The organism is Clostridium sp. C8-1-8, assembly GCF_009928445.1.
Taxonomy (GTDB): Bacteria; Bacillota; Clostridia; order Clostridiales; family Clostridiaceae; genus Clostridium_AR.
This window is the reverse complement of record NZ_JAABNO010000017.1, coordinates 1-115,343: the sequence shown is the minus strand read 5'-3', so window position 1 is coordinate 115,343 and position 115,343 is coordinate 1. Positions and strand designations below refer to the sequence as shown.

Here is a 115,343-nt window from a genome sequence, read left to right as displayed (position 1 = left end):
GGGCAATGAAAGTATGATTGTAACTAACGCTCATAGAATAAATGAGGGGGAGATGCCAATACTTAATGGCAAGGACAAAGACTTCTTTTTTATTAAAGAGGTTGATATGGATACTATACTTTTAACTGTCATTGATTTAATAAATACTAGGCTGCCAAAGTATAACAAAAAGTGGGATAAACTCAAACATATACAAATTCTTTCTCCTATGAAAAAAGGTGTTTTAGGAATTACAAACTTGAACAATAGACTTCAAGAAATTCTTAATCCTAAGAGTAGGGAGAAGAAAGAAAAGCAAATGAAGGATATGATTTTTAGAGCAGGCGACAAGGTTATGCAAACTAAAAATAATTATTCTTTAAAATGGACTAGAATAAATGGATTTGGAGAAAATGAAGGTATAGGAGTATTTAATGGTGATATGGGGGTTATTGATTCTATAGATGAAGAAAATAGAACTCTAACAGTTATATTTGAAGATGAAAGAAAAGTAGAATATGATTATATATTCCTTGATGAATTGGATTTGGCTTATGCAATAACAATACATAAAAGTCAAGGAAGTGAATTTCCTGTAGTTATAATGCCTTCCTACATGGGATCACCATTTCTTATGAATAGAAATTTACTCTACACTGGAATAACAAGGGCAAAAGAGTTAGTTGTTGTAGTGGGAGAAATAAAAGCTCTTAAGTATATGGTGGATAATACAAGAAGTAATGAAAGATATTCTTCACTAAAGTGGAGGATTTTAGATATTATATCTAATGATGCATTTAATGATGTGCCAGATGAGGGGAAATAAAATGGTACGCTTATATATCTAAATAAGTGAGGAGTTAATATGGTTAATATTGAGATGGATAAAAGATATATTGAATTAAATCATACAATTAATAAAATAAATAATTGGTATGAAAAAGACGAATGCAAGTTGTTAAATATAATCACAGTTCCATACAATACGTCTAGGATATTTAGAGAAATAGTTATAAATATCCTATCTAAAGGAAAAAAGGTGCTTTATGTAACTCAGGATGGCAATGCAAATGAGGATATGCTTAAATACCTAAAGTTGTCCTTTGGATTTAAAAGTTACTCAATTATTAGGAGTGGTGGTGACCATAGCGATACCTATCTACATTTCGTAAGCTACGAAAATATAATATTTATAGATGAAAGTTATGATTTGATAATTTATGACGATATAACTACTTTTTCTAAACAAAGCAGACTTGAAATACAAAACTGCGTAGATTTCTTATATAAAAGAGCAGAAAAAGTCATAGTATATAGTACCGAGTTGGTTTTTATTAATTCTCCATGTATACATCTTGGTAACTGTTTTAGGATGACGCCTTTTGTTGAGCCTAGGATTATCACTACAAGGATAGATCTAAATAAAGATATACCATATTTATTCTACGATTATTTGAAGTGGTTTAGAGAAAATAATAGAAAAGTAATTATTCATACTCCATGCAAAGAAAAAACTGAAATAGTATATGAATACTATAACAGTATATTGAATGTTTCCTCTAGAATGAAACTTGTAAAAATAACAAATAGTAATGAATTAAAATTAATCGAAAAGATACATGAGATAAAAGATAAGCCAGTTATGATAGTAACCAACCTAATAGGAAAGTACTTTGAAGAGTTGGATAATATAGATATAGTAATATATTTTGCTGAGGATAAGTTTTATGATTATAAAAAGATTGTATATTTATGTGGAAAGGTTGGTAAGGTAAGAGGGATTCAGGGAGAAGTCATCTTACTATCAAATGAGATTTCAAATAATATGGAATATGCAAAAGACTTAGCAAGGGAGTTTAATAAAACTGCGTGGGAAAAAGGTTTATTAGAATAATTAAGTATATACTACAGTGTACTCTTGAGGTTATCTATCCACACTTTGATAGCTGCATAAGTTGTGGTGAAACTATAGAAGAGGAACACGTATGTAAAAACTGCCTAAATAATATATCTTATATAAATGGTGAATATTATCTAGATAAAGATAAGAAAATAAGGTGTTTTAGTGCTGCATATTATTCTGGAACAATTAAGGAAATTATAATAAAGCTAAAGTATTCAGCTAATTTTGAAAGTGCAGAATTTCTATCTAAGATACTTTTTGATAAAATAAGCCGCGAGAATATTTGTGGAGATATAATAACATATGTGCCCACTTCTAAAGTGTCTATAAAGAAGAGGGGATATAACCAGTGCAGAGTTTTAGGCAAAGAATTAGCTAATTTGAGCGGTATTAGACTTGTAGATACTCTAAAAAGATTAAAAGAGGTAAAAGAGCAAAAAAGGTTAGCTGTAGATGAACGACTTGCAAATATGGATGGTGTGTTCCAGGTTGTGGAACCTAGTGAAGTAGTTGGAAAAAATGTGATACTTATAGATGATGTTCTTACAACTGGAGCAACAGTCATGAGTTGTAGGGATGCACTAATAAAGTGTGGAGCTAACAATGTAATCCTCTTGACTGTTGCAAAAAGTAATATATAATATATTATAGAGGCTAGGTTTGTGGTTGAAAGTCGATGCCAGTCGCAGGCGAAACGATCCACGTAAGTCAAACAAAAGTTTTTGATGAGCATGGTGCGGCTTAGAGGTAAGTCCTGCCAGTAAAACTGAGAGTGTGAGTAGTGAGAGGTTAATTCCGGGTAGCAAAAGCTCCAGCAGGCGAGTGTGGGGTCAAAGACCAGGTCAACTAGCTTTTAAAATTGCACAACTGTGCTGATTAGCAGTCTTTTATAGGCTGCTTTTTTACTGTCTAAAAAAATATAAAGTTTTATTATCTAAACCTATTTATACTAGGGCTAGTATAGCTTTTTAAGATAGACAGTAAAAAACAGAATATATTCGCCTGCCAAATTTTCCTCATATACATTCGGAAAGGCAGATGCGTAAAAAATTTATACTAAGAAGTATTTTGATATAAATAAAAAAAATGTACAAGCCTACGAAAATTGAAGAATAACATAGATAAATAGCTTTAAGTTTATTAAATTTTCTGTAAATTCAAAAAACTATAGTTGTCATTATTGAGGTTACTGTGTAAAATTAAATTAACAAAAGAAATTTAACTATAATAAAAACAAAAAAGGTTTACAAAATTTAATTTATATATAAAGATTTAATATATTTTAATATAATCTTAATATATGATTTGAAAAAATAAAAATATAATAACATAACCTTTTAATTAGGAGAGGGGCTGACCATATGAAAGTTACAGTATTAGCAAAAAACATAGTATTAACAAATCCTTTAAAGGAAGCGGTTGAGAGGAAAATTTCTAAATTGGAGAAATATTTCACTCCGAATGTGGAAGCCAAAGCAACATTAAGTGTACAAAGAAATAGGCAAATTATAGAGGTTACAATACCTTTTAATGGTGCTATATTAAGAGGTGAAGAATCAACAGATGACATGTACAAATCAATAGATTTAGTACAAGAAAAGATTGAAAGACAAATAAGAAAGCAGAAAACAAAGCTTTCAAGAAGATATAATAATGCAGAGTCAGTAAGATATATAAATTTTGAAAATGTACCTAATGTAGAGGGTGATGAAAAAGAAGCTCAAATAGTGAAAACCAAGAAATTTGGTATCAAACCTATGAATGCAGAAGAAGCAGTTTTGCAAATGGAACTTATAGGACATAACTTTTTCGTTTTTCAAGATGCAGATACAAATCAGGTAAATGTAGTTTATAAGAGAAAAGATGGAGATTATGGATTAATAGAACCTGAATACGAAGATTAAGATGATAATTTGGGCTAACCTAGTGGGTTAGCCCATTAAATATTTATGGTGTTTTATATATTTTCTATACATGTTTAAGAATTAATCAACAAATATAGTAAATTTATTTGAAGTTTTTATTATTTAGAAAATATTTAAATTTCAGTATAATCAATATATAATAAACTAAAACTAACTGGTATTATTAGAGTAGATTACATATTGTTCTTAAAATGTTTACAATATTACGTAGGATATGGTTTAATTTAACTATAAATACGAGTATCAATTATTGAAAAGTTATGTAAATAAGTGATATAATTTAGAGAGTTATGAAAATATACAGAAGTGTGAGGATAATAACATGGGGATACTTAACAAGGTTTTTGGATCTTATAGCGAAAGGGAAGTAAAGAGAATAATTCCTATCGTTGATAAAATAGAGACTTTTGATAGTAAGATGCAGTCATTAACTGATGATCAATTAAGAGGAAAAACGGAAGAATTTAAAAACAGATACAAAAATGGGGAAACTTTAGATAGCTTACTACCAGAAGCTTTTGCTGTAGTTAGAGAGGCTTCTTATAGACTGCATGCGGAAAAGCATTATAGAGAACAGCTTATAGGTGGTATAGTTCTTCATCAAGGAAGAATTTCTGAAATGAAAACCGGTGAAGGAAAAACACTATGTGCTACATTACCAGCTTATCTAAATGCTATTTCAGGAAAAGGTGTTCACATAGTTACTGTCAACGATTATCTTGCAAGAAGAGATATGGAGTGGATGGGAGAAATATATCAATTTCTAGGACTTACTACTGGAGTAATATTACATGACCTTGATAATGAGCAAAGAAGAGCTGCATACGCTGCAGATATAACATATGGAACTAATAATGAATTTGGATTTGATTATCTAAGAGATAACATGGTTATATATAAAGAAGAGAAGGTTCAAAGAGACTTGAACTTTGCAATTGTGGACGAAGTTGACTCAATCTTGATAGATGAGGCTAGAACCCCTCTTATAATTTCAGGAGCTGGAGAAAAATCAACTGATTTTTATAAGATAGCTGACTTTTTTGTAAAGAGACTTTTTAAAGAGAAGCACTTTACAGTAGATGAAAAAGCTCATTCTGTAATGCTTACTGAAGAGGGCGTAAAGGAAGCAGAGCTTGCTTTTGGAATAGAAAACTATGCAGATGCAGAGAACATGGAATTGCAACATCATATTACACAGGCTTTAAAGGCTAACTATTTGATGAAAATAGATAAGGACTACATGGTAAAGGATGGAGAAGTAATAATAGTAGATGAGTTTACTGGTAGACTTATGGAGGGAAGAAGATATTCAGATGGTTTACATCAAGCCATAGAAGCTAAAGAGGGAGTTAAGGTTGAAAGAGAGTCAAAGACTTTAGCAACTATAACATTCCAAAATTACTTTAGAATGTATAAGAAGCTTTCTGGTATGACAGGTACTGCTTTAACTGAAGAAAATGAGTTTAGAGAAATATATGGTCTAGATGTTATAGTAATTCCTACTCATAAACCAATAAAGAGAGAAGATAACCCAGATGTTGTATATAAGTCGGAGAAGGGTAAATTCAATGCAATTGCTGATGAGATATTAGAAACCAATAAAAACGGTCAGCCAGTACTAGTTGGTACCACAAGCATAGAAAAGTCAGAAGCGCTTTCAGCTATTCTTAAGAAAAAGGGTGTAAAGCATCAAGTACTTAATGCTAAATATCATGAACAAGAAGCTGAGATAGTAACTCATGCAGGTGAAAAGGGAATGGTAACCATAGCTACAAATATGGCTGGTAGAGGTACTGATATTAAACTTGGGGATGGAGTAGTTGAACTAGGTGGTCTTAAGATAATAGGTACTGAAAGACATGAATCAAGAAGAATAGATAATCAGCTTAGAGGACGTTCAGGTCGTCAAGGAGATCCAGGTTCATCAAGATTCTATATCTCTCTAGAAGATGATCTGATGAGAATATTTGGATCAGAGAGATTGCAAGGGGTAGTTGAAAAGCTTGGATTATCAGAAGATGATGCTATAGAAAGTAAGATGGTTTCTAAGTCTATAGAAAATGCTCAGAAGAAAGTCGAAGGTAACAACTTTGATGTTAGAAAAACTTTGCTTGGCTATGATGATGTAATGAATAAGCAAAGAGAAGTTATATATAAGCAAAGAGCTCAAGTTCTTGAAGGAGAAACTCTAAAGGAACAAGTTCAGCAAATGATAGAAGAAGTTGTTAACTCTGCGGTTGAATCACATATTTCAGGGGTTGAGGATACCTTCGATGATGAGTTAAAGCAATTAGTAAGCTATGTTGAAGACTTATACTTACCTCAAGGAATGATTGAGGCTAAAGACTTAGAAAAGTTATCTAATGATGAGATAAAACAAAAGCTTATAGGAATAGCTAAAGATATCTATAAGGAAAAAGAAGAACACTTTGGTGAAGAGCAAATGAGAGAAGTTGAAAGGGTAATACTTCTTAGAGTTGTTGATACTAAGTGGATGGATCATATAGATAATATGGATCATTTGAAACAAGGTATAGGCCTTAGAGCATATAAACAACAAGATCCAGTTCAGGCTTATCAGTTTGAAGGAAGTAACATGTTTGATGAAATGATCGAAAATATAAAAGTAGATACAATAAAACTGTTATTCCATGTTCAAATGGAGCATACTCCTGAAAGAGAAAGAGTTGTTAAAGAAACGGCTACAAACCAAGTAGATGATTCGGTTAAGAAACAACCAGTTAAGAAAGAAGCTAAGGTAGGTAGAAATGACTTGTGTCCTTGTGGCAGTGGAAAGAAATATAAAAACTGTTGTGGAAGAGAAGTAGTATAAAAAATTTATTTGACTTGCAGATTTCTAGTATGAGAATTTAGTAAGGCAGATACATAAAAAATCACTGAGGAAATTCTCTTCAGTGATTTTTTACTATATGGGAAGGGTATATTTGAAAAAAACTCACTTAAGAAGGGTGCTTCAGGAACTTTTTAATTGTATGTGTCCAAATTATTAATAACTAATGGTCTTAGTAACTTTTATATTGTAAAATAACTGTATAGTGATATACTATACTTTAGCTTAATAAAAATAGGGGTGATTTGTATATGATGCTTGAATTAGAAAATCAGCTTTTGAAATTAAATGAATTTAAAAATATACTTAAGGAAATGGGGGCTTCACTTTGACATACCCAATCTTGTAAAAAAGTCAAAGGAGCTAGAGTTTGTAATGCAAGAAAAGGATTTTTGGGAAGATGTGAATAGAGCTCAAAGAATAACTCAAGAATCTAAAGTGTTAAAGGATAAGATTGTAAGGTATGACTCTCTAGTAAACAGAGTAGATGATATAGAAGTACTTTCAGAATTAATAGATGAAGATGATAAAGATACTGCAAATGAGATAATAGACGAGATAAAGAAACTAGAAATTGATATTGAAACTTTAAGGATTGAGATAATGCTTTCAGGTGAATATGATAGAAATGATGCATTACTTACATTGCACACTGGCGTAGGTGGCACTGATGCTAATGATTGGACTGAAATGCTTTTAAGAATGTATACAAGATGGTGTGAGAAAAAGGGTTATAAATTAGATACTATAGACTACTTAGCTGGAGATGAAGCGGGAGTCAAGAGTGTAACTCTAAGGGTTAAGGGAGAATTTGCTTACGGGTATTTGAAAACTGAAAAAGGAATTCATAGGTTAGTTAGAATATCTCCGTTTAATGCCAATGGTAAGAGGCAGACCTCTTTTGCATCTGTAGAAGTACTTCCAGAGCTTACTAAAGATCAGGATATTGATATAAACCCTGTGGATTTAAGAATTGATACTTATAGATCTGGAGGAGCTGGTGGACAGCATGTTAACAAAACTGAGTCTGCAGTTAGAATAACTCATATACCTACAGGGATAGTTGTTCAGTGCCAAAATGAAAGAAGTCAACACTCCAATAAAGAAATTGCTATGAATATGCTTAAGTCTAAACTTATAGAGCTTAAAGAAAGAGCTCATAAAGAAAAAATTGAGGATCTTACTGGAGAATTGAAAGATATGGGCTGGGGAAGTCAAATAAGAAGTTATGTTTTTCACCCATACTCAATGGTAAAAGACCATAGGACAGGCGCAGAAACTTCTAATGTAAATGGAGTTATGGATGGAGATATAGATATGTTTATAACCTCTGTGTTAAGAGGTGAAAGCAAGAATTTAGATTAAATAAGCAGAATAATTTTATTTAAAAACGCTAATGAAGTTTTCATTAGCGTTTTTCTACTCTTTAGTAATTTCCACTGAAGGCTAAAGATCTTTTTTCTTATCACATTTATTAGGTATCAAAAGAATAATAAATAGAAATAAAGAAATACAATAACCTATTACATAAAAATTCTTACTATATATGATTAATGAATAAGGGTTGCTATAGCAATAATTAACTATTTGGTCCCAAGAAACTTTATAATCCCTTTTAATAGAGGAAGGATCTATAAATTGTGGATTATCGCTAGGGGTATGGATTCTAGAGGTATCTGAGTCGCAAATTGTTATACTATCGATATCTGAATCTGCGAAGCTAGCGTGATCTGAAGAGTCTTTTGACTCAATATTAAAGGATATATTGTTATCTTTACAGTACTGCTCTACTTTTTTTGAAGTCAAACTTCTACTAGGATTTTCACCAGACATTATTGTCATTGGGATGCTTTTGTTTCCACCAATCATATCAAAGTTTATAGATTTTCCACTTTTGATGAGATTATAATTTTTATTAACAAAGGCTTTAGAACCTTGTAAGCCTAGCTCTTCCGCATTAAAAGCAACAAAAATTATATTCCTATCTGGTGGAATCATCGATGAAAGTACACGGCATAGTTCAAGCATGAATGATATACCTGAGGCATTATCTAAGGAACCCCTATATATATTTCCAGATAAATCTTCTCCCAAATGATCGAAATGTGAAGAAATAATTAGTGGAGGTAGTTTAGGGTTAAGACCTTTTATAAAACCAACTACATTATGCAATTCTGTATCTTCTACTTTGTATGGAATGAAACAATCTATTGAGTAGCCTTTCTTATTGTAAGTTATCAAATCATCATATACTTTTGAAGTGATATAAATATACATATCTGATGGAGAATTTGATATAAAGGAACTTCTAAATGAAAAATTATCTTGAGTAACTATAAATGTAAAAGTACTATTTTCTTTTTTTACCTCTAGAGCTGATGGATAGATCCTGAAATCGTCATCTCTATCTATATTTAGATGGTTCGTCCTATAATTGAGAAAAGCGTCCTTAAAGTCAACTCCATATGTATAACTCTCAATAAGATTATTTTTTTTATCATAAACTTTTATTGAAGGGGTTCCATCAATTCTTGTTGGAACAGGAGTAGTAAATTGCTCCAAGTAAGTACTGTTTAGAGGTAGAAGCTTATAGCTAATAAATCTATTCTCTATATATTGCTCTGCTAATTTATTTCCTAGTGAACCTGACAATCTTCCGTCTAATGGATCAGAAGATAGATAATCAATGATTTTTAATACATTATTTACACTGAAAGTCTCCAGTTTGGTGCAGTAAATTAAGGATATATTTGAAAGTAATATTGAAATAGTCAAAAGTAACGATATTATGGTCCGTATCATTTAAGCCTCCTTAAAGTGGTATCAATTAATTCTATGAATTTAAAAAGAAGGATATTCAGTTTAAATATTGAAATAATATATTAAGGCGCAAAAATGAACCGAAAAGAAGATAATAAAGGACTTACTAAAACTAGATTATATAATAATAGAAATATAGGAAGTTCTATTAATAAAACTTTACGGTGTTTGTTGGTAACATATTAGGAGGTAAATATGAATAACATTAATGAAACTTTAGCACAGGAGCTTAATATAAGGATTGAGCAGGTTGAAAATGTAATAAGGCTCCTTGATGAAGGAAATACAGTTCCTTTTATATCTAGATATAGAAAGGAGCAGACAGGTGGGCTATCAGATGATATTCTTAGAAAATTTTTTGAAAGACTTAATTATTTGAGAAATCTTTTAGATAGAAAAAATGATGTAATAAGGTTAATAGAAGAACAAGGAAAACTTAATGAAGAGCTTAAAAATCAGATAATGAATTCTAATACATTAACTGAAGTTGAGGATATATATAGACCATATAAACCTAAAAAGAGAACTAGAGCTACTATAGCCATAGAGAAGGGATTAAAGGACCTTGCAACTATAATATTAGCTGGTGACTTCAAAGGTAGCATAATGGATGAAGCTAATAAGTATATTAGTGAGGAAAAAGGCGTTGGGTCTGAAGAAGAGGCATTGCAAGGTGCTATGGATATAATAAGTGAAATTGTTTCTGATGATGCGGATTATAGAAAGTGGATAAGAAATCTGGTTCAAAGAGAAGGGATACTTGAAACTAAGGGAAATACAACAGAATCTTCACCTTATGAGATGTATTATGAATACAAAGAAGCTGTAAGAACTATACCATCTCATAGAATATTGGCTATTAATAGAGGAGAAAAAGAAAAGATTTTATCAGCTAAGATATTAATTGATGAAGTTAAAATAATAAATTATCTTCTTGGAAAGACCTTAAAGAATAATTCAAATACGGACAGTTATATAGAAAGCGCTGTAAAAGATAGCTTTAAGCGATTGATTTTCCCATCTATAGAAAGAGAAATAAGAAGTGATTTGACTGATATAGGTGAACAGGGCGCAATAGAAATATTCAAGGCTAACTTAAAAGCATTATTAATGCAAGCGCCAATAAAGAATAAGATTATAATGGGGTATGACCCTGGGTTTAGAACTGGTTGCAAGATTGCTGTACTAGATGATACTGGAAAATTCTTAGATAAGGCTACAGTATATCCAACAGTTCCTAGAAATGATGTTGATGGTACTATAAAGGCATTAAAGTCACTTATATATAAATATAATGTTGAGGTTATTTCCCTAGGTAATGGAACAGCATCTAGAGAGTCAGAGGAAGTAATCGCAAAACTTATCGCAGAGGTTAAAAAAGAAACTGGAAGAGAACTATATTATGTTATAGTTTCAGAAGCAGGTGCATCTGTATACTCAGCATCTGAGCTTGCCGCAAAAGAGTATCCTGATTTAGATGTTACTGTAAGGGGAGCAATTTCCATTGGTAGAAGGCTTCAAGATCCTTTAGCAGAGTTAGTTAAAATAGATCCTAAAGCTATTGGGGTAGGACAATATCAACATGATGTTACTCAAAAGAAATTAGATGAATCTCTTAAAGGTATTGTTGAGGACTGTGTTAATAATGTTGGAGTAGACTTAAATATTGCTACACCATCATTACTGAGTTATATATCCGGTATAAATCCGTCAATAGCTAATAATATTGTAGCTTTTAGAGAAGAAAATGGCAAATTCACAAATAGAAAGCAACTTCTAAAGGTAAAGAGGCTGGGACAAAAAGCTTTTGAGCAATGCGCTGGTTTTCTAAGAGTTATGGAGAGTGACGAATCTTTGGACAATACTTCAGTTCATCCAGAATCATATGAAGTTGCACGAAAGCTTATATCTAAATTAGGATATGACAAGAATGACTTGAAAAACGGTAATTTGAAAGATATAGATGAGAAAATAAAAGATTTTAATTTAATTGAGCTTTCTAAAGAGTTATCGGTAGGAGTTCCTACGCTACAAGATATAATAAAGGAATTAAAGAAACCTGGCAGAGATCCAAGAGAAGAATTACCTAAGCCTATATTTAAATCAGGAGTAATAGATATAAAGGATTTAAAACCTGGCATGATGCTTATGGGAACTGTTAGAAATGTATCTGACTTTGGAGCTTTTGTAGATATCGGTGTACATCAAGATGGGTTGGTTCATAAAAGTCAAATGGCAGACAGGTTTGTAAAACATCCTCTTGATATTGTTAAGGTAGGAGATGTTGTTGAAGTCAGAATATTGGAAGTAGATGAAAAGAGAAAGAGAATTTCTTTATCAATGAAAAAAGAGTAATTTTATTAATATATAATAAGATTAAGTATTCTACCAATATAGTTTTAAATATACTACTTTAAATAAATAACTAAGTATAATTTTTCATAAAACATATTGTCAAAATTAAAACAAAGATATATAATGTATATATAAAAATTAATACTATCTTCAGGGCGGGGCGTAATTCCCCACCGGCGGTAAAGCCCGCGAGCCGAGAGGCAAGATTCGGTTAAATTCCGAAGCCGACAGTAAAGTCTGGATGAAAGAAGGTAAAAGCATTAAAATTGATCTGTTTAGCCCTGGTGAATTATTTTCATCGGGGTTTTTTATTCTTTTAAAAATTACAATATACACTAATAGTTACTTACAAAATTATACTGTTTGTTAAAAAAGTATAAAACTTTATGATTAAATATTAGTGTGTGATAGTAAGATGTTTTGATCAATTTTAATCTTGAGCCCCAGAGGATATAACTTTTGGGAGGGTTACTATGCAACAATTGAAATTGAACAGTCAAATTAAAATTGCTCTTCTTGGAGCTATCGCATTTCTACTAATGTTTTTAGAATTTCCAATATTGCCAGCAGCACCATTTTTGAAGATGGATCTTAGTGATTTGCCTGCTTTAATGGGCACCTTTGCATTAGGGCCAGTAGCTGGAGTTGCTATCGAACTTATAAAAAATATTCTACATGTACTTATAAAAGGTAGTGGTACTGCGTTAGCAGGTGAACTTGCAAACTTTACAATAGGTACAGTTTGGGTGATTGTCACAGGATTCATCTATAAAGTGAATAAAACAACAAAAGGAGCTATTATCGGACTTGTTTTAGGAACATTAGCATTAACAGTAGCTGGTATACTAGGAAACTATTATGTTTTTATGCCGCTATATAACCATGTAGCACCTATTTTAGATAAAGCAAATATGAAATACCTTTTGACCATTATAACTCCATTCAACTTAATAAAAGGATGTGGAGTATCAATTATTACTTTAGTTTTATATAAAAGATTATCACCGGTTCTTAATAAAGAGGTTATAGTGAAAAATAATAAGGTAGCATAATATAAAAAAACATATTTTGAATATTAAAGCGTAAGTGTAAAAAGGCTGGTAGCAAGTGCTATCAGCCTTTTTTTTACTGTAAGTAAGGTATTAAATTTTTTGCTGGCTAAAATTAGTAATATAAAGCTTTAGTAGCAGTTTGCCAGAATATAAGTGAAAAATAATAATAGATATTTAAGGGGATATCAGTACTTTTTACACTTTTTATTTAATATTCTTTCTAAAGAGAGGAGAAGTAAATAATGTAATAATGTGAGAAAACTAAAGAATAGTAGAAGTATTTAAGTTATAACGACAATGATAATTAATTTTAAATAATAATTATTATTTACAAATAATCAAATAAGGGATATTATTAAATCAGACAGAAACAGTCGGGATTGAAAAGATTGTTTTATAAGAGAGGTGTTTTACATTGAAGCTTAATATATTAATAGGTGGAAGTGCTGGACAAGGAATGGATACAGTTAGTATTTTCCTTGAAAAGGCTCTAAAAAAAGGCGGATTTTATGTTTTCTCTAATAAGGACTATATGTCAAGAGTAAGAGGTGGACATAACTTCACACAGATAAGATTTGGGGATGAACCAATTCATTCTCACGTGGAAAAATTAGATCTAATACTTGCATTAGATAGAGATACTGTAGAAATTCATAAGGATAAACTTAATGAAAATGGAATAATAATTGCTGATGAAGCTATTCAATATGACGATAGCAGACTAGTAAGTCTTCCATTGCTAAAGACAGCAAAAGATATAGGTTTATCTAAGGCTTTTACTTTTGTTGCAGCAGGAGCAATATTAAAGCACTTTGGTATAAAAGGTTCATTTGAAGATTTTATAGCTAAGAAGCTTGCTGAGCCTATAAGAAATAAAAATATAGAAGCCTTTAAAAAAGGTGGAGAGTTATTAGAAGAAAAATTTACACTAACTGGTAAAGACTTATCAAATCACTTAATAATAAATGGAAATGATGCTATAGGTTTAGGTGCATTAGTTGGAGGATTATCATTTTACTCAGCTTATCCAATGACTCCAGCTACAAGTGTAATGACATACTTATCAAGAAAATCCTTAGAAGCTGGAATAGTTGTTGAACAGGCTGAAGATGAAATTAGTGCAATAAATATGGCTATCGGCGCATCTTATGCTGGAGCTAGAGCAATGACTGGTTCATCAGGTGGAGGAGTTGCTCTAATGGTTGAAGCTTTTGGCCTAGCAGGAATAACAGAAACACCATTGGTTGTTATTGACTCGCAAAGACCAGGACCGGCTACTGGACTTCCAACAAGAACTGAACAAAGCGACTTGAGTTTTCTACTTACTGCTTCTCCAGGAGAGTTTCCAAGAGTGGTTTTAAGTGTTAGAAATGCAGAAGATGCATTCTATCAAACTTTTAGAGCTTTAAATATAGCTGATAAATATCAAACTTTAGTAATTCTACTGACTGATCAATATCTTGCTGACTCTAATATAACTATCCCAAGATTTGCACTTGAAGAATTAAAAATTGAAAGACATATTTGGGATGGCAATGGTCTAGATGAAGATTACAAGAGATATAAGGTAACTGAATCAGGAATATCACCAAGATTGATACCAGGAAAGGTTGAAGGTCAAGTAGTTCTAGTAGATAGTGATGAACATACAGAGTATGCTCATATAACAGAAGATATTGAAGTAAGAAATGCTCAGATGGAAAAGAGAATGAGAAAGCTAGACTTACTTGTAAAAGAAGATCAAATAGAGCCAGAGTATTTTGGTGGAGAAGATATAGATGTTCTTCTTGTAGGATGGGGATCTACTTATGGCGCTATAAAAGAAGCCACTGAAGTTTTAAATAAATCTGGCTTAAAAGTTGGATCACTTTCCTTTGGTGATATTTATCCATTGCCTGAGAAAAAGTTGAGAAAATATAGTGCTTTAGCCAAGAAGATAATTAATGTAGAGCAAAACTTCACAGGCCAACTAGGTAAGTTTATAACTCAAGAAACAGGAATATTGATGAATGACAGTATTCTGAAGTATGATGGACGTCAAATAACTTCAGAAGAGATAGTTAAAGTACTATCTAAGGAGGTATAGTAAATGTTAGAGTTGAAATTGTATCATAGTAATGATGAAAATACTTGGTGTCCAGGGTGTGGTAATTTTTCTATATTAGATGGGATAAAAGAAGCTGTGGCTGAGTTAAATATCAAACCTGAAAATCTTATGATGGTATCAGGTATTGGTCAGGCTGCTAAAACTCCTCACTATATAAGAGCAAATGGTTTTAATGGACTACATGGAAGAGCGTTACCTCCAGCTCAAGCTATAAAGATGGTTAATCCTGAATTGAAGGTTATAGTTACATCAGGAGATGGGGATGCATATGGTGAAGGTGGAAATCATTTTATTCATAATATAAGAAGAAACCTAGATATGGTTCAGTTAGTTCATGACAATCAGATTTATGGACTTACTAAAGGTCAAGGGTCGCCAACAACTGCAAGAGGACAAAAGACTTCAATGCAGTTTGAAGGAGTGATTTCTGAACCTCTTAATCCCCTAGCATTGGCAATTACTGCAGGAGCAACTTTTGTAGCAAGAAGTTTCTCTGGAGATAAAGAGCATTTAAAGAGTATGATAAAGGCAGCTGTTAATCATAAAGGATATGCCTTAATAGATATAATGCAACCTTGTGTTAGTTTTAATAAGATTAATACTTTCAAATGGTACAAGGATAGAGTTTATTATCTTGATGAAAATTATGATTCAACCAATAAGGGAGCAGCTATTGTTAAGGCAATGGAATTTGGAGATGAAGGTATTCCTTTAGGAATACTTTATAAGGAAGAGGGTAAGCCTACATTCCATGATTTGCACCCAGTATTGAATGCAGGAAATGTTATTGTAGACAGACAGTGGGTTCCAACTGATGGAGATAAGTTTGTAGAAGAATTTATGTAATGGTAATAAAAAACCTAGAATTAATTTATATTAATTCTAGGTTTTATTGTATTTCGGATTTAAGTAGTAATGAGATATTACCATCTTTTCCACATTATAATAGCATCTTCTCCATTGTCCTCATAGTACTTTTTTCTGATACCTTCTGAAATAAATCCGTACTTTGAATAAAGTTTTTGAGCAGCTAGGTTAGACAATCTTACTTCTAACGTCATGGCTATTACTTTTTTTTCGTTACAGGTCGCTATCATCTTGCTGAGAATTTTATCTCCAACGCCTTGATTTCTATACTTCGGATGGACAGCAATGTTTGTTATATGGCCTTCATCAATTATTATCCACATACCACCGTAGCCTATGACCTCAGCGTTTGATTTTGCAACAAAGTAGTTAGCAAATACATTTGAGAGTTCCTGCTCAAAGGACTTACGACTCCAAGGAATTGGAAAAGAAAGCTCGCTTATTTCAAGGACTTTTTCGATGGAGTCAAGTTCCATAGGCTCTATTTTTATCTCCATTACTCTAACCCCATCTTTTTGTCATATTCTCTTTCAGCTTGAGACTTTCTAAGATAAAAAGGAGAGGCATCTACTTCATCACAAGTGCCTTTCTCAAGAAGATTAATACCTATTAAACCTAAAGTAGAAGCTCTCGCATAATTTAAGTGAGGAGGAGCGAAAACTGAATTTTTTAATGCAGATTCTATAGTAGATTTGTGCTTTTCAGTACCGTCTCCTACAAATATTACAGATCTGTTATCCTCAATGCATCTAGTGATAAGCTCATCGATGGACAAAATCATATAGTCTGTTAGTCTCTTTAATTCTCCATTGGAGTTTTCATAGAAAGAGGTGTACACATTTCCTCTTAACGCATCCATTATGGGACATATCAATCCCTTATGAGTTATCACATTATATGCAAGTCCATCTAAGTTAGAAACAGATACAGTAGGTTTATTGCTACCTAGACTTAATCCCTTTATTGTAGCCATACCTATTCTAAGCCCAGTAAAAGAGCCAGGGCCTTTTGAAACTACATAACCATCTATTTGATTTATTGTAAGACCGCAAAGTTTTAACGCAGAGTCTATCATTGTCATAAGAACTTCTGAATGTTGTTTTTTATCGGTAATATTTATTTCACCTATCACTGATTTGTTCGCTACAAGTGCTACTGTTGCACTATTTGATGATGAATCAACTGAAAGAACTATCATATACTTAACTCCTTAAGATATTCATATCTATCTCCAAAATAATTTATTGTTATTTTTCTAAAGTTTTCTCCTTGCTCAGGAAGTTTCTCTATCTTTATATGTACGTACTGATCAGGAATAAGTTCTTCTATATAATTAGCCCATTCTATAATACTAACACCATTACCAAAAATATATTCATCAAAGCCTATTTGGTATATTTCATCTGGGTCAGATACTCTATAAACATCGAAATGATATAGTGTTAATCTTCCACTGTGATACTCATTAACAATATTAAATGTAGGACTTGTTATATGTTCTTTTACACTAAGGCCATTAGCTATACCTTTAGTTATATGAGTTTTCCCGGTGCCTAAGTCACCAGTAAGACAAAAAATATCACCAGGATTACATATAGAACCTATTTGTCTTCCAAGTTCAATAGTACAATCAACAGAATAGAATATAAATTCCACAATAATCTCCTTTCAAAAATAAAGCCTTTTACTTCTATTATTCTACCCAATATTCTATAAAAAGAAAAGATAATCTAAAAATATACCACCTCATTTGCAAATTATACCTTTAAGTTATTATAATTTTTATAATAACCTAAAGGTATTATTTTAATAATGAAGTGGTATATAAAGCTCTAGCTATTGTCCAATAGCATTTTTTAAATTGTTAACTGCAGTAGCACAAACCGATCCATCTTCTACCATGCTGTCTAAGATTGAAAAAGCCATGCCTTTATTCATACCTTTACGATAAGGTCTATCTTCAGTAAGAGCCTGATATATGTCGCAAACAGCCATTACCCTGCATTCTTCAGAAAGCCAATTGTCCACTACACCTCTTGGATATCCATTACCGTTTAGTTTTTCGTGATGATTAGAAGCCCAATCGCAGATCTCTTCAATTCCATTCATTGAAGAAAGAATCAGTCTTGTAAAATATACGTGAGACTTTATCATGGAGAATTCATCTCCATCTAGTGGTCCGTTTTTATCTAATATGTAAGAAGGTATTGCTAGCTTCCCAATATCATGAAAAAGACCTGCAATCTTCATCTTTAAGCACTTCTCATCATCGTATCCAAGATATTTAGATACTAGATAAGCTAATTCAGCTATTCCTCTTGAGTGAGTTGCTGTAAAGGTGCTTTTTGCATCTATCATATCTGCAAAAATTTCACCGATAGATATTAACTCATGGATATCTAATTTGATATCTATAGAAGGGATGAGGTCTTTTAGGACTAATTCTAGATATCGGTTGTTTGCAAGGTTTAACCAGAATTCATCCGTATGACTAACCTTGAGGAATGCTTCATAAATTTCCTGAGAGAATATCTTGTTAACGTTCTCTAAAATTAATTCTTTAATTTTATCCTTCTGCTTAAAATAAGGGAGAAGAGTACTATATTCAGAGTCTATTATGTCACTTATTCTAAGGATTTGACTTATTATAGGTATAGAGTCTCCTTTTATTTGAAAAACACCATTTCCATCCCAATGTTCATGATGATATAATATAGCATCTGAAAGATAACATATCTTTGGAATATGTCTTACTATATCTGCTCCTTCGATGCAGTGCTTGCTTATTATTTCATCAGCAGAATAATTTTTATATAATACATTTCCATATCCTATATCATGTAGTAAAGAGCACATGTACAGGTCTTTATAACTACTTTCGTTTAGATTAAGAGCTTTTCCAAGTTGCAACGCTATATATGAAGCACGTCTTGAGTGATATGTAGAATTGTCAAGTTCAATATCTTGGATTGTAACCCCGTTTAAGTTTTCTCTAACAACCTTTTCAACTGACATCTCTGCTAGAGATACTGTTATTGATAAAGCAGGTATTATTGTATCAATAGAAACTTGCATAATGCTTACCTCATTAAGAAAATTGTCGAATATTATTTTATCATAATTTGACAATAATGTCATTATGAAAGTGAACAAATTATAATTATATACAGATTGTAATAAATATATTAAACAAAATTCTTAAAACTGTTTTGCTTTTTTAATTTCTAATGGGGGGCTCAGCAATCAAAGTAGAATTAAAAATAGATTTTACATCGAATTTAGTACATCTTTAATTAAATTAATAATTTTATTTATTAGATGCATTTGAATTTAGATTGGTTTAGATATAAAATATACAGTAGGTAAAAGTGAGGTGAAGTAATGAAAAAGTTTGATATGAAAAAATTCACTTTTGTACTGATTGGTATAAATATAATCTTCTTCATATTTATAAGTACATATTACAAACCTAAAGTGGTTAATTCTGTTGACAGTACTGTAGAGCAGAGGGATGTATATTTAAATATAATAACTACAAATAAATTTATATATAATTCTGCCAAACAAATCGTAAAAGATAAACATAATGTCAGTTACATGTTCAATAATAGAAATGATTCAATGAACTTTAAGTTTTCAAATGACTCCTTAGATAATGTTTCAAAATATGATCTTCTTCTATATATGGGAACTAGTACAGAGCCTTGGATTAATGAATTTATTGATGGTTTGAAGAAAGGCAAAGTTGGTATTGTAAATCTATCCAGAGGAACTAAAACCTTGAATTATACTAAGCCACAGAATATAAATGGTTATGAAATAAAGATTAATCCTTATTATTGGTTGAGCCCTGATGAATATAAAATATTTTTATACAATTTGAAAAGTGCAATACAAGATAAAGATCCTAAAAATAGAGAGTTTTACGAGCAGAATTATAAGGAAGTAACCGATGAATTTGATAAAATAACTAATGATTTGAAAGATGCTTCTAGTGATCTTCAAGAATATAATGTATATACAACGGATGATGACTTGGATTATATAATAAAATACTTGGGGATTAATGCTACTAAGATTACAGATTTTTCTAAAATACAAGAGTATGAAAAAGATTTTAATAAGGACTCAAATAAAAACTTAATATTATATAGTGATGAAGAAAAGTTTAGAGCATTTAAAAATAGACTTAGCGGCGTTACATATTTAGATATGGAGATTAAGATACCTGAGTATTCAGATAAGTATAAAGATTTTTTTTATAACTTAATATCAAAGTTTAAAGGTTTAGTAGAAAAGTCGTAATGGGATTATTCAATCCTGTTGCGACTTTTGTATATAATTATCAAAAAATACTCATTAATATTATTAGTGAAAGAATTTTTTAAATTGTTGGATAATTTTAAAAAATAATATATAATTACCATAATAAATGCCTTATAATATAATTATAAGGGAATAAAGGGGGAGAGAATATGCTAGTAAAAACTATAATATTGCCAAAAGAAGATTTAATAACAGTCACATCTGATACAACTATAGGAAGAGCTTTAGAGATAATGGATAAAAACAAATTCTTATCTATTCCTGTAGTAGACGGAGAATACTTTAAAGGTTCAATTGCCCAAGATATTATTTATAAGTTCTATTTTGAAAAGGGAGCGGATAAGAAAAGTCTTTTAGAAGATTTTTCAGTATCACATCTTTTAAGAAAAGATATTCCTAAGATAAATCTTTATGAAGAAGTTGAAAAAGCAGTTGCCCTATTAGAAGAAACTCATGTTTCCTTTGTAGCTGTAGTTGACGAATTTGATAAGTTTGTTGGTATACTAACTCATCATGCAGTGTTTGAGCAATATACAAATGTATTTGGTCTTAATAAAGGAGAAAGAATGGCAGTAACAGCATATGATGTTCCAGGACAAATATCTAGACTATCCAAGATACTTACAGAAAATCAGGCTGATATAGTCAGCTTTGTTGTAATCGATCCAAAGAGTGTTACAGATGTAAAAGAAATAGTTGTTAGAATGGAGACTAATAACTTAGAAATTATAAAAGATAAGGTTAAGGCAGCTGGCTTTAAAGTTGTCTAATTATATAAACATAAATTTTTTGTACGTTCAGGAGAAATATGTGTGTAAAGAAATTCGCTAAAGTGAATCGCTTTAGCGAATTTATATTTTTCTACTCTCTTTTTAGAGAGTAAATAGCTTTGAAAATAGATTTTAGATCTAAGTTATAGATCTTTATAAATATATCTTTTATAAAGATGAAAAATATGTAATGAAAAATAAGTACAAAAAAATGTTGCTTTATTTATATATATGTTATATAATCTTATTTGTTCGAAGGGGTATAGCTCAACTGGTAGAGTGGCGGTCTCCAAAACCGTAGGTTGTGGGTTCGATCCCTACTGCCCCTGCCAAAGCTAGTAGAATGTTTATTCTACTAGCTTTTTTTATTTAATAAATTACATTCATACTAAAGAAAGGTTCTTTGGTATTCTTTTTTTTTGTAGAAAACTTTGCTGACAATTAGATTTAAAAAAGAAATATATATTTCTTTTAAAAGTTTTTTTGACTAGTATTTATAAAGACTTTGAATATAAACGAGCCTTTCTAAGGTTTTTTTGAGAAATTAAATAGTAAATGAAGATTAAATAATACTATGAGGATACTAATATAATTATGTTTTTATCAAAATTGCGAAATTCATAAAAATTAAACTGATTAATATCTTATAAAAATAAAAAAATACTACCAAGTTATAATATAGATTTGTACATTAGATAAAATTCCCATTATGTACTATAAAAACCTTCTTGGTACAAGGATTAGATGACATAAAATACAACATATTGATTTTATTTAATTATAATAGAGACTAATAATTTTAATGCTATTAGCAAAATTATTAGTTTCTATTATATTTGTATTAAAATTATTAATTTAATAATTTTAATACAAATATAGCTAATCTAGAGGCTTTTGAGATGATTAATATTATAAAACTGGGAAATAAGTGGATATGAAAATGTTTACTATAGATAAAATTTAAAAGTTTATATTAAAAAGATAAAATATTGCGCCTAAAAATTTAAAGTTAATAATAAATTCAAAAATGTATTTACAAAATGATAATTAGTATCTATAATTTCTTATATAAACTTAAGAAAAATATCAATGAATGAGGAGATGTTAGTAGAGGAATAGTGATACAAAATAATTAGTCAGTTACTTTGTATTGAAATTTAAAGGTTTTTATTAGGAAAATGAATTTATTAAAAGAGTAAATTAAGATTTAGCATCTATAAACATATTTAAAGGGGGACTTAAAAAATGTTTAAATACACATTAAAGAGAATTGCTATAAGTTTACTTACTATATTTATAGTAATTACTGCAACGTTCTTTTTAATAAGAGCAATACCAGGGGGACCATTTACTGGAGAAAAGAAATTAGCACCTTCTATACTTGAAAACTTGAATAAGAAATTTGGATTAAACAAGCCTCTAGGACAACAATATACAACATATGTTAGTACTATTATTACTAAAGGTGACTTAGGGCCTTCAATGCAATATGAAGGAACAACAGTTAATGATGTTATTAAGAAGTTCTTTCCTGTTTCAGCTAGATTAGGATTAGCTTCAGTAATTTTCTCTTTAGTATTCGGAGTATTACTTGGTATACTATCTGCTTTAAAGGAAAATAAGTGGCAGGATAGAGTGTCTATGGTAATATCCACAATAGGGGTAACGGTACCTAGCTTTGTTATGGCTACACTTTTAACTTATTTCTTTGCTATAAAATTTAAAATATTTCCGGCTATAGGATTAAAAACACCAGCTTCTTATATTTTACCTACTATAGCTTTAGGTGGATATTCAATGGCTTTCGTTTCTAGATTATCAAGGTCAAGCTTAGTAGAAGTTCTAAGACAAGACTTTATAAGAGTTGCAAAGGCTAAGGGACTATCACAAAGAGTGGTAATAAGCAAACACGCGCTAAGAAATTCAATGATTCCAATAATTACTTATGTAGGACCACTTTTAGCATCAGTACTTACAGGAAGCTTTGTGGTTGAGTCAATATTTGGAATACCTGGACTAGGAAGAGAATTTGTTACAAGTATTGGTAACAGAGATTATACTTTGATTATGGGATTAACCATTTTCTACTGTGCATTCTTAGTATTATGCAATTTAATTGTTGATATTTTATATGGATTTGTAGATCCTAGAATTAAAATACAAGATTAGTGGAGGCGTGGAATAATGGAATTTACAAAGGATCTATTTGAATTAGTTCCAGATAATGAAAAAGATAAAGAAGGTGTTGCAAGACCTTCGATGACATATTTACAAGATGCTTGGAGAAGATTAAAGCAAAATAGATTAGCTCTAATGGGTTTAATTGTAATTATACTTATGACGCTACTGGCTATATTTGCTCCAATGTTTTCACCTTATGATTATTCAACACAAAATTTTAGTATAGCAAACCAAGGGCCAAGCATGCACCACTTCTTCGGAACTGATAAGTTTGGAAGAGATATTTTTACTAGAGTTGCATATGGTGCAAGAATTTCTCTAACAGTTGCTTTTGTTGCCAGTGCACTTAACGTAATCATAGGAATTATATATGGTGGTGTTTCAGGATACTTTGGTGGTTGGGTAGATATGGTGATGATGAGAATAGTAGATATACTAAACTCAATACCTATGCTAATATACGTAATACTTATAAGTGTTGCTTTAGGTTCAAGAGATATAAAAGGTATAATAATAGCAATGACCATATCAATGTGGACTACAATGGCCAGAATTGTTAGAGGTCAGATATTAACTTTAAAAGAACAAGAATTTGTATTGGCTGCTAAGACACTTGGTGTTAAGCCATTTAGCATAATATTTAGACATCTTATACCAAACAGTATGGGTTCTATAATAGTAACATTAACTTTAGCAATACCAGAAGCTATTTTTACTGAATCTTTCTTAAGCTTCGTAGGTGTAGGTATATCTGCGCCTAAGGCTTCATGGGGTACCCTAGCATCTGAAGCTGTTGAAATGATGAGAACTCATCCATCACAATTAATTATTCCTTCTTTAGCAATTTGTATAACCGTTTTTGCGTTTAATATGCTTGGTGATGGGCTAAGAGATGCCTTAGACCCTAAGATGAGAAAGTAGGAGGAAAATATAATGCATGAAAAAATACTTGAAATAAAGAATTTACATACTTCTTTCTACACACACGTAGGAGAAGTTAAGGCAGTGAGAGGAGTATCTTTTCATTTGAACAAAGGAGAAGTACTTGGAATCGTAGGTGAATCAGGTAGTGGTAAGAGTATCACAATGATGAGCATTATGAGATTACTTGCTGAAAGTGGTAAGGTAAAAGAGGGAAAAGTTGTTTTTAATGGTGAAGAAATAAGCAGTTTTACAGATAAAGAGATGGAAAAAATAAGAGGAAATGAGATAAGTATGATCTTCCAAGATCCTATGACTTCATTAAATCCAGTTTTGACTGTTGGCGATCAGCTTATGGAACCATTAAAGAAACATCTTAAGATTACTGGTGAAGAAGCTAAAAAGAAAGCAGTTGAGATGCTTAGTTTAGTTGGAATACCAAGCCCAGAAAAAAGACTTAACCAATATCCTCATGAGTTTTCAGGTGGTATGAGACAAAGAGTTATGATAGCTATGTCTCTTATATGTAATCCTAAACTTATAATAGCTGATGAGCCAACAACAGCATTAGATGTTACTATTCAAGCTCAGATACTTGAATTATTAAAAGAATTAAAAGATAAGTTGAATACATCTATCATAATAATAACTCATGATTTAGGTGTTGTTGCAGATATATGTAATAGAATAAATGTAATGTATGGTGGAGTAGTAGTAGAAAGCGGAACTACAAAAGATATTTTCTACAGATCAAGACATCCATATACATGGGGACTTTTAAATAGTGTTCCTAATCCAAAGTTAGACACTAAAGAAAGATTGAAGCCGATAGAAGGAACACCACCAGATTTATTAAATCCTCCTAAGGGTTGTCCTTTTGCTCCTAGATGTCAGTATGCAATGAAGGTTTGTATGGAGGCTATGCCAGAAAAGTTTAGTATATCGGAAAATCATCATTCATCATGTTGGTTAAACCACCCAATGGCACCAAAGGTTGAAAGAAAATTGCCTGATGATACAGTAGAAGAATCTCCAAAAGGCACAGGGAGGTAATCAGAAAAAATGGAAGATAAAATATTATTAGAAGTTAAGAATTTAAAGAAATATTTCCCTATAAAGAAGGGTATACTAGGTACACAGATATCTAATGTAAAAGCAGTAGATGATGTTTCTTTTAGTATAAAAAAAGGTGAAACTTTAGGTTTCGTAGGAGAGTCTGGTTGTGGTAAGACTACTACTGGAAGAACCATAATTAAATTATATGAACCAACAGAAGGTCAAATAATTTATGATGGTCAAGATATAGCGAAATTATCTCCTAGACATATGTTACCTTATAGAAAAAAAATGCAGATGATATTCCAAGATCCATATGCATCACTAGATCCTAGAATGACTGTTGGAGACATAATTGGTGAAGCTATAGATGCTCAAAAGCTTTTGGGAAAAGGTGAAAGAAATGATAAAATTACTTACCTTTTGAAAAAAGTGGGACTTAACGGAGATCATGGTTCAAGATATCCGCATGAATTTTCTGGTGGTCAAAGACAAAGAATAGGAATAGCTAGAGCTCTAGCAGTTGATCCAGAATTTATAGTTTGTGATGAACCTATATCAGCATTAGACGTTTCAATACAGGCTCAAGTTGTAAATATGCTTGAAGACTTGCAGCATGATCTAGGATTAACTTATTTATTCATAGCTCATGACTTATCAATGGTTAAGCATATTTCTAATAGAATAGGTGTTATGTACCTAGGTCACTTAGTTGAAATAGGTGAAAGTAATGAACTTTATAGCAAGCCATTACATCCATACACTCAAGCTTTGTTATCTGCTATTCCAATACCGGATCCAGATATGGCAAGCAAGAATAAGAGAATCGTATTGCAAGGTGAAACACCTTCTCCAATTGATCCTCCAGTTGGATGTAGATTTAAAGACAGATGTAAATATGCTAAGCCTATATGCTCACAAGTTACACCATTGTTAAAAGAGGTAGGCAAAGATCATTCTGTTGCATGTCACTTATATTAAAAAGGTATAAATTAATTTAAATAAATTATACAAATTTCCTAATAAGGGGGTAAAATAATGTTAAAAAGAAATAAAATGAAAGTTCTTTCATTAATTCTTGCTACTTTAGTAGTAGGAACAACTTTTGTAGGCTGTGGAAAGAAAGATGAAACTTCTTCAACAGCAAAGGTTGATCAGATTATAAAATATAATCTAGGGGCTCAACCAAAGACAATAGATCCAGGTTTAAACAACTCAGTTGAAGGTGGAATTGTTGACGTTAATGCATTTGAAGGTTTAGAAAATGTAGATGCGAGCAACAAGGTTACTCCAGGTGTTGCTGAGAAATATGATGTATCAAGCGATGGATTAAAATACACTTTCCATTTAAGAAAAGATGCTAAATGGTCAGATGGTAAGAACGTTACAGCTAACGATTTTTACTACGCTTGGTCTAGAGCTTTAGCTCCAGAAACTGCTTCAGATTATGCTTATCAATTATTCTATATAAAGAATGGTGAAGCATATAATGGTGGTAAAGCTAAAGTTGAAGACCTAGGTATAAAAGTAGTTGATGATTATACATTAGAAGTTAATTTAGAAGCTCCAACTGCATACTTCTTATCTTTAACTGCATTCCCAACTTATTTCCCAATAAGAAAAGATATAGTTGAAGCAAATAAAGAAGGTTGGGCAAATGATCCTAAGTCATTTGTAAGTAATGGAGCATACAAAATGTCTGAATATGCTCAAAAAGACCATATGACATTCGTAAAGAATGACAACTATTGGGATAAGTCAAACATTAAGCTTGACAAGATCCAATACACAATGTTAGACAATGAAACAGCTTCATTAAATGCTTTTGAATCTGGAGATATAGATGCAACTGATTTATTACCTGCAGAGCAAAAGCAAAGTTTAATCAAAGATGGTAAGGCTAAGGTTTACCCATACTTAGGAACATACTTCTATGATTTTAACGTTACTGGTAAGAATGTTGCTCCAGAAGTTGCAAAAGCTTTAAATAATGTTAATGTAAGAAAAGCATTAAGCTTAGCAATTGATAGAACAGCAATAGTTGAAAGTGTTACAAAGGGTGGAGAACTTCCAGCAACTAGCTTTGTTCCTAAGGGAATAGTTGATAGTGCTGCTAAGGAATTTAAGAACAAGGATTACCTAAAAGCTACAGCTGATGTTGATGGTGCTAAGAAGTTACTTGCTGATGCTGGATACCCAGAAGGTAAGGGATTCCCTAAACTTGAAATCAAGTACAACACTGGTCAAGGTCACCAAAACATAGCTCAAGCTATACAAGATATGTGGAAGAAGAACCTAGGTATAGATGTTACACTTGTTAATGAAGAAAGAAAAGTTCAATTAGATGATTTAACTAAGCATAACTTTGCTATATGTAGAGCATCATGGATCGCTGACTACAATGATCCTATGACATTCATCGATATGTACTACACTAACGGTGGTAACAACAATCCAGGTTACACAAATCCAGAATATGATAAGTTAGTTGATGCAGCTAAGAAAGAAACAGATCCAGCTAAGAGAACTGAAGCAATGCATAAGGCTGAAGACATTTTAATGAATGATCTACCAATAATGCCAATATACTACTATACTAATGTTCTTGCACTTAAGAACAACATAAAAGATGTTCAAAAGTCTCCATTAGGATTCGTATACTTCAGAAATACAGTTGTAGAAGCTGCTGAAAAATAGTAGAATCATATAATATATATTTATATATTATTTAAACTGCTGACAATTTGTCAGCAGTTTTTTTACTCTTAAGGACGGTATTAAAGTATTTTGTTTGATAAACTTAGTGATATCAAACCTTTAGAGCAGCTAGTTAAGGTGAAGAGTAAAAAAGATCTTATTCACCTGTCAGGTTTTACACATATTGATTGGAAAAGTCAGATACAAAAAAAATAAAGTTTTTAGTTATAGACTATTGCACAAAATCTAAAATAATGGTATTATATCATTTGTAAGCGTTATTATAGGGGTATAGCTCAACTGGTAGAGTGGCGGTCTCCAAAACCGTAGGTTGTGGGTTCGATCCCTACTGCCCCTGCCAAAGGATAAATTGGTAGAAGAGAAAGGTCTTAGAGTATTTATGAATATTCGAGACCTTTTTCTTTTTTTACAGTCTAAAAATATGATTATGCATTAATACTACAACAAATGAGAAATACACCTAAATTTCTGTTTTAATTTACAAAATATTTCAAATATGATATAATTAAGTTTATGTGAATATATGTAATTGTTCTTAATAATTGTAATAAGCATCGAGGCTATTCATAGATATTTAGTTTCAAATTTGGGGTGAAAATATGTATTATTACTTTAGATATTATAGAAAAAAAGCTATTATAAGAAATATGATTAAAGGTTACCTAGGAACTGAAGAACTCACATATATGATGAAAGAGTACATAGATATTAATGAAAATATAGGTGTAGAAAATAAGATTTTAGTTCTTGATACCTCAAATTTAGAGCTTATAAAATCTGAAGTAAGTGATATGTATTGCGAGTTTTTAGAAAGTCTCTCGAAAGGTAAGTGGAGCATTTCCATAATAATATTACCTGAATCTATAATAGGAAGTTATCAGCTTAAAAAGTTTATTAAGAAATCAGGTATTAATCCTGTATTCGTGAACAATAATAAAGAAGCTATTAATATAATTAAAGAGTTTAGTAGAAATAAGTGCCAAAACTGCATTTAATTAAATAGACTATAAATTTTCCTTGTGGTTAATATAATAGTGTAAACAGAAGTTGTTTACTAACCACTTCAAAACCAAAGGAGGAATGAGATATGTCAAGGTCAAGAAAATTAGTTCCTGAGGCGAGTCAAGGTTTATCCAAGTTTAAATCAGAAGTAGCAAGAGAACTAGGAATTCCATTAAGTGATTATAATGGAGATTTGACATCAAGACAATGTGGTTCCATCGGTGGAGAAATGGTGAAAAGAATGGTAGAGGAATACGAGGGCCACTTAACTACTAGATAATAATCACAGTGGATTAAAATCTTTGCAGGTAAATCGTAAGCAAAGTAATCTGACCTAAAAGGGAGGAGTTACTATGGGTAATGATGTACCACCAGGAAGATAGTATTCTAATACCGGAGGCACAAGAAATTGTGCCTCTTTAATATTTTATTTTTTAGCAACTTGTATATTTTTCTTGAATTCTTATTGATAGGGAGGATTAACTTATGAACTGGAAAAGAGGTACAGTTACTTTCGACGATGGTTCAAGTTATGACAGCGAATTTTTGGTAAATGAAGAAGGACAGATTTATAATGTTAAAGTTTTTAAAAATGGAGAAGCCATAAAAGAAGTGGATGCGGAAGAATTTGCGGAGAAGCTTGGAAAAAGTGTAGAAGATATTTATCCATATAAGGCATCCTTTGGACAAAATATATACAAGTAGAGGATTTTGGTGCAAATCTTCAATATTTTTATGTTATTTTATAGCTATTTGTTATTGGTTTATATAAAGTTATATTTAATACGTTTAGATTATAAGTTTATCTACTTAAAAAGAGGCATAGCCTCTTTTTTTTAATTTTCATTTATGCTAAAATGAGAACAAAAGTTCGTGACGTATGATGACTAAGCTGTTTTTTCGGAGGAAGATATGAATAAGATAAAAATATTACATTGTAGTGATTTGCACTTTGACACACCTTTTTCAGATTTACCAATTGATGTTTCAGAACAAAGAAAAGAAGAGCTTCAAGAAACTTTTAGCTCAGTTATTGAACTTGCTAATAAAGAGGGTGTAGATGCTGTTCTATTAGCAGGTGATATTTTTGATAACTTAAGAGTGAGAAAGAGTACGTTAGATTTTTTAAGAAGAAGATTTGAAAGTATCCCTAATGTAGATATATTTATTTCTCCAGGAAATCACGATCCAGTAAATAGTAGATCTTTTTATAAGATGATAGAATGGCCGTCCAATGTTCACATATTTGACTCAGGGTTTAGTAGCTATGTAATTAAGGATAAAAATGTAGTAGTGTACGGAGCAGGTTTTACAACTAATTATATTAAGAAATCCATGCTTATGGATTTTAAAATCCTAGAAGAACATAAAAATTTTATAAAGTTAATGGTTCTTCATGGGGAAGTTGCTGCATCGAATTCTTTAAATGAATATAATCCAATAACTGTTGAGGATATAGGAAATTCTTCAATGAATTATATAGCCCTAGGACATAAGCATCAATTTTCAGAAATTAAGAGGTCTAGAGATACTCTTTACGCATATTGCGGTTGCCCTGAAGGTAGAGGATTTGATGAATTAGGACAGAAAGGTATTATTATAGGGGAAATAGGTGAAGGTTATAGTGATCTCAGGTTTGTTCCGATGAATAAGAGAAGTTATAACATTCAAAATATCAATGTAGCTAATATTACAAACTATGAAGATATAAAAATTAGAGTATTAGAAGCAATAAATAAGGAGAGTAGGGAGAAGGATTTATATAAAATTGTTCTAACTGGTGAAATTGAAGAAGAATTTAACTTAGATATAGAGATTTTAACTAATAAACTAAGTGAATACTTTTATTTTGTAAAGGTAGAAGATTCTACTAAAATTAAACTTAATGTAAATGAAGTAACAGTAGAAAATTCTATTAAAGGAATATTCGCTAAGAAATTAATTGAGAAGCTAGGTAGTTGCGAAGAAGAGGAAAAAGATATATATGAGCTAGCATTAAAGTTTGGAATACAAAGTCTTTCTGAAGGAGAGATTGTAATAGATGATAATTAGAAGAATAAATGTAACGAAGTTTGGTAAAGTTGTAGAAAAGAATATTGACTTTGAAGATGGATTTAATATTATTTATGGAGAAAATGAATCAGGAAAAAGTACTCTTCAAACCTTTATAAAGGCTTGTTTTTATGGGCTGAGCAGCAAAAGAATAAAGGATTTGAGGGAAAACGAAAGATTGAGATATTTATCAATTAATGATAATAAAGCAGAGGGACAAATTGATTTTAGTTATAGGGAAAATGAATACTTAATAAGAAGAACTTTTGGTAGCACTAAAAAAGAAGATACAATTCAGGCAATAGATTCAATAACAGGTGAAGAGATTGAAGCTATGAACAATGATGGGGTAGGGAAGTATATTTTTGATGTTAACTCTCAAGCATTTGAAAATACACTTTTTATTAGGCAGCTTAGTGGAGAAGTGAAGAATTCAAAAGAGGATGATATTATTCATAAGATAAGTAATTCGTTTCAAACAGGAAATGAAAATATATCCTACCAAAAAGCTAAAAACACCTTAGAGCAATATAAAAAGAGCTTAGTCACCCAAAGAAAAGGTGGAAAGTTAGATTTGCTTAGGATTAGATATGACAATCTTTTGGAGGAAAGAAACAATGCCTTTAAGCTAGCAGAAGCTAATTTAGATAATGAAAAAATGTATCTTGAGCTTAATTCAAAAAAGGAAAAACTAGAGATAGCTATAAAAAAGCTAGAAATATATAAGAAGCATTTGAAGAGGCTTAAATTAAAAGAAGAGTATAGTGAAATAACTGAATATCTAAAGAAAAGTCAACAATTAAAAAAACAAAAAGAAGAGTATGAACACAATTTAGTTTCTGATAATGGAATAGTAGATTATCACTTCTTAGATGAACTTCAAGAGGAGACTGCGGGTATATTTAATTTATTAGATAACTATAATCAAAAGCTTGAAGAAGAGAGAATATTGCTAGAAGAATTAGAGTCTAAAAGAAATTATTTGAGCTTATATAGCAGTTTTAAAAGCTTTGATTCTGATATAGATGAGAAAGTAATAAAAGTGTCCATGGAACAAAGGCATATAGAAGAAAAAATATCCACAGTACTAGATACAAATGAAGAAATAAGCAGAATAGAGATTGAGATAGAGCGTAAAATAGGTAACTTGAAAGACTATAATGTGATAAAAGAGCAAAGAGAAAGTATAGATACTCTTCTCAATAATTATGAGGAAAGTTTGAAGGAATTAAAATTTCTTATTGATAGACAGTCAAAAGTAAAGGTTAACGAGACGGACGTAAAAAGATTTAAAACAAAGGATCTTTTTTTAAAGATAGTAGCTGTACTTATGGTTGCTTTTGCTGCTGTCTTCATATTAATAGGCTCGTTAAGATTAATACTGTTAGGTATATCTATGCCTATATCGTTAGGTTTTATGGTGATTTCTATGATAAGCTATATCTTTATAAATAAAAATAAATATTCTTTAGAACAAGCAACAAATAATTTTAAAGAACAAGGAGAGATAGATAGACTGAGGGATGCGGTAGAAGAATATGAAAAAAAGTTGAACGGATACTTTGATATTGCAGAAAGTTCGAATTACATAGACTTCAAAAAGTATTTAAACTCTTTTGATAATTATAAGAATGAAATTAAGGTTTTAGAAGCAATAATTAATGAAAAAAAGAATAGTATTAAAAATATAAATATATATGAACTAGAAGATGTTGCTATACAAAATGAAAAGATTATAAATTCAGTTCTATCAATAACTAAAAGTAGCAACGTAGAAGAATTTGTTCAAAATATGAAACAATACCAAATTATTAATCAGGAAGTTTTGGAACTAAATAATAGAGCAGAGGCAATTAGAAAAAATGTTGAATATATTTTAAGTGATATAGAACAAAAAAAACAAGCTATATATACAAAACTAAGAACTTTATCACTGGAGCATATAAGGTTGGAAGACATAATCGAGGAGATAAAGAATTTAAGATTTAAATTACAGCAGAGAGAAGAACTTATAGTGAGACTTAATTCTATAGAAGAAACTTATAAGGTGCTTTTAAAGGATAGAGATATACAAGCTATTGAGGAAGAAATAAAGGAAATAATCAATGAGACTAATGAGTTTTCTTATGAAAATGAAGAGGATATAGAGAATGAGATTAAGATTAAACAAGTAGAGCTGCTAAATGTGGAAAAATCTATTAAAGATATAGAGTATAGCATTAAAAATATATTTTTAAGTAGTAGAAGACTTGATGTTATAGAACAGGATATAGAATTTGTAGGAAAACAGATAAAAGAATACGAAAGAAAAGTCAAAGCCATTGAGATTGCTCAAGAAGTAATGGATGAATCCTTTAAAGAAATACAAAAGAGTTTTGGGCCTATCTTAAATCAAAAAGTAGCAACTATATTTAGTAAAATAACTATGGGAAAATACGAAGATGTAAAGGTAACTGAGAATTTTGATATAACGGTGAAACAAAGCATTGATGGTAGATATATAAAGGCTGAATATCTAAGTAATGGTGCATGGGATCAAGCTTATATAGCTCTAAGGCTGGCTCTTATTGATATGATATTTGAGGATAAGAATGTTCCTATAATTTTAGATGATGCTTTTGTACAATATGATGATATAAGATTAAAAAATATTCTTGATTACTTATATGATATTTCTTATAAAAGGCAAGTATTATTGTTTACCTGCCAAAGAAGAGAAGTTGATATCTTATCTGACAGAGAAAAGGTTAATATAATAAACCTATAAAATATTAATGAATTTTGTAGTCTAATATTGACAATACTCTTTATAGATTGTATACTTTTTAAGGAAATGCAAATCATTTGCAAAAGGAGTGCCAATATGAATAAAAGAAGAGCTTTGTCAAAAGTAATTTTTGGAGTAATTGCTGTATCTTTATCAGTAGGATTGATAGGATGTACAAAAAAAACAGAGCAAAAGAGTGATGAAAAACTAAAGGTGACAGTTTCAATAAATCCTCTTAAGGAATTTGCACAGGCTATAGGTGGAGATAAAATAGATATAAATATGATGGTACCTGAGGGTATGGAACCTCATGATTTTGAGCCAAAGAGTAAAGATCTTATAGAATTAAATAAGTCACAGATATTTATATATAATGGTCTCGGTATGGAAGAGTGGCTAGATAAAGTTACAGATACTATAGAAGATAAGGATAAAATTCAACTTATAGATAGTTCAAAAGGAATAGAGGCAATAAAAACAGCGGGTAAAATAGATCCTCACATTTGGCTTAGTTTAAAGAATGCTAAGATACAATCTAATAATATAAAAGAAGCTTTTGTAAAAGCTGATGAAAAAAATAAAGATTATTATGAGAAGAATTATAAGCAATTCTCAGAAAAGCTAGATAACCTTTATTCTGAGAATGCTAGTAGGTTTAAAGAGCTTAGTAATAAGGATTTTGTAACAGGACATGAGGCCTTTGGGTATTTATGCAGAGACTTTGGACTTACTCAAAAAAGTGTGGAAGATGTATTTGGTGAAGGTGAGATAACTCCACAGAAGCTTAAGGAATTAGTAGAGTTCTGTAAGACCAATAAAGTAAAAACTATATTTGCAGAACAATTAGCCAGTCCTAAAGTATCAGAAACCTTAGCCAACGAGGTTGGAGCTAATGTTCAAAGTATATATACTATTGAAAGCAAAGAAGATAATAAGGATTACTATGAAAGTATGAAAGCTAATCTTGATAAAATATATAATAGTCTAAAGTAACTGAAGATTATGAGACATTACTACATATATAAATAGCTTGTAAAACTAGCTATTTATAATCCTAGTAATAGTCCCATAATCTTTTTTGATATTCAAAAGCTTTTATTAGATAAAGTTACAGATGATTATACAATATAGGATTTAAATACTAATTTGAGCGCAATAATAAGAATGAATAGTATGTGCCTTTCTAAAGAAATTCACCTATTTAATAAAGGGCAAATGCGGAAAAAAAGAAAAGAAAACTATATATTTAGTTACAGAATATGTTAAAATTTAGTTAGTTAAATGAAGAACTCAGGAGGTACTAAATGGATAAAGACTTTTATGAGAAGAGAAAATCTGAAGGAGAAAAGATATACAAAGAAATAGCATCACAATGTAATGTGGTAAGTTTATTAAGGCTAGTTACATTCCTCGTTATTATAGCCATAAGTTTTCTTATTTATTATATTGGAAAGAGCTATATATTCTATGGACTTTTGGTGTTATCAATAATTTTATTTGTATACTTTGTGTATTTACATTCAAAAAAATTAGAGGATAAGTCTAGAAAAGAAAAATATATAGAGATAAATGAACAAAGCATAAAAAGGGTTGATGGTGAGTGGAGAAGCTTTGAGGATGATGGAGAAGAATTTTTAGATGTTAATCATCCTTTTATAAATGATCTAGATGTATTTGGTAGAAGTTCCTTGTTTCAATGGATAAATACTACAAAAACTCTATATGGTAGGAAGAAACTTGCCGCAATGCTTACTTTACATGAATTGCCTACAAAGGATGAAGTCTATAGTAGACAAAGCGCTATAAAAGAACTTGGCAATAATATAGATTTTAGGCAAAAGCTTCAGGTAGAAGGAAGTCTAAAAAAATCAGCGTTAGGGGATACATCCCATTTTTTAAAATGGTGTAAAGGGAAGAACGATAATATTTTGTCGCCATTAATGAAAATAGCTATTATACTACTACCAGTGGCATTCATAGCATTAAGCTTATTATATTTTTTCACTAATTACGTTAAGTCTGTATTTCCAGTGGCAGTAGGTATACTTAATTTTATAGTACTAAAATTAGGAAGTAATGAGAGAAATGAAGCATTAGATATAGTGTATGAATTAAAAAGTAGTATATATACTTATTTTAACATGATTAAAATAGTAGAGGATGAGCAGTTTAACAGTGAAAAGTTAAAATCTATAAAATCAAGGCTTATAAATCAAGATTTTAATTTTACTGAAGAGATGAAGGAGCTTAACTCCATTGCTAATAAGATAGCTGATAGGCAAAATATGATTTATATAATAATAAATGTAGCTTTGCTTTGGGATTATCACTTGTTGACAAGGCTAGAGCACTGGAGAAGGAAAAATAGTGATAGATTAGAAGATTGGCTAGAGGCTCTAGGAGAAATAGAAGCTTTAAGTTCTATTTCTAACATAAGTGGAGATAATGAACAGTGGAATTATGGAGAGATAGTTGAAGACTTATCATTAGAAGGTGAGGAAGTAAGTCATCCACTTCTAGGAAAAAGAGCTGTTTCAAATAGCTTTAAGTTAAATAATGAAAACAGAATAATGCTAGTAACTGGTTCAAATATGTCTGGAAAAAGTACTTTCCTTAGAACAATTGGAATAAATACAATTCTTACGTATATAGGAGCGCCTGTTAACGGTAAGGCTTATAGCTGTCCATTGGTAAATATTTACACCTGCATGAGAATAGGGGATAACCTAGAGGAGAATATTTCATCATTTTATGCAGAGATATTAAGAATAAAGAAACTAATAAGTGCTACAGATAGAGGAGAAAGAGTATTGTTTATGCTAGATGAAATATTCAGGGGAACTAATTCTATGGATAGACATACAGGAGCGGAGATATTAATAAATCAGCTTAGTGGAAGAGAGGCTATAGGGCTTGTTTCTACTCATGACCTTGAACTATGCGATTTAGAAGAGAAAAATAGAAGAATAATAAACTATAATTTCAGGGAACATTATGATAAAAATGAGATTAAGTTTGACTACAAGCTTAGAAAAGGAAAGTCTACTACTAGAAATGCCATTTACTTGATGAGAATGGCTGGTATAAACATCTAGTTATTGACAGTAACTATTGATAATAGTAGAATTATACACATATAAAGATGTACCACTTATATTGGAAGTGGTACATCTATAGCTCCAAAATGTTTTGATTGTTAAGTATACGTTTTGGAGTTTTATTATATAAATAATTAAAGAGTATATGGTGAAATATGAAAACGAAAGTTAATTGGGTAGTTGTTTTAGTTTTAAGTTTATTCCTTTTAGCATCTACGACTTATGGTTGGCAAAAATCTGTTAAAGCTAATGTTAGAGGGGACGAAGCTGTAGTTAACAGCTTAAAAGATAATATGAATAAGTTCTGCAAGGACATAGGTCCTAGAGATTATAATAATTACGATAATTTGGAAAAAAGCAAAAGGTACATAATGGACAAATTTAAATCTATGGGATATAACATATGCGTACAGGATTTTCAAATTGGAGATAGAACCTTTTCTAATATTACAGCAACGAAGAATTGTGTAAATAACAGTAAAAGCACGAAAACAATACTTGTAGGAGCTCACTATGATTCTTCCACTGCAGCTGCTGATGGTGGCGCTACTGGTATTTCTGCATTATTAACTCTAGCTGATCTGTATAAGGATAGTAATTCAAATTATAATGTGAGGTTTGCAGCTTTCGTTAACGGAGAAAAAGTATTTGCTAACACTAATCAGATGGGGAGTAAAATATACGCTGACTACATAAAGAATGAAAAACAAAATATAGAAAGTGTTATAATATTAGATTCATTAGGATATTATTCTGATAAATCACTTTCCCAACGATATCCTTTTATAGGCCCAGTGATGCCTAACAAAGGTAACTTCTTAGCTATAGTAGGAAATTCTAGTTCGGAAAGCTTGACTAAGGGTGTTACTAACTATTTTGAAAAAAGCTGTGATGTACCAGTTAAGTCTATAAAAGAAGGTCTTTTTATTGGGTCAGATATTAAAGATAGTTATTCATTTTCGGAAAATGGATTTAAAACTATACTTGTAACAGATACATCAGTGTATAGGTTTGATGATATTAATAAAGAGGATGACAGAGTTAAAAATATTAATTTCGATTATATGAGCTGTATAGTAAAAAATCTAAAGGACTATTTAATAAATTACTAAATTAGTATATAATTAATATATTATATGAAATTATATTGAATAAACTTTTTCAAATTCAATATAATTTTTTTCTTTTTAAACATGTACGGAGGTAAACAAATGAATTTTGAAGGAAACCAAAATAGATTTATAAATTCTAAGCATCTCGGTGTACAAGTAATAAAAGGTTCTTTACATACAGGAAAGACTTCAGCTGCATTATATCGTACTATGAATTTAAAGAATAATTATTGTTTGTATGAAAGTGATAAGATAGTATTCGTTACCAATGATTATAGAAACAAAATCAGTGCTAAATCATTTTATGATTCCACCGTTAAAAAAATAAAAACAAGTAATATAACCTTATTTTCGCTAATGGATAATGATATAGAGTTTTTATCTCTAAATGAATTAGTTGATGTATTTTTCAACAAGTACATATCAAATAATAAGCAGTCATTAGATGAAATATCTGAAGCAGATAAAATATCACTTTTAAAAGAGGTTCTTAGCATCAATGAGAACGGAATAAACAAGATAAAGACTTTAAAGAATAGTTCTGTATATTTCCTATTGGACGAAATACAATGGATAAAAGCTAGCTTGCTGTCTAAAGAAGAATACATGGAAGTCAATAGAAAAGGAAGAGGAAAGCCTATAAGAAAGAATTCCATTGTAAGAGAATTGCTATATAAGATGTATATAGAATATAAAGAAATGATGAAAGACAAAAAACTTATCGATAAATATGATAAGGTTGAGCTAGCAAAAGCAATGGTAGCAGAGGGTAATAATAAATATATACATATATTTTTAGATAACTGTGAGAAATTGACTAGAAGTGAGCTCAATTTCATAAGATCTTTCTATGACAAAAAGGACTATTCATCATTTACTTATCTGATAAATAGTATTGATGTTACGGAAAGACATGCTTGGCTTAAGAATGGAATAAAGCTAAACTATCTAGATGATATTGAAATATCAAAGAACTATAGGTTTACCTCAGTTGCCAGCAAGAAGGCCAATGAATATTCACTAGAAAAGTTTAAATATATAAATCTTAAACATAGAAGTGAACATTCATTTCTAATAGATGGAGCCTCTACTAAACCTGAAGTTATAATCGATTGGAACGCTAAACAAGAGGTTATAAAAGAGGATGATTTAGTAGAAGTACCAATGTATAGCGATATAGCAGCTGGTGAGCCAATACCTATGAACGGAGAGCAAGAGAGTAATTTTTATATACCATATAACTGGATTAGAGGAAAAAAGGACAACTTCATACTTCATGTAAAGGGTGATAGTATGATAAATGCTAATATCAATGATGGAGATTTTGTTGTAATTAGAAGGCAGCAGTCAGCGGACCATAATGATATAGTAGCAGCGGAGATTGAAGGAAGTGCTACACTTAAAAGACTAAATTTAAAAGATAAGACTCCATATCTTATGCCTGAAAATCCAAAGTATCAGCCTATATCCTTGGAAAATAAGGAGGCTTCTATATTAGGAGTTGCTATAGGCGTAATTAAGCAAATATAGAGTTTATAACTTAATATATTGGGGATACAAAGAAAATAAACAGAATATGATTTACACATGATTTATTATTATATGTTTATGATAAAACTGATGTGCAAAAAGACCGCTAATAAAAATAGTGGTCTTTTTATTATATACAAATAGTGATTTTGTATAAATTTATATATAAGTATGTATAGGAATTTTTAGTAAAAATTTTATTTTTATCGCTTAAATAAAAGTGAAATAAATAACTATTTATGGCATAATTATAATAAGAGATATGATGAGGGGATGAGGCAATGGGATATGTTATAATTGATTTAGAATTTAATAATCTAAAGAATATAACTAAGTATTATCCTAATTTTTATAACATGTATGGAGACCTTAAAGAAGCCCAGCTGGAAAATGAAATAATAGAAGTAGGGGCAGTTAAGCTTGATAAGATGATGAATTTTATAGGGAATTTCAAGACCTATGTAAGACCAGCTTTATTTAAAGTTTTAAATCCCAAAATAACTGAAATAACAGGTATAACTGAAACTAATTTAAGTTCAGGAATAACTTTTATTGAAGCTATGGACAAACTTAGGGAATTTGTTGATAATGATTCGATAATATGTTCCTGGGCTAAGGATGATATAGCAGAGATATTTAGAAATGCATGTTATCATAACTATAAAGAGGTAGGCTGGTTAAAGGAATATTTAGATATACAAGAATATGCCACTAAGATTTTGGCGCATAAGAAATCTTTAAGTTTAAAGAATGCTTTAGAAGAGCTAAAGATAAGAGTTGATGAAAGCAAGCTTCATGATGCTCTAAATGATGCGCTTTATACCTCAGAAGTATTTAAGAGGCTTTTTAATAATAGAATAATAAAAAATTATATTGTAAAAGATGTTTATAATATGCCTGCTATTATGGTAAAAGATCTTCAAAATTATGAGATTGATAATAGTAAGTTAGATTATAGATGTCCAAAATGCAAGACGGAAATTAACATTGAAAGACCATTGAAACTTTTTAGTTGGAGATTCATGGGTATAGGGAAGTGCCCAAAATGTAATACAAAAGTACTTCAAGAGGTTATAGTTAAGAAAACCATAAGCGGTGATGAAATATATAGTAATGTGAATAGCATACTTAATGATATGGAGTATACTGACTACTACTATAAATTTGATAAGGCAAACTAATTAGTAGTTTGCTTTTTTACTGTCTAGAAATATACCATGTAGGAAAAAGCTAGCACAAAAGTATAATTCAAAAGAATTTGTATTTTTGCTAACTGAAATTAATTATACTTAAAGGCAAAAACATAAGTTAAAGTGTTATTATCACATCTTACGCATAAGCCAATGTTTGATATATTTGTGCTTAATAGTTCTTGTTTGTAAGTATCTAGTAAGATGCTAGCTACTAATCTATTGTCATATTGAAGAGGGGGAGTTAGTCTTTCTCTATATATGCAAAACACAGTATTATTGTCAGCATCATTCCATGTAAAAGTATCTTTCTCTATGGTAAGCTTATTTAGGTATTGAGTTGCTTTAGTATCTAAATCAGAAGAAAAATAAAAAGGTGACATGGAGTAGTTTGATCTAATTTTATTAAGATTAACTAAACAAGTATCTTTACAAGTTCCTTCAAAACTTACATATGGTTTATTAGTATTTGTAGCATTACATTTTTTTAATGGTGTGAAAAGTATGACGTAGCTGATAAATACAAAAAGCAATAGTGAAAGTTTTTTCATAAAATCACTCCTATATTTATTATTCCATTTGAGAGGAATAATATACTACAATTTTATTATGTCAGCATTTCGAAGGGATTATTGCTAATGTTTATAAAGTGTAAATTAATACAATTGTTATAACATTTGAGCAATATATATGTTAGAATAATTATAGTAAACTATAATAATATTTTCTTTTTGGAAAGGATAAGGTATGAATATTGCATTTTTTCTAACACCTAAAAATGAAGTAATATATGAGAATACAGATGCAACCATGAGACAGGTAATGGAAAGAATGGAGCATCACGGTTACACAGCTATTCCTTTGATTGATAAAAATGGTAAATATGTTGGAACTCTTACTGAAGGGGATCTTCTTTGGAAGCTAAAAAATACACCAGATCTAAATTTTAAAAACACTAATAATGTGAAGGTAAAAGAAATATATAGAAGAGTTAATCATAAAAGCGTCTCAATAAATGCAGATATAGAAAGTATAATCTCTCTTTCAATTTCGCAAAATTTTGTTCCAGTAGTAGATGATAACGGTACCTTTATAGGTATAATAAAAAGAAGTGACATAATAAATTACTGCTACAATACATTAAAAAGTACAATTGCATAAATATGTTTAAAAGGCTATCCATGGGGGTAGCTTTTTTGATAGATAAGACTAGTAATTTCGATAATTTAGAACAGCTGTTTAAGATGAATAAAAATATGATAATTATTATCATTTGGATAAAATTATGATATAATTCTATTAAAGATAATTACTAATAACGAGAATTAGTAAGTTCAGTAAGTTCAGTAAGTGACATATGAACAAGAGGTGGAAAGCATGTTGATGATAATATCCCCAGCAAAAACGCTGGATTTTGAAGAGGTTAGTATAGATTTAAGGTTAACAACTCCAAAATTTTTGGCTGAAGCAAAGGTACTTATAGATGAGTTAAGAAAAAAGACACCGGAAGACATAAGCAGATTAATGAAGATTAACTTACAGTTAGCTGAATTGAATCATACCAGATACTTTCAATGGAAGGAAGATATGAGTGATATAGACAAGCAAGCTATTTTGGCTTTTAAAGGAGAGGTTTATAGAGGGCTAAAGGCCAATGATATGACAGTAAAAGAATTGGAGTATGCAGATAGTCATTTAAGAATCTTATCTGGATTGTATGGAATACTAAGACCATTAGATGCTATAAAACCTTATAGACTAGAAATGGGTATTAAGTTAAAGAGTGGTGCTAGCAAGGATCTATATGGTTTTTGGCAGGATAAGATAGCTAAGGATATAGATAGTGAATTAGAAAATCATAAGGATAAGATTATATTGAATCTTGCTTCTGAGGAATATTATAAAGTCGTAAAGGATTATGTAAAAAATCCAGTAATAAATATAACCTTTAAGGATAGAAAAGCAGGAGTATATAAAATAATACCTGTATATGCTAAAAAGGCAAGAGGATTAATGGCTAGCTACATAATAAAAAACAAAGTAGAGTCTTTAGAAGAAATTAAGAATTTTGATTTGGAAGATTATAGCTATTCTGAAGAAATGTCTTCAAAAAATAATCTTGTGTTTTTAAGGTAATTATTAAATTGAGTGGTCAGTCATCCGATGCTTAGATGAGCTTGTGCAAAAAATCACTTAATTTAATCAACAGTATTAAATTTATTAGGGGGCTAAAAAAGGTTAACTTAAGTTAAAATATAAATGCTAACCTAAAAAGAATCTTTTTAAATTAGGCTGTGTTAAAATAGTTTATTGGTATTACATTACTTCACTAAATAGTGCTAAGGATATTCTAAGGCAGTATTTTGCAATATGCCTTAATAAAATCACATGGATAAAAAGTTAGTCTAAATAAAATATTAATATTGACAATTTAAATTAGCAGTATTAATATATAAGCATACCACCCCCATAGGGGGGTGAGGTGGAGGTGTGGTATGAACGACGAAAAGAAGAAAGCTCTTCAGGCTCTCAAGACTTGCAAAGGACAGATCGAAGGCATCATAAAAATGATTGAAGAGGATAGATATTGCATAGATATATCTAATCAAATAATAGCGTCTCAAGGGCTTCTAAAAAGGGCTAATAAACTAATATTGAGACAGCATATGACTCATTGTGTAAAAGCAGCTATTAGGAGAGAATATGATCAAGAAGAAAAGATAAACGAAGTAATGGATATTTTAGATAAATTAATAGATAAATAGAGGAGGAAATATGACTACTAAAACCTTAAAAATAGAAGGTATGACTTGTGCAGCTTGTGTACGAAGAGTAGAAAGAGCTGTAGCAAAGTTAGAGGGAGTAAACGAAGCGTTAGTTAATTTGGCCACAGAAACCCTCAAGGTATCTTTTGAAGAAGAAAAATTATCAGTAAATGATGTCGAGGCAGCAGTAGATAAAGCCGGCTATAAGGCAGTTTCAACCATTAAGAATGCAAGAGTAAGGGTTCAAGGCATGACTTGTGCTGCTTGTGTAAGTAGAGTTGAGAGATTTGTTAAGAAGGTAAATGGAGTTGAGAAGGCAGATGTAAACTTAGCAACTGAGACGCTAACTGTCGCATTTGATTCAGATATAATAAGACTTTCTGATGTAAAGAAAGCAGTTGAAAAAGCTGGTTATAAGGCAGTAGAAGAGGAAAAAGAGGATGAGCATAGAGATAGAAAACAGCAAGAAATAGATTCTATGAAGAAGCGACTCGTAGTTTCGATAGTATTCACTGTACCACTACTGATTATAGCTATGGGACATATGCTTGGGATGCCACTTCCTAGCTTTATAGATCCACATCACTACCCTCTTAGTTTTGGTATGGTTCAGCTTATACTTGCATCTATTGTTATAATAACAGGGAGAAAGTTCTTTATAGCAGGTTTTAAAAATCTTGTACAACTTAGTCCTAATATGGATAGTCTTATAGCCATTGGTACATCGGCAGCATATCTATATGGATTATTCGCAATATATAAGATAAGCCAAGGAAATATGGAATATACCATGGATTTGTATTTTGAATCTGCAGGTACAATCCTTACTTTAATAACTTTAGGTAAATATTTAGAGGCAATAACTAAAGGAAAGACTTCTGAAGCTATTAAGAAGCTTATGGGGTTAACACCAAAGACAGCGGTTATTTTAAAGGGTGAAGAAGAAAAGGTAATAGCTATAGATGAAGTAGAGGTTGGAGACATTATAGTAGTTAAACCAGGTGAAAAGCTTCCGGTAGATGGAACTATAATAGAAGGTCTTACATCTATTGATGAAGCAATGCTTACTGGGGAGAGTATACCAGTAGAGAAGACTATTGGTGATAGTGTATATGGAGCAAGTATCAATAAGAATGGAATGATAAAGTATAAGGCTACAAAGGTAGGTAAGGATACTGCTCTTTCTAGAATTATAAAATTAGTTGAGGATGCCCAAGGATCTAAAGCTCCTATTGCAAAGATGGCGGATATAATATCAGGATATTTTGTACCAGTAGTTATAGGGCTTGCTCTTATTTCAAGTATAACTTGGGCTATATTTGGACATGGAACTATATTTTCACTTACAATCTTTATATCAGTACTGGTTATAGCTTGCCCTTGTGCATTAGGACTAGCAACTCCTACTGCAATAATGGTTGGTACAGGTAAAGGTGCAGAATTCGGAGTTCTTATAAAAAGTGGAGAAGCTTTAGAAACAAGTTATAAGATTAATACAGTAGTCTTTGATAAAACTGGAACAATAACCGAAGGTAAGCCTAAGGTTACAGATATAATAGCAGTAGATATAAGCGAGGAGCAGTTACTAGCTTATGCAGCAGCTGCAGAAAAAGGTTCAGAACATCCTTTAGGTGAGGCTATAGTAGCAGAAGCTGAGAATAAGGGGCTTGAATTAAATAAGTTAGATAGCTTTAAGGCTATACCAGGAAAAGGAATAAGTGTAGTTATTGAGGGGAAAACAATAGTTCTAGGAAATAAAAAGCTTTTTAGTGATGAAGGTATCCTTATAGGAGAATTAGAGGAAAAGGCTGAAAGGTTATCAAGAGAAGGAAAAACTCCTATGTATTTGTCAGTCGATGGAATAGTATCAGGAGTGGTTGCTGTTGCAGATACTGTTAAGCAAAATAGTAAGAATGCTATAAAGGCTTTGCATAAGATGGGAATAGAAGTAGTTATGCTTACTGGAGATAATAAGAATACTGCGGAAGCAATAGCAAGAGAAGTAGGTATAGACAGGGTTGTGGCAGAGGTAATGCCAGAAGATAAATCTAGAAAGGTAAAAGATATACAAGCAGAAGGAAGAAAGGTTGCAATGGTAGGAGACGGTATCAATGATGCTCCAGCACTTGCAGCAGCAGATGTTGGTATAGCAATAGGATCTGGAACGGATGTAGCAATTGAATCAGCTGATATAGTGCTGATGAGAAGTGATATACTGGATGTTATAACAGCTATAGATCTTAGTAAGAAGACCATAAGAAATATAAAACAAAATCTTTTTTGGGCCTTTGGATATAATACCCTTGGAATACCAGTAGCTATGGGAATCTTATATGCCTTTGGGGGACCGCTACTAAATCCCATGTTAGCTGCCTTTGCTATGAGCTTTAGCTCTGTTTCAGTACTATTAAATGCCTTAAGACTTAAAAACTATAAGCCATTAATTTAATTATATTAGTTTAAGTTGCCTGCTAGGAAGGAGCTGCGATATATACTCTTTTCTAGCAAGGTTTAAAATATAGGCTATGTTTGAGAATAACTTGAAAAAGGTACTTCAACACAGCCCAAATACATTATTATATAAAAGGAGAGATGTAACATGAGTAAAAATGTAAAAATAGAAGGAATGTCTTGTATGCATTGCGTAAAGCATGTTGAAAATGCTTTATCAGCATTAGCAGGAGTTGAAAAATTTAAGGTTGAAGTTGGATCAGCTGTCGTTGAAGGAAATGTTTCTGACGAAGCCTTAAAGAATGCAATTGAAGAAGAAGGATATGACGTAGTATCTATATCTTAATACAAACTAAAAGCTGCCTAGTTTTCTAGGCAGCTTTTAGTTTGCGATACATATTAACTTTATAGATCAGCACCTTCAAAGGTCTCTACGATAAAATCGAATTCACTTGGATCAGATATTTCACCGTAATTATCCTCAGATATGCCAGGATAGTAATACAATATAAATTTTTCATCCTTATCAAATACGTTCTGAATTATTATATATTGTCTATCTAACTCACAATCCTGAAGAGTAGCAAGTACATTATATTTAGTACTTCTTCCAGTAGTATTATTAGTAAGATCTAGAGTAAAGTTCTTATGATATGTGACATTTATTTTTTCATGATCACAGCTTTTTATAAAGGAGTTATTTCTACAACCTCTACAGCTATTAAAACTACATTCCTTAACACAGTTTAAGCATGCACAGCTTGAACAGTTCTTTAATTGAACAAAATCATCAAGATGATCCTTCTTAAAAGAAGTAAGCAAACCTTCGTATTTATTTCCTTTGAAAAGTCCGCCTATGAAAGAACTACTCTTATTATCTGTCTCAGCTGCATTTAGTAATTCTATATATTTTTTCAATACATCTCTTTTAACATTATATTTTCTTATTTTTAGAGTCTTTTCAGAAAGGAATGGGGCCACGTTATCTAGTCCATAGCTTATATCTACATATACTTTTCCCCAAACCTCCTTTTCAGATTTTACAAATTCTAAGTCGTTGTTCATATAATTCACCTATTATAATCTAGTATTAAGAATTTTTGTACTTAGCTAGTTCTGCATCTAAGTCTGTAGTATCTAAAGATTCGAATTCTTTATCTAATGAGTCTACTTCTCTTAAGTCGCCAAGACCTTCAGCAAGAGCTTCTTTTCTTTGTATCTTTCTTTCGATATCATCTACAGATATTGAGTTTGATTTAGATTGAACATTTGCAAGTATTTCATTAACTTGTTTAGATGCTTCAGCATTACTATATCTAGCAGCTGCCTCATCTCTGTAACTTCTAGTTTTTTGAATTTCCTCTTCTAAAGCTCTAAGGTTTTTCTTAATAAGATCTGCTTTTGCAGAAGCATCATTATAACTTGCTTTTAAGGATTCATATTTCTTATCCGCATCAAGTTTTCTCTGAAGGGCTTTCTTAGCTAAGTCTTCATTACTCTTTGCAAGAGCTAGTTTAACTTTCTCATCGTATTCTTCAGATTCCTTCTTTGCTGCAGACATCTTCTTTTCAATTTCATGAACGTTACCTAATATTTGAGCAGATGAAAGCTTAGCTTTATTTAAGTTTTCTTCCATATCTCTTACTTTTTGGTCCAATAGTAGTATTGGATCCTCCATATTGTCTAATGTGTCATTAACCTTTGCCTTGAACATATTTGATATTCTTGATAAAACTCCCATGATATTTCCTCCTATTATCTTCTTCTCATATATTTTTTTATTAAGTGAATGATTAAAAGTATTATTATTATTGTAAATAATATTTTGAATACACTGCCTATCACGCTGACAGGAGAACTGTATCCTAAAAACGGACTGCTGTATCCAGAGTAGTGACTTCTACCGAAAAAAGGTATTGGTATCGGTATATAGGTTCTTTTTGAACCACCATTGTAGGATGATGATCCACTTGATGAAGAGCCACTAGAGCTTGAACTACTTCCAGATGATGATGAATTACTGCTTGAGTCAGGTTTCGAATTTGAAAAGGAACCTGATTTGTACCCACTACTTGATGACTTAGAACCACTTGTTGCTTTCGAAGGCGATGAACTTGAACTGCTGCTGGAACTTGATTTGCTACTGCTTGAACCTGAGAATGAACCTGACTTAAAACCACTACTTGATGACTTAGAAGAACTAAATGATCCAGATGATTTGAAGCTAGAGGATTTTCCTCCGATTGCAGCGGCATAAACAGTTTTATTATTGCTTAATCCACCAAAAGCATTGATACAATCTAAACTATAACTTGAAAAAATAAATATGAGTGTGAGCACTAACCCAAACAAAAAGCGCTTTTTATTTTGGTTTATGATAACCACCTCCACCGTATCGCCATGCGATGTTTTTATTATATGGTATTATTAACTATATTTCAATATAAAAAATAACGTATTTTGACTTAAAAGATATCATATAATAATTTTGCTTTATTCAACCTCTTAATATCTCACTATATCTTGTGGTTTCTTTAGTTTTCTTTAGATCAATAAGTTATTGCATAACTTATTGTGAAGTTATTGAAAGCTTTTTAGTTATAAAGTTATAGAAGTTAATATGAGTTTTGGAATAAATTCTATTTTTGCCACTAGATTTTATATTTCAGCTTTTGTATTTATGAAGATGTAATAGATTATATCACAGTCAACTATAATAATTATAATTGATTTGCAGTATTTGGCAAAGTAAATTTTGGTCTAGTTTACATCTTGTTTAAAAAGTTTTACTTAGGTAGAATTATAAGTATCATAAATAAATTGATGACCAATATCATTAATCTTAAGGAGTGTGTATTATGGAAAAAGAATTAACTCAGGATATGTCAATGGGAGCTATGATGGATAGCTATGATTTTAAAAAAATCTATTCAGGGGAAATAGTAAGAGGAAAAGTAATAAAGGTCACTAAGGATGAAGTATTTGTAAACATTAACTATTTCTCTGACGGTATAATAACTAGAAGTGAAGTTGGCGATGATTTTGATGGAGAATTAAGCGAATTATTAAATGTAGATGATGAAATAGATGTAATGATAATAAGTACTGATGATGGAGAAGGTAATGTTGTTTTATCTAAGAAAAAAGCAGATGAGATAAAAGTTTGGGATGATATAAGAACTGCTTTTGAAAACAAGGCTAATATCGACGTCAAAATAAAAGAGCAAGTTAAAGGCGGTTTTATAGCTGGATATAAGGGAATAAGAGTATTTATTCCAGGATCTCAAGGTGCATTTGAATGGAGAGACAATTTTAATGAAAGTGTTAATAGTGTTGTTGAAGTTGCAGTAATAGAATTTGATGAAGAAAGAAAGAAAGTAGTTGCTTCTAGAAGAGCTGTTGAAACACAAGAAAGAGAGAAGAAAAAAGAGAATCTTTGGAAGTCATTAACCGTAGGACAGAAGATAAAAGGAAAAGTAGCGAGACTAGCAAAGTTTGGAGCTTTTGTTGATTTAGGTGGTGTTGAAGGACTTATTCATATTTCAGATCTTTCTTGGAAGAGGGTAAATGATCCAGCAGAGGTAGTAAGTGTTGGTGATGAAGTAGAAGTATTTATACAAGAATTAGACCAGAAAAAGGGAAGAATTTCATTGGCACTTAAGGATGTAGCTACAGATCCATGGAGTAATGTGAAGTCAAAATATAAAATCAATGATGTGGTTCAAGGAAGAGTGGTTAAGTTTATGAATTTTGGAGCCTTTGTAGAATTAGAACCAGGGGTAGAAGGTCTTGTTCATATTGGGGAAATAACAGAAGAAAATATTGCAAAACCATCAGATGTATTAAAGATTAATGATATGGTAAAAGTAAAAGTATTAGATATAGTTATAGATGAAAACAACCATAAGATAAGTCTAAGCATTAAAGAAGCTACTGAAAGATCCAAGGAATACTTGCAGTACAATGATAGCGAGGAAGGTGCAAGTTTAGGAGAGCTTTTTGGAGACTTATTTAAGAAACTATAAGCAGGATTAGGAGGAGTAATGGAAAGTAAAAGCTCTAGACCATTTTATCTTCAATCTGATAAAAGCAACCTTAGAATTAAGATTACTATAGGAGTTATACTTTTGGTTTTGGCACTTACTACTCCACCATTATTTATTATTTTGATTGCATACGCAGTATATATAGTCTTGCAGATAAAGAAAAATAAAAGTGAAGAAGTAAAGAAATTTGAAGAGATACTACAGTTATACCTTAATAAAGACTACAGACAATGTCTAGATAGATGTGAGGAATATAATTACAAGGATAATTTGAAGATACATATAATAAAGGCTTTGTGCCTATATGAAAGTGAAGATTATCAAGGATATATTCATTTAATAAATAATTTATCAGATAAAAGAATAGATGAGGATATAGATGTAGTCCTAAAATTAGCTCAATCCTATGAGTACACTGAACAAGCAGATAAGGCTAAGGAAACCTATGGAAGACTTTTGAAGTATCACCCTAATAGTAAGTTTCTAAAGGATAAGCTAGGATAAATATCCTGTGTAGGTGCTCTAAAGAATAGGTGAAATAACATCTTAATATAAATAGAAGACTTTGTTCCTAAAAAATGACCATGCATAGAGGATATATTCCTACTTATGCATGGTTATTTTTGTCTCAAAACAAAGAAATTATTTTCTAAAATTAGATTTTACAAATTCCAGCATATTTAAAGTAGTTTTTTAGAGTATGAAGTAAAAAACACAGCATACTTCTACTAGCAAGCTTCTTAAATACTTTAAAAGTGGGAGGATAAGAAAAATATATAACTATAGTTTCTCTATCTTAAGCATATTAGTACCGCCAGTGTGGGCTGTAGGCATACCAGCAGCAACCATTATATTTTCACCGGTAGTTGCTATTCCAACTGCTCTTGCAGCATTCTTAGCTTCATTTATGATTTCATCTGTAGTGCTAAATTCATTACAAAGTTTAGGAATAACCCCAAAGTTTAAAGATAGATGTCTTCTTACAGTTTCATTAGGAGTTATTGCTATTATTGGACAACTAGGTCTGTATTTAGATAATAGTTTAGCTGTAGCACCACTTTGAGTTGCGGCAACTATAGCTTTAGTAGGAAGTTTTAGAGCAGTCTTAGCTGCGGAGTAGCTTATAGCATCTCCAAAAGCTGAAAGACTAGGCTCTTTTAATCTCCTCATAAGATGTTCATAGTCTAGATTAGCTTCAGCCTCCTTAGCAATTCTAGACATAGTGCTTGCAGCCTCAAGTGGGTAGTGTCCAGATGCACTTTCACCACTCAACATTATGGCATCTGTTCCATCAAATATAGCATTACAGATATCACAAGCTTCTGCTCTTGTAGGTCTTGAATTTCTTATCATTGAATCTAACATCTGAGTTGCAGTTATTACTATCTTACCTGCTTCATTACACTTTCTTATTATAGATTTTTGTATTATTGGAACTTTCTCAATAGGAATTTCAACACCCATATCACCTCTAGCTACCATAATTCCATCAGAAACTTCAATAATAGCATCTATGTTATTTACACCTTCTTGACTCTCTATCTTAGATATTATCTTTATGTCGCAGCCACCATTCTCATCTAGTAAGGATCTTATTTCTGTAACATCGGAGGCCTTTCTTATAAAAGATGCAGCTACGAAGTCAACACCCATTTCACATCCGAATTTTAAATCTTCTTTGTCTTTATCTGTTACCGCTGGAAGCTTAATTTCTACGTTAGGAACATTTACCCCTTTGTGGTTCTTCATGGTTCCGCCGATTACAACAGTACAGATTATATCTTTTCCTTCTACCTTATCGACTCTAAATTCTAGCAATCCATCATCTACAAGAATTACTCCGCCTGGTTTTATATCTTCATATAATATATCGTAGGATATAGAACATTTGGTTTCATCACCAAGTATTTCATCACCACATTTAAATATGAATTTATCTCCTTCGTTAAGAGCGGCTTCACCATTGGCAAAATTATGAGTTCGTATCTTAGGTCCCTTTATATCCATTAGTATAGCTGTTGATGAATTAAGCTCTGTTCTTAATTTCTTTATCAAATCAACTTTTACCTTATGGTCTTCGTGAGTTCCATGAGAGAAGTTTAATCTTGCTGCACTCATGCCTATTTCAATAAATTTCCTTAAGATTTCCTCATTGTCGCTAGCAGGGCCAATTGTAAAAATCATTTTTGTTTTTTGCATAAAAACACCTCACAATTATTATTTTTTTGAATCATAATTCAAATATTTCTGAATTTTTCACTGGTTAAAGAGTTACACTTTATATAAATCTTTTAAGAATTATATTTTTTTGATAATGAAAAAAATACATATATAAGCTAAAGAATAAATAAACATGAGAATTGCTCTAAGTTTAATATCCTGGCTTATGTTATAAAGCTACTAGCATGACCTAAGGAAATAGTTATTAATAGATTAAAGAAAAGTGATACATTGGCTAATAGTCCAGTTATAATTTATCCAAAAAAAAGAGATTTAATTATTACGGCAATTACTGTGTATTATATTAAGAATTTAGGGCTACATGTAATATAGGTATTAAAAATTTATGTATTTATAGGATTAATATGCTATATTATATTTATAAAATCTTATAGCTATATAGTATTATTTTACCATAGAATTTTAATAATGAAAGGAAGATGTAGTAAAGATGGGAATTTTATCGCATTTAGAACCAAGTAAAGTATTTTATTATTTTGAAGAAATTTCTAAGATTCCAAGAGGATCAGGAAATGAAAAAGAGATCAGTGATTATCTTGTAAGTTTTGCTAAGGGTCATAACCTAGAGGTTATTCAAGATGCTAGCTTAAATGTAATAATAAAAAAGCCTGGAACAAAAGGCTATGAAAATGCACCAACTGTAATAATTCAAGGACATATGGACATGGTATGTGAAAAAAATAAAGGCACAGTACATGACTTTGAAAAAGACACACTTAAGTTAAGAATAGAAGGGGATAATGTATTTGCAACAGGAACAACTCTTGGAGCTGATAATGGTATAGCAGTTGCCTATGGCTTAGCTATATTAAGCTCAGATGATATAGAACATCCACCTCTAGAGGTTCTTATAACTTCTGACGAAGAAGCAGGAATGGGCGGGGCTATGAATGTAAGTCCTGAGCACATTAGTGGAAAGATACTTTTAAACTTAGATTCAGAAGAAGAAGGATTCCTTTTGGTTAGCTGTGCGGGAGGAATAAGAAATAAAGCTGTTTTAAGTATACAATGGGAAGATGTCAAGAGTGATGCCGCTAAGGCTGAGATTAGAGTCAGAGGTCTAAAAGGCGGACACTCTGGAATGGAGATAAATAAAGAAAGAGGAAATTCTAACAAGATAATGGGAAGAGTGCTAAAGGATATCTTGTCAGAAATAGACTTTAGCTTGGTGTCAACTAACGGAGGCTCCAAAAATAATGCTATTCCAAGAGAACATGATTCATTAATAGTTTTTGATGGTGAGAAAACAGAAGCTATTAAAGAAAAGGTTAATAAATGGAATAAAATATTAGCAAATGAGTTTAAGGCTTCAGATGCTGATGTTAGAATTGAGTTTGAATTAGTTGACCTAGATGTTGAAAAGGCCTTTTCTAAAGATACTACTAAAAAAGCGGTGGAACTTCTATACTTACTGCCAGATGGTGTAGACACTATGAGCATGGATATTCCAGGGCTTGTTCAAAGTTCAACTAACCTAGGCGTTGTTACTACTAATGACACTTCAGTAGAATATGATAGTGCAACAAGGAGTTCTGTAGGATCATTGAAAGATGAGATAATACTAAGAACTAAAACAGTAGCAGAGCTTTTAGGAGCACAGTTCTCAACATCTGCTGATTATCCAGAATGGCAGTATAACCCTGAATCAAAGATAAGAACAATTTGCCAAGATGTATATAGGAAGATGAATGGCAAGGATGCTGAAATATTGGCAATTCATGCAGGACTTGAATGTGGATTATTTACCGAGAGACTAGGCTCTGATATAGATATGATTTCATTTGGACCAAATCTATATGATGTTCATACTCCTAATGAACATATGAGCATAAGTTCAGTAAAGAATCTATGGGATTATCTACTTAACGTATTAAAAGAAATAAAGTAGTAGAATATTTTAGTTTTCAATTAGACTGAATACGTTAAATAAAGGCTCCGTTAAAGTAACATTTTGAATTTAAACATAGCCTAAATAAAAAAGTCGCTGAACTTGTTCAGCGACTTTTTTGCGGCTATCCTTTTGGATTAATAATATAGGTGTATTTTATAAAAATTTAATAGTTGAAGTTGTATGCCTATAGCACAGTAAGTTTTTAACTTTAGGAGCTATATCTCTATGAGATTGTTCATATAGTTGAGAAGTAACTGGTACTAGAAAAAAATTTCACAAAGTACATTGATGAAAACGTTTTAAAATTTTCTGAAATTATAAGAAACTACCATAATAAACTAATAAAATATCAATATAAACTATAAAAATATGATAATTATGGAATAAAACATTACTAAAAATAATAATATTTACTAATAGTTCATAATTTTTTTATAAAATTCCTTGACCTCCCATATAAAAATTTACTATAATGTAAAGGTAGTTACAAAGTGGTAACAAATACAGCTACATAAAAGCGTGAAAAGGTTAACATTGAAATAGAACTAGAAATACTTATTGGATGATAAATATGAGAGGGGAGAATATTTATGAGGAAAGGACTTAAGATTATAGCAGCATGCTTTTTTTGCTCAACTTTAGCATTTGGACTAGCCTCATCCACAGAGGCGAAGGCAGATACAACGGCGAAGGCAGAACAAGGAGTTGTTGTAAAAACAGCGGAACTTAAGGCAAACAACAAAACAATTAAAGCACCAAAGAATGAAGAAAGTAGTGACTCAAAGTCAAATGAAAATGGTAAGTCTAGTGGTAGTGGAAAATCTACTGGTAGTAGTGTAAAAGTTTCTAGAGGAGGTACTTCATCTTCAGGTGGCGGAGCTGTTTCCATAGCCTACAATTATTTGGGACGACCTTATGTTTTTGGAGCATCTGGACCAAGAGCGTTCGATTGTTCTGGACTTACGCAATATGTCTATGCTAAGCTAGGTATTAGCTTACCTCATTATACTGGTGCTCAGTATGCAATGGGAAGTTCTGTATCCAAAGGTAATCTAAGTCCAGGAGACTTGGTGTTCTTTAATACTTATGGTCCAATAAGTCATGTTGGTATATATATAGGAGGCGGAGATTTCATACATGCTCCATCTTCAGGAAAGAATGTAACTGTCAGTTCTTTAAGTGAATCTTATTATTCTAGCAGATATGCAGGAGCTAGAAGATTGATGAAATAGTAAAAAATGCTGAAGAGAGCCTCTTCAGCATTTTTTACTGTTAAGGAAAGGATAATTTTTTTGCTAGATAAATCTATTAATATCAAGGCTTTAGAATAGCTATTTAGGGTAAACAGTAAAAAAATAAAGTTATTGAACCTGCCAGATTTTCTTCATGTAAATTTGGAAAGGCAGATGCCAAAAAAAGTCGCTAAAGAAAGGTAGCTTCAGCGACTTTTTTATTATTTAAGAAATTATCTAGCTTACTTTAGAAGGAGAGATGCCATAATACTTTTTAAATAACTTGCTAAAATAGTATGCGTCATCATAGCCTACACTTTTTGCGGCTATTTTTACTGGTAAGCCTTCCACTTCTAGAAGCTCTTTGGCCTTTTCTAACCTTTTTCGTATTAAGTAATTTATAGGGGAGTCACCAGTCTCTTCTTTAAATATCTTTGATATATAAACTGGGCTTAAATACATATTTTTTGCAATCTTATCTAAAGATATATCGTTCATGTAGTTTTCATTCATAAAATCTATTATAGCTTTAACAAGGTTTTGCTTATCTGTAGATTCAAAGGAGTACTTTACTGTATGCTTTGAATTTTCTTCAAAGTGAGTTTCTCGTAAAAGTACAACAAGAAGTTTCATAACTAGTGCTTTAAGAACCAAATCATATCCAAGAGCATTATTTTTTTGCTCCTCGATAATTTCATTGCAGCATTTGAAAAACTCATCTCCGTTATTCTTAAGTCTTATAACTGAAGAGTTATTCTTTGTTAGTATAAAATTTTTCCTAAATCCCTCTAATCTAAAATTAGTTATCCCAATATGAAGCTCATGGCCTAGAGAACCTTTACAAACATATTCCTGATGAGATACGCCTGGATTAAAAAGTAGTATATCTCCCTTATCTAATAAAACTTGTTCATTCTCTATGATGTATTTTACTGGTCCATCTAAAATTACGCTTATCTCTATAAAATCATGACTGTGATACTTTGTAGACAGAGTATTTTTGTTTATTGCCTCAAAAATGTATAATATCTGAGGATTAAAAGATTGAGCACTCATACCCGTATAACACATTTCTTAGCCCCCTTAAATTACTACCTTTTAAATATACACCTGTATAAGAATATACATCAATAGTTTAAGAAATTACATTTATATTTTTAATTAATTAAGTAATAATTTATCTGTAGATTTAGCAACAGAATAATAATACTTTAGGTCGAGAGGCATGAAGAGAAAGACTAAGTAAGGGGGAGAAAATAATGGGGAGTTTAAAATGGATATGGGGATATTTGAAAAAGTATAAGCTGAAATACAGCGTAGCACTATTTATGGTTTTGATTGCATCAGCACTTAACATGATTAATCCATTTCTTTCTGGTAAGATTGTTGACCAAGTAATAAGTGGTGGAAATAAAAAAATACTTATTTCTATACTACTTATGATGATTGGAGTTTCTGCACTAAAAGCTATAGATAGATATACATTTCAAATGATTTTTGAGTTTGTTTCTCAAGATGTAATATTCAAGATAAGAGAGGATCTATATAAAAAGCTTTTAAAGATGGACTTTGAGTATTACAACAATACTAGAACAGGGGATCTTATGGCTAGAATGACTGGAGATACTGATGCTATAAGACACTTTGTGGCTTATGTTGTATATAATGTATTCGAAAACTTAACAGTATTTATATTTGCGATAATGATGATGTTTACTGTAAATGTAAAGTTGACCATAGCACTTATTCTAATAACTCCAGTAATAGGATTTTTGGCTACTAAGATGACAAAGGAAGTTGGACCAACATTTTATGCTATAAGAGAGAGCTTTTCTAGACTTAATTCAATGGTCCAAGAGAATATAAGCGGAAATAGAGTAGTTAAAGCATTTGCCAAGGAAAATTATGAGATTGAGAAATTCAATAAGGTCAATGATGACTATAAAGTGAAAAATCTGAAGTCCGCCAGAGTATGGGAAAAGTATCTTCCTGTCCTTGATTCTCTTGCAGGGTTGTTATCCGTGATAATGATTTTTGTAGGTGGAATAATGGTTATAAATGGATCTATGACAATGGGGGATTTAGTTGTGTTCAATGGATTTATATGGGCTTTAAACAATCCTATGCGTATGGCAGGCTGGCTTATAAATGATTTCGAAAGGTATGTAGCTTCAACCTATAAGATTAGAGATCTACTCAATGAAGAGGTTAAGATAAAAAATCAAAGAGAAGAGCATGAGGAAATCGGAATTAGAGGGAATATAAAGTTTGAACATGTACATTTTAAATATGACAATGAAGAAATTTTAAATGATATTTCCTTTGAAATAAAAGCTGGACAGACAATAGGAATACTTGGACCTACTGGAGCAGGCAAATCTACTTTAGTAAACCTAATCTGCAGGTTTTATGATGTTACTGATGGAAAGATTGAAATAGATGGCATTGATATAAGAAAATTGGATGTAATAAAACTCAGGGATAAGGTAGCAGTGGCTATGCAGGATATATTTTTATTTTCAGATACTATTGAAGGTAATATAGCCTATGGAAGACCAGAGGCTAGTTTTGAACAGGTAGAAAGAGTTGCCAACATTGCAGGAGCTCATGACTTTATAGTTAACATGCCAGAGGGCTATGACACAATAATAGGAGAAAGAGGTGTAGGACTTTCTGGCGGACAGAAGCAAAGAATAGCACTAGCAAGAGCACTGCTTAAAAATCCATCTATACTTATATTAGATGATACAACTTCTAGTGTAGATATGGAAACTGAACTAAAGATACATAAGGAGCTTAGGTCTATCTACAAAAGTAGAACCAATTTCATAATAGCTCATAGGATTTCTTCTGTGAAAAATGCAGATTTAATACTTGTTTTAGAGCAGGGTAAAGTGATTGAAAGAGGAACTAATGAAGAGTTAATAAAGAAGAGAGGGTATTATTATAGTGTATACCAAAATCAATTTGGAGATTTTGATACAGTAAGGGGGGCTGTGTAATGGCTAGAAATAAATTTGATGTGGATGAAGAGCTTGAAACCAGCTTTAGTTTTCAACATTTAAAAAGACTTTTATCATATATGAGACCTTATAGGAAGGAAATCGTAGTAACTGTATCTCTTATGTTTTTGGCCAATATAGCAAGCCTTATGGGACCATACCTTATTAAAATTGCTATGGATGATAAGATACCCAATAAAGATATGAAAGGCTTAAGTATTCTAGCAGTAATATTTTTATTCACACTTGTAGTTACAGGAGTGTGCATGAAGCTAAGGATAAGGTCAATGTCTAGGATAGGCCAAAATGTACTAAAGCAAATGAGGCTGGATTTATTTACGAATTTACAAAGGCTGCCTTTCAGTTACTATGATAATAGACCACACGGAAAGATACTTGTTAGGGTAGTCAATTACATTAATTCACTAAGTGATCTGCTTTCAAATGGACTTATTAATCTTATAACTGATAGTTTAAGCTTGTTTATGGCCATTGGATTTATGATAGCTATAGATGTTAAGTTAACTTTAATAAGTATAGTCTTGATACCAGTTCTATTGGCTTGGGTGCTAATACTTAAGAAAGCTCAAAGAAAGGCTTATCAAATATTGAGTAGTAAGCAATCAAACATGAATGCATATATACATGAAAGTATTAATGGTATAAAGGTGACTCAGTCTTTTGCAAGGGAAGAAGAAAATCTAAGGATATTTAGAGAGGTTTGTGATAATTATAGAACTTCTTGGCTAAGAGCTGTAAGAATACAGTTTTTACTTTGGCCATCAGTAGAAATAATATCTACCCTTACAGTTTCATTAATATATATAGCAGGTATCTACTATTTGGCATCAGAAGTATCCATTGGTATTTTGGTTGCTTTTGTAGGATACGTGTGGAGATTTTGGAATCCAATTTTAAATATAGGTAATTTCTATAATTCGATTATTACAGCTATGGCTTACCTTGAGAGAATATTTGAAGCTATGGATGAAAAGCCTGTGGTTACAGATATTCTAGGTGCATCGGAAATGGAAACAATAAAAGGGAATGTAGAATTTAGGAATATAACCTTTGCTTATGAAGAGGATAAACCTATACTTAAAAATATAAACTTTAAGGTAAATGCTGGTGAAACTATAGCATTAGTAGGACCAACGGGAGCAGGTAAGACAACAATTGTAAATCTTCTAAGTAGATTTTACAACATAGAGAATGGCCAAGTTTTAATAGATGGAACTAATATAAGTAATGTAAAACTGCAGTCTTTAAGAAAACAAATGGGAGTTATGCTTCAGGACTCTTTTATATTTTCAGGTACCATAATGGATAATATAAGGTATGGTAAGTTAGATGCTACTGATGAAGAAGTAATAAATGCTGCTAAGATTGTTAGAGCAGATGACTTTATATCACAGCTTAAGGATGGATACAATACTGAGGTGAATGAAAGAGGAACAAGACTATCAGTTGGTCAAAGACAGCTTATATCCTTTGCTAGAGCCTTGCTTGCAGATCCTAAAATACTAATTTTAGATGAGGCAACCTCTAGTATAGATACAAAGACAGAAATGCTTTTACAAGAAGGTCTAGATAATTTGTTAAAGGGAAGAACTTCATTTATAATAGCTCATAGATTATCTACTATAAAGAACTCCTCACAGATAATGTTCATAGATAACGGCACTATATTAGAACATGGAACTCATGATGATTTAATCAAACTTAAAGGTTCCTATTACAAACTTTATAATTCACAGTTTGATATATTTAATGCTGTTTAAAATATAAAAGAGCTAATTGTATATTAATGTGTACAGCTTTAAGTTTGATATGAAGAAAGATCGCTGAAGAAAGTAACTTTAGTGATCTTTTTTTCTGTGACCGCCAGTATAAAAAATTTTCCTAGCTAAAGCTAGTAATATGGAGGATCTAAAATGGTTTTATAAAATGTACAGTGAAAAATAGGAATATATATATGTATTTATAAATATTAATATTTATAAGATAAAATTAGCGAGGTGAAGGAAATGAAATACACAAGATACGATCTAAATAAGAGACAGACGAATGGTGGAAAAGTAATGGTGTTTTTAGTAGTGGTAGTAGTTATAGCGTTGACATTGGGGACAGCTTTGGCAAAGTATTTATTTGCAAAATCTCCAGGTGAACAACAAAACTCTAAAGTTAATGACTCTAAACAAATAAGTGACAGCACTAAAGGTGAAACTACTGTTTTCTCCCTGGTGCAATGCGGATTTTATTCAAAAAAAGAGAACGCAGATGATAATAAAAATAAACTAAAGGATAAATATGATGCTTTTACTATAAAAGATAATGATAAATTTAGAGTTGGAGTTATAATAGGTAAGCCAGAGGATGCGGATAAGGTTGCTAAGGATCTTACCGCTGCAGGCGTAACTAATCTTAAGGTTAATTTTGAAATTGGTCAGAAAGATTTATGTACAAAAGAATTAGCTGAGATGATTAATGGATATTTAAAAATAATTAGTACTTTAGAAGGTAAAGATACAAAGAGTGTTAAAACTGAAGAGTTTAAAAAGTGGACAAACAGCCTTCAAGAGGACAGTAAAAGCCAATCGTTCAATATATTTCAAAGTATGAAGAAGAATATAAATGATCTACCTCAGGAAATAAGTAAGGATAATGTTGAAGCTTGCTATAATACTATTTTCTCTACATTGAGTAATTTCAAAAAGCAATAGTATATAGCTAAGTATACGTAAAGGTGCATTTTATCAATAAATTCTTAAGTTGTTATATTGTTTTCTTTTATAAAATTTAACAAGTTAAATTGTTTTATAATATTATATATAAATAGCCTCTGAACTTTACAGTTCAGGGGCTATAGTTTTACTGTATAGGAAAGTATTAAAAAAATTATAAGCTAAACCTAGCAATATAAAGGGTTTGGAACAGCTATTTAGGGTAAACAGTAAAAAAAATAAATCTTATTTGCCTGCCAGATTTTCCTCATATACATTCGGAAAGGCAGATGCGCAAAAAAAGTTGCTGAAGAAGGGGCACTTCAGCAGCTTTTTTATATCCCATATAGAGTAGTAAATTATTTTTGAAGATAAAATATTGTCAGAAATAAGCTTATTAAAATGATAAAATTAATATTTCCTGTAAGAAGTCGATTACATAAGAAATTTTAATATTTTTTTAACCATATTGGGGAAAAAGTATAAGATAATAAACCATGAACAACAGGTTTTTTGCGTAAATTTCCAATATTATAAAAAAAAATTAAAAAAAATCAAATACCCTTGTTATAACATTTATTAAATGATAAACTATAAAAGATGTAAAAACGAGGTGGGGGTAGCATTGAAATCAAATTCTAAAAACATTGGTATACTTGTACTTTTTATATTTTTAGGATTACTTCTAGGAAGTTTGATAGGGGAAATATTAGGGGATAAATTTGAAGCCTTAAAATTTCTGAAAACTTCTTATTCTATTGGTACTCCTACGCCTGTTACACTAGACTTAAAAGTATTTCTTTTAACAATCGGTATGAGTATAAAAATAAATGTTCTGTCGATTTTTGGAGTTATTTTGGCAATAATACTATATAAAAAGTATTAGGATGTGATAATTTGAACTATATTTTAGCTTCGGCTTCTGATAGAAGAAAAGAACTTCTCAGTAGATTAGTTAAAGAGTACGAGGTTATACCATCTTCTTTTGATGAGGATTCTGTTTCTTTTACTGGTGATGTAGGTGACTATGTCAAAGAGTTATCTCTAGGAAAGGCTGAATATATAAGAAAAATGCTTAAAAAACCTAGTATAATTATTGCTGCAGATACAGTTGTTAGTTTAGAATATAAGGTTTTAGGCAAACCTAAAGATGAGGGGGATGCATTTAGGATGTTAGAGTCTCTAAGTGGTAGAACTCATCAAGTATATTCTGGAATAACAGTGATAAATACTGAGAATGGTAAGTTAATTTCTGATTATGTATGTACAGATGTTACGTTTTCAATATTGTCGAAAGAAGAGATAAATGAGTACATAAATACAAGGGAACCTATGGATAAAGCTGGTTCTTATGGAATACAGGGACTTGGAGGGGTTTTCGTAGAGAAAATAAATGGCTGCTATTATAACGTGGTAGGCTTACCTCTAAATAAGTTAAAGAGCATTTTGAGAGAAATTTATTAAATAAATTGGGCATGGGGAAGGATATTAAGATGCCTCGTTTTAGTCGAAGTAATGATTTGATAAGCTTCATATTTTAGTGAGATTTATCAGAAAAAATATTTTGATTATTTATTGAGCCGTCTACAAAAGGAGTTTATTTAATGAACGAAAATCTTAAAATATCTGATATCCCTAAAAGTGAAAGGCCTCAAGAAAAATTAATAAGACTTGGATCAGGCGCGTTGTCAAATCATGAGTTACTTGCACTAATACTTAGAACTGGTACTTCAAAAGAAAATGTACTTGGACTTAGTATGAGAATTCTTCAGCAACTTGACGGTATTAATGGCCTTCTAAATACTTCACATTCGGAGCTTATGAAGATAAGTGGAATAAAGGAAGTAAAGGCGGCACAAATAATGGCTTTATGCGAGCTTTTTAAGCGGTTTAAAGGTTTTAAGTCCGGAGAAGAATTTAAGATAAGTGATCCTAAAAGCGCTGCAATGCTTGTTATGAATGAAATATCTAGTTTGAGACAAGAAGTACTTATGCTAATGATGCTCAATACCAAGAATATTATTATTTCAATAAAAGAAGTATTTAAAGGTAGTCTAAATTCATCTATAGTGCATCCAAGAGAGATTTTTGTAGAGGCTATAAAAAAAAGCGCAGCTTCTATAATAATATGTCATAATCATCCTTCGGGAGATCCTACTCCTAGTAAAGAGGATGTTAATATAACATTGCGTATAAAGGAATGTGGAAAGATTGTAGGTATAGACTTGCTTGACCATATAATTATTGGTGGCAAAGATTTTATAAGCTTAAAAGAACAAGGAATAATCTAAAACTGAAAGGGGAATAAACATGGGATTGTTTGGAATGAATAAAGATATGGGGATAGATTTAGGTACGGCGAATACCTTAGTATATGTAAAGGGAAAAGGTATAGTTTTAAGAGAACCTTCAGTTGTAGCGATAAATAATTTAACAAAGAAACCTTTAGCTGTTGGATCAGAAGCAAAGCAGATGATTGGTAGAACTCCAGGAAATATAGTTGCTATTAGACCTTTAAAAGATGGTGTTATAGCAGATTTTGATATTACACAAACAATGCTTAAAAAGTTTATTGATAAGATAACAAATAAAAGTGCTTTCACTAGCCCAAGAATAATAGTATGTTTTCCATCTGGTGTTACAGAGGTTGAGAGAAGAGCTATAGAGGAATCAACTAAACAAGCTGGAGCAAGAGAAGTTGTTCTTATGGAAGAGCCTATGGCTGCAGCTATTGGAGCAGGTCTTCCAGTTGATGAACCTACTGGAAGCATGATTGTTGATATAGGTGGAGGTACTACTGAAGTTGCAGTTGTTTCATTAGGTGGTATAGTAACATCAAAATCTCTAAGAGTAGCTGGAGATGAGCTAGATCAAGCTATAATAAGCTACATAAAGAGAGAATATAACCTTATGATTGGTGAAAGAACAGCGGAAAATATAAAGATGGAGATTGGTTCAGCCTTCAGAGATGATGATGATGAAGAAAAGACAATGCCTATAAAGGGTAGAGATTTGATTACTGGTCTTCCAAAAACAATAGACGTTACTGAAACACAAATAAGAGAAGCTTTGAAAGAACCAGTTTCTGCTATAATAGAAGCAATTAAGACTACTCTAGAAAAAACACCACCAGAACTTGCTGCGGATATAATGGATAAAGGTATAATGCTTGCAGGTGGTGGAGCTCTACTTAAAGGATTAGATGCTTTAATAAATCATGAAACTCATATGCCTGTACATATTGCTGAATCTCCTCTTGATTGTGTGGCTCTAGGAGCTGGTAAAGCTCTAGATAAATTTGATATAATATCAAAACAACAAAGAGGATAATATGAAACTTCTTAGAAATAAACTGGCAGTAACTGTTATAGTGCTGTCAGTTAGCTTTTTAGCTATCATTATATATAGTGTTAAAAGAGATTCAAGCAATCCAATAACCAGTGGAGCAGGCACTGCATTAAACCCAATACAAAAAGCCGCTTATACTTTAGCAAATAAAGCTAAAGGTGGACTGGACTTTTTTGTTAATTTTTCTGAAGTTAAACAAGAAAATGAAGAATTAAAAAAGAAAAATATAGATCTTGAAAATAAGCTTATAGAATACGGAAGTTTAAAAAGTGAAAATGATAGATTAAGAAATATGCTTGATTTTAAGAGTCAAAGGTCTAGTTACTTATATGTAGGAGCTTATATAGTAGCCAAACCTGATCAAAATATGCTAAATGGGTATATAATTGATAAGGGGACCAAGGATGGAGTTGCTAAAGATATGGTGGTTATAGCACCAGAAGGTTTAGTTGGAAAAATAGTTGAGGCTGATGCAAATTGGTCAAAGGTACAGACTCTTATAAATGAAAACTTTGCTGCTCATGGAAAAGTAGGTACAAGTGAAGTTTCTGGTATAGTTAGAGGTTACAAAAATAATGATAATGAGTCTTTAGCAATATTAGACTTGCTTCCAATTAATGCAGTAGTAAACAAAGGTGATGTAATAACAACTACGGGCCTTGGAAAACTATATCCTAAGGATTTAAGAATAGGGACTGTTGTGTCAACGGAAGAAGATAAGATTAAGGTTAATAAGAGCGCAATAATAAAGCCTTTTGTTGATTTTAATAAGTTAGAAGAATTATATGTAGTAGTGCCTAAAGACGGAAATAAGACTGAAATACAATATAAGGACTAGGGGAGGACAAACGGGTGAAGAGAGTTGTACTTGCAGTAATATGCTTGATTTTATTAATTCTTGATAACAGTGTTGTCCCTTTTTTTTCAATAATGAATGGGATGCCTAGTATCTTATTATGTTTCGCCATATGTTTTTCTATTATCAATGGAAGATGGGAAGCAACCATAGTTGGAGCTTTTAGTGGAATACTACAAGACATATTTTTCTATAAGTATTATGGAATTAATGCATTAATAAATTTATTTATTTGTCTATTAGCATCAATAGTAGGTGAAAATATATTTAAGAATAAGAAATTCATTCCGGTTTTATCAACTTTTGTATTAACTATAATTAAGATATTGATTGCAATGCTCATACTGTATTTGGCTAAGGTAAAGGTAAGTTTTGGATATAATATACTTATATCAGCAGCATACAATATGATTATAGTATTTTTGATATATAGTAGAGTTTATAAATTTTCTAACAAGAAGTATATGAAGGTTCAGTGGAAGTTCAATAAAGATAAATAGGTGATTATATGAATAACATGAAGAAAAAAAAGAAATCAGTGAATCGATATACAGTAGTAATAATAGTAATGTTTATTATATTTGCAGCTATAACATCTAGACTTATATATCTTCAGATTTTCAAATATGATGACTATACTGAGAAAGCAAATACAAGTTCACGAAGATTGGTTACAGAAAAAGCACCTAGGGGAAAAATATATGACTCACAAGGTAATCTTTTAGCTACTAATAAGCAGGTTTATACTTTGACATTTACACAAACTGATACTTCGTCAAAAAGTTTTTACAGCACCATGAAGCAGGTTTTTAAGCTTTTGGATGACAATAAAGATTCTCAACAGGATAACTTGAATCTTAAGCTTGATGATAAAGGAGAACCTTATTTTGACTTTAATGTATCCTCGGATGATAGTAAAAGAGCTCTAGAAATCAGATTTAAAAGAGATAGAAGTATGCATGACGATGTTAAGAAGGTTCTATTTAAGAATAAGCAAGAGCTTACTGACGGCGATGAAAGTAAAATAGATGACGAACTATTAAAAGTAAGTGCAAAAGATACTTTCTATTACATGGTAAAGTTCTATAGCATGTATGATATGCTAAATCCGACTAGTGCAGAGAAGGAAAAATATAAAAGATTAAGTGGTAAAGAGATAACTGATATGCTTCTAAAGCATTATTCTATAAATGATATAAGAAGATATATGTTGGTTAAAGATGCTATAAAGATGCAAAGTTTCTCAGGGTTTAAGCCTGTTACCATTGCAGCTAATATAAAGAAAGATACAGCTTTTATATTTTATCAAAAGTTAAACAGCTTACCAGGAGTAGATGTTTCTCTAGAGCCAATGAGGTATTATCCTTATGGTCAGTATGATCTTGCATCAGGGGTAATAGGATATGTTGCATCTATAGATAGTACCAAAAAAGATCGATATGAAGAAAGAGGCTATGATGTATCTACAGATGTTATTGGTAAGGCTGGAGTTGAGTCCGCATTTGAATCTGTACTAAGAGGTAGCACTGGTGGAACTACTATAAAAGTAGATTCTCAAGGAAGAAAAACTGAAGAGCTATTTGATCTTGAGCCAAGCCCAGGAGAAAATGTACATCTTAGTATTGATAAAAATATTCAATATTCAGCAGAAAAAGCATTGCAGGAAAGAATGAATTATGTACAAACTCAGATTAATGATCCTCAGATGTATAAAATCTCTAAGAACTTTAATACTACAAGAGGAGCGGCAGTAGCTATTGAGGCTAAGACTGGAAGGGTTCTGGCTATGGTTAGTAATCCAGGGTATGATGCTAATATATTCTCTGAGCCAGGAAAGCTTACTCCAGAGCTATCAAAGCAGTTTTTCGCTCCTGACTATGAGAGTTTTGGAAAGATGCTTATAGCAAAATATAACTTGGGTAAATCCGTAGATGAGTTGTTTCCTAAGGATTCAAACGGAAATAGACAGGATAAATATGATTTGTATCCTAAACCATTTTACAATTATGCTACTATGGGACTAATTCCTCCTGGATCAACATTTAAACCTCTTATTTCAGTGGCTGCATTAGAGGAAGGTGTTGTGCATCCTAATGATACTTTGTACGGTAAGAAGTACTTTGATACTCATTCGGATATATTAGGTACTTGGGCTCCTGCAGATGAGCATGAGTATGGAATAGTTGATTTAAAAAGAGCTTTAGCAGTATCTTGTAACTTTTATTATTATGAGATGGCTATAAGAATGTATCAAAAACATGGACAAAATACTGAAGCTCTTGACACTTTAGGAAAATATGCATGGCAGCTTGGTATGGGAACTGACCCTAATAGTAAACAAAAAGGCAGTACTGGGATAGAAATAGGGGAAAACTTCGGACAAACTTATAACTATGAGTATTTTAAAAGTCAAACTTTATATTATTCTAAGTATGAATTTGTTGAGGCTTTCTCAAAAGGATCTTATGGTTCCTATAACTTTGTACCGCTAGATATTGCAGCTAAAGATGACGATAGTGATAAGTTAAAAGCCACAAAGCAGGCTATAAAAGATGCAATTACTGATGTTTTGAAAAATAGTACAAGCAGAAGTGTAAAGCTTGATGGTTTTGAAACAAAAATCAAAGGATTATTAAATGATTTAGAGAGTAATTCTAAAGACTTTGGTGACAGAGTAAAAGCAGCTAATAACTCTAATAACAAGTATTCACAAAAGACCGTTGTAAATGCTATAGAGCAATTTATATTTGATAAAAATGGGGCTATAAATACTCCGGCGGAACTTGTAAATGCCGCCATTGGACAAGGTGTTAATAACTTTAGCTTAGTTCAACTTGCAAGTTATATTTCAACAATAGCTAATGGTGGAACAAGATATAAGATTCATCTTGTTGATGATATAACAGACAGCACTGGAAAAGTTATAAAACAATATAAACCAGAGGTACTAGGAAAGATAAATATAAAACCAGAAAATCTTGCCGCTATAAAAGAAGGTATGTCTATGGTTAATAACGGAACAGAGGAAGGTACAGCAAGAGCTCACTTCGTAGGCTTCCCTATCCAAACCGCAGGTAAGACAGGTACGGCTACTTACAAAGAAACTGTTGGCAATGTTCATCAGGAAGATTACGGCAGAAGTGACTATAGTGTTTACGTGTCCTTTGCGCCAGTTGATGATCCACAGATAGTTGTAGCAGTAGTTATGTATGATGGTTATCAAGGTAATATGGGGGCACCGGTTGCTAGAGCCATATATGAGACATATTTTAGAGATCAAATAAAGCAGCAGTACCCTAATTATCAACCAATGTTTGATTATACTTTAAATCCTCCTTTGGAAGATGTTAAGGATGACAATTTAAAATAAGTATAAATTAAGTTTCTATAGAGTGACTATTTGTTTATGCACAACCTCAAATTGATTATTAATCATTTTGAGGTTGTGTTTTTTTACTATTAAGAAAAATATAAAATGTTTTACTAACTAAACCTAGTAAATTCAAGGCAGTAGCATAGCTATTTGGGGTAAACAGTAAAAAATAAAATTATGTGACCTGCTACAATTTCTTCGTAAGCGTTTAGAAAAGTCAGATGAACAAAAAAAGTTCGCTGAAGAAGGTCGCTTCACTGACTTATATAACGAATGAAGTTTTTGTTTATTTGAGCATAGAAGGATTAAAGGGGTATGTAATTTTGCTAAAAGATTAATGCAAGCTAAAGTTTATGAATTTATGGACGAAAAGAAATATGTTCAATGTAAACAATTAATTGGTATTTGTGTAAATATTTTTGAGATTTATGTAGTTTTTTAAAATATATATTAAATTATGAGCTAAATTTGTAGAAAATTCTTTATATATGTTATGTAGATGATATAATTATTTTATATGGTTAAAAGGATTTTTATAAGCTTTTGTTGAATTAGAACATAGTAGGGTAAGCTTTGGAGGTTTTTATGTTAGACGAGGGGATTTTTATAAAAGGAAATAAAGAAGGTATTGTAGCCCTAATAAATATGGATAAATTTAAAGACTTTGATGAAATGCTCGAAAAACTATTAGAGCGTTTAAGTTCAGGTAAACAGTTTTATACTGGTGCTACTCTAACTTTTATTGCTGATTTAAGGCATATAAACGACAAGCAAATGAGACGTTTGAAAGATGTTCTTTTTGATGAAATAATGATTAAGGACTGTATTTTTCAAGAAAAAGAAGAAAAGGAAAGTAAGACTTTCACCGGTGTGTACGAAGGAAGAACTAAGTTTATCAGAAAAACAGTAAGAGGTGGTCAAAGCATCAATTACCCAGGAAATATTGTTATAATAGGTGATATAAATAATGGGGCAGAGGTTTCTGCAGCTGGAAATATAATAGTATTGGGGAGTATAAAAGGCCAAGTTCGCGCTGGAATTAATGGCAATAAAAAATCAGTTATAGCAGCATTTTTGTTACAGCCAGAGCTTCTTAGCATAGCGGATTTAATTACAATATCACCAGAGGGGGATAAACCTACATATCCAGAAGTAGCCAAGATTAAGGATGGGGAAATAGTTGTTGAGCCATACTTACCTAATAAATACATAAGCACATGGAGGGATTAAGAAAATGGGAGTTTCAATAGTAATAACGTCAGGTAAAGGTGGAGTTGGAAAGACTACTACTACTGCAAATATAGGAACAGCCTTAGCTGCTTTAGGTAAAAAAGTGGTTGTAGTAGATGGGGATACAGGTCTTAGAAATTTAGATGTTCTTATGGGGTTAGAGAATAGGATAGTGTACACTATTATTGATGTAATAGAAAATAGATGTAGAACTAAACAGGCGTTGATAAAGGATAAGAGATTTCCAAACCTTTTCCTATTGCCTACAGCTCAAACTAAGGATAAAGATGATATAAGTACACAACAAATGCTAAAACTTGTAAATGAGCTTAAGGAAGAATTTGACTATGTATTGATTGATTGCCCAGCTGGTATAGAGCAAGGCTTTGAAAACGCCATAGTAGGCGCTGAAAGAGCTATAGTTGTTGTTAATCCAGAAATAACATCAGTTAGAGATGCTGATAGAGTTATAGGAAAGCTTGATGCAAAGGGACTTGAAGATCATCAAGTAATAGTTAATAGATTGAATTATGAAATGACTCAAAAGGGTGATATGTTAGATGTGCCCGATATAATCGAAACCTTATCAGTGAAGCTTCTAGGAGTTGTTCCAGACGACAAAACTATTACAGTTTCTACTAATAAGGGAGAGCCTATTGTTTTGGATGATAAAGCTTTTGCTGGACAAGCGTTTAGAAATATAGCAAGAAGAATCACTGGAGAGGAAGTTCCTCTTTTAGATCTAAGTAATGAATCTGCTGGCTTTTTTAATTCTTTAAAGAAATTGTTTAAAAAGAAATAGGGGGGGTGTTGTTGATGGATTTATTTAAAGTTTTTTCCAATAAGCCAACACCTAAGGAAGTAGCGAAAGATAGATTGAAACTAATATTAATACATGATAGAGGAGATTTATCTCCTGAAACCTTAGCTAATATAAAGAGTGAGATATTAGAAGTTTTATCAAAGTATATTGAGATAGATCATGATGATATTGATATAGCGATAACTAAATCAGGAGAGATGGACAATGATTCTCCAGCTTTAGTAGCTAATATTCCCATAAAGAATGTTAGAGGTAGATAATAGTTTGGTCCACACAGCAGATTTAAAGCCTGTTGTGTGGACCAAATTGCAGATGCGCAAAAAAAGGTTAAATATATAGAAATATAATCTTTACAATTTTTTTGTTTTTCTTTACCCTTTTATAAGCTATAATTATTGATGTAGGTTGTAAAAAAGATAACATATAACTAAAGAAATTTATTAAAAACTAAGGTTGCGGAGGTAGTACAATGCTTAAAAAGTTAAAGCTAGATACTAAACTTCTCAGAGAAATGGATTTTAGTATACTTATTGCAACAATCCTTACAGTACTATTTGGAATAGTTAATATCTACGCTGCGATGAAACCGGATGTTTCTGATGTGAAAAAGCAAATTTTATGGTTTGTATTTTCTCTAGTAGTTCTTTATGGAATACTTCTTGTAGATTATAATATTCTAAGAGGATTTGCACCGATTTTGTATTGGGGATCTATATTACTACTAATCTATACTAGATTTATGGGAGCTACTATTAATGGAGCAAGAGGATGGATTAAAGTTGGGTCTTTATTCTCTATTCAGGCTTCTGAGCTGGCTAAGGTTGCTATAATATTTATGCTAGCAAAGAAGTTAGATGAGATGGATCTTAAGGTTAACAATATAAAGAATTTTTTTGTTTTGGCAGCATATACTTTAGTACCTGTTGCGCTTATAGTTATTCAACCAGATATGGGGATGACCATGGTATGCTTCTTTATTGTACTAGGAATTTTCTTTTGTGCAGGGTTAGACATGAGAATTATAATAGGTGGACTTACCTCTTTAGTGTTTGGAGTTTTGTTATTATGGAATTCTGGTCTTATAGAGGACTATCAGAAAAGAAGGCTTGTGTCATTCCTAAATCCAGAAGCTGATGAACTTGGTTCAGGACTTCAGCTTATGCAATCAATGACTGGTATAGGTTCAGGAGGTTTTTTTGGAACTGGATTGAAATTTTCACCAAATGCAGGGACAAGCTATGTAGGACAATTTGTTCCAGAAAAGCAGACAGATTTTATATTTGCAGTTATAGGTGAACACTGGGGAACTATTGGTGCTATAGTTTTGCTTACACTATATGGAGTCATAGTTTATAGGACCATAAGAACAGCAAGAAATTCAAAAGATATTTTTGGTTCTATGATTTGTGTGGGACTAGCATCTTACTTTTTATTTGCTATATTACAAAATATAGGAATGACTATTGGTATAATGCCTATAACTGGTATAACATTACCGCTTGTTAGCTATGGAGGTAGCTCGCTTTTAACTACTATAATGTCTATAGCTTTAATAATAAATATTGGTATGAGAAAGAAAAAAATTAATTTTTAGGGGGAAAAGGGTATTATGAATATTTCACTTATAGCTCATGATGAGAAAAAAGAAGATATGCTTGAGTTTGTTAGCAGATACAAGTATATATTTGAGAGGCATACATTATATGCTACAGGAACCACTGGAAAGAGAATAACAGAGGAAACAGGATTGCCAGTACATAGATTTTTATCTGGTCCTCTTGGTGGAGACCAACAAATAGGAAGTAAAATAGCTGAGGGAAACATGGATTTAGTTATATTCTTAAGAGATCCATTAACTTCTCAACCACATGAGCCAGATGTTACAGCGTTGATAAGATTATGTGATGTTCATCACATACCTGTAGCTACTAATATAGGCAGCGCTGAGGTTTTTGTAAAATCACTAAAGTAGCTCTTATACATAGTTTTATTAATAAGTAAGTTCTGTTAAAGTATGAACTTGAATTAAGTGTTCAGTTATCATATGCTTTAAGGAGCTTGTAAAAAGAATTAAAAACACTCTCTGAGACTAATCTTAGAGAGTGTTTTTTTCTTTATCTGCTTATCATATAATTCTAACAATGAAAATATATATAATATGAACTTTGATATAAGGCTTAAAAGCACAATTATGAACATGGGAGGATAAATATGGGGAATTATAATGGTGAGTATGAGAGTTACTATGCAAAGATATTACAAAGAAAACGTGAGCAAAATCCTTATGCAGCATATGGAGTTCAGGAACCTCATAATAGAGAGAGTGGGATAAGCAGTATAAAAAATATAAACAGTATTAATAGCAATTTTTTTACTAAAAGGATAATGCAAGAACTTCTTGGAGTGCTATGCTTAACGGCCTTTGTAATTGCATGTAAGACTGTTTCAACACCTGAAACTACAATAGCCTATAAGTATGCTAAGGATATTGTAAATAATAATATAGACTATAGTAAGTTTGTTGATCCAAAGATAGCTGGTTATATAAGTTCTTTAGATTTTAAAGATGCTGCAAGTGTAAGGGATAAACTAGAGGATTCTATAGAGACTTTTAAAGCTAATGTTACAGGAGGAAAAACACTTAAAGAAAAAGCCAAAGAAAGTTTTGTAAGTCCTGTGAAAGGTACGATAAATGCTGAGTTAAGTAGTAAGCAAAAGGATAAAGCATTAATTATAGAAGTAAAGGAAAACACTGAAGTTATGGCACCTAATGGAGGTGCTGTAAAAAAGACTGGGGAAGATAAAGAAAATGGAGCTTATGTTCTTATAGATCATGGAGATGGTATTGAGTCAAAATGCTCTGGTATCAAAGACATCTCTGTAAAAGAAGGGGATAAAGTTGAAAAGGGACAATTTTTGGGCAAAAGTACTACAGTAAAAAGTTTGAATAAAGCATGTATCATATTTTCATTAAGTTATATGGGAGAAGATAAAGATCCAAAGGAGTATGTAACATTTGATTAGCAATTCTTTAGGAGAATTACATGGTAAAAATAAGCAAGTGGTTAATTCCTCAGGTGCTAATATTCCTGATTTTAGGATTTAAGTCTAAAATATTTTTAGCCTTTCTATGGATAATACTGCATGAGATAACTCATTACGTTGTAGCAAAGTGGATGAGATTAAGCGTTGACAATTTTAAGATTCATCCTTTTGGAACGACCCTAGAATTGAGCGATTTTGATGAGTTGACTCATAAGGAAGAGATAATTCTTTCCGTAGCTGGCCCTTTTTTTAATCTATTGATGTTCAGCCTTTTTAATATGGTATATAAGATTGCTCCAACAGATTTCGTTAATAATTCTATGGAGATCAATCTTGTTTTGTTTATATTTAATATGTTGCCGGCATACCCGCTAGACGGCTCTAAGGTTTTAAGAACAGTTCTAAGTTCTAAGATATTTTATAAGAAGGCACACAATATAACAGCTTATATAAGCTATGGTGTAGGGGGAATTGGATTTTTGTTATTTGCCTACTTATTTATAATACATAAATTTAATCTTAGTATATTACTTACATCATGTTTCATAGTTTATATAACATATAATGAAAAAAGAAAGGTAATGTATATAATTATGGGAGATATAATAAAAAAGCGGAGTAGATTGGCTAAGAGAAAGTATATTTATAATAAGTCAATCTCTGTTTACTGCAAATTAGGATTAATAAATGTATTAGGATTAGTAGACAAAAATAAATTTAATAGTTTTTTTATTTTAGATGATGATCTTAAAGTTATGGATATTATTCATGAGGACGAGCTTATTGAAGCTCTGAAAGTGTATGGAAATATAACCTTAGAAGAATACATAAATCTTAAAAACAGCTGGATGAAAAAATAGCTATTGGTTAATCATTAATGGTATGATAAAATATAATGATGTAAATTTAAGAAGTATATAAATATACTTCTTTTTTACTGTTAAGTTAAATATAAGATTTTTTGATGGCTAAATTTAGTGATTTCAACAACTTAGAATAGCTATTAAGGAGAGATATTAAAAAATATTTTGCCTGTCACAATTTCTTCACAGAGGTTCAGAAAAGGCAGATGGGCAAAAAACGGTGGTTTAAGAGACGGTCATTTAATAATAAGTTAAGTCTAGGAGGAAAAGGTTATGGTTAGAATAACAGATGATATTTTATATAAAGTTGAAAAGCCTGCTAGGTATGTTGGGGGAGAATTAAATCAGGTTATAAAAGACCCTAAAAAAGTAGACATTAGGTTTGCTTTCTGTTTCCCTGATGTATATGAAGTGGGAATGTCCCATTTAGGATCAAGAATACTTTATCATACCCTAAATGAGAGAAGCGATACATATTGTGAAAGAAGTTATGCTCCGTGGCCAGATATGGAAAAAGAGCTTAGAAAAAATAATATACCTTTATTTGCTCTTGAAACAAAGGATTCATTAAATGAATTTGATTTTCTTGGTTTTACTCTTCAGTATGAGATGAGTTATACAAACATCTTAAATATGCTTAATCTTTCAGGAGTAACTATAAGAGCCTCTGAAAGAGGGGAAGACGAACCTATAATTATGGCAGGGGGGCCTTGTGCATACAACCCAGAGCCTTTATATGATATTGTAGACTTCTTTGAAATAGGAGAAGGTGAGGACATGATGAATGATGTCCTTGATGTATATAAGAAGTATAAGGGAAAAGGAAAGAAAAAAGAGTTCTTGAGAGAAATCTCTAAAATAAGAGGAATTTACGTACCTTCACTTTATGATGTTGAGTATAACGAAGATAATACAATAAAATCATTTAAGTCAAAGTTTGAAGATGTACCTGCTAAAGTTCAAAAAAGAATGATAAATGATTTTGATAAAGTATCTTTCCCAGATAAGTTTATAGTTCCATACACTGAAATAGTTCATGATAGAGTAGTGCTTGAGGTATTTAGAGGATGCACAAATGGCTGTAGATTCTGTCAAGCTGGTATGATATATAGACCAGTAAGAGAAAAGTCTAGAGAGACTCTTCTTAAAAATGCTAGACAGCTTGTAGATGCTACTGGATATGATGAAATATCACTTTCATCTTTGAGTACTTGTGATTACTCTGATATACAAGGTCTAGTTACTGATTTAGTGAATGAGCATAGTGGAAATAATGTGGGTGTTGCATTGCCTTCAATAAGAGTTGATGCATTCTCGGTGGATCTTATAAAAGAGATACAAAAGGTTAGAAAGAGCGGATTAACTTTTGCTCCAGAAGCTGGTTCTCAAAGAATGAGAGATGTAATAAATAAAGGACTTACTGAAGAAAGAATACTAGAAGCTGCTAGAAGTGCTTTTGAAGCAGGCTGGAGCACTTTAAAACTTTACTTTATGATAGGTCTTCCTTATGAAACTATTGAGGATGTTAAAGAAATTGGGGTCTTAGCTGAGAAGATAGCTGCTGAATATTTTAGTATCCCTAAGAATGTTAGAAATAAGGGACTTAGAGTTACTGTAAGTACATCTATATTAGTTCCGAAACCATTTACTCCTTTCCAATGGGCACCTATGGAGAAGATAGATTTAGTTTCAGATAAGATATCAGCTGTAAAGAGTTCCATTAAGTCAAGATCAATAGTATACAACTATCATGAGCAAAAAACCTCATATATGGAAGCGTTATTTGCAAGAGGAGACAGAAGACTTTGTGATGTTCTTGTAAAAGCTTATGAGAAAGGCGCTAAGTTTGATGGTTGGTCAGAATACTTTAATTTTGATCTATGGAAAGAAGCTATAGATGAATGTGGGCTTGATGGAGATTTCTATTGCTATAGAGAAAGAGCCTATGATGAATTATTACCTTGGGACTTTATAGATATTGGAGTTAATAGAAAGTATTTAGAAATTGAAAATGAAAAGGCTAAAAAAGCATCAGTTACACAGAACTGTAGAGTAGGATGTACTGGCTGTGGTATTGATGTGAACTTTAAAGAAGGGAAGTGCTTTGCTGGTGCGATATCTAATTAAATTTACAAAAGAGAGTGATATTAAGTTTATCTCACATCTTGATGTTATGAGAACTATACAAAGAGTTATAAGAAGAGCAGGGCTTCCTATTGAGTATTCAAAAGGCTTCAATCCACATATGAATTTGTCCATAGCAAACCCTTTATCAGTAGGTTTTTACTCAGAAGGAGATTACTTAGATATAGGTCTTTCAGAAGAGCTTTCAGAAGCTGAGATTAGAGAAAGATTGAATAGTAATTCAGCACAAGGGATAAGATTCTTAGAGGTTTCTAAGGTTATAAATAAGGAAAATGAAAAAAAGGTGCCTCAAGCAATGGCTTTGATTGATGCTGCTAGATATATAATTAAGATAAAGTATAGTGACACAAAGCTTACTTTAGTTGAAATAGAAAGTCTTATGCAAGAAGCTGAGTGGGTTACTCTTAAGAAAAGCAAAAATGGTGAAAAGATGGTTGATATAAAGCCTATGGTAAAGGAACTAAAGTATTGGATTAATGAAGATAGGATTATATTAAATGCATTGATAAGCTGTGGAAGCAGGGAACATCTTTCTCCAGAACTATTGGCAACATATATAAGAAGTAAAACTACAAACTATGAGGAAGAAGCTTTTATTGATATAAAAAGAGAAGAGCTTTATGCTTATAAAGCAGAAGCATTAGTTCCTCTTTATAAATATATATAGCTGCGGTAATGTATTATGAGAGAACTGTTTATAGAGAGAAGACAATCAATTTTTAGGATTGCTATTAAGGAAAAGGGATTACTTACAGAGTGCTTTGTGGAAGAGGAAAACAATGAACCTCTCCCAGGAGAAATATATAAGGGAACCATTAAAAATATTGTCACAGCCATAGGAAGTGCGTTTATAGACATTGGTCATGAGAAGAATGGATATATGCATTTTGATATGGATAAGAAATCTTTAAAAAAAGGTCAGGATATTATTGTTGAGATAATAAGTGAAGGTTTTGGCAGTAAAGGGCCTAAGGTAGCAGCGCCAGTAAGTCTTCCAGGTAGATTTGTTGTGATCACTAGAGGTAAGGCTGAAGTATTAATATCAAAACGAATAGAAGATAGTGAGTTAAGGGAATGCTTCACTGCTTATATTAACCCAGTAGAAGGCTTTTCTATAACTATAAGAACTAACGCTCAATTTGCATCAATTGATGAGATAACTGAAGAAATAAACAAGCTTAAGGGAATATATGAAGCTATTGAAAAAGAAGCTTTATATAGCTTGAAGAATAAAAAGATATATGGTGAAAATGCATTATTGCATAAGGTCTTAAGAGATAATATAAACAATGATACCTCCAAGATTGTAGTTGATTCTTCTGAAGACTATGAAGCTGTTAAAGACTATATAAATGGCAATAAAAATATTAGTTTAATAATGCACGAGGAAATAAGAAGCCTATTTGATTACTATGGAATTGAAAAGGAGATATTAAACTTAAGAAGTTCTAAAGTTAATCTAAAATGTGGTGGAAACATAGTGATAGACAGGACAGAGGCTATGTATGTTATAGATGTAAATTCTGCAAAGAATATCACTGGAAGAAATTTTGCAAAGACTGCAGAAGAAACTAATATTGAAGCAGCTAAAGAGATAGGAAGACAGATAAGACTTAGAAATCTTAGTGGAATAATAGTTGTTGATTTTATAGATATGGAAAGTACACAAGCTAAAAACAAAGTGTATAATGCTGTAAAGGAAAGTTTAGAAGGTGACATAAGCAGAACCAGAGTATTTCAATTTACGGAATTAAATCTTTTGCAGATATCAAGAAGCAGAAGAGGAAAAAGTATATATGACTATATAGAAGAAGAATGTGAAGTATGTAACGGACATGGGAAAAGACTTAAGGGATCATATATAAAGCATTTGATTAAGAATGAGATAATCAGGGCAGAAGCTGAAGGAACTATTAAGGATTTCTATATAGAATTAAAAGACGTATATGAGAAATATGTAATGGGCGATAAGCTAAGTTTTCTTAGGGATATAGGTGGGTTGGATAAGAATATATATTTGAAATTTATTGATACCACTGACCATTATTATAAATTAGAGCCATTATTATTCAAGAATCAGATAGAAGCTGTAAAAGATTATAAGCTGCAACTATATTAACAATGTACCACTTAATACTAAAATAGATTTGGTATTAAAGTTGCACATATTTAAAAATAACTTTACAAAATATGTCCGATATGGTAGAATGGCTTTTGTGAACCGCACACGTAAGGTCCAAAAATCGATTTAATTATCGTACCCGTAGTGGCGAGACCGTAATGAGGAGGTGTTTTTATGTACGCAGTAGTTAAGACAGGTGGAAAACAATTCAGAGTTCAAGAAGGCGATGTTATATTCGTTGAAAAATTAGAAGCTGAAGTAGAATCAACAGTTGAGTTAACAGAAGTTCTAGCAGTAGCTAAGGATGGTGAACTTAAGGTTGGTACACCAGTAGTAGAAGGTGCTAAGGTAGTTGCTAAGGTAGCTGCTCAAGGTAAGGCTAAGAAGATTATAGTTTTCAAGTACAAGAGAAAGAAAGACTATAGAAGAAAGAACGGCCACAGACAACCTTATACAAAGCTAGTTATAGAAAAAATAGAAGCTTAATATGGTTAAATTAGATTTTTATAAGAGTAAGGATATAATAACTGGATTTAAAATAGACAATCATGCTCTTTTAGAAAGAGAAATGATTATGGCTGGAGAAGCGTATGATATGATATGCAATTCAGTTTCTGTATTATCTCAAAGTGTACTTATAGGCTTAGATGAAGTACTTAAACTTAATGTTCCATATGAAATATCAAATGGATATATTAAGCTAGATCTCAAAGAACTTGATGAAGATGAAATTCAAAAAGCTCAGGTCTTATTAAAGACTTTTGAACTTAGCATAGAAAGTATTTTAATATCCTTAGAACAAAGTTTTGGAAAAAATAAAACAGACCAATATATATGTGTAAAAAAAGAGGAGGTGTAGTACTATGCTAATCATGAACCTTCAATTGTTCGCTCATAAAAAGGGAGTTGGTAGCTCCAAGAACGGTAGAGATTCTGAGTCAAAGAGACTTGGTGTTAAGTCAGCTGATGGACAATTCGTTCTTGCTGGAAACATCATTGTTAGACAAAGAGGAACAAAGATACATCCAGGTGCTAATGTAGGTAAAGGAAGCGATGATACTTTATTTGCAAAGATCGATGGAGTTGTTAAGTTTGAAAGAGTTGGAAAAGACAAGAAGAAAGCTTCTGTTTATCCAGTAGAAATTCAAGAAATAGCTGAATAATTCTAGTTATTTAAAGCACCCTTTTTTAACAAAGGGTGCTTTTAAAATATATATATATGTGCATAATATAAATGAAGCAGTTTGTACTTGTTTTAAAATATCTAAGAGTTGGGCATTTTAAAACAAGTACAAACAACACTATAAGGTAAGGTGATGAACTTATGTTTATTGATACGGCCAAGGTTTTTGTGAAAAGCGGAGATGGTGGTAATGGATCAGTCTCTTTTAGAAGAGAAAAATATATACCTCTTGGAGGCCCAGATGGAGGCGACGGAGGAAGAGGTGGAGATGTTATACTAAAGGTTGATACAGGTATAACTACACTTCTTGATTTTAAATATAATAAGAAATTTCTAGCAGAAAGAGGCGTTAATGGATCGGGCTCAAAATGCTATGGAAAAGATGGAGAAAAGCTTATTATTAAAGTACCTATGGGAACTTTAATAAGAGATGTTGAAACACAGAAGATAATGGCTGATCTTTCACATCCAGAGGACGAATATGTAATCTGCAGAGGCGGAAAAGGTGGTAAAGGAAATGCAAAGTTTGCAACTCCTACTAGACAGGCACCAAACTTTGCAGAGCCAGGGATGCCAGGAGAAGAAAGATGGATTGAACTTGAACTTAAACTTCTTGCAGATGTTGGGCTTCTTGGATTCCCTAACGTTGGAAAGTCTACGTTCTTATCAGTAGTTACTAAGGCTAAACCAAAGATTGCTAACTATCATTTTACAACTTTAAAACCCAATCTTGGGGTTGTAAGTGTTCCAGGAATAGAAGCTTTTGTAATGGCTGATATACCAGGTATAATCGAAGGAGCAGCTGAAGGTGTAGGTTTAGGTCTAGATTTCCTAAGACATATAGAAAGAACAAGACTTTTGGTTCACGTAGTTGATATTTCAGGTATTGAAGGAAGAGATGCTGTAGAAGACTTTATTAAAATAAATGAAGAACTTAAAAAGTACAGTGTTAAGCTTTGGGATAGACCTCAGATAGTTGTGGCTAACAAAGCAGATATGTTATATGACGAAGAAGTCTTTGAAGAATTTAAGAAAAAGATCAACGAAATGGGTTACGATAAGGTATTTAAGATGAGTGGTGCAACTTATGAAGGTGTAGAAGCCGTTGTAAAAGAAGCTGCAAGAATGCTTAAAGAAATACCTATTACTGAATTAGAAATTAAAGAAGAAGATAAATTTATACCAGAAGAAAAGAGATTTACTTACGATATAAGAGTAGAAGAAGAAGATGGTGTTAAGGTTTATGTTGTAGAGGGAACTTTTGTAGAAAGACTTCTAAATTCTGTAAATGTTAATGAACCAGATTCCTTAAAGTATTTCCATAAGGTTCTTAGAAATAAAGGCGTACTTGATGAGCTAAGAGAGATGGGAATAGAAGACGGTGATATGGTAAGACTTAGAGACTTCGAATTCGAGTACTTACTGTAGGTTATGTTAAAGTAGCATGTTGAAATTAAGTGGTCAGTCATCCGATGCTTTGATGAGCTTACGCAAAGAATTAATATGATTTTGTCATATTCCATGGCTAAAACTGTAAACTCACTACGTTCGAACAGTACAGTTTCTTAACGCCATTCCATCTGAAAAAATCATTTAATTCTAGTAGCTCGCTCATATAGCATCTCCTTCATGACCACTTAATTTCAAAAAATATTCTTAAACATACCCTTAATATAAAACTGCATTATTACTATATATTTATATATTTATATAAATATATAAATTTTTAATCATATGATTATATGAAGTTATATTTTGTATATTTGACCATGTTCAAAGTAATGTATTGAAAAAAGTGGTTAATCATTGGAGGTCTTAATGAGCTTACGTAATAGTTTGCTAATATAGTATCTCTTGTATAACCACTTAATTTCAACAATACTCCTGAATACGGTCTTATATTTGTATCTTTATATAATTAATGTAATACATTTAAATGGAGGTAGTAAAGTGATAACTACAAAGCAAAGAGCTTATCTTAGATCTTTAGCAAACGGAATAACTCCTATATTTCAATTAGGTAAGAATGGTATTGAAGAAGCATTCTTAAGACAAATAGAAGAGGCATTAGAAGCTAGAGAACTAATTAAGATAACAGTATTAGAAAATAGTGGTTTTGAAACAAGAGAAGCTTCAGACTTTATATGTGAGAAGATAGGATGCGAAGGGGTTCAATCTATAGGTAGCAAAATAGTACTTTATAAAAAGTCAGAGAAAAAGCCTAAAATAGAACTTCCACAAGGTAATAAGTAGAAGATCATGGCAAGGAAGATAGGAATACTTGGGGGAACCTTTGATCCTATTCACAATGGTCATATATATATAGCATATGAAGCTAAAAGAATCTTGGGGTTAGATGAAGTTATTTTTATGCCAAGTGGTAATCCACCACATAAGAGAAGCAAGAATATAACCGAAGGTTCTATAAGATATCAGATGGTAAAGCTAGCTATAAAGGATTATGAAGGTTTTAATGTCAGTGACTATGAGATAAATAAGGATGGTTTCAGTTATACTTATGAAACTTTGCTGCACCTAAAAGATGTATATAAAGATTCAGAACTATATTTTATAAGTGGTGCTGACTGCTTAGTAGACCTTAATAAGTGGAAAAATGTTGATATCATACTAGATAACTGTAATCTAGTAGTGTTTAACAGGCCAGGTTTTTCTGAAGAACTTCTTGTTGATGAGAAAAAATCAATTGAAGCTAAGTACGATACAAAAATTATATTTTTAAATCTCTTACAGTTAGATATTTCGTCAACTTTAATAAGAGAAAGAATTAGTCATGGTTTCAAAGTTGACTTTTTTATACCTTACGAGGTTGATAAATATATTAAAGAAAATGAGCTATATAAAAATATTTAGTCTCCATAGTTATTTATGGCGGGAAGATATAGTTTGTTTTTATATAATCTCTACTTTATATTTAAGAATAACTACATTTTTTTTATTAATTAATAGTTTAGGAATGGGGGAATTTTTGTGTGGTCATATGAAGAAATTGATGCCTATCTAAAGAAAAATCTCACTGAAAGTAGATATAGACATACCTTAGGTGTAGTATCTGCAGCAGAGCTTCTGGCAGAGAAAAATGGTGAGTCTAAAGAAAAAGCTAAGCTTGCGGCCTTAGTTCATGATTGTGCTAAAAATATGAGAATAGATGATCAATTTGAATTTTTAAAGTCTAGAAGTATAGAAATAGACGAGATTACAAGAAAGTCACCTCAAATACTACATGGTTTAATAGGCTCTATTATAGCAAAGGAAACTATGAATATTAAAGATGAAGAAGTATTAAGTGCTGTGAGATATCACACCACTGGCAAAAAATCTATGAGCTTACTTGAGAAAATAATATATATAGCTGATTATATTGAACCAAATAGAGATTATAAGGGTGTAGAAGAATTAAGGATTGTAACTTATGCTGATTTAGATAAGGGAGTTCTGCAAGGCTTTGACAATACTATAACCTATGTTATTAAGCTAGGACAACTTGTACACCCTTTAACCATAGAAGCTAGGAATGACTTGTTGTTAAAAATAAAAGGCTGTTAAATTACTTGATTTAAACAATAATGTTTAGCATAATAGAAAACAAATAAAAGGTATAGATTAGTATATTTAAATTAATCTATGCCTTTTATTTTACTACTAATTATATTACTACTAAAATTAGTAATATAGCTATCTATGAGAATTAATGCGGTTTAGGAATACATTATTAACATATTTGATGCTTTTAATTGTTGCAAAAATGTTATAATTATTTTACAATGGAAAAAGATGTAAAAATGCGACGTTAGAAGGTGAGTTTATGGGTTCAAAGAATTTATTGAAAAATAAATTTAAGGTAAGTCTACTGATACTGTTAGTTTTATTAATTATAATTTCCTTATGTACAGGGGCTTTTTTTTATAAATACTTGGGTAAGTTTAGTAAAAACTATAATGGTAATGCTGTAGAGAAGGATACTTCTTTACCTACAAATATATTATTTTTAGGCATGGATATAGGCGATCCTAATCAGAAAAACAATGATAGCATAAAAAGAACTGATACCATAATGCTTGTGAGGTTGATTCCTAAGGAAAAAAAGGCGTATATAGTATCAATTCCAAGAGATATGATGATTAAGATAAAGAATTCAAGTCAAAAGATAAATGCCGCTTTTTCTATAGGTGGAGACAGTGCCATAAAGCAGGCTGTAGAAAACATCATGACAGTTGATATAGATTATGTGGTAAAACTCAATTATGATGGCTTTAGGAGCTTTGTAGACGCTATTGGAGGCGTTGAGATGACCATAGATAGGAATATGTATTATGATGATGCAGCACAGGACTTGCACATAAAATTCAAAAAAGGTGAGACAGTACTTTTAGACGGTAAAAAGGCAGAAGAGTTTTTCAGATGGAGAAAAAACAATGATGGAACAGGATTAGCGAATGGTGATTTGGATAGAATAGATAATCAGCATAAATTCATTGGAAAAGTTGTAGAAAGGTGTACATCTATAACTATAGTACCTAAGATTGGTAAAATATTAGATGTACTACCTAAGTATATAGAAACTGATATGCCGCCTAAGACCTTACTTGCTTTAGGAAAAGAAGCAATAGGGCTTAATAAGGAAAACGTTCAGATGTACACCTTAAAAGGAGTTCCTAGAACTATAGATGGTATTTCTTATCTTATTTATGATAAGGAAGCTAATACAGAAATAATTAATTTGTTTTCTGATAAAGATAGTAAAGGAAAAGTTAACAATGAAAGTAATAAAGAAATAGCTAAAAGTTCTATGAAGATTAAAGTTCTAAATGGAACAAAAACTCAAGGACTAGCATCAAAGTATATGAAAGAACTAAAGGATAAAGGATATAAGAATATTGAGGTAGGTAATACAAAGGAAACCAGTAAGAGTGAAATACAACTAAAGGACAATAGTATCAAAGATATTGTTTCTTCGGATATAAATATTAATAAATTTGGAACTATATCAAAAAACGATGATAATTTTGATATAATTGTTATATTGGGTAAAGATTTTAAGAATTAAAGGAGAAATGAAAATGAAGAATATTATTTCTACAGAAAATGCACCAAAAGCAATAGGACCATATAGTCAAGGTATTAGTATTGACAATCTTATATTTACTTCTGGTCAAATTCCGATAGATCCTGCTACAGGTGAGTTAGTAACTGATATAAAGGAAGCTACTAAGAGATCAATGCTTAATGTAAAAGCTATATTAGAGCAAGCTGGAAGTTCCTTAGAAAATATAATAAAAGCAACTATATTCCTAAAGAATATTGATGACTTTGGTTCAGTAAATGAAGTTTATGGAGAATTCTTTAAGGAAAATCCTCCAGCTAGAAGCTGTGTTGAGATAAGCAGATTGCCTAAAGATGCAGTTATAGAAATAGAGGTTATTGCTTTTAAAGATAGATAGGAGAATCATATGAGCTACATAAGAGAAGTAGTCCCAAAAGGATATGAGGGAAGAAAGATAAGAGATTTTCTTAAGGAAAAGTTAGGACTATCAACCAGACTCATTAGGGGGGCTGCAATAGATGGCAGAATAAAGGCCAATAGTAAAGTTGTAAAAATGAACTATGTGCTGAAGGCTGATGATCACATAGAAGTCAATGTTTCTAAAGATGAGACTCAGAATATCGCACCAGAAAAAATGGATTTGAAAATAATATATGAAGATGATGATATTTTAGTTTTAGACAAAGATCCATTTATGGTAGTTCACCCTACTAAAAGTCATCAATCTGGTACTTTAGCTAATGGAGTCATAAACTATTTTAATGAAACTAACCAAAATTGTATAGTTCGTCTAGTTAGTAGATTAGATATGAATACTTCAGGATTAATAATAATAGCAAAGAATCAATATGCTCATATGGCATTATCAAAGCAGAATGCTATGGACAAAGATAAAAATGGAGATATAAAGGAGCCTGGAGAAGACTCTGTTGCCATTGAAAAGAGATATATAGCTATAGTACATGGAAATTTAGATTCTACAGAAGGTACTATAGACCTGCCTATACATAGACCAGCAGTTGATTCTATAAAGAGAGAAGTCAATGAATTTGGGCAACGAAGCGTAACTCATTACAGGGTATTAGAAAGACTTAAAGATGCTGATGTAGTAGAATGTACACTAGAGACTGGAAGAACTCATCAGATAAGGGTTCATTTAAGTCATATGGGCCATCCTATATTTGGAGATACCCTTTATGGCATTGAGGGCGATGACAACTATATATCAAGGCAGGCTTTACATGCTTATAGATTAGATTTTTTAAGCCCGAGAACAAAAAAAGTACTTTCACTTAAAGCGGATTTACCCGAAGATATGAAAGAACTTATTAATAAAATAAAACAAGTTTAACAGCTGAGTTAAGAGCTTTATAATTAAAGAATACAAAAATATTAATATATATAAATAAAAAAGTACTGAAGGAATTCTCTCTTCAGTGCTTTTTGGTTAACCTGCCTTTTTATGGATTTATTTAAAGATGTAGTTGCAGGCAGTATGTATTTTTTTATTTCAATTATTGAGCTATATTGTCATATTTACGTCTCAAAATATATTGTTTTTTCTTAAACTTAATATATTTTCTTAAAGTTATAAGGAATATAGAGGTAATTGCTATGGTTAAAGCTAGTACAAATGGTTTTATGTTTTTATAGGATGCAGATGTAGGTAATATACCCTTGTACTCCCTATCAATACTTGAGGCTAGTTTTAAATCACATAGTTCCTTACCTTTTACTGTAACATCTGAATCTAAAATTTCTTGACCTTGCTTGAAGGATGATTTTTCTAAGTTAGCACTTTTTATCGTTATCTTAGGAGCAAGGTTGTTTTTTATATCATTATCAGACAAATTAGGCTTATAATCATTTTTATTTATTAGGTAATATATATCCTTTGTAGCTATTAGCGGAACCGATAAAGACTTAGTTACATTGTAGCTAGCTACTTCATCACCTTTGCAATATAACTTTATAGGTTTGTAGTTATTGAATCCGTACTCAAATAATTTTTTTGCATCATCGAAGTAAAACTGTTTACTTTGAGAGTATAGCATTGAAACAATTAAAGTATGGCCATCTTTTTCTGCTGCAGCAGTAAAAGTGTGTTTAGATAAAGTTGTGTATCCAGTCTTTCCTGCTAAAGCATATTGATACTCGTGTGGTGAGTTTTTTCTTATCAACTCATCTTTTGTAGAAACCCATTTTTCGTTTCCATCTAAGTTACTAGGTGGAAATTTATAAACTTGAGTTCTACATATTTTAACAAAAGTAGGGTTCTTTATAGCTTCCTTAAGCATTAAAGATAAGTCGTGCGCCGTTGTTAAGTGGTTAGGCTCATATAGTCCACTAGGATTTACAAAGTTGGTGTTATTTGCACCTAATTGCTTTGCTCTTTCATTCATCATTTTAACAAAGTTATCCATAGATCCCCCAACATGCTCTGCTAAGGCCTCAGCGCAGTCGTTTGCGGATTCAAGAAGAAGTCCGTGGAGAAGGTCATTTACTGTATAAATCTCGCCTTCTTTTAATCCAATAGAAGTTCCTTCAGCAGTTGGTGGTACCTTGCTTATGGTAACCTTATCATCTAATTTTGCTTTTTCCAATGTAAGAAGTGCTGTCATTACCTTTGTTGTAGAGGCTGGAGCTAAAGGTTTGTTGGCATTTTTGTCATAAATAATATCACCGGTATTTACATCCATTAGTACTGCAGCCTCTGATTCAACCTCTGGTGGTGCTGAGGTAGCTGCCTTTACATTCACACTTCCACACATAAGTAAAAAAATTGAAAGCATGCTAAAAAATATCGATATCTTTCTCATATGTATCCCCCGCATATTTATTCAATAGATTTAAGTATATCAAATTTATACAAATTTTGCTATATATTTTTGCTTATTTGGCAATAATCAAAATAATAAAGCGTATAAATTTATTAATATTTTTAACTTTTATATAAAAATTAAAATAGTAGGTTATAGAGTACATTACTGTTACTATATATTGCATAACTATGTATTTTTCTTTATAAAATGAGGTGATATAAGATGAAAAAAAGAGAAAAAATAATCGGAGCTTCAGTTATGGTGTTATTTTTTATAACATTCATAACTATAGGTTATTTTAACACAAGGCAAAAAAATTTAACACAGAAAGATATGGAAGACATGTTTGTTGACGTTGATCAAAAGGAAGCTAAAGCTTCAAAAGGTGATAAAAAAGAGGCTGGTAGTAGTAAAAAAGAAACTACTGATACGGACAGTAATACCCAAGCAAAGAAAGTAGTAGTTGAGATTAAAGGAGAAGTAAGAAAGGCGGATGTATATTATCTAGATGAAGGAAGTATAGTAAAAGATCTTATAACGGAAGCAGGTGGACTAACAGATAAAGCAGATTTATCATCAATTAATCAAGCAAAGAAGCTTGTGAATAATGAATGTATAGTGATTGGCAGCAAAGATAAAGTCGGTACAAACAATATTACAGCAAGTAATAAAGAGGTAAGTGTTTCATCAGTTGTTAGTGATAGTGGAGCAGTAGTAAATCTAAATACAGCTTCTAAGGAAGAGTTAGATAAGATTCCTGGTATAGGAGCTGTTACAGCAGAAAAGATTATAGAGTATAGACAAAAAAATAATGGATTTAAGACTATAGATGACATCAAAAAGGTAGATAGAATAGGTGATAAACTATTTGAAAAGATAAAGGATAAGATAAGTGTTAATTAAACATGGTATAATATCACTGATAAGTTGTAAACTCTCTAAAACTAATGCTATGTTTTAATATAATTTGTATATAGATATGTCAGTTAAAGATAAGATATAGATAGATAAAATTACAATCAATTCATAAAATAGTTGATAATAAGCTTATAAATTATAGAACTGGAACATCTATTACTATGGATATAAAAAGTGATGATTTGCAAAGTAAAATTTGTTCAATAATATAGTATTATATGGTAAAATTATAGTAAATGTATAAGGAGGGGTTATGATGGCGGTTTTAGCTAATCTTGGGTTAAGCCTATTGTTCGGAATATTAGGTATAATTATTATGGCTATTGGGTATGTTGTTTTTGATAAGGTTATCCCAGCTGATTTTAATAAGGAATTAGAGAACAAAAATACTGCTGTAGCTATAGTTATAGCAGGAATGTTAATTGGAGTAGCTATAATAGTATCTAAGGTAATAGCATAAAAATGATAGGATCTCTCTTTGTTTTTACTAATATAAATTGGGAAAGACAAATTATTAAAAAACACACTGAAGCTATTGCCTCAGTGTGTTTTTACTTAAAATTTTAAAAGATTTAAATCAGAATTTTCTAAGTTAGGTACAACTTTTGTAGCTTTACCTAAAGTTTCAGGAGAACCTATACCTATAGATCTCATACCGGCTCTTGTAGCAGCCTCTATACCAGCTTCAGCATCTTCAAAAACTACACAAAACTCAGGAGATATATTTAGCTCTTTAGCTCCAAGTAAAAATACTTCTGGATCTGGTTTAGCCTCAGATACCTTGTTTCCATCTATTATAGCGTCAAAGTATCTTGTAAGTTCAAGGTTATCTAAAATCATCATTGAATTTTTAGAAGCTGAACCTAGTGATACTTTTATTCCAGATGCTCTTAGAGTACTTAGAAAGTTTTCAACACCAGGTAGTATTTCATCTTTATTCATTTTAGATATGTACTCAACATACCAAGCATTTTTTTTAGCAGCTAGCTCTACTTTTTCTTCTTCGCTTAGAGATACTTTACCGATTGAAAGTAAAATCTCTAGAGAAGCCATTCTACTAACCCCTTTTAATCTTTCGTTGTCTTTTTCAGTAAAATCAAAACCTAATTCATTAGCTAATCGTTTCCAAGCTAGATAATGATATTTTGCAGTATCAACTATTACTCCATCTAAATCAAAAATACAACATTTTACATCCATAAACTATTACCCCCATAATGTTTAAGCGTTTAACTTAATTATAAAATATTATAGAGAAATTTTCTATAAATATTAAAGCACTTATGAAATATTAGAGAATACTATAAAAAATAATACATAACTTTGTACCTATTAAAGATTGACCACTTCAATCTCAGATGTATTTTCAAAACTCCTCTGGATTCTTAGAGAAAGCTGTGAAAATATAAATTTTAATATGAATCGGTACATCAATATATTAGAGTAAATTTATAAAAAAACACTATAGTATAAATTTAATCTTTTTACAGTTTTTATGTTTGTGATTTATTATAATTTGATTATTAAAGGTCAACAAACCTCGCTTTTTATCATTATTGGTAGTATAATGTTAATAGAATGTTTATCTTATTAGAAAAGTAATATTTTTGTTATATGAATATTTCTAATTGAGTTATTTTTATGTTATTCGGAAGAAAGAATATAGAATTAAGGTTAAAAAAATTATGTTAAAATTAAGTGGTTAATCACAAGATGCTTTAATGAATTTAAGTAAAGATTTAGTGAAAATTATGAGGAGTGAAAAATGGCTAATTGTTGAGGAATTAGTGTTTTTTTATGGGAGGTAAATTCAAAATGAATGTGACTATAAAGGATGTGGCCAGAGAAGCAAACGTTTCCCCATCCACAGTGTCTAGAGTTCTAGCTGGCAATCCTAGAATAAGTGATGAAACAAAAGAAAGAGTTATGGAAACGGTTAAAAGGTTAAATTATCATCCTAATGTGATAGCAAGAAGTTTAGCTAATAATGTAACGAAAATTCTTGGGTTGATACTACCAAGTGGAGAAGAAGATCTTTTTAGAAATCCATTCTTCATTCAGGTTATGACAGGGATAAGTATATATGCTCAGAAGATGGGGTACTCCATTGTTTATACCTTTAGTAAAAATGAAGAAGAGGAGATCTCTTTCTTGGCTAATTATATAAACAGTAAAATGGTTGATGGAATGCTTTTACTTACTACTAGGTCAGAGGATAAGTGTGTTGAGTACTTGAGTGAAAGAAATTTCCCTTTTGTTATAGTAGGTAGACCAGAAACAGCAGAGAATATTTTATGGGTAGATAATGATAATAAAAGGGCCATGTATGATGTTACAAAGAGACTAATAGATAAAGGGCATAAGGATATAGCTTTTATTGGAGGGCCTTCTGAGAGAACTATGTCTAAGGACAGACTTAGTGGTTATAAAGAGGCATTAAGTGAGGCAAACATTGAATTTGATGAAAATTTGATAATGCAAATGGGAGACTTTACAGAAACAGATGGATATGAAGCCTGTTCAACTATAATTAATTTTAAAAAACCAAGTGCAATAGTAACAACAGATGACTTGTTGGCTTTTGGTGTTTCAAGAAGACTTAAGGAAGAAAAGATAAAAGATATATGGTTAGTTGGTTTTAATAATATACCTTTATCAGAATATCAAAACCCACCATTATCAACAGTTGATATCAATGCTAAAAAGTTAGGATACTATGCTGCAAAACTTCTTATAGATAGATTACAGCAGAAAGAAGAAGAGTTAGATCATTATATAATAGAAACCAAGTTTGTAGAGAGAGAATCAACTTTCAACAAATTAGAATAAGAATAAGAATAAAAAACCACTGAAGAAGGACGCTTCAGTGGTTTTTTTATTCTTATTATCGTTAATGATATTATTCAGTATATAAATTAGGTGTATATTCAAAGTATCAAACTATCAAGGGTTTAAGTTTATAAATATTACTTGGTAAAAATTATACTATTTTTTTATATACATAAGATTGTAGTACTCATCAAGCATTCTCTTTACTGCGAACTTTTCTCTGCAGCTTACTATAGAAGCTTTCATCATTTCAATCCATTTATCTTTGTTATCATAATAAGTAGGAATTACTTCTGACAATAATACATCGTATAGTGCTCTTAAATCATGATTATCTAATTCTTCAAGAGTTGCAAAGTCACTAACTCCTTTGCCATCACCAAACTGCCAGCCGTTTACTCCATGTTCACAAGCTTCTGGCCACCATCCGTCAAGGATAGAGCAGTTAAGAACACCATTCATAGCAGCTTTCATTCCAGATGTACCTGAAGCTTCAAGAGGTCTTCTTGGATTGTTTAACCATACATCAGAACCTCTAGTAAGAGCCTTTCCTATTGTCATATCATAGTTTTCAAGGAAAACTACTGAGTTAGGGTACTTCTTAGTCATATCAACTATATTAGCAACTATCTTCTTTCCTGTATCATCTAGTGGATGAGCCTTACCAGAGAATACTATTTGAAGCTTACCTGACTTTAATAATGGTTCTACTACTTCAGGATCAGTAAAAATTAAGTTACTTCTCTTATATGGAGCAGCTCTTCTTGAGAAACCTATTAAAAGCTTATCAGCATCTAGTGTAACTCCAGTTCTCTCATTTACGAATTTTATAAGATCTCTCTTATTCTTCATATGAGTTTCCCAAAGATCACCTTCTCCATCAGCAGCTGCAAGCATAGCAGAATCTACCCAAGTAGGAGTGTGTATAGCATTTGTTATTCCTATGATTTCTGGTCTGTCAGTTACACCTTCCCACATCTTATTAGCTGTTTCCATGTGAAGTTGTGCAACAGCATTAGCTATTCTAGACATTTTTAAAGCACCTACAGTCATGTTGAAAGGAGCTCCGCCTAAGCTAACAAGCTGTTCAACAGTTAAACCATTGTTTGCACCCATATACATTAATATATCAAGTGTATGAGACTCATTTCCTTCAACTATTGGAGTGTGAGTTGTAAATACAACTTCTTCTTTAGTTGCTTTTAAGGCTTCATCGAAAGTAAGTCCAGCTTCCATCTTTTCTCTAAGAAGTTCAAAACCAGCAAATAGAGCATGACCTTCATTGAAGTGGTAAACTTCAGCTTCATAGCCTAAAGCTCTTAGAGCTCTGACACCGCCAATACCTAGAACCATTTCTTGAGCTATTCTTTCTTCGCCAAACCAGCCGTACAATTGACCAGTTATCCAAGTGTCAGCATTTTCAGGAATATCAGTATCTAATAGGTAAAGAGGGCATACTCCAAACTTTGTAACCTTCCAAACCTTTATAGCCACATCTCTTTGTCTTATTTTTACTTTAACCTTTATACCTGTATCTTCAAGGCAATCATAATCTTGATTTGTATAACTGTCATAAGGTTTGCCTTCTTCATTGATTCTTTGATCTGTATAGCCTTGTTTCCATTTTATCCCTAAACCTACCATTGGAAACTCATGATCGTTAACACCTTTCATGTAGTCTCCAGCTAAGATACCAAGACCTCCAGCATAAGTTTTTATTGATGCGTCTAGACCATATTCCATACAGAAATATGCAACATTAGGTAATTTACTCATAAATAATCCTCCCAATCTATACTTTAAATGGTTATAGTTGAACCATTTAATTCATATTCTTTATTATTAACTTTTATAATAAGGTTTGATCCTTTTTCTTGATTTATAATTATATTTTTCTTATTAACAGTTATATTTAATAGGTTACCTCTAAACATTACTTTAAATGAATACTCATCCCAAACTTCAGGAATAAATGGTGAGAAGTGAAGCATATCATCTTTTAACTTCATACCACCAAAACCATAAACTATTGACATCCAAGTTCCAGCCATACTTGTTATGTGAAGTCCGTCGTCAGTATCATTATTGTAGTTATCTAGATCAAGTCTAGAGGTTCTCAAATACATTTCATAAGCTTTTTCTGTATTTCCAATTTCAGCAGCTATTATTGAGTGAACACATGGAGATAGAGAAGACTCATGTACAGTTCTTGGTTCATAGAACTCAAAGTTCTTTTTCTTAGTTTCTAAATCGTATCTATCACTTAAGAAGAAAATTCCTTGAAGTACATCTGCTTGCTTGATGAAGCAACTTCTAAGAATTCTATCCCAAGACCATTTTTGATTAAGAGGAAGATTTGAAGGATCTAAATCTTTCACTAAAATCTGCTCTTTATCCATATAATTATCTTGTTGAGAGAATACTCCTAATTCTTCAATCATAGGATAGTACATTTTTGAAGAGACTTCCTTCATTTGAGCAAGCTCATCATCTGTTATTCCTAGTTTTTCAACAAGAGACTTAAGTTCAGCTGGGTAGTTTTCCTTTAAGAAATCATAAGTTTCTAAAGCGTAGGATATATTCCAAGCTGCCATAGTATTTGTATACCAGTTATTATTAACGTTATTTTCATATTCATTTGGACCAGTTACACCAAGAATCATGTACTTGTCCTTTTGAGGAACATAGTTAGATCTTGATACCCAGAATCTAGCTGTTTCAAGAATTACATCGAAGCCGTATTCAGCAAGATACTTTTTATCACCAGTGTATCTAACATAGTTAAATATACCGTAAGGTATTGCTGCATTTCTGTGGATTTCTTCGAAGGTTATTTCCCATTCATTATGACATTCTTCTCCTGTCATAGTTACCATTGGATAAAGAGCTCCTTTTAGTCCAAGCTTTGCAGCATTTTCTTTAGCCTTGTCCAATTGGTTATATCTATATATAAGAAGCTGTCTAGCTATTTTTTCATCAGCTGTACTTAAATAGAAAGGAATGCAATATGCTTCTGTATCCCAGTAAGTACTTCCGCCATATTTTTCACCAGTAAAGCCTTTAGGTCCTATATTCAACCTTGAATCTTCACCAGTATAAGTAGCAGTCATATGGAATATATTAAATCTTATGCCTTGTTGAGCAGCAACATCACCTTTAATTACGATATCACTTTCATTCCAATGCTCATGCCATTTTGTACTGTGCTCAGCAAAAAGCTTATCAAAACCAGCATTTTTTGCTCTTTCAACAGCATCGTAAGCTTTAGCTATTACAAGTTCTTCTTCATAATATCGATTGCTTGCAACACCAACGTATTTATATAAAGTAGCTGTACTATTTTTTTGTGTTGAAACAGAAACAGTATTTTCAGCGTATTTACTTCTATGGGAAACCTCAGGAGTAACGTTTGCATTGTTACCATCAAGGAAGACATCATATGACATAGCAGCAGTTACATAGTAATTTGTCTTTTTAGTCTGCATTGTAACTTCTCCATAAAAAGGAGTGGATTTTTGAGACACTTCATTCCAGAATACCTCATCATAGTTTGAATCTTCATTTACTATGTTTCCATCAAGATATGGAGTAAATTCTATCTTGCCATCATAGTTTAATGGTGTAACAGAGTAGGAGATAGCTGCAACTTCTTTATCTTTAAGGCTTATAAACCTTTTAACTTCTACCTTAGTTTCTTTACCATCATTAGAAACAGCAACGAAACTTCTTTCAAGAGAGCCGTCTCTCATGTTAAGAACTCTTGAGAAGTCTTTAACTTCTTTTAATTTTGCTATATCTAAGTTTTCACCGTTTATTTTTATTCTTATTCCAATATAATTAACTGAGTTTAAAACCTTTGCAAAGTATTCAGGGTAACCATTTTTCCACCAGCCAACTCTAGTTTTGTCTGGATAGTATACACCTGCAATGTAGCTACCTTGAAGAGAATCGCCTGAAAAATCTTCCTCGAAATTTCCCCTCATACCCATGTAGCCATTTCCTAAACTCATAAAACTCTCGTATATTCTATTTTCTTCTGGATGAAATCCTTTTTCGATTATTTTCCACTCATCATGCAAAATATAATTTCTCATACTAATCCTCCATTTAAATTTATTAGAACAACATGCAAGCGATTGCACAAAATTTTAAAAAAATATAAACCATGAATATGTTTACAAGTATAATATATCATTTTATATTTCCATAATCAATATCTAACCATTAAAATATTTGCTATTGTAATATTTTCTAAATTATAAGTATTTAAAATGTGGGTTTTATCAAAAATAACCATAGAGCACTTAATATGATTTGTTCATATATATTTATAAATATGATCATATTAAAAAAAACGCTAAAAAAGTGAGATTAGCGTTTCTTAATATTAATTATAAAAAGTTTTAACAATCATTTCTGATATTAATAGTAGAAATAATAAGGTTTATAGCGAAAGAAGCATTTTAATGGAAACGGCAAGAGACATTGTGACAAATACTGGCTTTATAAGCTTAGCGCCTTTCTTTAATGCAATCTTTGAGCCAATAAGTGCACCCAATATCATGAATAATGCTACTAAAACTCCGTAAAAATAATTTATCTTTCCTTCTATAGCAAAGGTAATTAGCGCAGCTATGTTAGAAGTGAAATTTAATATCTTGCAGTTGGCATTTGCTTCTACAAAGTCTAGTTTAAATATCTTTATAAAACCAAAGATTAAAAATGATCCAGTTCCTGGGCCAAAAAAGCCGTCGTAGAAGCCTAGTGAAAATCCGAATATGGTTCCTACTATAATAAGATTTCTTGTCTTTCCTCTATAGTGGCTTTCAAGACCAAGATTTTTTGAGAATAATGAGTATACTCCAACAATTAAAACTAAAATCATAACTAGAGGAGTAAGAAAACTTTGATTTATTATTAATACGGACTTAACCCCCAAAACAGAACCTACAAAAGTAAAAGGTACAATGAACTTTAATAAGGATAGGTCCGCTTTTCCTTCCTTTATAAAGCGAATGGATGACGTAAGTGCTGCGGTGGTTGATGAAAACTTATTAGTACCAAGAGCAATATGTGGAGGTAATCCAAAAAGCATATAAGCTGGAAGGCTTATGAGACCACCGCCACCAGCAATGGAATCAACAAAGGCTGCAATAAAACCTGAAATACAGAGTAAGGCTAAATTAATCAATTAAATATCCCCCTTATGAACTATACTACAATTGAAAATCTTATCATAATTTGTGATAATTTTAAATATGACGTTAAAATTTTTTTATCGAATGGAGATGTTAAAGCACTGTGTTGAAATTAAGTGGTCAGTCATCCGATGCTTAGATGAGCTTGCGCTAATAGCTCGCTCATATAGCATCTCCTTCTTAACCATTTAATTTCAACATTATTCTTGAACATAGCCTATCGAATATGTATTAATTGGGTTTTCATGAAGAATATCTATATAGGGAACCAACTACAACTATTAATTTATACTTGTTATAAATAGTTCCTATATATAGTGTCACAGAATTAAAAACAAAGGGGACTAGAAATTTATTAATAAAGGAAAGGGGAAGTAGCAATGAATAAATGGGGGAGAATTTCACTTGGGGCACTCAGTCACAAGGATTTTAGATATTTTTTTATAGGCTCTATAGTTTCGCTTATAGGTACATGGATGCAGAATGCAGGTCAGTCATGGCTAGTTGTAACCTTGACTGATTCGGCCTTAAAGCTTAGCTTTGTAAGTGCTCTGCAGTTTACACCTGTATTATTATTTTCCTTATTTGCAGGTGCTTTAATAGATAACTACCCAAAGAAAAAAATATTACTTATAACTCAATCTATTATGGGAGTATTAGCTTTTGTGCTAACTTTTTTAGTTTTCACTCATACCATTCAATACTGGCATATATTAGTTTTAGCAACAATATTGGGGTGCTGTAATGCTGTAGATATGCCAGCAAGGCAGTCTTTTATGATAGAACTTGTAGGAAAAGAGGATTTGATGAATGCAATAGCCCTCAATTCTACAGTATTTAATGCAGCAAGGATGGTGGGACCAGCGGTAGCTGGAATAATGATAAAACTATTTGGGTTCTTTATATGCTTTCTACTAAATGCAGTAAGTTTCATTCCTTTAGTTTATGGTATTTATAAGATTTCAGCTCAAGGTATTTCTAAAAAGGCTGCAGGTAATAAGAATATGCTATTGGATGTAAAAGAAGGTGTAAAATATGTATTTAAATCAAAAGAGATTTTGTTTACTATTTTATTAGTGTTTTTTGTATCCACCTTTGCAATGAATTATAGTGTGTTAATACCACTTCTTGCTAAGCAAGTATTAAATATGGATTCTGATGGCTATGGATATCTTATGTCAGCTATGGGACTTGGATCTATGCTTTCAGCCTTCGTAGTTGCAACTAAAAGCAGAGGACCAAAGAGAAGTTTGATGTTTTTAGCTGGTACAGTAATTTCTATAATGCTTGTTTTTACAGGGGTATTTAAATCCTATGGGGTCTCAATGATATGTTTATTTATATCTGGAATATTTAATGTTTTATTTTCAACTACGGCAAACTCTACGATTCAACTAAAGTCAAAAGATGAGTTCAGGGGTAGAGTGATGAGTGTTTATGCCATGGTTTTTGCAGGAGCAACTCCTTTAGGAAGTTTATTTGAAGGTTTTATATCTAAAGGTTTAGGAATTACTGATGCTTTTATAATATCTGGAATTGTTACTATTATAATAGGAAGTGTTTTATATTTACTGATGAATAAAAAGTCAAGTAATTTAAAAAGTATGGTATAAGGTAAATATTTTTTAATTTACAACTTAACATAGTCTTCCAATAAGAAAAGTACTTTTAAAATATTAAATAATTATACAATGTAATAGGTTTCTTTGTGAAATTGTTAATATTGTTCATATATTAATAATATTTTCTTAATAATTTAAAAAAACTATTGATTTAATAAGAAAAAAATATTATAGTAATGTCAATGGAAAACAAAATAAATATTATCGTTCTTATCTAGAGAGGTGGAGGGACTGGCCCGATGAAGCCCGGCAACCGGTATATGTTCATATACATATACAAAGGTGCCAATTCCTGCGACGCATTGCGTTGAGAGATGAGGGTAAATGTAAGGCTTATATCGCCGGAGTTTATTCTCCGGCGTTTTTTGTGCTTAGTATAAATATATTGACTTTATATTCAGTACAAAAAGGAATGATTAGTCTTCTAATTTTACTCACTTAAGTTAGGAAAGGCAGATGGGCAGAAAAAGTTGACTGGTGACCTTTATAATTTTTTTGCAGCATTTATCTGATAGTAATTATTTGTTGACAATTATTTTGAGGGGGATTTGTATGATAAAGATTGAAGGGCTAAATAAGAGTTTCAACGATATACAAGTTCTTAAAGACATTAATCTAGATATAAATGAGGGCGAAATATTTGGATTGGTTGGCCATAGTGGGGCAGGAAAGTCAACCTTGCTTAGATGTCTAAATGGACTTGAGTCCTATAATACAGGTAGTGTAACTGTAAGAGGACAAGAGGTAAAAGACCTAAAAGGTAAGGAAATGAGAAGTTTTAGAAAAGATTTAGGAATGATATTCCAGCACTTTTCTCTACTTGAGAGAAAGAATGTTTATGACAACATAGCTTTACCTATGGAATGTTGGGGCATACCAAAGGCTAAAATTAAGACTAGAGTTGATGAACTACTAAAAATTGTAGGACTAGAAGATAAGGCGAAAAGTAAGCCAAGACAGCTTAGTGGTGGACAAAAGCAAAGAGTAGCAATTGCAAGAGCATTGGCTCTTGAACCTAATATACTTCTTTGTGATGAAGCTACATCAGCACTAGATCCAAAAACAACTAAATCAATATTATCACTTTTAAGAGAAATAAATGAGAAACTTGGAATAACTATAATTATAGTTACTCATCAAATGGAAGTAGTTAAGGAAGTATGTGAAAGAGTTGCAATACTTGAAGGCGGAGAGGTACTTGAAGTTGGACATGTAGAGGACCTATTCTTAAGACATACTAAAGCTTTAAAGAATCTTCTTGGAGAAGAAGAGGTTTTACCAAATGAAGGAGTTAATATAAAGATATTATTCCCTAAGGATAACTCACATCAAAGCATAATAACATCCATGGCAAGAGATCTTGATATAGATTTTTCAATAGTTTGGGGTAAACTTGAAAGATTTAGAGATGATGTACTTGGCTCATTAGTAATTAATGTAGGCGAGGATAAAAAGGATAGCATAATTAATTACTTAGATTCAAAGCATGTTGGATGGGAGGTTACTACAAATGAGTGATAATTTTATGGAGTTTTTTAATCTAGTTTTAGTCCCAGCTTTAGGGAAAACTCTTTATATGGTTATAATTTCAACTATTATTGCAAGTATATTGGGATTTATATTAGCAATTCTTCTTATAATAACTGATAAGAATGGACTAAAACCTAATAGGGTAATATTTAGTATTTTAGATTTTGTAATAAATATATTTAGAAGCTTTCCATTTATTATATTAATAGTTGCTATAATACCTCTTACTAGATTTATAGTAGGTAAAAGTATAGGTGAGACTGCAGCGTTAGTTCCTTTAACAATTGGGGCAGCACCATTTATAGCTAGAGTTATAGAAGGTGCATTAAAGGAAGTAGACAAGGGTCTTATAGAAGCTGCAAAGTCTTTCGGAGCTTCAGATACTCAAATAATTTTTAAGGTAATGGTTAAAGAAGCGCTACCATCCATAATATCTGGTGTAACTCTTTCAGTAATATCAATATTAGGATATTCAGCAATGGCTGGTGCAGTAGGTGCAGGCGGTCTTGGAGCTGTAGCGTTAACCTATGGATATCAAAGATTTGATAACCAAGTAATGTTTTATACTGTATTTACCTTAATAGTGCTAGTTCAAATACTTCAGTCTATAGGTAATCTGGCATATAAAAAGTTAAGATAAAGCGTAGTAAAAAGGGGGCATAATATATGAAAAAAATATTAACACTAGTATTAACAGCAACTTTAGCTCTTTCTCTAGCCGGTTGTGGTAAAAAGGAGCAAAGTGTTAAAAAAGATGATAACAAAACAAGCATAGTAGTTGGGGCTACTTTGAAACCAGCAGGAGAAGTTCTTAATTATTTAAAAAGTGACTTCGAAGCAAAAGGTTATAAGCTTGAAGTTAAAATATTTGATGACTATGTAGCACCAAATACAGCTTTAGAAGAAGGTTCAATAGATGCTAATCTTTTTCAACATGAACCTTATTTATTAAAGTTTAATCAAGATCATGGTACTAATTTAGTGGCTGTAAAGAAAATTTATCTTCCACCGCTTGGGGCTTATTCTAAAAAGATAAAAGACATTAAAGATCTAAAGGACAAAGCAGTTATAGCAGTTCCTTCTGATGCTACAAATGAATCAAGAGCTTTAAAGCTATTAGAGGCTCAAGGAATATTTAAGCTTAAACAAAAGGATCTAGTTACAAAGGTGGATATAGCTGAAAACACTAAAAATGTAGAGATTCAAGAAGTAGATGCGGCACAGCTTCCAAGAGTTTTGCAGGATGTTGATGTTGCAATAATAAATGCAAGTTATGCATTGCCAGCAGGGTTAAATCCTAAGAAAGATACTTTATTCTCAGAAAGCAAAGATTCGCCATACGCAAATGTTCTTGCTACTAAAAAAGGCAATGAAAATGCAAAATGGGTTAAGGATTTAAGCGATGTACTTACATCAGATAAAGCTAAGAAATATATAGAAGAACAGTACAAAGGAAGTATACTACCAGTATTCTAACTAACCGCTATATTGTATTGAAATTGATGTGTCACTCTTCCGATACTTTAATGAACTTGGGAAAGAAGTTCACATAGTATCTCTATCAATTCCAGTAATATTAAGTATAGCTATATTTATAAACTTAATTTAAATTATGGAGGGAAAAATATTATGAAATTTAAGAAGATATTAACATTAGGTTTAACATTTGCACTAGCAGGTTCACTAGCGGCTTGTGGAGCTAAGAAAGATACAGGATCAAATTCTTCAAATTCAAAGAACGATAAGGTTATAACAATAGGAGCATCACCTACACCACATGCGGAAATATTAGAACAAGCAGTTAAGCCTTTACTTGAAAAAGAAGGTTATACTTTAAACATTAAAGTATTTGATGATTATGTATTACCTAACACTGCTTTAGATGAAGGATCAATCGATGCTAATTACTTCCAACACATTCCTTACTTAAATAAGACAATCCAAGAAAAAGGATATAACCTTACTTATACAGTTAAAGTTCATATAGAACCAATGAGAGTTTACTCAGACAAATTAACTAAGTTAGAAGATATAAAAGATGGAGCTGAAATAGCAGTTCCAAATGATGCTACTAACGAAGCAAGAGCTCTTAAGTTACTTGCAAAGAACAACCTTATAAAGGTTAAAGATGGAGAATTAGTAACTGTTAAGGATATAACTGAAAATCCAAAGAAACTTAAGTTTACTGAACTTGAAGCAACTCAGTTACCAACAGTTTTAAAAGATGTTGCTGTTGCCGTAGTTAATACTAACGTAGCTTTAAGTGCAAAGCTTGACCCTAACAAGGCGTTAGCTGTAGAAGATAAAGATTCACCATATGCTAACGTAATTGCTGTTAAAAAAGGTAACGAAAATAGCGATAAGATAAAGGCATTAGATAAAGCAATAAACTCTCCTGAAGTCAAGAAGTTTATAGAAGATAAATATAAGGGAAGCATAGTTGCAGCATTTTAATAATTAAGCAAATAAGTAAGGGAGTGTCGCGAAATGATTAATTTTTAATCAGGAGCGATGCTCCTTTTCGGCTTAAAGAAAGAAATCTCCACAAAAATTGAAATATCAAATCAATTTTGTGGAGATTTTTGAATTTTAAACGCACTTAAACAAACCTAACAATTTAGTTCCATAATTAGGCAGTAGATTTTAATTCATGAAGATATTTTTGAGTTCTTCCATTTTGTATTTTTGAATGTAATTTATTAATGTTATAGCCAATACAAAGTAAAATAAATTCAGTTTTAACACTACTTTTTCCACGTGTTAAAAATCTATTGAATTCATAATCACTTTTAAGAACACCAAATGCTCCTTCGACCTGAATAGATCTATTCATTCTTAATTTAGTTCCAAATTCAGTTGTAATATTTCTATAAGATTCTTCACGTTTTTCAATAAAAGTTTTTGACACTTGCATCTTTCTATTCCCTTTTGCTTTTGTGCACTTCGATTTATGAACGCAGTTTTCACAGCTTTCACACTCATAAATAGTAACTTCTGATTTGTATCCACTGGCGGATCTTCTATGAGTAATCGAAGTAGGTAGTAACTTTCTATTATTATTGCAGACATAAAAATCTGATTCGGCATCATATTTCATATTTTCTCTCTTACTTATATCATTTTTAAAACTTCTTTTTTTCCATTTCTCATAAGTTTGAGGCTTTATGTATGGAATCTGATTATTGGACTCTAAAAACAAATAGTTCTCTTCGCTTTCATAACCAGAATCTGCAATTATATTATGATATTTATGACCAGTTTTCTCTTCCATATTATTAAGCATAGGTATTAATGTTGATATGTCATTTCTATCATCAAATATTCCGACGCCGGTTACGTATTCACTTTCGACTGCGATTTGTACATTATATGCTGGCTTTAATTGTCCATTTCTCATATGATCGTCTTTCATTTGCATGAAAGTTGCGTCTGGATCAGTTTTGGAATAACTATTTCTATTTGAAAATATAGTTTTACTGAAATTATATTTTTCTTGTCTCTCTTTATATTCCGATAGTTCTTCTATCCATTTCTGAATTTTAGTTTTTCTTTTACCTATCCCGTAAACAAATTCTATGTTTCTATTCCCTTTTTTATGCAAAAGCCATTGAAGTATTTTATCAATATTAGCTATCAATGTTTCTTTTTCGATACTAAATTCTTTCAGTTCCTCAAGGTTGATATTTTTAACAAGAGTAAGAATTTTATCAAACATTTTCTCTTCATTCTTGTAAATAGCTTTCTTCCAAACAAAAGTATATCTATTGGCATTGGCTTCGATCTTAGTGCCATCAATAAATACATTTTCAAATAATATTTCATTGTGATTAGCTAGATAATTAACTTGCTGATAAAATAAATCTTCAATTACTTCGTCTGATAGATACTCTTTACGAAATCTACTAATTGTAGCATGGTCAGGTGCTTTACAACCTTTTAGTAGCCATCTGAAATTTATATCTCTTTTACATGATTTCTCTATTTTTCTGCTTGAATATATATTTTGAGAATAAGCATAACATATTATTTTGAACATGATTTTTGGTTCCACTGCCGGTTTTCTTCCGAAGGAAGAGTACGCTTTATACAACTTTCTATAATTTAATCCCTCCAATACATGGCTTAGCAAGCGGACTGAATCATCTTCAGGTATCAAGTTTTCTAAGTTTAATGGTAATATAAGTTGAAAATCATCATTAAACTCGGTATAATTTTTATTGTATGATTTAGTTATTAGCATAATTTAATTATACAATTAATGTGAGTTCTTCGGAATTCACATTTTTTTATTTCTGCAAAAAAATTGGCTGCTACAAAACTAACTATGTTAGTTTTGCAACAGCCCCTTTTATTAATACAATATATTTTAGATAAAGCTGTAAATGAGTATGTTTATATGGCTTAAATGAAAATTATAGAAGAAATAATAAAAAAGATGAAATAAGTCGCCTGCCAGATTTTCCTCATATACATTGGGAAAGGCAGATGCACAAAAAAATCACTAAAGAAGATGGTTTTAGTGATTTTTACAATGTAATTTTATGATTTACAGATTTGTGTTAATGTAGTATATTTAAATAATGGTAAAAAGGAGATTTCTATGAAAATACACATAAATTATTGGAGGTATTGTCATGCTAGATAAAGAAAACCTAAATGAAAACGAACAAAAAGAGGAATTAAATGTGGGAGAAGAGGTCAACACTGCTAAAGAAGAAGCTGTAGTTGAACAGTCAACAGAAGAAATAGTAGATAGAGAAGAAAAAGTTGACCATGAAACTGATAAACCCTATAAGGCAGGCTTTTTCGTAAGACTTGTAGGAAATATAATGGATCAAACAATAGCTTTAGCTTTTGCAATAATATTATATTTCATTTTTGAAAAGGCGCTACCATTATTAGGATATGAAGTGATAGATAAAGTAGGAATATTTTTAATTATGTATATAGTAGCAAATGTTTTATGTATAACAATAATTGAAAGTACAAAGTTAGGTACTTCAGTTGGAAAGAAGATACTAAGAATAAAATAGACAGGAGTAACATATGAGAAAGGGCAATGAAGTAGAGTTACTTATAGAAGATATGGAGTTTCCTTCCCAAGGGATAGGATATAAGAATGATTTAAAAGTATATGTTAAGAATACTTTTCCAGGGCAAAAAGTTCGTGGTAAGGTATCTAAAAAGAAACAAGATTACGCTGAACTTAAGTTGTTAGAAGTTGTTGAAGCAGCAGGATATGAAGTGGAAAACAAGTGTCCACATTTTGCTCTTTGTGGAGGATGTTCATCTCAAAACATACCTTACGATAAGCAACTGGAATTTAAGAAAAATCAGGTGTTAAAGCTTTTTAGTGACAGTAATGTGACTACTGGTGAGTTTCTAGGTATAGAAAATAGTCCTATTCAATGGGAATACAGAAACAAGATGGAGTTTACCTTTGGAGATATGGAAAAAGGTGGAGACTTAACGCTTGGAATGCATATGAAAGGAAGATCCTTTGGTATTGTAACTGTAGATCAATGCTATCTAATTGATGAAGACTATAGAAAAATATTAGATACCACTGCTGAGTTTTTTAATAAGGAAAAGCTTCCTCACTATAGAATAATGGCTAGAGAAGGTTTCCTAAGAAATCTTATAGTTAGAAAAACTAAACATGATGGTGAGATATTAATTAACATAGTAACTACTACTCAAATAGATTATGACTTTAAGAATTGGGTGCAGGCTATACTAAACTTAGATTTCGAAGGAAGTATAAAAAGTATAATACATACAGAAAATGATTCCTTCTCAGAAGCAGTAATAGCAGATAAGGTAAATATATTACACGGAAGAGATTTTATAACAGAAGAACTTTTGGGACTTAAGTTTAAAATTTCTCCATTTTCCTTCTTCCAAACCAATTCACTAGGTGCAGAAAAGCTTTATAGCATAGTTAGAGACTTTATGGGGACTGCAGAGGATAAGGTAGTGTTTGATTTATACTGTGGAACAGGAACCATAGGTCAAATAGCAGCTGGAAAGGCTAAGAAGGTCATAGGGGTAGAGCTTATAGAAGAAGCAGTAGTTGCTGCCAATGAAAATGCTAAGCTCAATGGTCTTGATAACTGTAATTTTATAGCTGGAGATGTAGCAAAGGTTATAAATACAATTAAGGATAAGCCCGACATCATAATATTAGATCCGCCTAGAAGTGGAGTTCATCCTGTAGCAATGAACTATGTAGTTAAGTTTAATGCTAAGGATATAATCTATGTAAGCTGTAATCCAAAGACCTTAGTTACTGACTTAAAGGTATTGGAAGCGGCAGGGTATAAGATAGAGAAGACTTTGCTTATGGATATGTTTCCTAACACACCACATGTTGAGACTGTGGTTAAGCTATATCGTAAGTGTAAGCACTAACTAACCCCAACCGATTCCAACCAAACCCTGGCGATTTCCACTAAACTATGACGAAACCGCCATCCTGGTCGGAATTCAACCCAATCCAAAATTCAAACAAAATCCCAGAGCTGAGAGCAAAATCTCGGCTCTTTTTTCATGCAGAGAATTAGATTTAAGGGAGAAGTAAGAAGGGACTAAGGAGAGAGTTAATGTGCGATATATCAAGGGTTTAGGGAGATATTAGAGAGATAGGAAGAGTGGCTTCGGCTACGCCATTGACGGGTATATTCGCATTTAAGGGAGAGCGATTAAGGAGAAGGAAGAGATAAATTCATTAGTTCTATTTCGTCAAAGTTTAATGGTTTTGCGAATAAAGTGTGATGAAAAAAGCGGTATTGAATACCATGTTTTTTGCGAGAAAATTCTAATAATGTTGACGGAAATTGACGGAAAAATGTGGGGTGAGAGGGGTAGAAAACGCTAACTATTAAGGTTTGACTACAAAGTTGTAGACACCACATAAACTTTGCCAATTTTGATAAACTTTCAAACTAACATCCGTGCCAAATATCGATTATAAATGGATTAAGGAACGATAGAAACGATAGTATTAAGGCTAAATTGATGAATATGCAGAAATGATTATGTGAAATATGCGACTCTTGCTACACAAAAGGACTTTGATAAGTTTTAATTGTTGCATATTATCATAATTTGCTTTAATCTAATCGTAACTAAATATTATGAGGTGAATTTGTGAGATGGACAAGCAATTATTCGACAAGTGTACTAAATTAGATTTGAATGCTGTAAAAAAAGCTGAATACATACAAGAAATATGTAGTTTCAAAAGGGAGCAAATTAAAGAAGTAATGTCACAGGTGAAAAGGCATGTATGCTATACTTATAATAATAACAAATTAAACAAAGGTTTATGGGTATTATTTGGAAAACCTATTATTGAAGGTGTTGATAATGAAGAATGGATTTGCTTGGAGGTAGGAAGTAGCGAGGATATTATAAAGGAATTAGTAGGGGATTTGAACCTAATGATTTCAAAATCTGACCTTGTCGAAAAGCATTCAGAATTTTTTACGAGTGTATTTGAATTTAACACATATATGGATAGAACAAGCGTCAAGTATAGAAAAATTTATGAAATGTGCAAGGAATTTAGTGTGTTTGAAATTAATATTGAAAAATATATTGTCAATGAAGAGATAAGTAATTATGATGTGGTTAATTATGCTGAGGTAAAGTATGCATCTGATTATAAAGCACTATTTTGGAATCCTGCACCTGCATTTAAGGGTAATCAAGAAAAAGAAATACTTAAAGCTTATTTAGAAAAAAAGAAATGAATATAGAAGATTAAGGCATTTATCAGAAATGATAGGTGCTTTTTGTTATTCCATTAAAAGCCTTGAATAGATTTCCAATAAATAATAAAATGATACTATGGAAAATTATGTTGTAATTTAACTTAATATGCATAAATTTATTTAGTGGAAGGGGAATATTAGGGTGTTTAATGAAGATACAAGAGTCAAGATACCTGCAACGGTACAATTTCTAAGAGTAGGATATAATTATCAATCACAAAAAGATGCTATAATAGATTCTGATACAAATATTTTTAAAAATAGATTTAAACCGTCTTTAGAGAATATAAATAAAAGAAAATTTACAGATGATGAAGTGGAGGAAATAATATCAGAAATATTAAGGGTAATTAAAAATAATGATTTAGGAAAAGAATTTTACCAATGGATTATAAATCCAGTAGATAAAGTAAAATTAATAGATTTTGAAGACATAAAAAATAATGATTTTGCAGTAGTAAATGAACTTTCATTTGGTAAAAAGCTCAAGGGATCATTTAGACCTGATATAAATGTTATTATAAATGGAATTCCATTAGCTTTTCTTGAGGTTAAACCTCCAGATAACCAAGGAGGAATTCAAGAAGAATTTAAGAGAATGATAAATGATAGATTAGAAAAAGAAGAGCATAAAAAATATTTTAATATGATTCAGTTTACAGCATTTTCAAATAATATGGACTATGAAACAGATGATACAGATGAAGACCCGAAGGCAGGTTCATTTTATACTACACCTAATGGCTATAAGACGTCTTTTAGTTTCTTTAGGGAAGAAGAAAAAGATATAATAGAATTAAAAGAAATAAAGGAAGACTATATAAGATATATTTTAGATGATAATGGTTATAGTAAATCGGAATATGATGAGGAAGAATTTCAAACAAATCTAAGTTCTGAAACTCCTTGTAATAGATTTATAACTTCTGTATTTACACCTAAAAGGCTAATGTACTTTTTACAGTATGGAATAGTTTTTGTTGATGAAAAAGTCCCAGAAAAACACATAATGAGATATCCACAATTTTTTGCAACTCAAAAAATATTAGAGAGATTAGAGGCAGGCGAAAAGGGAGGGATAATTTGGCATACACAAGGAAGTGGAAAAACAGCATTAGCAGTCTTCAGTAATAGAATTATAAGAGATTATTATTCTAAAAAAGGTATAAATACAAGATTTTTCTTTGTAGTAGATAGGTTGGATTTGTTAACTCAGGCAAGTAGTGAATTTACAGTAAGAGGTTATAATGCAATTAACGTTTTAGATAGAGAAGGTTTTTCATCAGAATTAAATAAAATTCTTTCAACAAATACTGATATGAAATCTTGGGGAGATTTTACAGTAGTAAATATTCATAAATTTACTGATAAGATGCCTGTTGCAAAGAATGATTATAATGCAAAAATTCAAAGGGTATTTTTTGTAGATGAAGCTCATAGATCTTATGCAAGAACAGGAGAATTTTTCAAGAATTTAATGTTAGTAGATAGAGATGCAGTCTTTATAGCTCTTACAGGAACTCCATTATTAGGTAAAAAAGAGAGGAGTAATTTAAAGTTTGGAGATTACATACATAAGTATTTTTATGATAAAAGTATAGCAGATGGATATACATTAAGGATTAAGAAAGAAACTATAGACACCTTAGCTAAGGCAGAAATAAAAAGGGACTTAGATTTAGAAAATCCAGAGGTCGATAAAGAAGCTGTATATCAATCAGATGAATACATAATTGCATTATGTAAATTTATACAAAATGATTTTAAAGACTTCAGATATAGGAACAATGATAAAACTATAGGTGGAATGATAGTATGCAATAGTAATCCACAAGCTAAAAAAGTGCACGCGTGGTTTCAAAACAATTCTAAAGAATTAACAACAGGTTTAGTTATTACTGATGATGAAATATCTAAACAAGCGAATAAAGATACTCAGCTTGCATTCAAAGAAACTTTAGTTCCTGATATTTTAGTAGTGCATCAAATGCTTACAACAGGCTATGATGTTAAGCGTTTGAAAAAAATGTACTTATTACGAAATGCAAAGCAACATACTTTACTTCAAACAATATCAAGAGTAAATAGACCTTATACAAATAAAAATGGGAAGCATTATAAATATGGTTATATAGTAGATTTTGTAGATGTTGAGGAAGAATATGATAGAACAATAAAGCAATATCTTAAAGAATTAGAAGAAGAAATAAATGAAGAGACAGATGAAAAGACTTTATTAGATGGATTAGTGATTGATAAAGAAACAATAAATGTTAAATATAAACAATTAAAAAATGAACTTGATACAATAATACAAACATCAAATTTAGAAGAGATAGCGAGGACACTTACAAAATTAAATAAAGAAAAATTATATACAATAAGAAGAATATTAAGTAAAATCAAAGAATGTCATACTGAGTTTTTGCTTTCAAGAGCAGAAGAATATGCAAAACAGATAGATACAGATTTTATAAAGAAATTTTTAAAGGTAGTACAAAATAGAATAGATTTTATAAATTTAACAAATAGAGCAGTAGAGACATTAGATATTTTATCTAATAAAGAAGTTGTTGATATTATTTATCAATTTATAAAAGTAAAGATAAGCATAATGGATTTGGGTAAATATGAAAATACTCAAGAAGCAGAAGATATAGTAGATAAAATAAAAAAAATACAACGAGGAATCAAAGATAATAAACATAAAGAAGATATAAGAATAGTTAAGTTAAATGAATACTTGCAAAAGATATTTAATATGCTTGAAATAGTTGACTTAAATGATTTAAGTAAGATAAATGAAGAATTATTAAAAGCGTTAGAAGAAGTCGAACGTATAAATAAGGAAAATGAAAGATTAGCATCAATCTATGGAGGAAATTATGCCTTTGTAAAAACATATAATGATTATTGTAATTTATATCCTGATTATTGTAGGGAGGATATAGAAACAGTGCTTGTATGTGTATATCATAATCTTAAAGATATAATGGAAAAGAATGCTGTTATTTTACAGGGAAGAAATAATTTTATAACAAATGTTCAACAAAAAACAACAAAGGAATTATTAAAATCAAAACTATATAAAAAATTAAATTTAAAAGAATGGTATTCACAATTAATTGGAGATATCTATGTAAATATTCAGATTTATAAGTAGAAGGAGAATTTGATAAGTGACAACAATATATGAAATTGAAAATAAGATCAAACAAATGATAGATGAGCTTAAAGGGCTTTGTACAACTAATGGACTAGGAAATCAAGCATCAGAAGAAAAGGTGATTACATCAATATTTTTATATAAATTTCTAAATGATAAATTTATGTACAACCTTCAACAATTTGCAGAAGAACTTGAAATGACAATAGAAGAAGTTATTAAAAATGAAAATGATGAATTAGATGCTTTTTATGATATGCATTCAAAGGATGTATCTTTTGAATATCAAGATACAATAACAAAATTAATGGATAAGGTATCAAGTGAAACTTTTTATAAAGAATTTGATAATGCTTTAATTAGAATTTCAAATTCTGCAAAAAATGAGATATTTGCATTAGAAACAGCTGATAGAACAAAAAAGCCATTATTTGAACCAATTACAGAAGTGGTTGAATCATCTGCAAGAAATAATTTTGCAAAAGCAATTTTTAGTATTATATCAAAGGAAAAGTTTGATTTCAGCGGAGCATTTGCTCATAATTTTGACTTCTATTCAGCTATTTTTGAATATTTAATAAAAGATTACAATGTAGCTAGTGGAGTTTATGCCGAATACTTTACACCACAAGCAGTAAGTAAAATAATTGCTAGAATTCTTGTTGGAAGCACTGAAAGTGTGCAAGCAGCTGAAATATATGATCCATCAGCAGGTTCTGGATCCCTTGTCTTACACTTAGCTCATGAACTTGGAGATGATGATGGAATTAATAGAGCATTAGTTTATACTCAAGATATCTCACAAAAGTCATCAAGGTTTTTAAGAATAAACATGTTATTAAATGGATTGACAGAGAGTTTGCAGAATTTAGTACAAGGAGATACTTTATTAAATCCTTCTCATTATAATATAGAGCATGATGCAACAAGTGGATTAAAAAAATTTGATTATATAACTTCGAATCCACCTTTTAAAATGGATTTCTCGACAACAAGAGATCAAATTGAAAACAAATGGGGGGACTTTGTAGACAGAGATGACAATAAAAGATTTTTTGCAGGAATTCCAACAATACCAGCAAAAAAGAAAGACTCAATGGCAATATATTTATTGTTTTTACAACATATTATTTTCTCATTAAAAGAAAATGGAAAGGCAGCAGTAGTAGTTCCTACAGGTTTTATAACAGCACAGTCAGGAATTGAGAAAAAAATAAGACAGAAATTAATTGATGAGAAAATGTTAAAAGGTGTAGTTTCAATGCCTTCTAATATATTTGCCAATACTGGAACTAATGTATCTATATTATTTTTAGACAAGGATAATAAAGATGGAGATATAGTTCTTATGGATGCATCTAAATTTGGTGCTAAAATAAAGGACGGTAAAAATCAAAGAACTGTACTTTCTCATGATGAAGAACAGAAAATTATTGATACATTTATTAATAAGGAAATTGTAGAAGATTTATCAGTAGCTGTAAGTTATGAAGATATTGTAGAAAAAAAATATAGTTTTTCAGCTGGACAATATTTTGATGTAAAGATAGATATTGTAGAAATGACACAAGAAGAGTTTGAAAAAAAATTATTTCAAATAAAAGATAGACTGCAAGAATATTTTATTAAGTCCAATGCTTTAGAAAAAGATATTTTAGAGCAACTGGAGGAATTAAAATATGAATAAAATAAACGTAGGTAACGATTTATATTTAAAGGGGAGAATTGGGTGGAGAGGTCTTAGTAAAGAGGAGTATTTAGAGTATAGTGATTATAGAATTATAAATGCAACTTCTCTTGAAGATAACTTTATTGATTGGAATAGTTGTGGATATATTAGTAAAGTAAGATATGAAGAATCTCCTGAAATTCAACTTAAAGAGAATGATATTCTAATTTCCAAAGATGGAACTTTGGGTAAGATTGGATATGTTAAGCATTTAGAAAAACCAAGTACAGTTGCCTCAGGAATATTTGTATTAAGGAACACATGTAAAGAAATATTGAATAACAACTATTTATATCATTTTCTTAAAAGTAAAATATTTAAGGACTTTATTTTTAGGAATAAAGCATTAGGATCTACGATAAATCACTTGTATCAGAGAGATTTGGAAGAATTAGAAATAGAATTGCCTAATTTAATTACTCAAAACAAAGTAGCAAATATATTATCATCATTAGATAGTAAAATAGAAATTAATAAAAAGATAATTGAACAACTTGAATACCTTACAAAAACAATATATAATTATTGGTTTTTGCAATTTGAGTTTCCAGATAAAAATGGGAAACCATATAAGTCATCAGGTGGTAAAATGGTATGGAATAAAGAATTAAAGAGAGATATACCAGTGAATTGGGTAGTAGATAAAATAGATAATATAATACCTGTTAAAGATGGCACGCATGATTCTCCAAAGGCACAGGAGATAGGTTTCCCACTAATAACATCTAAACATCTACTTGAATGTGGAATAGATTTTGAAAATGCTAATTTAATTTCAGAGGATGATTATATAGCAGTTAATAAAAGGAGTAAAGTTGAAACAGGAGATATTTTGTTTTCAATGATAGGTACTGTTGGAACAGTTTATAAGGTTGAAGAAAAAGACATAAATTTTGCTATAAAGAATGTAGCATTATATAAAACTTCTCAAAAAGAAGAATATAAAAATTATATTTATATGTATTTAAAGTCTTGGTATATGAAGGTATATATGTCTAATGTGTTATCAGGAAGTATACAGAAATTTATAGGATTAGGACATTTAAGAAATATGCCTTTAATTATATCTGATACTTATATTAGAAAATTTGAACAAACAACAAAAAATCTATTTGAACAGATTAATAATTTAAAAATACAGAACCAAGAACTTACAAAATTAAGGGATTGGTTACTTCCAATGCTTTTTAATGGACAGGTAATATTTAAAACAGAAGATGATACAAAAGAGAAATATTTTGATGTAGAACGTGTTGCTGAAACATCATCTGAATATGGGGAGGGGTAACTATGGCAGATATTAAATATGAAATAAAAGAAACTGCAGGAGTTCTTTCTGAATCCTAAAAAGGTTTGAAAAAAGAATTAAATTTAATTTCATGGAATGATAAAGAACCTAAATATGACATAAGAGATTGGGATTCAGAACACAAGAAAATGGGTAAAGGACTAACTTTATCGGTTGAAGAATTAAAGAAGCTTAGAGATTTACTTAATGGGATGGAGTTGTAATTTTATGAATATAGATGATGTGTTTTCTAAAAAAATAGAATTAGAGCAAGATTTTAATTATGAGAAGTTATTTAGCGGTACAAAAGCTTCTGCTTATGACAAAAGATTAAGGTCACTACTAATAAATTCAATTGATAAAAAATTTATTCAAATTAAAAAGTATTTAGTGGCAGAAGATGTTGGAGAAGAATTATCTGAAATTGAGGATTGGAAAGTAATGTCACATAAAAAAATAAAGTCAATGCTAAAGGATTGGCATAGTGAAAGTGATTATACATTAAGTCCTATCATTTATATTTTAGAAAAATTAGAGCCGAATTTTATAGTTGAACTAGATAAAGAAAATTCAATTTACAAGATAAAATCTGATAAAAATATTTTAATTGGACATAGGTTTAGTGTTGTTGATGCTTTTTCTAGGATATATTTACCAGACAAGAAGATAATAATAAATTTGTCAACTGATAGTTTGCACAATTTGATTGATAGTTTATCATTAGAAAATTTAGTAGTCTATATTGTAGATTTAGAATTAGTTGATGGTGAATATAAAAGAATGGTAGCATATGAACTAATAGCAGATTCAAGATATTATGAATGTAAGAAAAAATCAGAAGATAGTTTAATGAGTGGGATTTTTAAATAAAAAGTGAGGTGAAATTATGGCTAAATGGGATATAAAGTTTATTATTCAGGAGATAAAAAGATCAGAAAGAATAAATGGTAAAAGAGAACTTTTAAAGAAAGAATCAGAGGTTAATATAAAAATTGATGATATTGACCTCGATATTATGCTAAAATGTAAAGATGGAAATTCAAAATTTAGATATGAAGAGGTATTAAAAGCTGATAAAGAAAGTATTTTAAGTGATGAAATTAAAGAAGATATGATCAAAGAATACTATGTTAGCAGTTATAAATTGGATTTTACCAATAGAACTGGGGAAATTAAATTATCATATCTTAAATTAAATTTGCTATTTATTGATTAAGTAAAACACCAACTGCTGATTAAAGTAGCTGGTGTTTTATTTTGTCTAAAAATCTTTATATTGGTATCCTATAATGGCCTAAGAAAACTCAACAAAAACATGAACTAAATATAATGAACCTGTTATAATATTGATTTATACTTAAAACTGGTTCTCTCGCAATTTCGGTGATACTTTTATTGGAAACTATTATTCAATGATTCGAGCATAGATTTCACTTATAATAAATAAAAACTATGTTTGGAGATGTGAATTTGAAGGATATTA

Annotated in this window: 99 protein-coding genes, 2 tRNA genes, 1 pseudogene and 2 riboswitches (1 of these 104 running past the window's edge); of the genes and pseudogenes, 85 read left to right on the top strand and 17 right to left on the bottom strand. The window is 31.1% G+C overall.

Annotation, left to right across the window (positions count from 1 at the left end):
* The 6 genes from GXK57_RS16770 to prfB form a co-directional block, all read left to right on the top strand.
* Positions 1 to 805, top strand: partial view of an ATP-dependent RecD-like DNA helicase gene (locus tag GXK57_RS16770; protein ID WP_160678575.1) — the 3' end only. 1,445 nt of this gene lie to the left of the window's left edge; 805 of the gene's 2,250 nt are visible here — the last part of the coding sequence; the start codon falls outside the window, past its left edge; it ends in the stop codon at positions 803 to 805.
* 39 nt (positions 806 to 844) lie between these two features.
* Positions 845 to 1,873, top strand: coding sequence for a hypothetical protein (locus GXK57_RS16765; RefSeq protein WP_160678573.1), 1,029 nt, complete (start codon positions 845 to 847; stop codon positions 1,871 to 1,873).
* Positions 1,849 to 2,523: a phosphoribosyltransferase family protein gene (locus tag GXK57_RS16760; RefSeq protein ID WP_160678571.1), complete on the top strand. Its 675-nt coding sequence runs from the start codon at positions 1,849 to 1,851 to the stop codon at positions 2,521 to 2,523. Before GXK57_RS16765 ends, GXK57_RS16760 begins: the two co-directional genes overlap by 25 nt.
* Before the next feature lie 720 nt (positions 2,524 to 3,243).
* Entirely contained in the window at positions 3,244 to 3,786 is a 543-nt protein-coding gene (gene raiA / locus GXK57_RS16755) for a ribosome-associated translation inhibitor RaiA (protein WP_160678569.1), read from the top strand.
* Positions 3,787 to 4,129: 343 nt separating this feature from the next.
* Positions 4,130 to 6,640 (top strand): preprotein translocase subunit SecA, encoded by a 2,511-nt coding sequence (gene secA / locus GXK57_RS16750; RefSeq protein WP_160678567.1) that lies wholly within the window; start codon positions 4,130 to 4,132, stop codon positions 6,638 to 6,640.
* Between the two features lie 269 nt (positions 6,641 to 6,909).
* Positions 6,910 to 8,023, top strand: a protein-coding gene (gene prfB / locus GXK57_RS16745) for a peptide chain release factor 2 (protein WP_202127738.1) whose coding sequence is annotated in 2 segments (ribosomal slippage) — positions 6,910 to 6,987 and positions 6,989 to 8,023 — 1,113 coding nt in all. Because the reading frame shifts where the segments join, the coding sequence is not laid out codon by codon here.
* Between the two features lie 81 nt (positions 8,024 to 8,104).
* Here the strand turns inward: prfB and GXK57_RS16740 are convergent.
* Positions 8,105 to 9,460 (bottom strand): M28 family metallopeptidase, encoded by a 1,356-nt coding sequence (locus tag GXK57_RS16740; protein ID WP_160678565.1) that lies wholly within the window; start codon positions 9,458 to 9,460, stop codon positions 8,105 to 8,107.
* Between the two features lie 213 nt (positions 9,461 to 9,673).
* Here GXK57_RS16740 and GXK57_RS16735 point away from each other — a divergent pair, with 213 nt between their 5' ends.
* From GXK57_RS16735 to GXK57_RS16720, 4 genes are all read left to right on the top strand, one after another.
* A complete protein-coding gene (locus tag GXK57_RS16735) occupies positions 9,674 to 11,833 on the top strand; it encodes a Tex family protein (protein WP_160678563.1) in 2,160 nt (719 codons plus the stop codon).
* 142 nt (positions 11,834 to 11,975) lie between these two features.
* Positions 11,976 to 12,090, top strand: a riboswitch (FMN riboswitch).
* A 216-nt stretch (positions 12,091 to 12,306) separates the two neighbouring features.
* Positions 12,307 to 12,885, top strand: coding sequence for an ECF transporter S component (locus tag GXK57_RS16730; protein ID WP_160678561.1), 579 nt, complete (start codon positions 12,307 to 12,309; stop codon positions 12,883 to 12,885).
* A 415-nt stretch (positions 12,886 to 13,300) separates the two neighbouring features.
* On the top strand, positions 13,301 to 14,971 hold the full coding sequence (locus GXK57_RS16725) for a 2-oxoacid:acceptor oxidoreductase subunit alpha (protein ID WP_160678559.1): 1,671 nt from the start codon (positions 13,301 to 13,303) through the stop codon (positions 14,969 to 14,971).
* 3 nt (positions 14,972 to 14,974) lie between these two features.
* Positions 14,975 to 15,838: a thiamine pyrophosphate-dependent enzyme gene (locus GXK57_RS16720; protein ID WP_160678557.1), complete on the top strand. Its 864-nt coding sequence runs from the start codon at positions 14,975 to 14,977 to the stop codon at positions 15,836 to 15,838.
* Between the two features lie 77 nt (positions 15,839 to 15,915).
* Here GXK57_RS16720 and rimI read toward each other — a convergent pair whose 3' ends face one another.
* The 4 genes from rimI to GXK57_RS16700 form a co-directional block, all read right to left on the bottom strand.
* A complete protein-coding gene (gene rimI, locus GXK57_RS16715; RefSeq protein WP_160678555.1) occupies positions 15,916 to 16,356 on the bottom strand; it encodes a ribosomal protein S18-alanine N-acetyltransferase in 441 nt (146 codons plus the stop codon).
* Positions 16,356 to 17,057, bottom strand: a complete 702-nt coding sequence (tsaB, locus tag GXK57_RS16710) for a tRNA (adenosine(37)-N6)-threonylcarbamoyltransferase complex dimerization subunit type 1 TsaB (protein WP_160678553.1) — start codon at positions 17,055 to 17,057, stop codon at positions 16,356 to 16,358. Before tsaB ends, rimI begins: the two co-directional genes overlap by 1 nt.
* Positions 17,054 to 17,515: a tRNA (adenosine(37)-N6)-threonylcarbamoyltransferase complex ATPase subunit type 1 TsaE gene (gene tsaE, locus GXK57_RS16705; RefSeq protein ID WP_160678551.1), complete on the bottom strand. Its 462-nt coding sequence runs from the start codon at positions 17,513 to 17,515 to the stop codon at positions 17,054 to 17,056. The genes tsaB and tsaE overlap by 4 nt, the downstream gene beginning before the upstream one ends.
* Positions 17,516 to 17,695: 180 nt before the next feature.
* The gene (locus GXK57_RS16700; protein WP_160678549.1) at positions 17,696 to 18,934 is read right to left on the bottom strand and encodes an HD domain-containing phosphohydrolase; all 1,239 of its coding nucleotides are present in this window, start codon (positions 18,932 to 18,934) and stop codon (positions 17,696 to 17,698) included.
* Positions 18,935 to 19,240: 306 nt separating this feature from the next.
* On the opposite strand from GXK57_RS16700, the gene GXK57_RS16695 reads away from it, so the two are divergent.
* The 19 genes from GXK57_RS16695 (at position 19,241) to GXK57_RS16605 (ending at position 40,573) form a co-directional block, all read left to right on the top strand.
* Entirely contained in the window at positions 19,241 to 20,164 is a 924-nt protein-coding gene (locus GXK57_RS16695) for a zinc ABC transporter substrate-binding protein (RefSeq protein ID WP_160678547.1), read from the top strand.
* A gap of 170 nt (positions 20,165 to 20,334) precedes the next feature.
* Positions 20,335 to 20,955: a CBS domain-containing protein gene (locus GXK57_RS16690; protein WP_160678545.1), complete on the top strand. Its 621-nt coding sequence runs from the start codon at positions 20,335 to 20,337 to the stop codon at positions 20,953 to 20,955.
* Positions 20,956 to 21,211: 256 nt separating this feature from the next.
* A tRNA-Trp gene (locus GXK57_RS16685) sits at positions 21,212 to 21,287 on the top strand.
* 913 nt (positions 21,288 to 22,200) lie between these two features.
* Positions 22,201 to 23,124 carry an ABC transporter permease gene (locus GXK57_RS16680; protein WP_160678543.1) on the top strand — a complete coding sequence of 308 codons (924 nt, stop codon included), beginning with the start codon at positions 22,201 to 22,203 and terminating at the stop codon, positions 23,122 to 23,124.
* Positions 23,125 to 23,139: 15 nt separating this feature from the next.
* Positions 23,140 to 24,057 carry an ABC transporter permease gene (locus tag GXK57_RS16675; RefSeq protein ID WP_160678541.1) on the top strand — a complete coding sequence of 306 codons (918 nt, stop codon included), beginning with the start codon at positions 23,140 to 23,142 and terminating at the stop codon, positions 24,055 to 24,057.
* Positions 24,058 to 24,069: 12 nt separating this feature from the next.
* Entirely contained in the window at positions 24,070 to 25,110 is a 1,041-nt protein-coding gene (locus GXK57_RS16670; protein ID WP_160678539.1) for an ABC transporter ATP-binding protein, read from the top strand.
* A gap of 9 nt (positions 25,111 to 25,119) precedes the next feature.
* Positions 25,120 to 26,094, top strand: coding sequence for a dipeptide ABC transporter ATP-binding protein (locus GXK57_RS16665; protein ID WP_128212282.1), 975 nt, complete (start codon positions 25,120 to 25,122; stop codon positions 26,092 to 26,094).
* A 57-nt stretch (positions 26,095 to 26,151) separates the two neighbouring features.
* Positions 26,152 to 27,810, top strand: coding sequence for a peptide ABC transporter substrate-binding protein (locus GXK57_RS16660; RefSeq protein ID WP_160678537.1), 1,659 nt, complete (start codon positions 26,152 to 26,154; stop codon positions 27,808 to 27,810).
* A gap of 285 nt (positions 27,811 to 28,095) precedes the next feature.
* A tRNA-Trp gene (locus tag GXK57_RS16655) sits at positions 28,096 to 28,171 on the top strand.
* Positions 28,172 to 28,430: 259 nt separating this feature from the next.
* Positions 28,431 to 28,826 carry a hypothetical protein gene (locus GXK57_RS16650; RefSeq protein ID WP_160678535.1) on the top strand — a complete coding sequence of 132 codons (396 nt, stop codon included), beginning with the start codon at positions 28,431 to 28,433 and terminating at the stop codon, positions 28,824 to 28,826.
* A 92-nt stretch (positions 28,827 to 28,918) separates the two neighbouring features.
* Entirely contained in the window at positions 28,919 to 29,113 is a 195-nt protein-coding gene (locus GXK57_RS16645) for an alpha/beta-type small acid-soluble spore protein (RefSeq protein WP_160678533.1), read from the top strand.
* Between the two features lie 206 nt (positions 29,114 to 29,319).
* Positions 29,320 to 29,538 (top strand): hypothetical protein, encoded by a 219-nt coding sequence (locus tag GXK57_RS16640; RefSeq protein WP_160678531.1) that lies wholly within the window; start codon positions 29,320 to 29,322, stop codon positions 29,536 to 29,538.
* Between the two features lie 207 nt (positions 29,539 to 29,745).
* Positions 29,746 to 30,885, top strand: a complete 1,140-nt coding sequence (locus GXK57_RS16635; protein ID WP_160678529.1) for a DNA repair exonuclease — start codon at positions 29,746 to 29,748, stop codon at positions 30,883 to 30,885.
* Positions 30,875 to 33,652 (top strand): AAA family ATPase, encoded by a 2,778-nt coding sequence (locus GXK57_RS16630; RefSeq protein WP_160678527.1) that lies wholly within the window; start codon positions 30,875 to 30,877, stop codon positions 33,650 to 33,652. Before GXK57_RS16635 ends, GXK57_RS16630 begins: the two co-directional genes overlap by 11 nt.
* A 96-nt stretch (positions 33,653 to 33,748) precedes the next feature.
* Positions 33,749 to 34,645: a zinc ABC transporter substrate-binding protein gene (locus tag GXK57_RS16625; RefSeq protein WP_160678525.1), complete on the top strand. Its 897-nt coding sequence runs from the start codon at positions 33,749 to 33,751 to the stop codon at positions 34,643 to 34,645.
* Positions 34,646 to 34,956: 311 nt separating this feature from the next.
* On the top strand, positions 34,957 to 36,747 hold the full coding sequence (locus tag GXK57_RS16620) for a MutS family DNA mismatch repair protein (protein ID WP_160678523.1): 1,791 nt from the start codon (positions 34,957 to 34,959) through the stop codon (positions 36,745 to 36,747).
* Positions 36,748 to 36,905: 158 nt separating this feature from the next.
* Positions 36,906 to 37,862: a M28 family peptidase gene (locus tag GXK57_RS16615; RefSeq protein WP_160678521.1), complete on the top strand. Its 957-nt coding sequence runs from the start codon at positions 36,906 to 36,908 to the stop codon at positions 37,860 to 37,862.
* A gap of 99 nt (positions 37,863 to 37,961) precedes the next feature.
* Complete coding sequence (gene lexA, locus GXK57_RS16610; protein WP_160678519.1) at positions 37,962 to 39,392, top strand: transcriptional repressor LexA; 1,431 nt, start codon at positions 37,962 to 37,964, stop codon at positions 39,390 to 39,392.
* Between the two features lie 281 nt (positions 39,393 to 39,673).
* Positions 39,674 to 40,573 carry a 3'-5' exonuclease gene (locus tag GXK57_RS16605; RefSeq protein WP_160678517.1) on the top strand — a complete coding sequence of 300 codons (900 nt, stop codon included), beginning with the start codon at positions 39,674 to 39,676 and terminating at the stop codon, positions 40,571 to 40,573.
* A 98-nt stretch (positions 40,574 to 40,671) separates the two neighbouring features.
* Here the strand turns inward: GXK57_RS16605 and GXK57_RS16600 are convergent, their stop codons facing one another.
* Entirely contained in the window at positions 40,672 to 41,133 is a 462-nt protein-coding gene (locus GXK57_RS16600) for a hypothetical protein (RefSeq protein ID WP_160678515.1), read from the bottom strand.
* Positions 41,134 to 41,329: 196 nt separating this feature from the next.
* Between GXK57_RS16600 and GXK57_RS16595 the strand changes: the two genes are divergently transcribed.
* The 5 genes from GXK57_RS16595 (at position 41,330) to GXK57_RS16575 (ending at position 46,144) form a co-directional block, all read left to right on the top strand.
* A complete protein-coding gene (locus GXK57_RS16595) occupies positions 41,330 to 41,743 on the top strand; it encodes a CBS domain-containing protein (protein ID WP_128212296.1) in 414 nt (137 codons plus the stop codon).
* A 216-nt stretch (positions 41,744 to 41,959) separates the two neighbouring features.
* Positions 41,960 to 42,718, top strand: coding sequence for a peroxide stress protein YaaA (gene yaaA, locus GXK57_RS16590; RefSeq protein ID WP_160678513.1), 759 nt, complete (start codon positions 41,960 to 41,962; stop codon positions 42,716 to 42,718).
* A gap of 359 nt (positions 42,719 to 43,077) precedes the next feature.
* Entirely contained in the window at positions 43,078 to 43,347 is a 270-nt protein-coding gene (locus GXK57_RS16585; RefSeq protein WP_128212298.1) for a metal-sensing transcriptional repressor, read from the top strand.
* A 10-nt stretch (positions 43,348 to 43,357) separates the two neighbouring features.
* Positions 43,358 to 45,796 (top strand): heavy metal translocating P-type ATPase, encoded by a 2,439-nt coding sequence (locus GXK57_RS16580; RefSeq protein WP_160678511.1) that lies wholly within the window; start codon positions 43,358 to 43,360, stop codon positions 45,794 to 45,796.
* 150 nt (positions 45,797 to 45,946) lie between these two features.
* On the top strand, positions 45,947 to 46,144 hold the full coding sequence (locus GXK57_RS16575) for a cation transporter (protein ID WP_160678509.1): 198 nt from the start codon (positions 45,947 to 45,949) through the stop codon (positions 46,142 to 46,144).
* A gap of 59 nt (positions 46,145 to 46,203) precedes the next feature.
* Here the strand turns inward: GXK57_RS16575 and GXK57_RS16570 are convergent, their stop codons facing one another.
* Genes GXK57_RS16570 through GXK57_RS16560 form a run of 3 tightly spaced genes read right to left on the bottom strand, consistent with a single transcriptional unit; the run spans position 46,204 to position 48,189 of the window.
* Positions 46,204 to 46,863, bottom strand: coding sequence for a DUF1292 domain-containing protein (locus GXK57_RS16570; protein WP_160678507.1), 660 nt, complete (start codon positions 46,861 to 46,863; stop codon positions 46,204 to 46,206).
* 25 nt (positions 46,864 to 46,888) lie between these two features.
* Positions 46,889 to 47,539 carry a PspA/IM30 family protein gene (locus tag GXK57_RS16565; RefSeq protein WP_160678505.1) on the bottom strand — a complete coding sequence of 217 codons (651 nt, stop codon included), beginning with the start codon at positions 47,537 to 47,539 and terminating at the stop codon, positions 46,889 to 46,891.
* 14 nt (positions 47,540 to 47,553) lie between these two features.
* Entirely contained in the window at positions 47,554 to 48,189 is a 636-nt protein-coding gene (locus GXK57_RS16560) for a hypothetical protein (protein ID WP_202127737.1), read from the bottom strand.
* A 467-nt stretch (positions 48,190 to 48,656) separates the two neighbouring features.
* Here GXK57_RS16560 and rpsA point away from each other — a divergent pair, with 467 nt between their 5' ends.
* Positions 48,657 to 49,823: a 30S ribosomal protein S1 gene (rpsA, locus tag GXK57_RS16555; RefSeq protein WP_160678503.1), complete on the top strand. Its 1,167-nt coding sequence runs from the start codon at positions 48,657 to 48,659 to the stop codon at positions 49,821 to 49,823.
* Positions 49,824 to 49,841: 18 nt separating this feature from the next.
* Positions 49,842 to 50,348: a tetratricopeptide repeat protein gene (locus tag GXK57_RS16550; RefSeq protein WP_160678501.1), complete on the top strand. Its 507-nt coding sequence runs from the start codon at positions 49,842 to 49,844 to the stop codon at positions 50,346 to 50,348.
* 276 nt (positions 50,349 to 50,624) lie between these two features.
* Here the strand turns inward: GXK57_RS16550 and pyk are convergent, their stop codons facing one another.
* Positions 50,625 to 52,043 carry a pyruvate kinase gene (pyk, locus tag GXK57_RS16545; protein ID WP_160678499.1) on the bottom strand — a complete coding sequence of 473 codons (1,419 nt, stop codon included), beginning with the start codon at positions 52,041 to 52,043 and terminating at the stop codon, positions 50,625 to 50,627.
* A 472-nt stretch (positions 52,044 to 52,515) separates the two neighbouring features.
* On the opposite strand from pyk, the gene GXK57_RS16540 reads away from it, so the two are divergent.
* Both GXK57_RS16540 and GXK57_RS16535 read left to right on the top strand, forming a co-directional pair.
* Positions 52,516 to 53,973: an aminoacyl-histidine dipeptidase gene (locus GXK57_RS16540; RefSeq protein ID WP_160678497.1), complete on the top strand. Its 1,458-nt coding sequence runs from the start codon at positions 52,516 to 52,518 to the stop codon at positions 53,971 to 53,973.
* Between the two features lie 593 nt (positions 53,974 to 54,566).
* Positions 54,567 to 55,208, top strand: coding sequence for a C40 family peptidase (locus tag GXK57_RS16535; RefSeq protein ID WP_160678495.1), 642 nt, complete (start codon positions 54,567 to 54,569; stop codon positions 55,206 to 55,208).
* Positions 55,209 to 55,445: 237 nt separating this feature from the next.
* Here the strand turns inward: GXK57_RS16535 and GXK57_RS16530 are convergent, their stop codons facing one another.
* Positions 55,446 to 56,279 carry an AraC family transcriptional regulator gene (locus tag GXK57_RS16530; RefSeq protein ID WP_160678493.1) on the bottom strand — a complete coding sequence of 278 codons (834 nt, stop codon included), beginning with the start codon at positions 56,277 to 56,279 and terminating at the stop codon, positions 55,446 to 55,448.
* 188 nt (positions 56,280 to 56,467) lie between these two features.
* Between GXK57_RS16530 and GXK57_RS16525 the strand changes: the two genes are divergently transcribed.
* The 30 genes from GXK57_RS16525 (at position 56,468) to GXK57_RS16380 (ending at position 86,334) form a co-directional block, all read left to right on the top strand.
* Complete coding sequence (locus GXK57_RS16525) at positions 56,468 to 58,210, top strand: ABC transporter ATP-binding protein (protein ID WP_160678491.1); 1,743 nt, start codon at positions 56,468 to 56,470, stop codon at positions 58,208 to 58,210.
* Positions 58,210 to 59,991, top strand: a complete 1,782-nt coding sequence (locus GXK57_RS16520) for an ABC transporter ATP-binding protein (protein ID WP_160678489.1) — start codon at positions 58,210 to 58,212, stop codon at positions 59,989 to 59,991. Before GXK57_RS16525 ends, GXK57_RS16520 begins: the two co-directional genes overlap by 1 nt.
* 246 nt (positions 59,992 to 60,237) lie before the next feature.
* Positions 60,238 to 60,933, top strand: coding sequence for an SPOR domain-containing protein (locus tag GXK57_RS16515; RefSeq protein WP_160678487.1), 696 nt, complete (start codon positions 60,238 to 60,240; stop codon positions 60,931 to 60,933).
* 625 nt (positions 60,934 to 61,558) lie between these two features.
* On the top strand, positions 61,559 to 61,819 hold the full coding sequence (locus GXK57_RS16510) for a DUF4321 domain-containing protein (RefSeq protein WP_128212312.1): 261 nt from the start codon (positions 61,559 to 61,561) through the stop codon (positions 61,817 to 61,819).
* Between the two features lie 11 nt (positions 61,820 to 61,830).
* Entirely contained in the window at positions 61,831 to 62,397 is a 567-nt protein-coding gene (locus GXK57_RS16505; RefSeq protein WP_160678485.1) for a Maf-like protein, read from the top strand.
* A 140-nt stretch (positions 62,398 to 62,537) separates the two neighbouring features.
* A complete protein-coding gene (gene radC / locus GXK57_RS16500) occupies positions 62,538 to 63,224 on the top strand; it encodes a DNA repair protein RadC (protein WP_160678483.1) in 687 nt (228 codons plus the stop codon).
* Positions 63,225 to 63,243: 19 nt separating this feature from the next.
* Complete coding sequence (locus GXK57_RS16495) at positions 63,244 to 64,263, top strand: rod shape-determining protein (protein ID WP_160678481.1); 1,020 nt, start codon at positions 63,244 to 63,246, stop codon at positions 64,261 to 64,263.
* Position 64,264: 1 nt separating this feature from the next.
* Entirely contained in the window at positions 64,265 to 65,119 is an 855-nt protein-coding gene (mreC, locus tag GXK57_RS16490; RefSeq protein WP_160678479.1) for a rod shape-determining protein MreC, read from the top strand.
* A 14-nt stretch (positions 65,120 to 65,133) separates the two neighbouring features.
* Positions 65,134 to 65,637, top strand: a complete 504-nt coding sequence (mreD, locus tag GXK57_RS16485; protein WP_160678477.1) for a rod shape-determining protein MreD — start codon at positions 65,134 to 65,136, stop codon at positions 65,635 to 65,637.
* A gap of 17 nt (positions 65,638 to 65,654) precedes the next feature.
* Positions 65,655 to 68,507 carry a penicillin-binding transpeptidase domain-containing protein gene (locus GXK57_RS16480; RefSeq protein ID WP_160678475.1) on the top strand — a complete coding sequence of 951 codons (2,853 nt, stop codon included), beginning with the start codon at positions 65,655 to 65,657 and terminating at the stop codon, positions 68,505 to 68,507.
* Between the two features lie 588 nt (positions 68,508 to 69,095).
* Positions 69,096 to 69,740: a septum site-determining protein MinC gene (minC, locus tag GXK57_RS16475; protein ID WP_160678473.1), complete on the top strand. Its 645-nt coding sequence runs from the start codon at positions 69,096 to 69,098 to the stop codon at positions 69,738 to 69,740.
* 4 nt (positions 69,741 to 69,744) lie between these two features.
* Positions 69,745 to 70,542, top strand: a complete 798-nt coding sequence (minD, locus tag GXK57_RS16470) for a septum site-determining protein MinD (protein WP_160678471.1) — start codon at positions 69,745 to 69,747, stop codon at positions 70,540 to 70,542.
* Between the two features lie 14 nt (positions 70,543 to 70,556).
* Positions 70,557 to 70,823 carry a cell division topological specificity factor MinE gene (minE, locus tag GXK57_RS16465; RefSeq protein WP_160678469.1) on the top strand — a complete coding sequence of 89 codons (267 nt, stop codon included), beginning with the start codon at positions 70,557 to 70,559 and terminating at the stop codon, positions 70,821 to 70,823.
* Between the two features lie 209 nt (positions 70,824 to 71,032).
* The gene (gene rodA / locus GXK57_RS16460; RefSeq protein WP_160678467.1) at positions 71,033 to 72,157 is read left to right on the top strand and encodes a rod shape-determining protein RodA; all 1,125 of its coding nucleotides are present in this window, start codon (positions 71,033 to 71,035) and stop codon (positions 72,155 to 72,157) included.
* A 15-nt stretch (positions 72,158 to 72,172) separates the two neighbouring features.
* Positions 72,173 to 72,535 carry a methylglyoxal synthase gene (gene mgsA, locus GXK57_RS16455; RefSeq protein WP_160678465.1) on the top strand — a complete coding sequence of 121 codons (363 nt, stop codon included), beginning with the start codon at positions 72,173 to 72,175 and terminating at the stop codon, positions 72,533 to 72,535.
* 239 nt (positions 72,536 to 72,774) lie between these two features.
* Positions 72,775 to 73,587, top strand: coding sequence for a M23 family metallopeptidase (locus GXK57_RS16450; protein ID WP_160678463.1), 813 nt, complete (start codon positions 72,775 to 72,777; stop codon positions 73,585 to 73,587).
* A gap of 20 nt (positions 73,588 to 73,607) precedes the next feature.
* On the top strand, positions 73,608 to 74,468 hold the full coding sequence (locus GXK57_RS16445) for a M50 family metallopeptidase (RefSeq protein ID WP_160678461.1): 861 nt from the start codon (positions 73,608 to 73,610) through the stop codon (positions 74,466 to 74,468).
* Between the two features lie 276 nt (positions 74,469 to 74,744).
* Positions 74,745 to 76,598 (top strand): TIGR03960 family B12-binding radical SAM protein, encoded by a 1,854-nt coding sequence (locus GXK57_RS16440; RefSeq protein ID WP_160678459.1) that lies wholly within the window; start codon positions 74,745 to 74,747, stop codon positions 76,596 to 76,598.
* Complete coding sequence (locus GXK57_RS16435) at positions 76,582 to 77,283, top strand: TIGR03936 family radical SAM-associated protein (protein WP_160678585.1); 702 nt, start codon at positions 76,582 to 76,584, stop codon at positions 77,281 to 77,283. Before GXK57_RS16440 ends, GXK57_RS16435 begins: the two co-directional genes overlap by 17 nt.
* 15 nt (positions 77,284 to 77,298) lie before the next feature.
* Complete coding sequence (locus GXK57_RS16430) at positions 77,299 to 78,735, top strand: ribonuclease E/G (protein WP_160678457.1); 1,437 nt, start codon at positions 77,299 to 77,301, stop codon at positions 78,733 to 78,735.
* 177 nt (positions 78,736 to 78,912) lie between these two features.
* Complete coding sequence (rplU, locus tag GXK57_RS16425) at positions 78,913 to 79,224, top strand: 50S ribosomal protein L21 (RefSeq protein WP_128212329.1); 312 nt, start codon at positions 78,913 to 78,915, stop codon at positions 79,222 to 79,224.
* 1 nt (position 79,225) lies between these two features.
* Positions 79,226 to 79,597, top strand: a complete 372-nt coding sequence (locus GXK57_RS16420) for a ribosomal-processing cysteine protease Prp (protein ID WP_160678455.1) — start codon at positions 79,226 to 79,228, stop codon at positions 79,595 to 79,597.
* 4 nt (positions 79,598 to 79,601) lie between these two features.
* Complete coding sequence (rpmA, locus tag GXK57_RS16415) at positions 79,602 to 79,901, top strand: 50S ribosomal protein L27 (RefSeq protein WP_128212331.1); 300 nt, start codon at positions 79,602 to 79,604, stop codon at positions 79,899 to 79,901.
* A 161-nt stretch (positions 79,902 to 80,062) separates the two neighbouring features.
* The gene (gene obgE, locus GXK57_RS16410; protein ID WP_160678453.1) at positions 80,063 to 81,349 is read left to right on the top strand and encodes a GTPase ObgE; all 1,287 of its coding nucleotides are present in this window, start codon (positions 80,063 to 80,065) and stop codon (positions 81,347 to 81,349) included.
* A 522-nt stretch (positions 81,350 to 81,871) separates the two neighbouring features.
* Positions 81,872 to 82,174, top strand: coding sequence for a ribosome assembly RNA-binding protein YhbY (gene yhbY / locus GXK57_RS16405; protein WP_128212333.1), 303 nt, complete (start codon positions 81,872 to 81,874; stop codon positions 82,172 to 82,174).
* Between the two features lie 6 nt (positions 82,175 to 82,180).
* On the top strand, positions 82,181 to 82,792 hold the full coding sequence (gene nadD / locus GXK57_RS16400; RefSeq protein WP_160678450.1) for a nicotinate-nucleotide adenylyltransferase: 612 nt from the start codon (positions 82,181 to 82,183) through the stop codon (positions 82,790 to 82,792).
* A gap of 117 nt (positions 82,793 to 82,909) precedes the next feature.
* Positions 82,910 to 83,485, top strand: coding sequence for a bis(5'-nucleosyl)-tetraphosphatase (symmetrical) YqeK (yqeK, locus tag GXK57_RS16395; RefSeq protein WP_160678448.1), 576 nt, complete (start codon positions 82,910 to 82,912; stop codon positions 83,483 to 83,485).
* A 259-nt stretch (positions 83,486 to 83,744) separates the two neighbouring features.
* The gene (locus tag GXK57_RS16390; protein WP_160678446.1) at positions 83,745 to 84,986 is read left to right on the top strand and encodes an LCP family protein; all 1,242 of its coding nucleotides are present in this window, start codon (positions 83,745 to 83,747) and stop codon (positions 84,984 to 84,986) included.
* A gap of 7 nt (positions 84,987 to 84,993) precedes the next feature.
* The gene (locus GXK57_RS16385; protein WP_347709099.1) at positions 84,994 to 85,380 is read left to right on the top strand and encodes a RidA family protein; all 387 of its coding nucleotides are present in this window, start codon (positions 84,994 to 84,996) and stop codon (positions 85,378 to 85,380) included.
* A gap of 9 nt (positions 85,381 to 85,389) precedes the next feature.
* Entirely contained in the window at positions 85,390 to 86,334 is a 945-nt protein-coding gene (locus tag GXK57_RS16380; protein WP_160678444.1) for an RluA family pseudouridine synthase, read from the top strand.
* Between the two features lie 163 nt (positions 86,335 to 86,497).
* Here the strand turns inward: GXK57_RS16380 and GXK57_RS16375 are convergent, their stop codons facing one another.
* Entirely contained in the window at positions 86,498 to 87,802 is a 1,305-nt protein-coding gene (locus tag GXK57_RS16375) for a serine hydrolase (protein ID WP_160678442.1), read from the bottom strand.
* 225 nt (positions 87,803 to 88,027) lie between these two features.
* Between GXK57_RS16375 and GXK57_RS16370 the strand changes: the two genes are divergently transcribed.
* Both GXK57_RS16370 and GXK57_RS16365 read left to right on the top strand, forming a co-directional pair.
* Positions 88,028 to 88,708, top strand: a complete 681-nt coding sequence (locus tag GXK57_RS16370) for a ComEA family DNA-binding protein (RefSeq protein ID WP_160678440.1) — start codon at positions 88,028 to 88,030, stop codon at positions 88,706 to 88,708.
* A gap of 268 nt (positions 88,709 to 88,976) precedes the next feature.
* Positions 88,977 to 89,183: a DUF350 domain-containing protein gene (locus GXK57_RS16365; RefSeq protein ID WP_160678438.1), complete on the top strand. Its 207-nt coding sequence runs from the start codon at positions 88,977 to 88,979 to the stop codon at positions 89,181 to 89,183.
* 95 nt (positions 89,184 to 89,278) lie between these two features.
* Here GXK57_RS16365 and pgmB read toward each other — a convergent pair whose 3' ends face one another.
* Complete coding sequence (gene pgmB / locus GXK57_RS16360; RefSeq protein ID WP_160678436.1) at positions 89,279 to 89,923, bottom strand: beta-phosphoglucomutase; 645 nt, start codon at positions 89,921 to 89,923, stop codon at positions 89,279 to 89,281.
* 615 nt (positions 89,924 to 90,538) lie between these two features.
* Between pgmB and GXK57_RS16355 the strand changes: the two genes are divergently transcribed.
* Positions 90,539 to 91,552 carry a LacI family DNA-binding transcriptional regulator gene (locus GXK57_RS16355; RefSeq protein WP_160678434.1) on the top strand — a complete coding sequence of 338 codons (1,014 nt, stop codon included), beginning with the start codon at positions 90,539 to 90,541 and terminating at the stop codon, positions 91,550 to 91,552.
* Between the two features lie 156 nt (positions 91,553 to 91,708).
* Here GXK57_RS16355 and glgP read toward each other — a convergent pair whose 3' ends face one another.
* From glgP to GXK57_RS16340, 3 genes are all read right to left on the bottom strand, one after another.
* Complete coding sequence (gene glgP / locus GXK57_RS16350; protein WP_160678432.1) at positions 91,709 to 93,328, bottom strand: alpha-glucan family phosphorylase; 1,620 nt, start codon at positions 93,326 to 93,328, stop codon at positions 91,709 to 91,711.
* A gap of 23 nt (positions 93,329 to 93,351) precedes the next feature.
* Positions 93,352 to 95,646: a family 65 glycosyl hydrolase domain-containing protein gene (locus GXK57_RS16345; RefSeq protein ID WP_160678430.1), complete on the bottom strand. Its 2,295-nt coding sequence runs from the start codon at positions 95,644 to 95,646 to the stop codon at positions 93,352 to 93,354.
* 350 nt (positions 95,647 to 95,996) lie between these two features.
* Positions 95,997 to 96,743 carry a TSUP family transporter gene (locus GXK57_RS16340; RefSeq protein WP_160678428.1) on the bottom strand — a complete coding sequence of 249 codons (747 nt, stop codon included), beginning with the start codon at positions 96,741 to 96,743 and terminating at the stop codon, positions 95,997 to 95,999.
* 387 nt (positions 96,744 to 97,130) lie between these two features.
* On the opposite strand from GXK57_RS16340, the gene GXK57_RS16335 reads away from it, so the two are divergent.
* The 5 genes from GXK57_RS16335 to GXK57_RS16315 all read left to right on the top strand — a co-directional run bounded on the left by GXK57_RS16335 (position 97,131) and on the right by GXK57_RS16315 (position 102,356).
* Positions 97,131 to 98,363, top strand: a complete 1,233-nt coding sequence (locus GXK57_RS16335; RefSeq protein ID WP_160678426.1) for an MFS transporter — start codon at positions 97,131 to 97,133, stop codon at positions 98,361 to 98,363.
* Positions 98,364 to 98,579: 216 nt separating this feature from the next.
* Positions 98,580 to 98,693, top strand: a riboswitch (SAM riboswitch).
* Between the two features lie 231 nt (positions 98,694 to 98,924).
* Positions 98,925 to 99,890, top strand: coding sequence for a methionine ABC transporter ATP-binding protein (locus GXK57_RS16330; protein ID WP_160678424.1), 966 nt, complete (start codon positions 98,925 to 98,927; stop codon positions 99,888 to 99,890).
* Complete coding sequence (locus GXK57_RS16325) at positions 99,883 to 100,542, top strand: methionine ABC transporter permease (protein WP_160678422.1); 660 nt, start codon at positions 99,883 to 99,885, stop codon at positions 100,540 to 100,542. Before GXK57_RS16330 ends, GXK57_RS16325 begins: the two co-directional genes overlap by 8 nt.
* Before the next feature lie 26 nt (positions 100,543 to 100,568).
* Positions 100,569 to 101,378, top strand: a complete 810-nt coding sequence (locus GXK57_RS16320; RefSeq protein ID WP_160678420.1) for a MetQ/NlpA family ABC transporter substrate-binding protein — start codon at positions 100,569 to 100,571, stop codon at positions 101,376 to 101,378.
* 153 nt (positions 101,379 to 101,531) lie between these two features.
* Positions 101,532 to 102,356, top strand: a complete 825-nt coding sequence (locus tag GXK57_RS16315; protein ID WP_160678418.1) for a MetQ/NlpA family ABC transporter substrate-binding protein — start codon at positions 101,532 to 101,534, stop codon at positions 102,354 to 102,356.
* A gap of 175 nt (positions 102,357 to 102,531) precedes the next feature.
* On the opposite strand, the gene GXK57_RS16310 is transcribed toward GXK57_RS16315, so the two are convergent.
* Entirely contained in the window at positions 102,532 to 104,142 is a 1,611-nt protein-coding gene (locus GXK57_RS16310) for an IS1182 family transposase (protein ID WP_160678416.1), read from the bottom strand.
* Positions 104,143 to 104,536: 394 nt separating this feature from the next.
* On the opposite strand from GXK57_RS16310, the gene GXK57_RS16305 reads away from it, so the two are divergent.
* The 9 genes and pseudogenes from GXK57_RS16305 (at position 104,537) to GXK57_RS16265 (ending at position 115,076) form a co-directional block, all read left to right on the top strand.
* Positions 104,537 to 104,935: an RDD family protein gene (locus tag GXK57_RS16305; protein WP_160678414.1), complete on the top strand. Its 399-nt coding sequence runs from the start codon at positions 104,537 to 104,539 to the stop codon at positions 104,933 to 104,935.
* 13 nt (positions 104,936 to 104,948) lie between these two features.
* Entirely contained in the window at positions 104,949 to 106,313 is a 1,365-nt protein-coding gene (rlmD, locus tag GXK57_RS16300; protein ID WP_160678412.1) for a 23S rRNA (uracil(1939)-C(5))-methyltransferase RlmD, read from the top strand.
* A 743-nt stretch (positions 106,314 to 107,056) separates the two neighbouring features.
* Positions 107,057 to 107,656, top strand: coding sequence for a hypothetical protein (locus tag GXK57_RS16295; RefSeq protein ID WP_160678410.1), 600 nt, complete (start codon positions 107,057 to 107,059; stop codon positions 107,654 to 107,656).
* A 163-nt stretch (positions 107,657 to 107,819) separates the two neighbouring features.
* A complete protein-coding gene (locus GXK57_RS16290; RefSeq protein WP_243156458.1) occupies positions 107,820 to 110,840 on the top strand; it encodes a type I restriction endonuclease in 3,021 nt (1,006 codons plus the stop codon).
* Positions 110,841 to 110,856: 16 nt separating this feature from the next.
* Positions 110,857 to 112,530: an N-6 DNA methylase gene (locus GXK57_RS16285; RefSeq protein ID WP_243156457.1), complete on the top strand. Its 1,674-nt coding sequence runs from the start codon at positions 110,857 to 110,859 to the stop codon at positions 112,528 to 112,530.
* The gene (locus tag GXK57_RS16280) at positions 112,523 to 113,860 is read left to right on the top strand and encodes a restriction endonuclease subunit S (protein WP_160678408.1); all 1,338 of its coding nucleotides are present in this window, start codon (positions 112,523 to 112,525) and stop codon (positions 113,858 to 113,860) included. Before GXK57_RS16285 ends, GXK57_RS16280 begins: the two co-directional genes overlap by 8 nt.
* A gap of 2 nt (positions 113,861 to 113,862) precedes the next feature.
* A pseudogene (locus GXK57_RS16275) lies at positions 113,863 to 114,084 on the top strand (PC4/YdbC family ssDNA-binding protein).
* Between the two features lie 4 nt (positions 114,085 to 114,088).
* The gene (locus GXK57_RS16270; RefSeq protein WP_160678406.1) at positions 114,089 to 114,730 is read left to right on the top strand and encodes a hypothetical protein; all 642 of its coding nucleotides are present in this window, start codon (positions 114,089 to 114,091) and stop codon (positions 114,728 to 114,730) included.
* A gap of 16 nt (positions 114,731 to 114,746) precedes the next feature.
* Positions 114,747 to 115,076, top strand: coding sequence for a hypothetical protein (locus tag GXK57_RS16265; protein ID WP_160678404.1), 330 nt, complete (start codon positions 114,747 to 114,749; stop codon positions 115,074 to 115,076).
* Positions 115,077 to 115,343: the final 267 nt, after the last annotated feature.

What these genes read in the sequence shown, in the direction of transcription:
- GXK57_RS16765 (WP_160678573.1), top strand. Translation starts at nt 845, where the DNA reads ATGGTTAATATTGAGATGGATAAAAGATATATTGAATTAAATCATACA.
- raiA (WP_160678569.1), top strand. Translation starts at nt 3,244, where the DNA reads ATGAAAGTTACAGTATTAGCAAAAAACATAGTATTAACAAATCCTTTA.
- secA (WP_160678567.1), top strand. Translation starts at nt 4,130, where the DNA reads ATGGGGATACTTAACAAGGTTTTTGGATCTTATAGCGAAAGGGAAGTA.
- GXK57_RS16740 (WP_160678565.1), bottom strand. Translation starts at nt 9,460, where the DNA reads ATGATACGGACCATAATATCGTTACTTTTGACTATTTCAATATTACTT.
- GXK57_RS16735 (WP_160678563.1), top strand. Translation starts at nt 9,674, where the DNA reads ATGAATAACATTAATGAAACTTTAGCACAGGAGCTTAATATAAGGATT.
- GXK57_RS16730 (WP_160678561.1), top strand. Translation starts at nt 12,307, where the DNA reads ATGCAACAATTGAAATTGAACAGTCAAATTAAAATTGCTCTTCTTGGA.
- GXK57_RS16720 (WP_160678557.1), top strand. Translation starts at nt 14,975, where the DNA reads ATGTTAGAGTTGAAATTGTATCATAGTAATGATGAAAATACTTGGTGT.
- rimI (WP_160678555.1), bottom strand. Translation starts at nt 16,356, where the DNA reads ATGGAGATAAAAATAGAGCCTATGGAACTTGACTCCATCGAAAAAGTC.
- tsaB (WP_160678553.1), bottom strand. Translation starts at nt 17,057, where the DNA reads ATGATAGTTCTTTCAGTTGATTCATCATCAAATAGTGCAACAGTAGCA.
- GXK57_RS16700 (WP_160678549.1), bottom strand. Translation starts at nt 18,934, where the DNA reads ATGCAAGTTTCTATTGATACAATAATACCTGCTTTATCAATAACAGTA.
- GXK57_RS16695 (WP_160678547.1), top strand. Translation starts at nt 19,241, where the DNA reads ATGAAAAAGTTTGATATGAAAAAATTCACTTTTGTACTGATTGGTATA.
- GXK57_RS16690 (WP_160678545.1), top strand. Translation starts at nt 20,335, where the DNA reads ATGCTAGTAAAAACTATAATATTGCCAAAAGAAGATTTAATAACAGTC.
- GXK57_RS16680 (WP_160678543.1), top strand. Translation starts at nt 22,201, where the DNA reads ATGTTTAAATACACATTAAAGAGAATTGCTATAAGTTTACTTACTATA.
- GXK57_RS16675 (WP_160678541.1), top strand. Translation starts at nt 23,140, where the DNA reads ATGGAATTTACAAAGGATCTATTTGAATTAGTTCCAGATAATGAAAAA.
- GXK57_RS16670 (WP_160678539.1), top strand. Translation starts at nt 24,070, where the DNA reads ATGCATGAAAAAATACTTGAAATAAAGAATTTACATACTTCTTTCTAC.
- GXK57_RS16665 (WP_128212282.1), top strand. Translation starts at nt 25,120, where the DNA reads ATGGAAGATAAAATATTATTAGAAGTTAAGAATTTAAAGAAATATTTC.
- GXK57_RS16660 (WP_160678537.1), top strand. Translation starts at nt 26,152, where the DNA reads ATGTTAAAAAGAAATAAAATGAAAGTTCTTTCATTAATTCTTGCTACT.
- GXK57_RS16650 (WP_160678535.1), top strand. Translation starts at nt 28,431, where the DNA reads ATGTATTATTACTTTAGATATTATAGAAAAAAAGCTATTATAAGAAAT.
- GXK57_RS16645 (WP_160678533.1), top strand. Translation starts at nt 28,919, where the DNA reads ATGTCAAGGTCAAGAAAATTAGTTCCTGAGGCGAGTCAAGGTTTATCC.
- GXK57_RS16640 (WP_160678531.1), top strand. Translation starts at nt 29,320, where the DNA reads ATGAACTGGAAAAGAGGTACAGTTACTTTCGACGATGGTTCAAGTTAT.
- GXK57_RS16635 (WP_160678529.1), top strand. Translation starts at nt 29,746, where the DNA reads ATGAATAAGATAAAAATATTACATTGTAGTGATTTGCACTTTGACACA.
- GXK57_RS16630 (WP_160678527.1), top strand. Translation starts at nt 30,875, where the DNA reads ATGATAATTAGAAGAATAAATGTAACGAAGTTTGGTAAAGTTGTAGAA.
- GXK57_RS16625 (WP_160678525.1), top strand. Translation starts at nt 33,749, where the DNA reads ATGAATAAAAGAAGAGCTTTGTCAAAAGTAATTTTTGGAGTAATTGCT.
- GXK57_RS16620 (WP_160678523.1), top strand. Translation starts at nt 34,957, where the DNA reads ATGGATAAAGACTTTTATGAGAAGAGAAAATCTGAAGGAGAAAAGATA.
- GXK57_RS16615 (WP_160678521.1), top strand. Translation starts at nt 36,906, where the DNA reads ATGAAAACGAAAGTTAATTGGGTAGTTGTTTTAGTTTTAAGTTTATTC.
- lexA (WP_160678519.1), top strand. Translation starts at nt 37,962, where the DNA reads ATGAATTTTGAAGGAAACCAAAATAGATTTATAAATTCTAAGCATCTC.
- GXK57_RS16605 (WP_160678517.1), top strand. Translation starts at nt 39,674, where the DNA reads ATGGGATATGTTATAATTGATTTAGAATTTAATAATCTAAAGAATATA.
- GXK57_RS16600 (WP_160678515.1), bottom strand. Translation starts at nt 41,133, where the DNA reads ATGAAAAAACTTTCACTATTGCTTTTTGTATTTATCAGCTACGTCATA.
- GXK57_RS16595 (WP_128212296.1), top strand. Translation starts at nt 41,330, where the DNA reads ATGAATATTGCATTTTTTCTAACACCTAAAAATGAAGTAATATATGAG.
- yaaA (WP_160678513.1), top strand. Translation starts at nt 41,960, where the DNA reads ATGTTGATGATAATATCCCCAGCAAAAACGCTGGATTTTGAAGAGGTT.
- GXK57_RS16585 (WP_128212298.1), top strand. Translation starts at nt 43,078, where the DNA reads ATGAACGACGAAAAGAAGAAAGCTCTTCAGGCTCTCAAGACTTGCAAA.
- GXK57_RS16580 (WP_160678511.1), top strand. Translation starts at nt 43,358, where the DNA reads ATGACTACTAAAACCTTAAAAATAGAAGGTATGACTTGTGCAGCTTGT.
- GXK57_RS16575 (WP_160678509.1), top strand. Translation starts at nt 45,947, where the DNA reads ATGAGTAAAAATGTAAAAATAGAAGGAATGTCTTGTATGCATTGCGTA.
- GXK57_RS16570 (WP_160678507.1), bottom strand. Translation starts at nt 46,863, where the DNA reads ATGAACAACGACTTAGAATTTGTAAAATCTGAAAAGGAGGTTTGGGGA.
- GXK57_RS16565 (WP_160678505.1), bottom strand. Translation starts at nt 47,539, where the DNA reads ATGGGAGTTTTATCAAGAATATCAAATATGTTCAAGGCAAAGGTTAAT.
- rpsA (WP_160678503.1), top strand. Translation starts at nt 48,657, where the DNA reads ATGGAAAAAGAATTAACTCAGGATATGTCAATGGGAGCTATGATGGAT.
- GXK57_RS16550 (WP_160678501.1), top strand. Translation starts at nt 49,842, where the DNA reads ATGGAAAGTAAAAGCTCTAGACCATTTTATCTTCAATCTGATAAAAGC.
- pyk (WP_160678499.1), bottom strand. Translation starts at nt 52,043, where the DNA reads ATGCAAAAAACAAAAATGATTTTTACAATTGGCCCTGCTAGCGACAAT.
- GXK57_RS16540 (WP_160678497.1), top strand. Translation starts at nt 52,516, where the DNA reads ATGGGAATTTTATCGCATTTAGAACCAAGTAAAGTATTTTATTATTTT.
- GXK57_RS16535 (WP_160678495.1), top strand. Translation starts at nt 54,567, where the DNA reads ATGAGGAAAGGACTTAAGATTATAGCAGCATGCTTTTTTTGCTCAACT.
- GXK57_RS16530 (WP_160678493.1), bottom strand. Translation starts at nt 56,279, where the DNA reads ATGTGTTATACGGGTATGAGTGCTCAATCTTTTAATCCTCAGATATTA.
- GXK57_RS16525 (WP_160678491.1), top strand. Translation starts at nt 56,468, where the DNA reads ATGGGGAGTTTAAAATGGATATGGGGATATTTGAAAAAGTATAAGCTG.
- GXK57_RS16520 (WP_160678489.1), top strand. Translation starts at nt 58,210, where the DNA reads ATGGCTAGAAATAAATTTGATGTGGATGAAGAGCTTGAAACCAGCTTT.
- GXK57_RS16515 (WP_160678487.1), top strand. Translation starts at nt 60,238, where the DNA reads ATGAAATACACAAGATACGATCTAAATAAGAGACAGACGAATGGTGGA.
- radC (WP_160678483.1), top strand. Translation starts at nt 62,538, where the DNA reads ATGAACGAAAATCTTAAAATATCTGATATCCCTAAAAGTGAAAGGCCT.
- GXK57_RS16495 (WP_160678481.1), top strand. Translation starts at nt 63,244, where the DNA reads ATGGGATTGTTTGGAATGAATAAAGATATGGGGATAGATTTAGGTACG.
- mreC (WP_160678479.1), top strand. Translation starts at nt 64,265, where the DNA reads ATGAAACTTCTTAGAAATAAACTGGCAGTAACTGTTATAGTGCTGTCA.
- GXK57_RS16480 (WP_160678475.1), top strand. Translation starts at nt 65,655, where the DNA reads ATGAAGAAAAAAAAGAAATCAGTGAATCGATATACAGTAGTAATAATA.
- minC (WP_160678473.1), top strand. Translation starts at nt 69,096, where the DNA reads ATGTTAGACGAGGGGATTTTTATAAAAGGAAATAAAGAAGGTATTGTA.
- minD (WP_160678471.1), top strand. Translation starts at nt 69,745, where the DNA reads ATGGGAGTTTCAATAGTAATAACGTCAGGTAAAGGTGGAGTTGGAAAG.
- minE (WP_160678469.1), top strand. Translation starts at nt 70,557, where the DNA reads ATGGATTTATTTAAAGTTTTTTCCAATAAGCCAACACCTAAGGAAGTA.
- rodA (WP_160678467.1), top strand. Translation starts at nt 71,033, where the DNA reads ATGCTTAAAAAGTTAAAGCTAGATACTAAACTTCTCAGAGAAATGGAT.
- mgsA (WP_160678465.1), top strand. Translation starts at nt 72,173, where the DNA reads ATGAATATTTCACTTATAGCTCATGATGAGAAAAAAGAAGATATGCTT.
- GXK57_RS16450 (WP_160678463.1), top strand. Translation starts at nt 72,775, where the DNA reads ATGGGGAATTATAATGGTGAGTATGAGAGTTACTATGCAAAGATATTA.
- GXK57_RS16445 (WP_160678461.1), top strand. Translation starts at nt 73,608, where the DNA reads ATGGTAAAAATAAGCAAGTGGTTAATTCCTCAGGTGCTAATATTCCTG.
- GXK57_RS16440 (WP_160678459.1), top strand. Translation starts at nt 74,745, where the DNA reads ATGGTTAGAATAACAGATGATATTTTATATAAAGTTGAAAAGCCTGCT.
- GXK57_RS16430 (WP_160678457.1), top strand. Translation starts at nt 77,299, where the DNA reads ATGAGAGAACTGTTTATAGAGAGAAGACAATCAATTTTTAGGATTGCT.
- rplU (WP_128212329.1), top strand. Translation starts at nt 78,913, where the DNA reads ATGTACGCAGTAGTTAAGACAGGTGGAAAACAATTCAGAGTTCAAGAA.
- GXK57_RS16420 (WP_160678455.1), top strand. Translation starts at nt 79,226, where the DNA reads ATGGTTAAATTAGATTTTTATAAGAGTAAGGATATAATAACTGGATTT.
- rpmA (WP_128212331.1), top strand. Translation starts at nt 79,602, where the DNA reads ATGCTAATCATGAACCTTCAATTGTTCGCTCATAAAAAGGGAGTTGGT.
- obgE (WP_160678453.1), top strand. Translation starts at nt 80,063, where the DNA reads ATGTTTATTGATACGGCCAAGGTTTTTGTGAAAAGCGGAGATGGTGGT.
- nadD (WP_160678450.1), top strand. Translation starts at nt 82,181, where the DNA reads ATGGCAAGGAAGATAGGAATACTTGGGGGAACCTTTGATCCTATTCAC.
- GXK57_RS16390 (WP_160678446.1), top strand. Translation starts at nt 83,745, where the DNA reads ATGGGTTCAAAGAATTTATTGAAAAATAAATTTAAGGTAAGTCTACTG.
- GXK57_RS16385 (WP_347709099.1), top strand. Translation starts at nt 84,994, where the DNA reads ATGAAAATGAAGAATATTATTTCTACAGAAAATGCACCAAAAGCAATA.
- GXK57_RS16380 (WP_160678444.1), top strand. Translation starts at nt 85,390, where the DNA reads ATGAGCTACATAAGAGAAGTAGTCCCAAAAGGATATGAGGGAAGAAAG.
- GXK57_RS16375 (WP_160678442.1), bottom strand. Translation starts at nt 87,802, where the DNA reads ATGAGAAAGATATCGATATTTTTTAGCATGCTTTCAATTTTTTTACTT.
- GXK57_RS16370 (WP_160678440.1), top strand. Translation starts at nt 88,028, where the DNA reads ATGAAAAAAAGAGAAAAAATAATCGGAGCTTCAGTTATGGTGTTATTT.
- GXK57_RS16365 (WP_160678438.1), top strand. Translation starts at nt 88,977, where the DNA reads ATGATGGCGGTTTTAGCTAATCTTGGGTTAAGCCTATTGTTCGGAATA.
- pgmB (WP_160678436.1), bottom strand. Translation starts at nt 89,923, where the DNA reads ATGGATGTAAAATGTTGTATTTTTGATTTAGATGGAGTAATAGTTGAT.
- GXK57_RS16355 (WP_160678434.1), top strand. Translation starts at nt 90,539, where the DNA reads ATGAATGTGACTATAAAGGATGTGGCCAGAGAAGCAAACGTTTCCCCA.
- glgP (WP_160678432.1), bottom strand. Translation starts at nt 93,328, where the DNA reads ATGAGTAAATTACCTAATGTTGCATATTTCTGTATGGAATATGGTCTA.
- GXK57_RS16345 (WP_160678430.1), bottom strand. Translation starts at nt 95,646, where the DNA reads ATGAGAAATTATATTTTGCATGATGAGTGGAAAATAATCGAAAAAGGA.
- GXK57_RS16335 (WP_160678426.1), top strand. Translation starts at nt 97,131, where the DNA reads ATGAATAAATGGGGGAGAATTTCACTTGGGGCACTCAGTCACAAGGAT.
- GXK57_RS16330 (WP_160678424.1), top strand. Translation starts at nt 98,925, where the DNA reads ATGATAAAGATTGAAGGGCTAAATAAGAGTTTCAACGATATACAAGTT.
- GXK57_RS16325 (WP_160678422.1), top strand. Translation starts at nt 99,883, where the DNA reads ATGAGTGATAATTTTATGGAGTTTTTTAATCTAGTTTTAGTCCCAGCT.
- GXK57_RS16320 (WP_160678420.1), top strand. Translation starts at nt 100,569, where the DNA reads ATGAAAAAAATATTAACACTAGTATTAACAGCAACTTTAGCTCTTTCT.
- GXK57_RS16315 (WP_160678418.1), top strand. Translation starts at nt 101,532, where the DNA reads ATGAAATTTAAGAAGATATTAACATTAGGTTTAACATTTGCACTAGCA.
- GXK57_RS16310 (WP_160678416.1), bottom strand. Translation starts at nt 104,142, where the DNA reads ATGCTAATAACTAAATCATACAATAAAAATTATACCGAGTTTAATGAT.
- GXK57_RS16305 (WP_160678414.1), top strand. Translation starts at nt 104,537, where the DNA reads ATGCTAGATAAAGAAAACCTAAATGAAAACGAACAAAAAGAGGAATTA.
- rlmD (WP_160678412.1), top strand. Translation starts at nt 104,949, where the DNA reads ATGAGAAAGGGCAATGAAGTAGAGTTACTTATAGAAGATATGGAGTTT.
- GXK57_RS16295 (WP_160678410.1), top strand. Translation starts at nt 107,057, where the DNA reads ATGGACAAGCAATTATTCGACAAGTGTACTAAATTAGATTTGAATGCT.
- GXK57_RS16280 (WP_160678408.1), top strand. Translation starts at nt 112,523, where the DNA reads ATGAATAAAATAAACGTAGGTAACGATTTATATTTAAAGGGGAGAATT.
- GXK57_RS16270 (WP_160678406.1), top strand. Translation starts at nt 114,089, where the DNA reads ATGAATATAGATGATGTGTTTTCTAAAAAAATAGAATTAGAGCAAGAT.
- GXK57_RS16265 (WP_160678404.1), top strand. Translation starts at nt 114,747, where the DNA reads ATGGCTAAATGGGATATAAAGTTTATTATTCAGGAGATAAAAAGATCA.